The 115343-nt window shown below is 58.6% G+C and carries 106 protein-coding genes, 1 tRNA gene, 2 pseudogenes, 1 CRISPR repeat array and 1 riboswitch (1 of these 111 running past the window's edge); of the genes and pseudogenes, 44 read left to right on the forward strand and 65 right to left on the reverse strand.

Annotation, left to right across the window (positions count from 1 at the left end; translation table 11 throughout):
- Positions 1–438: 438 nt before the first annotated feature.
- Positions 439–1449, forward strand: a complete 1011-nt coding sequence (locus JK232_RS08990; RefSeq protein ID WP_050310927.1) for an IS110 family RNA-guided transposase — start codon at positions 439–441, stop codon at positions 1447–1449.
- A gap of 262 nt (positions 1450–1711) precedes the next feature.
- On the opposite strand, the gene JK232_RS08995 is transcribed toward JK232_RS08990, so the two are convergent.
- The 16 genes and pseudogenes from JK232_RS08995 to JK232_RS09070 all read right to left on the reverse strand — a co-directional run bounded on the left by JK232_RS08995 (position 1712) and on the right by JK232_RS09070 (position 14616).
- Complete coding sequence (locus tag JK232_RS08995) at positions 1712–2470, reverse strand: TIGR03747 family integrating conjugative element membrane protein (RefSeq protein WP_045282293.1); 759 nt, start codon at positions 2468–2470, stop codon at positions 1712–1714.
- Entirely contained in the window at positions 2463–4562 is a 2100-nt protein-coding gene (gene traD / locus JK232_RS09000; RefSeq protein ID WP_039187760.1) for a type IV conjugative transfer system coupling protein TraD, read from the reverse strand. The genes JK232_RS08995 and traD overlap by 8 nt, the downstream gene beginning before the upstream one ends.
- The gene (locus JK232_RS09005) at positions 4555–5043 is read right to left on the reverse strand and encodes a hypothetical protein (protein WP_039187761.1); all 489 of its coding nucleotides are present in this window, start codon (positions 5041–5043) and stop codon (positions 4555–4557) included. The genes traD and JK232_RS09005 overlap by 8 nt, the downstream gene beginning before the upstream one ends.
- A 10-nt stretch (positions 5044–5053) precedes the next feature.
- The gene (locus JK232_RS09010) at positions 5054–5626 is read right to left on the reverse strand and encodes a restriction endonuclease (RefSeq protein WP_039187762.1); all 573 of its coding nucleotides are present in this window, start codon (positions 5624–5626) and stop codon (positions 5054–5056) included.
- Positions 5626–6159, reverse strand: coding sequence for an integrating conjugative element protein (locus tag JK232_RS09015; protein ID WP_045282291.1), 534 nt, complete (start codon positions 6157–6159; stop codon positions 5626–5628). Before JK232_RS09015 ends, JK232_RS09010 begins: the two co-directional genes overlap by 1 nt.
- Positions 6160–6164: 5 nt before the next feature.
- Positions 6165–6800, reverse strand: coding sequence for a lysozyme family protein (locus JK232_RS09020; protein WP_045282290.1), 636 nt, complete (start codon positions 6798–6800; stop codon positions 6165–6167).
- Positions 6779–7501, reverse strand: coding sequence for a TIGR03759 family integrating conjugative element protein (locus JK232_RS09025; protein ID WP_045282289.1), 723 nt, complete (start codon positions 7499–7501; stop codon positions 6779–6781). The genes JK232_RS09020 and JK232_RS09025 overlap by 22 nt, the downstream gene beginning before the upstream one ends.
- A gap of 11 nt (positions 7502–7512) precedes the next feature.
- A complete protein-coding gene (locus JK232_RS09030; RefSeq protein ID WP_045282288.1) occupies positions 7513–8271 on the reverse strand; it encodes a hypothetical protein in 759 nt (252 codons plus the stop codon).
- The gene (gene pilL2, locus JK232_RS09035; protein WP_045282287.1) at positions 8268–8933 is read right to left on the reverse strand and encodes a PFGI-1 class ICE element type IV pilus protein PilL2; all 666 of its coding nucleotides are present in this window, start codon (positions 8931–8933) and stop codon (positions 8268–8270) included. The genes JK232_RS09030 and pilL2 overlap by 4 nt, the downstream gene beginning before the upstream one ends.
- Before the next feature lie 136 nt (positions 8934–9069).
- Positions 9070–9318 carry a DUF2442 domain-containing protein gene (locus JK232_RS09040; RefSeq protein WP_004115558.1) on the reverse strand — a complete coding sequence of 83 codons (249 nt, stop codon included), beginning with the start codon at positions 9316–9318 and terminating at the stop codon, positions 9070–9072.
- Positions 9302–9544: a DUF4160 domain-containing protein gene (locus tag JK232_RS09045; RefSeq protein WP_045282286.1), complete on the reverse strand. Its 243-nt coding sequence runs from the start codon at positions 9542–9544 to the stop codon at positions 9302–9304. The genes JK232_RS09040 and JK232_RS09045 overlap by 17 nt, the downstream gene beginning before the upstream one ends.
- 64 nt (positions 9545–9608) lie before the next feature.
- Positions 9609–10145 carry a single-stranded DNA-binding protein gene (locus tag JK232_RS09050; RefSeq protein WP_045282285.1) on the reverse strand — a complete coding sequence of 179 codons (537 nt, stop codon included), beginning with the start codon at positions 10143–10145 and terminating at the stop codon, positions 9609–9611.
- Between the two features lie 61 nt (positions 10146–10206).
- Positions 10207–10674 (reverse strand): annotated as a pseudogene (locus JK232_RS09055) (STY4534 family ICE replication protein); the annotation flags it as partial.
- A gap of 635 nt (positions 10675–11309) precedes the next feature.
- A complete protein-coding gene (locus tag JK232_RS09060) occupies positions 11310–13319 on the reverse strand; it encodes a DNA topoisomerase III (protein ID WP_045282284.1) in 2010 nt (669 codons plus the stop codon).
- Between the two features lie 15 nt (positions 13320–13334).
- Entirely contained in the window at positions 13335–13889 is a 555-nt protein-coding gene (locus JK232_RS09065) for a hypothetical protein (RefSeq protein ID WP_045282283.1), read from the reverse strand.
- A 1-nt stretch (position 13890) separates the two neighbouring features.
- Complete coding sequence (locus tag JK232_RS09070; RefSeq protein WP_045282282.1) at positions 13891–14616, reverse strand: PFL_4669 family integrating conjugative element protein; 726 nt, start codon at positions 14614–14616, stop codon at positions 13891–13893.
- A gap of 68 nt (positions 14617–14684) precedes the next feature.
- On the opposite strand from JK232_RS09070, the gene JK232_RS09075 reads away from it, so the two are divergent.
- Positions 14685–14894 (forward strand): hypothetical protein, encoded by a 210-nt coding sequence (locus JK232_RS09075; RefSeq protein ID WP_127791593.1) that lies wholly within the window; start codon positions 14685–14687, stop codon positions 14892–14894.
- A 12-nt stretch (positions 14895–14906) separates the two neighbouring features.
- On the opposite strand, the gene JK232_RS09080 is transcribed toward JK232_RS09075, so the two are convergent.
- The 7 genes from JK232_RS09080 to JK232_RS09110 all read right to left on the reverse strand — a co-directional run bounded on the left by JK232_RS09080 (position 14907) and on the right by JK232_RS09110 (position 21725).
- A complete protein-coding gene (locus JK232_RS09080) occupies positions 14907–16145 on the reverse strand; it encodes an STY4528 family pathogenicity island replication protein (RefSeq protein ID WP_212589085.1) in 1239 nt (412 codons plus the stop codon).
- 99 nt (positions 16146–16244) lie between these two features.
- Positions 16245–16493: a ParE family toxin-like protein gene (locus JK232_RS09085; protein ID WP_004115572.1), complete on the reverse strand. Its 249-nt coding sequence runs from the start codon at positions 16491–16493 to the stop codon at positions 16245–16247.
- The gene (locus JK232_RS09090; protein ID WP_020899225.1) at positions 16490–17077 is read right to left on the reverse strand and encodes a DUF2857 domain-containing protein; all 588 of its coding nucleotides are present in this window, start codon (positions 17075–17077) and stop codon (positions 16490–16492) included. The genes JK232_RS09085 and JK232_RS09090 overlap by 4 nt, the downstream gene beginning before the upstream one ends.
- Positions 17078–17086: 9 nt before the next feature.
- Positions 17087–17797, reverse strand: a complete 711-nt coding sequence (locus JK232_RS09095; RefSeq protein ID WP_045282280.1) for a DUF2786 domain-containing protein — start codon at positions 17795–17797, stop codon at positions 17087–17089.
- Positions 17790–19490, reverse strand: a complete 1701-nt coding sequence (locus tag JK232_RS09100) for a ParB family protein (protein WP_039187764.1) — start codon at positions 19488–19490, stop codon at positions 17790–17792. Before JK232_RS09100 ends, JK232_RS09095 begins: the two co-directional genes overlap by 8 nt.
- Positions 19487–20857, reverse strand: coding sequence for an SPI-7-type island replicative DNA helicase (gene dnaB-PI, locus JK232_RS09105; protein WP_039187765.1), 1371 nt, complete (start codon positions 20855–20857; stop codon positions 19487–19489). The genes JK232_RS09100 and dnaB-PI overlap by 4 nt, the downstream gene beginning before the upstream one ends.
- Positions 20850–21725, reverse strand: coding sequence for a ParA family protein (locus tag JK232_RS09110; RefSeq protein ID WP_045282279.1), 876 nt, complete (start codon positions 21723–21725; stop codon positions 20850–20852). Before JK232_RS09110 ends, dnaB-PI begins: the two co-directional genes overlap by 8 nt.
- Before the next feature lie 496 nt (positions 21726–22221).
- Between JK232_RS09110 and yghU the strand changes: the two genes are divergently transcribed.
- Positions 22222–23088: a glutathione-dependent disulfide-bond oxidoreductase gene (gene yghU / locus JK232_RS09115; RefSeq protein WP_072927324.1), complete on the forward strand. Its 867-nt coding sequence runs from the start codon at positions 22222–22224 to the stop codon at positions 23086–23088.
- Between the two features lie 45 nt (positions 23089–23133).
- On the opposite strand, the gene yghX is transcribed toward yghU, so the two are convergent.
- Positions 23134–24021, reverse strand: a complete 888-nt coding sequence (gene yghX, locus JK232_RS09120; RefSeq protein WP_072927409.1) for a YghX family hydrolase — start codon at positions 24019–24021, stop codon at positions 23134–23136.
- A 284-nt stretch (positions 24022–24305) separates the two neighbouring features.
- On the opposite strand from yghX, the gene aldA reads away from it, so the two are divergent.
- Positions 24306–25745, forward strand: a complete 1440-nt coding sequence (gene aldA / locus JK232_RS09125) for an aldehyde dehydrogenase (RefSeq protein WP_101828373.1) — start codon at positions 24306–24308, stop codon at positions 25743–25745.
- Between the two features lie 64 nt (positions 25746–25809).
- Here the strand turns inward: aldA and JK232_RS09130 are convergent, their stop codons facing one another.
- On the reverse strand, positions 25810–27084 hold the full coding sequence (locus JK232_RS09130) for a Glu/Leu/Phe/Val family dehydrogenase (protein WP_072927320.1): 1275 nt from the start codon (positions 27082–27084) through the stop codon (positions 25810–25812).
- Between the two features lie 568 nt (positions 27085–27652).
- Between JK232_RS09130 and JK232_RS09135 the strand changes: the two genes are divergently transcribed.
- Genes JK232_RS09135 through JK232_RS09160 form a run of 6 tightly spaced genes read left to right on the forward strand, consistent with a single transcriptional unit; the run spans position 27653 to position 35188 of the window.
- Positions 27653–28855, forward strand: a complete 1203-nt coding sequence (locus JK232_RS09135; RefSeq protein WP_212589086.1) for a bifunctional succinylornithine transaminase/acetylornithine transaminase — start codon at positions 27653–27655, stop codon at positions 28853–28855.
- A 21-nt stretch (positions 28856–28876) separates the two neighbouring features.
- Positions 28877–29908, forward strand: a complete 1032-nt coding sequence (gene astA, locus JK232_RS09140) for an arginine N-succinyltransferase (RefSeq protein ID WP_241506157.1) — start codon at positions 28877–28879, stop codon at positions 29906–29908.
- On the forward strand, positions 29905–31371 hold the full coding sequence (astD, locus tag JK232_RS09145; RefSeq protein WP_072927316.1) for a succinylglutamate-semialdehyde dehydrogenase: 1467 nt from the start codon (positions 29905–29907) through the stop codon (positions 31369–31371). Before astA ends, astD begins: the two co-directional genes overlap by 4 nt.
- A gap of 24 nt (positions 31372–31395) precedes the next feature.
- Entirely contained in the window at positions 31396–32739 is a 1344-nt protein-coding gene (gene astB, locus JK232_RS09150; protein ID WP_101835642.1) for an N-succinylarginine dihydrolase, read from the forward strand.
- Positions 32740–32748: 9 nt separating this feature from the next.
- Positions 32749–33738 (forward strand): succinylglutamate desuccinylase, encoded by a 990-nt coding sequence (gene astE / locus JK232_RS09155; RefSeq protein ID WP_212589087.1) that lies wholly within the window; start codon positions 32749–32751, stop codon positions 33736–33738.
- A gap of 10 nt (positions 33739–33748) precedes the next feature.
- Complete coding sequence (locus JK232_RS09160) at positions 33749–35188, forward strand: amino acid permease (protein ID WP_212589088.1); 1440 nt, start codon at positions 33749–33751, stop codon at positions 35186–35188.
- 128 nt (positions 35189–35316) lie between these two features.
- Here JK232_RS09160 and JK232_RS09165 read toward each other — a convergent pair whose 3' ends face one another.
- Entirely contained in the window at positions 35317–35724 is a 408-nt protein-coding gene (locus tag JK232_RS09165; protein ID WP_072927307.1) for a type II toxin-antitoxin system HicB family antitoxin, read from the reverse strand.
- A 48-nt stretch (positions 35725–35772) separates the two neighbouring features.
- A pseudogene (locus JK232_RS09170) lies at positions 35773–35945 on the reverse strand (type II toxin-antitoxin system HicA family toxin).
- Positions 35946–36096: 151 nt separating this feature from the next.
- Between JK232_RS09170 and JK232_RS09175 the strand changes: the two are divergent.
- A complete protein-coding gene (locus JK232_RS09175; protein ID WP_072927306.1) occupies positions 36097–36381 on the forward strand; it encodes a HigA family addiction module antitoxin in 285 nt (94 codons plus the stop codon).
- A 129-nt stretch (positions 36382–36510) separates the two neighbouring features.
- On the opposite strand, the gene JK232_RS09180 is transcribed toward JK232_RS09175, so the two are convergent.
- From JK232_RS09180 to exbB, 7 genes are all read right to left on the reverse strand, one after another.
- Positions 36511–36954 (reverse strand): hypothetical protein, encoded by a 444-nt coding sequence (locus tag JK232_RS09180; RefSeq protein WP_101855101.1) that lies wholly within the window; start codon positions 36952–36954, stop codon positions 36511–36513.
- Positions 36951–37313, reverse strand: coding sequence for a tlde1 domain-containing protein (locus JK232_RS09185; RefSeq protein ID WP_072927300.1), 363 nt, complete (start codon positions 37311–37313; stop codon positions 36951–36953). Before JK232_RS09185 ends, JK232_RS09180 begins: the two co-directional genes overlap by 4 nt.
- A gap of 49 nt (positions 37314–37362) precedes the next feature.
- On the reverse strand, positions 37363–37839 hold the full coding sequence (locus JK232_RS09190) for an Hcp family type VI secretion system effector (RefSeq protein WP_101828380.1): 477 nt from the start codon (positions 37837–37839) through the stop codon (positions 37363–37365).
- A 299-nt stretch (positions 37840–38138) separates the two neighbouring features.
- A CRISPR array of direct repeats spans positions 38139–39022; the repeat unit is 29 nt; unit sequence CGGTTTAGCCCCGCTCTCGCGGGGAACAC.
- A gap of 194 nt (positions 39023–39216) precedes the next feature.
- The gene (locus JK232_RS09195; protein WP_072927292.1) at positions 39217–40236 is read right to left on the reverse strand and encodes a TerC/Alx family metal homeostasis membrane protein; all 1020 of its coding nucleotides are present in this window, start codon (positions 40234–40236) and stop codon (positions 39217–39219) included.
- 206 nt (positions 40237–40442) lie between these two features.
- Positions 40443–40922 carry a cold shock domain-containing protein gene (locus JK232_RS09200; RefSeq protein WP_101828419.1) on the reverse strand — a complete coding sequence of 160 codons (480 nt, stop codon included), beginning with the start codon at positions 40920–40922 and terminating at the stop codon, positions 40443–40445.
- A gap of 143 nt (positions 40923–41065) precedes the next feature.
- Positions 41066–41491, reverse strand: coding sequence for a TonB system transport protein ExbD (gene exbD / locus JK232_RS09205; protein ID WP_072927290.1), 426 nt, complete (start codon positions 41489–41491; stop codon positions 41066–41068).
- A 6-nt stretch (positions 41492–41497) separates the two neighbouring features.
- The gene (gene exbB / locus JK232_RS09210; protein WP_241521544.1) at positions 41498–42430 is read right to left on the reverse strand and encodes a tol-pal system-associated acyl-CoA thioesterase; all 933 of its coding nucleotides are present in this window, start codon (positions 42428–42430) and stop codon (positions 41498–41500) included.
- A gap of 429 nt (positions 42431–42859) precedes the next feature.
- Here exbB and JK232_RS09215 point away from each other — a divergent pair, with 429 nt between their 5' ends.
- The 7 genes from JK232_RS09215 to dkgA all read left to right on the forward strand — a co-directional run bounded on the left by JK232_RS09215 (position 42860) and on the right by dkgA (position 50511).
- Entirely contained in the window at positions 42860–43837 is a 978-nt protein-coding gene (locus tag JK232_RS09215; protein ID WP_072927286.1) for a TRAP transporter substrate-binding protein, read from the forward strand.
- 36 nt (positions 43838–43873) lie between these two features.
- On the forward strand, positions 43874–44386 hold the full coding sequence (locus JK232_RS09220; RefSeq protein ID WP_072927284.1) for a TRAP transporter small permease: 513 nt from the start codon (positions 43874–43876) through the stop codon (positions 44384–44386).
- A gap of 15 nt (positions 44387–44401) precedes the next feature.
- The gene (locus JK232_RS09225; RefSeq protein ID WP_101828382.1) at positions 44402–45694 is read left to right on the forward strand and encodes a TRAP transporter large permease; all 1293 of its coding nucleotides are present in this window, start codon (positions 44402–44404) and stop codon (positions 45692–45694) included.
- Between the two features lie 204 nt (positions 45695–45898).
- Complete coding sequence (metC, locus tag JK232_RS09230) at positions 45899–47092, forward strand: cystathionine beta-lyase (RefSeq protein WP_072927282.1); 1194 nt, start codon at positions 45899–45901, stop codon at positions 47090–47092.
- Positions 47093–47183: 91 nt separating this feature from the next.
- Positions 47184–47846: a DedA family protein gene (locus tag JK232_RS09235; RefSeq protein WP_072927281.1), complete on the forward strand. Its 663-nt coding sequence runs from the start codon at positions 47184–47186 to the stop codon at positions 47844–47846.
- 266 nt (positions 47847–48112) lie between these two features.
- Positions 48113–49372 carry a porin gene (locus JK232_RS09240; RefSeq protein WP_212589089.1) on the forward strand — a complete coding sequence of 420 codons (1260 nt, stop codon included), beginning with the start codon at positions 48113–48115 and terminating at the stop codon, positions 49370–49372.
- A gap of 320 nt (positions 49373–49692) precedes the next feature.
- The gene (dkgA, locus tag JK232_RS09245) at positions 49693–50511 is read left to right on the forward strand and encodes a 2,5-didehydrogluconate reductase DkgA (RefSeq protein WP_072927279.1); all 819 of its coding nucleotides are present in this window, start codon (positions 49693–49695) and stop codon (positions 50509–50511) included.
- 54 nt (positions 50512–50565) lie between these two features.
- On the opposite strand, the gene JK232_RS09250 is transcribed toward dkgA, so the two are convergent.
- From JK232_RS09250 to parC, 6 genes are all read right to left on the reverse strand, one after another.
- Entirely contained in the window at positions 50566–51900 is a 1335-nt protein-coding gene (locus tag JK232_RS09250; protein WP_072927275.1) for a PTS sugar transporter subunit IIC, read from the reverse strand.
- A 381-nt stretch (positions 51901–52281) separates the two neighbouring features.
- On the reverse strand, positions 52282–54456 hold the full coding sequence (locus tag JK232_RS09255; RefSeq protein WP_212589090.1) for a YgiQ family radical SAM protein: 2175 nt from the start codon (positions 54454–54456) through the stop codon (positions 52282–52284).
- A gap of 109 nt (positions 54457–54565) precedes the next feature.
- Positions 54566–56998, reverse strand: a complete 2433-nt coding sequence (locus tag JK232_RS09260) for a DmsA/YnfE/YnfF family dimethyl sulfoxide reductase (RefSeq protein ID WP_101828385.1) — start codon at positions 56996–56998, stop codon at positions 54566–54568.
- Between the two features lie 144 nt (positions 56999–57142).
- Positions 57143–58558: a cell division protein FtsP gene (gene ftsP / locus JK232_RS09265; protein ID WP_072927271.1), complete on the reverse strand. Its 1416-nt coding sequence runs from the start codon at positions 58556–58558 to the stop codon at positions 57143–57145.
- Positions 58559–58698: 140 nt separating this feature from the next.
- Positions 58699–59442 carry a 1-acylglycerol-3-phosphate O-acyltransferase gene (locus JK232_RS09270; protein ID WP_072927269.1) on the reverse strand — a complete coding sequence of 248 codons (744 nt, stop codon included), beginning with the start codon at positions 59440–59442 and terminating at the stop codon, positions 58699–58701.
- 350 nt (positions 59443–59792) lie between these two features.
- A complete protein-coding gene (gene parC / locus JK232_RS09275; protein ID WP_101828386.1) occupies positions 59793–62069 on the reverse strand; it encodes a DNA topoisomerase IV subunit A in 2277 nt (758 codons plus the stop codon).
- Positions 62070–62468: 399 nt separating this feature from the next.
- On the opposite strand from parC, the gene JK232_RS09280 reads away from it, so the two are divergent.
- Entirely contained in the window at positions 62469–63053 is a 585-nt protein-coding gene (locus tag JK232_RS09280) for an NAD(P)H-dependent oxidoreductase (RefSeq protein ID WP_072927266.1), read from the forward strand.
- Between the two features lie 167 nt (positions 63054–63220).
- Positions 63221–63526, forward strand: a complete 306-nt coding sequence (locus tag JK232_RS09285; protein ID WP_072927265.1) for a putative quinol monooxygenase — start codon at positions 63221–63223, stop codon at positions 63524–63526.
- Positions 63527–63599: 73 nt separating this feature from the next.
- Here JK232_RS09285 and JK232_RS09290 read toward each other — a convergent pair whose 3' ends face one another.
- The 6 genes from JK232_RS09290 to nudF form a co-directional block, all read right to left on the reverse strand.
- Entirely contained in the window at positions 63600–64496 is an 897-nt protein-coding gene (locus JK232_RS09290) for a LysR substrate-binding domain-containing protein (RefSeq protein ID WP_072927398.1), read from the reverse strand.
- A 56-nt stretch (positions 64497–64552) separates the two neighbouring features.
- Entirely contained in the window at positions 64553–66448 is a 1896-nt protein-coding gene (parE, locus tag JK232_RS09295; protein ID WP_072927264.1) for a DNA topoisomerase IV subunit B, read from the reverse strand.
- 98 nt (positions 66449–66546) lie between these two features.
- The gene (gene yqiA / locus JK232_RS09300; RefSeq protein WP_072927263.1) at positions 66547–67128 is read right to left on the reverse strand and encodes an esterase YqiA; all 582 of its coding nucleotides are present in this window, start codon (positions 67126–67128) and stop codon (positions 66547–66549) included.
- Entirely contained in the window at positions 67128–67955 is an 828-nt protein-coding gene (cpdA, locus tag JK232_RS09305) for a 3',5'-cyclic-AMP phosphodiesterase (RefSeq protein WP_212589091.1), read from the reverse strand. Before cpdA ends, yqiA begins: the two co-directional genes overlap by 1 nt.
- A gap of 27 nt (positions 67956–67982) precedes the next feature.
- A complete protein-coding gene (locus JK232_RS09310; protein WP_072927397.1) occupies positions 67983–68405 on the reverse strand; it encodes a DUF1249 family protein in 423 nt (140 codons plus the stop codon).
- Positions 68401–69042, reverse strand: a complete 642-nt coding sequence (gene nudF, locus JK232_RS09315) for an ADP-ribose diphosphatase (RefSeq protein ID WP_072927261.1) — start codon at positions 69040–69042, stop codon at positions 68401–68403. Before nudF ends, JK232_RS09310 begins: the two co-directional genes overlap by 5 nt.
- 229 nt (positions 69043–69271) lie before the next feature.
- Between nudF and tolC the strand changes: the two genes are divergently transcribed.
- From tolC to JK232_RS09340, 5 genes are all read left to right on the forward strand, one after another.
- Positions 69272–70756 (forward strand): outer membrane channel protein TolC, encoded by a 1485-nt coding sequence (gene tolC, locus JK232_RS09320; RefSeq protein ID WP_072927259.1) that lies wholly within the window; start codon positions 69272–69274, stop codon positions 70754–70756.
- Positions 70757–70934: 178 nt separating this feature from the next.
- Positions 70935–71579, forward strand: coding sequence for a DUF1190 family protein (locus tag JK232_RS09325; RefSeq protein WP_072927257.1), 645 nt, complete (start codon positions 70935–70937; stop codon positions 71577–71579).
- Positions 71580–71585: 6 nt separating this feature from the next.
- Positions 71586–72746: a glutathionylspermidine synthase family protein gene (locus tag JK232_RS09330; protein ID WP_101835624.1), complete on the forward strand. Its 1161-nt coding sequence runs from the start codon at positions 71586–71588 to the stop codon at positions 72744–72746.
- A 120-nt stretch (positions 72747–72866) separates the two neighbouring features.
- Positions 72867–73427, forward strand: coding sequence for a glucose-6-phosphate isomerase family protein (locus tag JK232_RS09335; protein ID WP_101835622.1), 561 nt, complete (start codon positions 72867–72869; stop codon positions 73425–73427).
- A 10-nt stretch (positions 73428–73437) separates the two neighbouring features.
- On the forward strand, positions 73438–74208 hold the full coding sequence (locus JK232_RS09340; protein ID WP_175558130.1) for a glucose-6-phosphate isomerase family protein: 771 nt from the start codon (positions 73438–73440) through the stop codon (positions 74206–74208).
- Positions 74209–74259: 51 nt separating this feature from the next.
- Here the strand turns inward: JK232_RS09340 and JK232_RS09345 are convergent, their stop codons facing one another.
- From JK232_RS09345 to JK232_RS09365, 5 genes are read right to left on the reverse strand one after another with little or no spacing between them, the layout of a single operon-like run.
- Entirely contained in the window at positions 74260–75081 is an 822-nt protein-coding gene (locus JK232_RS09345; protein WP_072927251.1) for a PTS system mannose/fructose/sorbose family transporter subunit IID, read from the reverse strand.
- A complete protein-coding gene (locus tag JK232_RS09350; RefSeq protein ID WP_079205178.1) occupies positions 75081–75863 on the reverse strand; it encodes a PTS mannose/fructose/sorbose/N-acetylgalactosamine transporter subunit IIC in 783 nt (260 codons plus the stop codon). Before JK232_RS09350 ends, JK232_RS09345 begins: the two co-directional genes overlap by 1 nt.
- Before the next feature lie 15 nt (positions 75864–75878).
- Entirely contained in the window at positions 75879–76382 is a 504-nt protein-coding gene (locus JK232_RS09355) for a PTS sugar transporter subunit IIB (protein ID WP_072927248.1), read from the reverse strand.
- Between the two features lie 10 nt (positions 76383–76392).
- Positions 76393–76821 carry a PTS sugar transporter subunit IIA gene (locus tag JK232_RS09360; RefSeq protein WP_072927247.1) on the reverse strand — a complete coding sequence of 143 codons (429 nt, stop codon included), beginning with the start codon at positions 76819–76821 and terminating at the stop codon, positions 76393–76395.
- Positions 76815–78596, reverse strand: coding sequence for a class I mannose-6-phosphate isomerase (locus JK232_RS09365; RefSeq protein ID WP_212589092.1), 1782 nt, complete (start codon positions 78594–78596; stop codon positions 76815–76817). The genes JK232_RS09360 and JK232_RS09365 overlap by 7 nt, the downstream gene beginning before the upstream one ends.
- 227 nt (positions 78597–78823) lie before the next feature.
- Here JK232_RS09365 and JK232_RS09370 point away from each other — a divergent pair, with 227 nt between their 5' ends.
- The gene (locus tag JK232_RS09370) at positions 78824–79834 is read left to right on the forward strand and encodes a LacI family DNA-binding transcriptional regulator (RefSeq protein ID WP_212589093.1); all 1011 of its coding nucleotides are present in this window, start codon (positions 78824–78826) and stop codon (positions 79832–79834) included.
- Between the two features lie 3 nt (positions 79835–79837).
- Here the strand turns inward: JK232_RS09370 and ygiD are convergent, their stop codons facing one another.
- On the reverse strand, positions 79838–80620 hold the full coding sequence (ygiD, locus tag JK232_RS09375) for a 4,5-DOPA-extradiol-dioxygenase (RefSeq protein WP_072927244.1): 783 nt from the start codon (positions 80618–80620) through the stop codon (positions 79838–79840).
- 220 nt (positions 80621–80840) lie between these two features.
- On the opposite strand from ygiD, the gene zupT reads away from it, so the two are divergent.
- A complete protein-coding gene (gene zupT, locus JK232_RS09380; protein ID WP_072927242.1) occupies positions 80841–81608 on the forward strand; it encodes a zinc transporter ZupT in 768 nt (255 codons plus the stop codon).
- Positions 81609–81765: 157 nt separating this feature from the next.
- Here the strand turns inward: zupT and ribB are convergent, their stop codons facing one another.
- Positions 81766–82419 (reverse strand): 3,4-dihydroxy-2-butanone-4-phosphate synthase, encoded by a 654-nt coding sequence (gene ribB, locus JK232_RS09385; protein WP_072927240.1) that lies wholly within the window; start codon positions 82417–82419, stop codon positions 81766–81768.
- Between the two features lie 118 nt (positions 82420–82537).
- Positions 82538–82707, reverse strand: a riboswitch (FMN riboswitch).
- Between the two features lie 196 nt (positions 82708–82903).
- On the opposite strand from ribB, the gene ubiK reads away from it, so the two are divergent.
- Positions 82904–83269: a ubiquinone biosynthesis accessory factor UbiK gene (gene ubiK / locus JK232_RS09390; RefSeq protein ID WP_101828392.1), complete on the forward strand. Its 366-nt coding sequence runs from the start codon at positions 82904–82906 to the stop codon at positions 83267–83269.
- 50 nt (positions 83270–83319) lie between these two features.
- Here the strand turns inward: ubiK and hldE are convergent, their stop codons facing one another.
- The 4 genes from hldE to JK232_RS09410 form a co-directional block, all read right to left on the reverse strand.
- Entirely contained in the window at positions 83320–84750 is a 1431-nt protein-coding gene (gene hldE, locus JK232_RS09395) for a bifunctional D-glycero-beta-D-manno-heptose-7-phosphate kinase/D-glycero-beta-D-manno-heptose 1-phosphate adenylyltransferase HldE (protein WP_072927238.1), read from the reverse strand.
- 146 nt (positions 84751–84896) lie between these two features.
- Positions 84897–87722, reverse strand: a complete 2826-nt coding sequence (glnE, locus tag JK232_RS09400) for a bifunctional [glutamate--ammonia ligase]-adenylyl-L-tyrosine phosphorylase/[glutamate--ammonia-ligase] adenylyltransferase (RefSeq protein ID WP_101828393.1) — start codon at positions 87720–87722, stop codon at positions 84897–84899.
- Between the two features lie 54 nt (positions 87723–87776).
- Complete coding sequence (locus JK232_RS09405) at positions 87777–89093, reverse strand: CYTH domain-containing protein (protein ID WP_212589094.1); 1317 nt, start codon at positions 89091–89093, stop codon at positions 87777–87779.
- Between the two features lie 232 nt (positions 89094–89325).
- The gene (locus JK232_RS09410) at positions 89326–89499 is read right to left on the reverse strand and encodes a hypothetical protein (protein WP_165699078.1); all 174 of its coding nucleotides are present in this window, start codon (positions 89497–89499) and stop codon (positions 89326–89328) included.
- Positions 89500–89550: 51 nt separating this feature from the next.
- Here JK232_RS09410 and JK232_RS09415 point away from each other — a divergent pair, with 51 nt between their 5' ends.
- Together JK232_RS09415 and JK232_RS09420 are read left to right on the forward strand one after the other, a co-directional pair.
- Positions 89551–90171, forward strand: coding sequence for a TIGR04211 family SH3 domain-containing protein (locus JK232_RS09415; RefSeq protein WP_101828395.1), 621 nt, complete (start codon positions 89551–89553; stop codon positions 90169–90171).
- Positions 90172–90313: 142 nt separating this feature from the next.
- Positions 90314–91558 (forward strand): multifunctional CCA addition/repair protein, encoded by a 1245-nt coding sequence (locus tag JK232_RS09420; RefSeq protein ID WP_072927229.1) that lies wholly within the window; start codon positions 90314–90316, stop codon positions 91556–91558.
- Between the two features lie 78 nt (positions 91559–91636).
- Here the strand turns inward: JK232_RS09420 and bacA are convergent, their stop codons facing one another.
- Both bacA and folB read right to left on the reverse strand, forming a co-directional pair.
- Positions 91637–92455, reverse strand: coding sequence for an undecaprenyl-diphosphate phosphatase (gene bacA, locus JK232_RS09425; protein ID WP_072927228.1), 819 nt, complete (start codon positions 92453–92455; stop codon positions 91637–91639).
- A 130-nt stretch (positions 92456–92585) separates the two neighbouring features.
- A complete protein-coding gene (folB, locus tag JK232_RS09430; protein ID WP_072927395.1) occupies positions 92586–92942 on the reverse strand; it encodes a bifunctional dihydroneopterin aldolase/7,8-dihydroneopterin epimerase in 357 nt (118 codons plus the stop codon).
- A gap of 107 nt (positions 92943–93049) precedes the next feature.
- Between folB and plsY the strand changes: the two genes are divergently transcribed.
- Complete coding sequence (gene plsY / locus JK232_RS09435) at positions 93050–93691, forward strand: glycerol-3-phosphate 1-O-acyltransferase PlsY (RefSeq protein ID WP_072927226.1); 642 nt, start codon at positions 93050–93052, stop codon at positions 93689–93691.
- 347 nt (positions 93692–94038) lie between these two features.
- The gene (locus JK232_RS09440) at positions 94039–95418 is read left to right on the forward strand and encodes an MFS transporter (RefSeq protein ID WP_212589095.1); all 1380 of its coding nucleotides are present in this window, start codon (positions 94039–94041) and stop codon (positions 95416–95418) included.
- 8 nt (positions 95419–95426) lie between these two features.
- Here the strand turns inward: JK232_RS09440 and JK232_RS09445 are convergent, their stop codons facing one another.
- A complete protein-coding gene (locus JK232_RS09445; RefSeq protein WP_212589096.1) occupies positions 95427–96683 on the reverse strand; it encodes a LysR family transcriptional regulator in 1257 nt (418 codons plus the stop codon).
- A 102-nt stretch (positions 96684–96785) separates the two neighbouring features.
- Here JK232_RS09445 and galB point away from each other — a divergent pair, with 102 nt between their 5' ends.
- The 5 genes from galB (at position 96786) to mqo (ending at position 102355) form a co-directional block, all read left to right on the forward strand.
- Positions 96786–97550 (forward strand): 4-oxalmesaconate hydratase, encoded by a 765-nt coding sequence (gene galB / locus JK232_RS09450; RefSeq protein ID WP_212589097.1) that lies wholly within the window; start codon positions 96786–96788, stop codon positions 97548–97550.
- Positions 97547–98260: a 4-carboxy-4-hydroxy-2-oxoadipate aldolase/oxaloacetate decarboxylase gene (locus JK232_RS09455; protein WP_072927222.1), complete on the forward strand. Its 714-nt coding sequence runs from the start codon at positions 97547–97549 to the stop codon at positions 98258–98260. Before galB ends, JK232_RS09455 begins: the two co-directional genes overlap by 4 nt.
- Positions 98261–98265: 5 nt before the next feature.
- Positions 98266–99360 carry a 4-oxalomesaconate tautomerase gene (locus JK232_RS09460; protein WP_072927220.1) on the forward strand — a complete coding sequence of 365 codons (1095 nt, stop codon included), beginning with the start codon at positions 98266–98268 and terminating at the stop codon, positions 99358–99360.
- Positions 99357–100250, forward strand: a complete 894-nt coding sequence (locus tag JK232_RS09465; protein WP_212589098.1) for an NAD(P)-dependent oxidoreductase — start codon at positions 99357–99359, stop codon at positions 100248–100250. Before JK232_RS09460 ends, JK232_RS09465 begins: the two co-directional genes overlap by 4 nt.
- Before the next feature lie 461 nt (positions 100251–100711).
- Entirely contained in the window at positions 100712–102355 is a 1644-nt protein-coding gene (gene mqo / locus JK232_RS09470; protein ID WP_101858173.1) for a malate dehydrogenase (quinone), read from the forward strand.
- Between the two features lie 144 nt (positions 102356–102499).
- Here the strand turns inward: mqo and tsaD are convergent, their stop codons facing one another.
- Positions 102500–103513: a tRNA (adenosine(37)-N6)-threonylcarbamoyltransferase complex transferase subunit TsaD gene (tsaD, locus tag JK232_RS09475; protein ID WP_072927215.1), complete on the reverse strand. Its 1014-nt coding sequence runs from the start codon at positions 103511–103513 to the stop codon at positions 102500–102502.
- Between the two features lie 372 nt (positions 103514–103885).
- Here tsaD and rpsU point away from each other — a divergent pair, with 372 nt between their 5' ends.
- From rpsU to rpoD, 3 genes are all read left to right on the forward strand, one after another.
- The gene (rpsU, locus tag JK232_RS09480) at positions 103886–104101 is read left to right on the forward strand and encodes a 30S ribosomal protein S21 (RefSeq protein ID WP_001144069.1); all 216 of its coding nucleotides are present in this window, start codon (positions 103886–103888) and stop codon (positions 104099–104101) included.
- A 136-nt stretch (positions 104102–104237) separates the two neighbouring features.
- Positions 104238–105986 carry a DNA primase gene (gene dnaG, locus JK232_RS09485; protein WP_072927214.1) on the forward strand — a complete coding sequence of 583 codons (1749 nt, stop codon included), beginning with the start codon at positions 104238–104240 and terminating at the stop codon, positions 105984–105986.
- A 157-nt stretch (positions 105987–106143) separates the two neighbouring features.
- Complete coding sequence (gene rpoD / locus JK232_RS09490) at positions 106144–107985, forward strand: RNA polymerase sigma factor RpoD (protein WP_072927213.1); 1842 nt, start codon at positions 106144–106146, stop codon at positions 107983–107985.
- Between the two features lie 135 nt (positions 107986–108120).
- Here rpoD and mug read toward each other — a convergent pair whose 3' ends face one another.
- Entirely contained in the window at positions 108121–108627 is a 507-nt protein-coding gene (gene mug, locus JK232_RS09495) for a G/U mismatch-specific DNA glycosylase (protein ID WP_101858174.1), read from the reverse strand.
- Between the two features lie 140 nt (positions 108628–108767).
- Between mug and JK232_RS09500 the strand changes: the two genes are divergently transcribed.
- The 4 genes from JK232_RS09500 (at position 108768) to JK232_RS09515 (ending at position 113775) form a co-directional block, all read left to right on the forward strand.
- Positions 108768–108843: transfer RNA gene (locus JK232_RS09500), tRNA-Ile, on the forward strand.
- A 293-nt stretch (positions 108844–109136) separates the two neighbouring features.
- Complete coding sequence (locus JK232_RS09505; protein ID WP_246538449.1) at positions 109137–110072, forward strand: phage portal protein; 936 nt, start codon at positions 109137–109139, stop codon at positions 110070–110072.
- A gap of 361 nt (positions 110073–110433) precedes the next feature.
- A complete protein-coding gene (locus tag JK232_RS09510) occupies positions 110434–111540 on the forward strand; it encodes an AAA family ATPase (protein WP_212589099.1) in 1107 nt (368 codons plus the stop codon).
- 3 nt (positions 111541–111543) lie between these two features.
- Positions 111544–113775, forward strand: a complete 2232-nt coding sequence (locus JK232_RS09515; RefSeq protein ID WP_212589100.1) for a S8 family serine peptidase — start codon at positions 111544–111546, stop codon at positions 113773–113775.
- Between the two features lie 263 nt (positions 113776–114038).
- Here JK232_RS09515 and JK232_RS09520 read toward each other — a convergent pair whose 3' ends face one another.
- The 3 genes from JK232_RS09520 to JK232_RS09530 all read right to left on the reverse strand — a co-directional run.
- Positions 114039–114233 (reverse strand): hypothetical protein, encoded by a 195-nt coding sequence (locus tag JK232_RS09520; RefSeq protein ID WP_212589101.1) that lies wholly within the window; start codon positions 114231–114233, stop codon positions 114039–114041.
- A gap of 115 nt (positions 114234–114348) precedes the next feature.
- A complete protein-coding gene (locus tag JK232_RS09525; protein WP_212589102.1) occupies positions 114349–115038 on the reverse strand; it encodes a hypothetical protein in 690 nt (229 codons plus the stop codon).
- 140 nt (positions 115039–115178) lie between these two features.
- A protein-coding gene (locus JK232_RS09530) for a phage tail protein (RefSeq protein ID WP_338086307.1) crosses the window boundary here: on the reverse strand, positions 115179–115343 show its final stretch. It continues 351 nt past the right edge of the window; only the last 165 of its 516 coding nucleotides appear in the window; its start codon lies beyond the right edge, outside the window — the gene reads right to left on this strand; the stop codon is at positions 115179–115181.

Consider the following 115343-nt stretch of genomic DNA (forward strand, 5'->3'; position numbering starts at 1 on the left):
GCACCACGCCTTCAGTAGCGGAGCAGGAAGGACATCTGATGGAAATGGAAGCCACGCAAGCACCTTAAAATCACCATAATACACTAAATCAGTAAGTTGGCAGCATTACCGCTTCCATAAACATAAAGGCTATGTATTAATGTAGGAAAACAGAAGGTTAACGATTTTACAACATGTTCCAGTACCCGCGAGTAGGTCGGCTGAAAGCTATTGTGATTTGGCAGAGCGATATATCCGTTACAATCAATAGCCATTATCTTTCACCTCTTTAGCGGGGGTTATTATTTTGAATTTGTCGGTCTTCGTAATGCTCAGTTATATAATTAAATGTCCTTTTTGCAAACGAACCTTTACCTGATAGTCCAATATGGCGAGCTTCGGAAGTTATACCGTTCAGAAACTTCCTGCTGCTCGCTGAAGCATATGGAGAAATCCAAAATGAAGCCTATGCCAGTTGGTATCGACATTGCCAAAAACGTAATGCAGGTTCACTTCGTAAATACAGATACAGGCGAAATTTTTAACAAGGCAATCAAGCGCGCGAAGTTTATTGAGTTTTTCACCAATCGTTCACCCTGCCTCATTGGTATGGAAGCCTGTGGCGGCGCACATCACTGGGCCCGGCAGTTAAGCAGGCTCGGCCATCAGGTGAAACTGATGCCGGGCGAATTCGTCAAAGCCTTCAATATCCGTAACAAGAATGATACGGCAGATGCTCAGGCAATCTGGCGAGCCGTTCAGCAACCGGGCAAAGCCGTAGCGGTGAAGACGGAGGATCAACAGGCCATGCTTGCCCTGCACCGGATACGTTCACAGCTGATGAAGTTCCGGCTGATGCAGACCAATGCCCTGCACGGTTTACTCTCGGAATACGGTGAAGTGATGCGTAAAGGACATGTCAGCCTCGTCAGAAACGTCCCCGAGATACTTGCCCGCCTGTCCGGACGGTTACCGGCTGTGCTCATAGACAGTCTGCGCGAACAGCTGGGTGAAGTGAAACGAACTGACACTCGTATTACGGACATCGAAAGACGGATACGCGAACTGAACAAAAACGATCCCGGCGTAAAAGCTATAAGCGAAATCCCCGGCGTAGGACTACTGACCGCCACCGCTGCGGTTGCCTCAATGGGGGATGCGGACACCTTCCGTTCAGGCCGGGAGTTTGCTTCCTGGGTGGGGCTCGTTCCGAGACAGACCGGAACGGGCGGGAAGATCCAGTTGCTGGGGATTCGTAAGCGAGGCGACAAGTACCTGCGAAAACTGCTGGTCAACGGCGCTCACAGCGTCATACAGAATGCCCGTGAGCCGGGTCCCTGGGTCACAGACTTGCTGAAGCGGCGTCCGATAAACGTCGTCTCCGTAGCGCTGGCCAACAAAATGGCACGAATCATATGGGCTGTGCTGGCGCACGGCAGGCCCTATCGGAAGGAAGCTGCTCATAACTGAGTACTTTCATTACGAAATCACAATGTATAAGCAGAACGTCAACAGGTTGCACAGGCAGTGTATGTAATGACAGAACAGGTCAGACCGGGACTCACTAAACCTGAAAGAAGTACCGAACTCCGGGTTCGCAGAGATAATTGAGGCGTGGGTCAGCGGATTTCATTAGGGTCAGCAGCCGCTTTCGCAGCTGCTTAAAGACCGGATATATAGCCGCAATCGTCCTGTCCGTCATGAAGTACAAAGCCTGGCAAACGGGAGGCGCTCATATATACTTCTTGAACGACGCAGTGGTCACCGTTACGGCGATCCCCAGCAGAACAGCCGCCGGCAACAACAGCAGATTGGGGTAGACTGCCGTGGGCCAGGAAAGGTACAGCATGGCGGGCACCACAGCGGCCGGTTTGACCAGCTTCTTGGCATGATGATAGACAAACGAACTTTCATACCCCGCGCCGTACCGCCGCAGATCACGCCGCCCCAGCCCCTCAACCAGCGCCACCACCACGACCAGCACAAACAACGGCACGGACAGCACCAGGATGGTGACGCGTACCAGGGTGATAATGCTTATCCATACCGTGGCCAGCAGGTATTCACGCAGGTAGCCGGCAAGCCAGCCGCTCCAGCTGTTGATTTCCCGGGTGACGGCATTGTCACTGTGCATCTGGTGTGCATACTGCCGCCGGACCCAGTCCAGGAAGCCACTGTCCACAAAGGCCCACTGATAGGCAGTGGTCACCCATCGAACGACGGTCACGGAAGGCTCAGACAACAGCAGGCTGCGGGTGAACTCTGTGGACAGCCACCCCAGCTCGGTGTTCATGACCGCTTCACTGTGCGCCGCCCCGGCTTCCGGCCAGAAGAAGGCGATGCCGATATATTCAATCAGCAGGCTCAGCAGCAGCGAGGACAGCACCACGCCCACCAGGGCCCATGGCCAGCCCCAGAGCAGATTATACAGAATGCCGTGCTTGCGTTCCGGCAGCGTCTGCTGCTGTGGGGGACGTTTTACCTCAGCCATTCGCCCCTCCTGTGACCGGCACCTTCAGGGCCGGACCATCCCGCCACCAGGATTCGCCGCTGTGATAGCTGCGCCGCATCTCCTCCGCTATTTTCTCAATACTTTCCGGCATCAGCACATCATCAGCATCCCCGGCAGGCAGCGGCATGCGGATTTTCCACAGTTGCCCGCCTTCCAGCAGGGCAAACGCCTGCCCTTTTGGCAGCGTCACGATATCGGCCGGCTCCAGTAGTGGGACTTTTACCGTCCCGACGCGGTCCTGGGTGCTTGAGGTGAAGTCCTGGTCTGCATTGACATCCGCCGTGTCCTGGTGCCCGGAGACCAGCGTTTTGGTGTAAATCTCCACCTGCGGCAGCTGCGTGGTCAGCAGCTCGGCGGTGCGGTTCTCCCTGACGCGCAGCATAATCAGGTTGTTAAAGTTACCCTGTACCTGGGCCGTCTTGGCCGCATTCCCGATGCGTGCCTCAATATCAGAAGACGTCTGGGTATAGGCCGTCACCTGCATGCCGGCACCGCCCCCTTTGTTGATGAGAGGAATAAACTCATCCCCCATCAGCTCGTTAAACTCATCGCAGTGCAGGTTAATCAGGGACTTCCCTTCTTTCCCGCCCGGCAGGCCCGCATTGATACCGTGTTTATAAATGTGCCCGGCCACACTCACCAGATCGGCGAACATGGAGTTACCGACCGCGCTCGCCACTTCACTGTCACTGAGCGCATCGAGCCCCACATACACCACGGCTTTTTTACGGATGATCTGTTCCCAGTCAAAAATCGGCCGCGTGTCGTCAATGTCCTGATAATCCGGCGACAGCAGCTCGGCGGTCTTGCCGGTGGTCAGTTTTTCCAGCAGCGGCAGCAGCGACGCCACGATTTTGTCAAAGTAAGTACGGTCATAACGTACCGCTGACCGCAGCCCGTCAAGGATGGGATCATAGAGCTTTTTACCCTCTTCTGAACTCAGGGCAACCTCAATGGCCCAGATACGTAAGGCATCCGGCTGACCCTGCATGTTACGGGGCACGTCGTCCTCTCCCAGCACCTGCTGATTATTCTCAATCTGCGTCTGCAGAGCCGGCAGCTGCGCCTGGATGATTTTTTCCGCATAGCGGATATAGAGATCGGCGATATTGTTCACGTAGCGCATGATCAGCGTGTAGTCAGGGCGCTCACCCAGGGCGACCAGCGCACGGGCGATGATGTTGACGAACCGCCAGGCAAATTCGCGGAATGCCGCGCTGTTCCCCTCACCCGACAGCTGACCGGCCACGCGGGACGCCACCTCTGACACGCGACCAAAACGCCCGACGGCATTATAACGGGCTGATATTTCAGGCCAGCCAAGATGAAAGATATACAGCTCATCCCCGCGCCCGGCCCGGTGGGCCTCTGCCCAGACGCGTTTCATCAGGTCTGCGTCGCCTTTCGGATCAAATACGATGGTGACTTCACCCCGCCGGATATCCTGGGTGACGAGCAGCTCGGCCAGCCGGGTCTTACCGACGCGCGTGGTGCCGTACACCACCGTATGGCCAACGCGCTCCCCCAGAGCCAGGGTGACGTCTTTTTCGTCGGGCTCGATGCCGTGCAGCGCTGGGTTTCCGCCCACCGGCGGTAACGGCCGCACCGGGTTCAGCGGCGTATCAGCACTCAGCAGCTTACCCAGCCAGGGCAGACGGTGCTCTGTCAGCATTTCGAGCTGACGCGCCCCCAGGTAAAAGCGGTTTGGCTGCAGGTAACGGGCCACTTCAGGGCGCAGCGTATCCTGCAGGCGCTGGGTGTGTTTCTGCGTCCAGCGGAACCCCTGGCCGAGAAACAGGCGACGATGACTGACGGGGATCTGTTTAGTGCTCATGACATAGCGCGGCAGACGGCGGAGATTCCGGCGGTAGCGAATAATCTTCATCCCCTGATGGGTGCGGGTTACTGCCAGCGCCGCAAACCCGGCAGCGGTGACATAGCTGACAGACGGAGCCAGGGCAACAGCCCAGGGTGCCTGCACACAGACATACGCCGCCATGCCCGACACCACGGCGGTATTCAGCTCAACAGCCGGACGCAGCAGGGCCTCAATGACGTAACGGTTACTCATCGTCTGCCTCCTTTATGATTTTAGCGTCGGCCCTGCGGGTATACGTCCCCTTTGCGGAGCCGGCTTCCCTGCAGGGCTGAGAGTGATAACGCAGGGCATCCGCCAGTAAGCGCCAGAGCACATACAGGACATTCGACAGAATGAAAAAAATGATCCATACGGCCCGCAATGACAGCAGGTAATTGTTCGCCGCGGTTTCTGTGGAGACGGCAGTGACGGTGCAGGCTACCGGCTTTGCCTCAGGCGGAGTCGCATTATCAGGCACCGGGCATTCCTCCCACATGTAATGTCCGGGCGGCGCGGTGCGCCATGCCGTTGCCTCCTTCTGCAGTACGTCGTTAAGGTCACTGACCGGATGGCCGAAAACAAGCCAGGCGAGCAGGAGGACACCGACGAAAGCGCAAGGCAGGAAAACGGCATGACGGAATAAACAGAACACAAGCCACAACGCGTAGCGCAGGCTGTTCAGGATGGTGTGCATAAGAGATTCCTCAGAGATACTGCCGGACGTCCTGACCGGCGAGAATGGCCAGCAGGCGTTGCCCGCTGATGATGCGCAGGCGCGGTGACGCCGTGCGAATAGTGCGGCTCATTTTTCCGGTACGGCCCGTGTGGATAAACAGCCCCCGGCGGCCGGACTGCAGGAGAAGCCGGTCGAAGTCCTCAACATGTGCGGGGGAAACAGCACGACTGTACCGTTTGGCCTGGATAAGCCAGTGCTCGCCGTCGATGATGACCTGGCCATCAAGGCCGCCGTCACCGCTGTAGGAGGCATTGCGCACCACGCTCAGCCCCTGACGTTCAAAGGCAGACAGCAACAGCTCTTCAAAGACATAGGGGCTGATTTTGCGCAGATAGGTCAGACGCTGCCCGTCTCCCGGCAGGCTGTTAAGCTTATTCAGTACCCGCCCCGCCGTTGCCCGGTATCGCCGGTGACGGCGGGTGCTGGCTTTCTCACGCCAGCGCAGGTTCAGAAAGGCCATCACCACCAGGAACAGGACGATCAGTATGACCGCCCCATAAGGGTGTGCCATCAGCAGACCGTTGATATCTGGCGCGCTCATTACGGCTTAACCTGCTGCGTCAGGCCGGTATCGGTGATGAGTACCGGATAATGCTCAATCTGCAGGCGACGGGCCAGCTCGCTCCCGGAAGCCGGGGCCAGGCTGACACCCGGTGCCAGTTCGCGCAGCTCGCGCACGGTATCCATGTCTGTGACGTTGACTATCATCCCGGCCGCATGCTGTTCAGCCAGCGCGCCGGCATTGGCCTTCAGCCATTCACGGGACAGAGCATCATCCCCAATCAGAAACAACGCCCCAATACCGGGCAACTGCAGCGGCCGGTCTGCTGTATTCCCCGGGCTCAGTTCAGGTGTGTTAACGGGTAACATTCCCGCCATCCCGTCAGCCAGCGGAACACCGTGGCCCGGCTGGCGTGAAGGCTGTACGTCACTGACGCCGGGCATACCGGGCTGTTTATTAACGGCCTCAAAATACGGCGCAGCATCCTGACCGCCCAGATCAGCAATCACGTTCAGTTCAGCATGGCCGGTCAGGGGAAGGAGGGTAAAAAGCAGTAAGGACAGCGTTTTCATCAGGGTTATCTCCCGGGTTCAGTCCAGACGAAGCCTGGATCGGGGGTGAGCGCAGCAACCGAACGGGGCGCTTCAGCTGCCGGCGCAGAAATGCGGGGTGCAGGGCTGATTTTTGCCAGATGCCCTCTCACAATGGCGCGGTAACGTGCAGCAGGCTGACCACCTGAGGGATGGTGGTAGCAGCCGGCCGCATCCAGCCAGCTGCCTGACTTACGCGCCCAGCACTCACGCAGAATGGTGGCGGCGGCGTTCAGGTTGGTGTAAGGGTCAAACGCATCCCACGTCGAGGCAAAATGATGACCGTTCCAGCCCAGATTGACCTGGGCAATACCGACATCGATGCGCTTAAGCGGGTGACGCTTCATAAAGACCTGCAGCGCCTGCCAGGCCTGCAGGCGCGTCTCATAGCGATACCCTTTGCCTGCCACATTGATGGTCCAGGGCCATGGCCGCACGCCACGGGGAAGTTTGCGCGAAGACTCGCTCAGTGAGACTGAGTAAAGCGCTTCCGGGGGCACGCCATGCGCCATGGCCACGCGGACGTAACCCTCCGGCACCGTCTGGTCAGCATGGCCTTCAGGGACGGCCGCCATCAGTAAGCCCAGCGCCAGCGCGCCGGTCAGAATGCTGCGATTGCCCATTTACCGTCTCCCGCCTGCTGCAGTAAAACCGGCATCAGGCCGTTACCAAAGCGCATCCACCGGCCGCCGTCGTGGTTAAGCGTGATCTGGCGCTTGCGGACCTTTTCCACGGGAATGTGATGGTCCCGCGCCCAGCTGCGAAGCGCATCATCACTGCCCTGGCTGTCGACCAGATAGATGTCCACCGGCCGGTTGTCAGCCAGCACGGCAGACAGTTTCGCGTCGCAGGTTGCGCAGTCTTTTGACCTGACGAACAGCGCCAGCCGGCCGCCACTGTCGTGCGCCACGCCGGAGGCGTTCCCCATATTGACCGGCAGTGTGCCCGGATACAGGCGCTGCCAGGCCGCGTTCACCTCACGCTGGAAATCAAGCTCCTTCCGGGTGCGGGCAAACTCTTCCTTCACCCACTTTTCAGCAAACTTACGGCGCTCTGCCGGCGTCTGCGCCTCGATACCGAGGGTGGAAAGCGGATCGAGACCCGGCGACTGGGTACCCCGGGGTCCCTTCATCAGCTGCTGATAACGCTGATAATCGTCGGCACTGAGTCCCCACTGACCGGCCTGCTGCTGCAGGTTTTGCTGTGCGGAGTCCGCCCGTTGTGTTGATTCCTGTCGGCTGACATCCGTCTGTCCTGATGTGGTCGCGGCCAGGGTCAGGGGACTCAGCAGCATGGCGGCTAAAAAGGTGTGTTTCAGTTTCATCATTCGCTCCGTTATTCTGCTCTGAGCACGGACAGGCGGCCGTTAACCCGAAACGTCGCCTCACCATAACCGGCACTGACCAGCGTCCAGCCGGCAACGGTTTCGCCCTCTCCGACCAGGGCCACCTGCGACAGGCTGCTGTAGCCCCGGGGCGCGATGGCAGCCCAGGACTCTGCCCCCCGCTTCTCCACGCCAGTCAGCACAAAAGGCGCAGTGCGGGCCACGCGAAGGGACGGAGCAGCACGACGCGTGTCAGCGGGACGGGGCTTTTTTGCAGCAGGCGCGTTTTTTTTGACCGGTGCGGCGACAGGTGCGGCGGGTGCGGGTGCCGGCTGTGATTTCAGCGCTGTCAGCTGCTCAGTCAGCGCACTCAGGCGGGTTTCCAGCCCCTGCTGGGCGTCCTGAAGGGGTCGCAATGACTGACGCACGGCGTCGTCGCTGCCGGCCTGTTTCGCAGCAGCGCTCAGCTCCTGCTGCATCTCGCCAAGTTTTTTCCGGGTATCCTGCAGGCCGGTTTTGAGCGTGGTCACATCTGACTGCAGGGCCGCGACTGTCTCAACAGTGGCCGCTGTACTGCCCTGAGATTCAAGGCGTGCAAGGCGTTCATCAAGGTTCGATATGCCCAGACTGAAGGCGGTGTAGCCCAGCGCCAGAATGCCGGCCAGCGCCACACCGCTGGCAGCGCCCCAGATGAGGCGGCGGCGGGGACGCCAGCTGAATCTTTTACGGGCCGGCGCAGGGTCAGTATGGAATGGTTGCTGTTCGCTCATTTTCTCAGAAACCCTCCGCTGACAGGTTTAACGGGGACGGACTGCGGGGCGCTGATGGCCGGTTGTGACACGGCTGACGGCGCAGGCGTGGACCAGGTACTGACCGGCGGCGGAAGCTGGGAGACCGGCAGCTGGTAGCCGTCGCGCAGGCTGTGGCAGACCACCCGCTGAACATCATCCACCTCAAGCTGCCAGGCCGGACCGGCCAGGACCTGCAGGGCAGTACGCAGGCGCATCGGGCCCAGCTGGTACTGGACCGCCGGCAATGCCTGGCGGTAAAGCACGCCGTTGGCGGAGCCTGTCGCGCACAGGGAATAACCGGACTGGCGCAGGGCGTAACGCAGCGCATCCGCCACGGTAGGATGCAGGGATGACGGGATACGGATATCAATAATCTGCGAGAGAGGGTCACGCTGGGCCGCCTGCGGATCGGTGCTGACCAGCAGATAACGATCGTAGCGCACCACATCCGGCGTCCGCGCATACTCGTCCGGAGAGACCGGCTGAACGTTGCGGGTGACGGTGGTGCCGGGTGTCGGGTCGGCAGGCGCACGCTGTTGCAACTTTTGCGGCTGGGAAACACAGCCCGCAAGGAGCAGCAGGGGAAGAACAGTGGCAAGCCTGCCTAGTGAAAATACGTTGTGAGAGGTGTTACGTTTCATCCGGAATTTTCCTGTACAGTGATAAAACAGCCCTCACTGTGCGGAATCGGTCCGGTTTCACTCAATTAACAATTGATTTTCCGTTGATGAAAAAAAACGCCGGCAAAAGCCAGCGTTTTTCACTAATAGCGCGCTGTCAGGCTACTTTATGGGGACGATGGGTCACATCGCCGCGGCCTTCAAGCAAACCCGCAATAGAAATGTCTTCGTCCAGCGCGTCCCAGTGGATACCACGGGGACTCAGTTCATAGCTGTTAAGCTGTTCAGTTGAAGCATGCAATAGGCGTGGAAACCATGCCAGCGGCACACCGATGGTACGGGCGTCGTTGAGTTCAACCCACATCGTGGCCTCATCGAAGCTGACCCGTTTAGCTGAAATAGTCATTCCAGGCCTCCAGAAACAATGCTTGGTTATCATCAACGATCCCCGTCAGTTCTTTTAATACCCGTGAATTAAACCCATCGTTACTGGCCAGTGCCACTGATGGCGTTAACCAGAATTTGGCTTCACTACCTGCTTGCATTACGTGAATGTGTGCAGGTTCGAGCGGGTTACCTTCATTAGAATAAAAAAAGAACCGGAAACCGTTGATCCTCAGTATAACAGGCATGTCAGTTATCCTTAAATGCTGACCGGATTATGTGTAAGTTCAGAGCAACTGCCATAAAGGCTGTTCAGAGTGCATGGATTGCCGATTTTGGTACTCCATACCCGAATCCAATGAACGGTATATCGTCATCGAAGTCCATCGGTGGCGCACCGGCACTGCTGCCGGAAGCCTGGCCACTGTGAGTCGGTCCGGAAGGTTGCTGAGGCTGGCCCCAGTCATTCCGGGAAGACGTATTCTGACCGCTGCCGGACTGGCGACCGCCAAGCATCTGCATAGTGCCACCAATGTTTACCACCACCTCTGTGATGTATTTCTCCTGGCCGGACTGATCGGTCCATTTGCGTGTGCGCAGCTGGCCCTCGATGTAAACCTGGGAGCCTTTGCGCATATATTCACCCGCAATTTCTGCCAGCTTGCCGAAAATAACCACTCGGTGCCATTCGGTCACTTCTTTCTGTTCACCGGACTGCTTATCACGCCAGCTCTCAGACGTGGCCAGAGAAAGGGTGGCAACTGCACTGCCATTGGGAATATAACGCACTTCAGGATCCTGGCCGAGATTACCGACAAGAATCACCTTGTTAACGCCGCGTGAGGACATAATCATTTCTCCTGTAAAATAAAGAAACACCCCGCGGACGGGGTGTGTCAGGTGCGCATCGGAATGAGTTTTCTGCGTAGTTTTGTTGTGCGGCAGAGCCATTCTGCGGCGGCACGGAGTCAGATTTTTCAGTCTTGTAGACCATGTCCTGGCCTATTTTGATCCAGTCCACCTTTATCAGGCGGGCTTTCAGACTGACACGCTGTTCACCGGCATGCTCGCCCTTGTTCAGCGTAAATATGTCCGTGGACGGATTACTCAGGTTAAAGCCCAGCAGGACTTTTTTGTCTTCATCGACGGCTTTCTGGCAGCGGGCGATAAGGCTGGTAGCCTCTTTACCTGCGACAGAAATGTCAAAACGGACGTAGGCCGGATTGTCAGTCGGACCGCTCAGTGCATTGATTACGCAGCTGAGGAACGAGCCATTCTGATGGTTAACCTGGCGGATGTTGCTGAGATACCCGATGCCTTTAATAGTCAGGTTGAAGTACTCAGATTTTGCAGATGCAGAAGTATTGTTTGCAGACATGATGTTTTCTCCATGGAGGTAAAAATAGGTACGACGGAGAAACCATCTGCCCTGACGGGAGTGGTTTCCCGTCGGGGGTCAGGATCGGTTGAATCCTGAGAGTCTGGTATGTTGAAGGAACCTTCATCGCCGCGTCGTAATGCGCTTGTACAGGCGATATCTGCTTTCAAAGGTGCGCAGATGTACCAAAGTTTGCTCCCTTTCAGGTTACAGGAGCTTTAGCTGTAGCCACCCGAAGGCGATTCTCACAGGCTACTGAATCATTGGTGGTCGTATGAACGACGGTTTAGCACTTTTATAATTAAACCGTCCTCCCGGAATGTCAACGGTCAAAATGGAAAACGTGATCCGTAAAAATAAAAGGGCACCGTTTCCGGTGCCCTGGGGTCGGTGCCTTAACCTGCGGTCGTCTCATCTGTCTCCGGGGAATAATCCCGACGCGGTTTTCACGGAGTGCATGCGTCTTACAGGTCAGTTAGTGTGCAATAACTTCCTGCCAGGCCTGCTGGGGGTAAATCCCGTTAAAGTTTACCTTACAGCACCGTGGCCAGCGGGGCACCTATGCATCAAAGCCTGGCAACAATAGCAGAACCCGGCCCGGGGTTGTACAGTGAAATAGTTCAATACTGCGCGGATTATTCTGTTTTAGCCTTAACCGATGTTTTTTTACGCTTCGCTGCTTTCTTCTTACCTGTACTGATAATTCCCTCACATTCCGGATAGCGTATGCACCCCCAAAAATCACCATTTTTACCTTTACGTTTACGCGTGGGTCCTTTGCATAACGGGCAGGGAGGCGTGACGGGAGCAGTAATTTTCACACTGTCCTGGCGGCCTTTTTCGACAAGGTGACGGGTCCACTGCAGCTGCTTTTGCATAAAGACCGCAAGCGACATTTTCCCCTGCGAAATATCATCCAGTGCCTGCTCCCATAATGCGGTCATGCCCGGGCTCGTCAGCGTTTCCGGCAGGGCCGCAATCAGCTCCCGGGCCATCTGCGTTGAGTGGATGTGCTTCCCTTTTTTCTCCAGATAGTGTCGTTTGAAGAGGGTTTCAAGCACAGCCGCACGCGTCGCCTCTGTGCCCAGACCGGCGTTATCACGCAGCACTTTCTTGAGCTTGGGGTCACTGACGAAACTGGCCGCGTTCTTCATGGCAGCAATCAGCGTCCCCTCCGTGAACGGTTTGGGCGGACTGGTTTTCATATCCTTAACCTCAGAACCGGTGACAGCGCAAATATCCCCTTTTGCCAGCGCCGGCAGCGCCATACTGTCACCGTCGACGTCCTCTTCATCGTCATCTTTTTCAGCCTGGAACAATGACTTCCAGCCCATCACCACACCGACTTTCCCGCGTGTACGGAACAGCTGGCCACCGATATTGAAAGAGGCCTCCGTCACGTCAGATTCCTGCAGCGGAAGGAACTGGGCGAAATAATGCTGGCGAATCAGCTGGTAGGCCTTCAGCTCATCGGCACTGAGGCGTGACAAATCAAATGCCTGTCGGGTGGGAATGATGGCATGGTGCGCGGTGATTTTTTTGTTATTCCAGACACGCGAGACAAACTGCCTGTCCAGCTGATTCAGTACTGGGGCCACAGCGGGATCGGATTTTGCCACTGCCGCCAGAACGTCGGGTATTTCCTGCTGCATCGAAGTTGGAAGGAAACCGCAGTCTGTCCGGGGGTAGGTGGTCGCTTTATGGGTTTCGTAAAGTGACTGAGCAATGGCGAGCACTTCATTTGCGCCCATGCCGAATTTTCGGGAACAGACCTGCTGAAGGGTGCCCAGGTCAAAACAGAGCGGCGCAGCCGTTTTCTCCCGCTTCTGTGTCACCTCCAGTACCACAGCCCTGCCCTGCTGCTGACAAAGCTGTCCCACCGCCCGGGCTGCCTGGGGATTGATGCAACGCTTTTCCTCGTCACAGTACTGCTCAACGGGCACCCAGCCAGCCCGGAACCGGACGCCCTCTTTTTCAATAAGCGCTTGTACCTGCCACCAGGGCTTTGGCACGAAGGACGTGATTTCATTATCCCTGTTAACCACCATAGCAAGCGTCGGCGTCTGTACCCGCCCGACGGACAGCACTTCTGACACCTCTGAGTCACGGGCCTTAAGGGTATAAAGACGCGTCAGGTTCATGCCGATGAGCCAGTCCGCCTGGCTCCTTCCCTTGCCGGCATCATACAGCAGGGCTGTTTTTTCCCCCGGAAGAATACTGCTCAGTGCTTCCTTCACACTGGCCTCATCCAGGGCTGATAACCAGAGCCGGCGCACCGCGCCACTGTAGCGGCAGTATTCCAGCAGCTCACGCGCGATAACTTCTCCCTCGCGGTCGGCATCGGTGGCGATGACCACCTCAGAGGCCTTTTTGAGCAGCTTACTGATAACGGTGAACTGCGATTTTGTCTGCTCTTTGACGACCATTTTCCAGGCCTCAGGCAGCACAGGCAGAACATCGGCACGCCATGGCCTGCCATACTGCTCGCCATAGGCTTCAGGGCTGGCAGTTTCGAGTAAATGGCCGACCGCCCAGGTCACAACGATGTTACCGCCGCTGATAAATCCCTGCTCACGCTTGCTGATACCCAGCACGCGGGCAATATCCTTTGCCTGGGAGGGTTTTTCACACAGAAAGAGTTGCATGTGTTGCCTCCCGCATCAGCGTTTTTCACCCGCCGCAACAGCGCGGACATCATTCATCAGCTTCGTGACGCCGGACCCGGCCAGACGCTGTGATGATGATGAGCGATAGACAACATAGAGCCTGCTGCCGGACCCGTTTTTCTCGATTTCGATATCCAGGTGATCACGTCCGTTCCAGTCGGAGCCCATTTTGTAGTAGCTGCCCGGCATGGCATCCCAGACGGGATGCGCATCATCTTCAGCCGCCGCCTTCCAGTCCCCGTCATTTGCGGCCTGCCGCAGTGCTTCAAGCTCCTGCGTGGAGATAAATTTGTAATGGCGCTTCAGGCGGGCCGCCGCGGTATCCACATCGACCGGCACGGAGAACGTTTTATCGACGGACTGCAGGGCCTGTTGCCCCGCCGGGCTCATCAGAGGCATCCCGCCACTTTCTCCGCTGCTGTTGCCGCCCAACGTTTTTGTCAGGTTTGCGGCTATGTCACTGACCTGTTTATTAATCGCAGCCCAGTCCGTTGTTGCGCATCCGCTCAGTAAAAAGAAGGAGGTGAGGAGGAACACAGGGCGAATCATATCATTCCTCCTCTGCTATGGTGTTTTTAAGCGGAGGTGAGAACGAAGAACGTTTTTTACCGCTTAACACATCCGGATCAGGTTCGCCATTTCGCTCAATGGCAACAAGCCCTTGCGTGGTTTTTTCTGCAATATCACGGCGAGTCACTGCAAGTGTTCGGTAAGGCTGAATCACGCCATAGACCTGACGAACAGCATGGCCACCATTGTCCAGGATAGCGTCACGTTGCGAACGCGAAATCAGTCCGTAATGAAAAGCCTGGAAAGCTTTCATTGCTAACTGATCATATCCAACCAGAAGCCATACGCACCGGTATCCTAACGGTGAACGGCTGAAAACGCTGACATTTAACGGATCGGCTGATTCAACTTCCGAGAGCGTTACCCCTTTGGGTACGGCTGACAATATGGCATCCAGTGAACTGACGTTTTCATTAATTTTAAGTGTTGCTCGTTGTAGGGCTTCTTCGAGCCGTACCAGAGCCATATCGGCATAGGGATTATCTGCCGCTGAGTCTCGGGAAGCATTACCAGCTCGCGCAATGGCTTGCGGCATGCTGATTATTTCAGGCCTCTTTTTTTTCACCCCTGTCTCGTCCGGAGAATCACGTTTCCTGCCCTCCCAAAGCCGGATTGCATAATGTGTATGGAGCAGGATATTAACAGAGGACTGTAGGGCCCCCGCTCGTGAAGCGGTTGTTCCGCCCTTTGTTTTACCATCAGACATGTCTAACGCCTCTCTTTAGTGGGTAATGAGTTTTGACACGCTTGAGATAGTCCGGGCGAGAGGGGTATATGAACAACTTAAAACCAGATCGTCACCGTTACAAATTTGCAGAACCTTCATCTCTTTTATGGCGAAGAAGTATTGCCTGGCTTTCAACCAGTGTTGCCACTGGCAACAGTGCTTACTTTTTAGCCAGTGTTGCCACTGGCAACAGCGCTCACTTTTTAGCCAGCATTTTGCTGACAAAAGTGCAAGACTTCATGCTCCGCTGCCTGTAAAAATCTGCAATCTCATGAATTTATGATTTTTTCCCGAATTTTCTTCACCAGATCCCTGATATTTTCCTCCGATACCGGGCGGGCAGAGGCGCGTGGTTCGGGTTTCCATTGTTGCTGTTCGGGACGCTGAACTGTTTTTTGCCCGACACTGTCAGATATATCGCCACCCTGACGGGGCGCGTATAACCTGCCCTCACGCGCCTTCTTCATCACGGCCAGCAACCAGCCAACCGGGTTGCTGAGCTGCTGGCGTGCCATCACCTTTTGCAGGCTGAGCAGCACAAGTTGTGCCTGCTCCTCAGGCAACGCCTGCAGCTGTGCGGTCAGCATGGCAATATCTTCTGCCGGAACAAGTTCATGCAGACTGTCGGGAAGCACAGGTTTACCCGGTACGTACGTATTTTTATTCACACTGTGTGTGATACTACGTACGTAATGGTTCGGTTTCCGAACCCGGTCATAACCGCCTGTTTTTACTGGCAGTACGGATTCCGAACTCAGTGAGTTGTTGTGCCTTTCTGGACTGAGTTCGGTATCCGAACCCTGTTTTTTAGCGACGATTCCTGGCCGTTTATGACTGAGTTCGGTTTCCGAACCCGGTGCGGGACAGGGTATTCGGTGATGATGTTTCGACATCTGGCTGGGCGTCTGTGGGCTGTCCAGACGCGATTCGATCAGCGCAAGATGGCTGCGATAATGGCGCATGGTGGGGTCGTTTTTTATATCGTCGAGCACTTCGCGGGCGGTCTGGCTGATAGTCCGGTTTTTACTCAGGCAGGCATCCGCCACCGTATCAAGGAAGCGGGGGTCGAGCATTTCCGCATCGCTGAACGTCAGGGGCTCATCGTGCTGAGCATAGATATTCCCCCGCACCCGCCCTTTATCATCCCGCACACGTTTACAGAGGCTGAGCCAGCCGGTTATTCGCAGCATAAGCAGGACGCGGCTTACCGTTTCCCTTGAGGCTTTCCCCTTTCCGGGTGAGGCAAGCTGCAGCTGCAGTTCGTCATAGCTGGGGAAAACCGCCCCCTCATTATTTTGTGCATACAGCCGGATCATCATCCAGCCCATCTTGTCCAGTGGTGACAACCGCGTGTCGAGCAACAGCCGGCGGGAAATGGAATCTTGCACATTTCCGGTAAACAGCAGGCCGTTACGTATCCTGCCATCATCCTGCCGGGGACTCGCCTCAAGGCGGGCATTCATTTTATCCAGCGTATAAGCAATCAGGCTTTCTGCAGGCAGACTCATTATTTTTCCTTTTCGGCCGCCATCGCGGCCGTTCTGAACTGTCAGTATGCTTAGTACTGCACCCGCGTACGGGTGCAGGGTAAACAGGCTGTCATGCTGCTATTTACGTATGGCGCTGTTATAGCGTTCGTGGCTGAGAAGAAGCCATGTCCGGCCTTCGTTGCGACTCAGCAGACGCCAGAACGGGCCGAGATCGATTTTGTAGTAACCGCAGCCTTTCTCATCGAGCCGGGTGTAATTACGCGCCCCCTGCCGGAAACGGCGAACCTGACGTAACGCCTTCTGACAGCATTGCGGCGGCGTACCATGGGGAGCCCGCAGGCCCGGCGCAACCATCCTGTATTTCATGCCGTCTTCCTTACCGGCGTTCGTGCCGGAGAAGGCTGCCGGGTCTTGTGCCAGCCACGGACCGCATGCCAGACGGACGTCAGCGAGACGTTCATCTGTTCTGCAGCCAGCATCATTACGTCCAGCCCGTCAGCACTTTCCGCATCTTCAACGCCGGACTTTTGCCACTGACGCCACAGGGCGGCGTTTTCCTCATCACCCAGTGCGTTACCGCGCCCCGGCCGGACATCGATACCGGCAATACGACGGCGGGCCGCCACGTCCGTACTGGAGAGCCCGAAGTAATTGGCCATCAGTTCAATGGAGCCGCCCAGCGCCAGCGCCCGATCGATACGCTGGAGTCGTTTCTGTTCAGTCCGGGCCTGTTGTAGCATGCGCACCAGATTGCCGTGATTGATGCCCACACTGATGATCGACACTTCGCTGCCGGAAAGGTAGTGAAGCTCTTCGAGCGAGAGCCCCTGCAGCATCTGCATTTCCTCGCGGTTCAGTCCCAGCGATTCGCAGCGGCGCAGATAGCCACTTCTCAGATCCATAACCAGCTGCATCAGCAATCCGTTGGCAGCCTGAGATAAACTGTTCATCCTTCCCCCTTAATCCTGACGGTAACCAATGGCTGCCGGACCCCGGCCGCTCACACCCTGATGAAGACGGGCATTTTGTCCGGCTTCATACCCCTGATAACGTGCTGTATCCGCCCCGCGACAGGCTTTCAGTTCACGGGTTGTGACTGTTTTCATACTGCGGCTTTCCAGCCAGTGGCTCATCACCTGCTGCTCTTCGCTGCTGATGTCAGTCGCCGATATCACCTCACGCACCCCGCATACCCAGCCGTCACGGAACTGCTCCGCTCTCGCCCGGCGTGTGGCCAGTTTCAGCCGCTTACTCTGGGCTTTGAGATAAGAATTTGTGGCATCTTTCAGCTGGCGCGTCAGCACATCAAAGGCATAGGCTGCTATCTCAGGTTTTTCACTGAATCCGTAAAAGGTTACCGAACGGCGATACCCGGCAGAGGTCTGACGCCATGAGTAATAAGCGCGGCAGCCAAAGGCATGACAGACGCCCCGGACAAGGGTCACCATCCATTCCGGAACTTTTTCAGCATCCCAAGGGGCCGTGCGGGAAGACGCTTCGCGCACAGATGTAAGACCGGCGTCAAGCTCGCTGATACCGTATCTGGCCATCAGCTTCTGGGCACGCTGCAGGGCCAGTCCTGCCTCATGGGCATTACTGTTGCTGCGGCCCAGCTTCAGCAGTTTCCTGACTAGATTCAGCAGTCGCAACTGTCGCTGTGAGTTATTCATCACTGTTATCCTCCCCGTACGTCAGACCGCGTTGCAGCTCCCGAAGACGGCGCATAACGCGCATCAGGCGCAGCAGTTTCAGGGCATCTTCATCTGTCAGGACAGGTGCTTCCCCTTCACCCGGGCCGCCGGTGAAAAGCTCCGGCAGACCACACACTCCTGCCGCAGGATGCAGCGCAGGCGCTTCGCCGGTCAGGCCCAGCAGAAATGCGGCGGCTTCAGAACACACCTCACCTGCCCCGACGTAACCGGCAGACATGTCATTGTCGCGTTGAGGAAGAATTTCATCTTCGCAGCCAAGGACCTCACCCAGCTCCCAGGCCAGACGAAAAGCGGTATTCTGCAGGTGTTCGATATCGTCCTGATGGGCCGGCACATGCCAGATGCTGTCATGAGTCACCAGCGCGTCATCCTGCAGGACAACTTCAGGTTCTGGTGTTAAAAGAGAAAGCAGGCCATCCTCCCCATTGTCCTCTTCTCCACCATTCTCTTCTCCGTACCCATCGGAGAGGGTAACCAGCCCGCTAACATCCCCGCTCTCACCTGAAATAACCGGTGCCGCACCGTACATATCTGGCTGAACCTCATGCCGGGGGGGCTCATTAATCGGTGTTTCAGTAGGAGAAGACGCATTACCCGGAACGGGCGTTACAGCCCCTCCTGAGACCTCAGGACGTGAACTGGAGACAGGTAGCGGGACGCCTTCACTCTCATCTGAGCCTGTGGTATGCAGGGCGTGATCAGCATTAACAGGCTTGTTTGCGGCGGGAAAGGCAACCGTCTCCGGCTCGCCAAAGTGATGTCTGCGGTTGCGTTCTTTAGGATCGAGTTCCATCATCCAACGGTCATAGTCCAGTTCCGGATGGGGTAATGCCTGCAGTAAATCACCAATAAATTCATCGCGAAACATCTCCAGAGACCACAGTTCCGGGGAGTTGAAACGGCCACAACACTGGCCAAAAACGTCGCTGAAGGATTTGTCGCCTGTGTCTGAAATCAGGCAAAACTCACCCCACACGCGTTCCGCATCATGCCGGAGCGCCAGCAGCGCCGTTATCTGCGGCCTGCCGAGCCCGGACTCAAGCAGGTCTGGGATCCACGGATAAAGATATTTCAGCGCATCTTCCATACGGCTGACTGTTGAGTAATGGACTGGCAAACCTTCATGGGTCAGTAGCTCTGACAACTGACGCAACGAAACCGTCTTTCCCATCTGCTCTTCATATATAGAGCGGGCTTTATGGATCCCCTGCGCTTTTTCAATAAAGCTCAGCTCCCCGCGCACTTCATTCTCTGCCAGATGGCCGATAACACACTGCAGCCGTCCCGGCCACGGCTTGAACAACACATGGACGCGGAAAAACCGGTCTTCTCCGGTCTCCAGCCACAGTTCTGACAGGATCTGATAACGTGTATTCCCCCCGTCGCTGAAGATGTACATATCGGGCTCACCATCCGGGTCACGGGTGACTTTGGGTACGGTGTCCAGCCCGCGCGAACGGATGGAAGCCTTGATATCGTCATAACGCGGGTTGCGTGATGTTCGCGGATTATCAGGATTCGGGCTTAACTGGTCGAGCGTCAGGACCATGGGCATTTCAGCCGCCGGCATGACGCTGATATTGCCGGCCGCCTGCGACTGGCGTCCGGGCTGCAGCATGGCAGCCCCCACATTAGAACTTTTACGGCTCATGCCTGTTTCCTCCCGCTGCGGTAACCGAAGTCATAGCTGCCTTCCTGAAACTCCGAAAAGAGGGTGTAACGCCCGTCAAATTTGACTTTTACCGTGCCGGTTGGCCCCTGACGCTGCTTGCCGACAATGATCTCAGCCACCCCGGCATCAGGGGTGCCGGGGTTATAAACCTCATCCCGGTAAATAAACATGATGAGGTCTGCATCCTGCTCCAGCGCACCGGAGTCACGCAGGTCACCATTATTGGGGCGTTTATCGGCCCGCTGCTCCACAAGGCGGTTGAGCTGGGAAAGCGCCAGTACCGGACAGCCCAGCTCTTTACCGAGCGCCTTAAGCGAGCGGGAAATTTCCGCTATTTCCTGCGTGCGGTTTTCCTGCTCGGGGGAGCGGACAAGCTGCAGATAGTCCAGCATGATGAGAGAGGGTCTGCCGTATTTGCGGACATAGCGACGGGCGCGGGCGCGCAGTGTGGCCGGGGTCTGGTAACTGGTATCATCAATGATCAGACGGTTTTTCCATTCAATAATGCGACCGGTAGCCGCTGACACGCGAGCCCAGTCTTCATCATCCATGTTGCCGCTGCGAAGCCGGGACAGCTCTACCCGGCCTTCCATCGCCAGCAGGCGCATCATCAGCTGCTCTGAGGGCATTTCAAGACTGAACACAAAGACGTGATCGTCAGGTTTTGCGCCCACGGCCGCGGTGCAGGCGGCCATGGCCAGCGACGTTTTCCCCATGGAAGGACGGGCGGCCAGCAGAGCCAGATCGCCGGGCTGGAGACCACAGGTCATCGCGTCCAGTTCACTGAAACCGGTCGGTGTCCCGGTGAGGCCGTCACTGGCGGGCATGCTTTCCAGATGCGTCAGCAGTTTATCCAGCGCCTCGTTAACGCCGGTCTCACTGTTAAGCTGCATGGCTCCCTGTTCGGCAATGTTAAACAGCTTGCCTTCGGCCGACTCAAGGATGCCGGCCGAGCTGGCTTTCGGGGCCTGCACATCGGAAAGAAGACTGTTACCCACTGTCATCAGCTGCCGCAGGCGGCTTTTCTCCGCCACCACCCCGGCGTAAGCCAGGATATTGGCTGCAGACGGCGTGTTTTTACTCATTTCAGCCAGATAAGCAAAGCCGCCACACTGTTCAAGGTCGCCTCTGTTCTCCAGCCGTTCCGTAATAGTGATGAGATCGAGCGGTAGCCCTTCTCCGGCCAGCTCGGCCATGACGCGGAAGACCATACGGTGCGGCCGGGAAAACAAATCTTCCGGGGAGATTTGCAGTATCACCTCATCCCACCGGTCGTTATCAAGCATCAGGCCGCCTAATACAGCCTGCTCAGCCTCATAAGAGCAGGGCATCATTATCTCAGACATGGCGCACCTCCCGGGTCAGAACGTCACTGAAATGGCTCTGCCACTCAGGGAACAGTTCACACGCGAGGTCGTGCATGGTGACCGCTGCGGCCGGACCTTTGCGACGCGTTTTGTATTCCAGACGATGCACGGGCTGCTGCTTGACGTGTCCCAGTTTGAAAATATCCAGCGCCTCGATACGGGTATTGAGTAAACGATAAACGTCACGGTTGCCCAGCGCAGAGGCGTCGTAATGTTTTTCGTTAATGATGGCGGCAAGACCGTCCATTGCTTCACGGTCAAGCAGAGTGTTTTCGATACAGTTGACGAGAATGGAAATATCAGGAAGGCGGATACCGTAATTTTCATAGGTTTTCAGGCGGGTAAGCATATGAAGGGAGCCGCGGATAAATTCACGGACATCCGGAAGGGTGGGTTTAACAACGCCCATCACATTACCGGTAGAGGAAAGGAGGGAAAGTTCGGTCATGACGCCTGTTGCGCCTTTCGAATCCACAATAATGACGTCATAACGGTTAAAGAAAGGATGCTGAAGTATGTTACGCAGGCGCAGACGGCCGTCTGCAGCGTGGAGCATCGCGGTCGGCAACAGTTCATCCGGGTCGTTAGAGTAGATGACATCGAGATTTTTTATGGCGGTCTGCGAAATGCATTGCGTATGGTCACTGACCATCTGCATCAGCAATTCATAAAGACCGAAAGGGGATTCATGCTCCAGCGCGAAGATACTGCTGGCTGTGGGCTGGGAATAGTCTGCATCCACAAGGAGGGTGTTCAGACCGGCATCGGCAAGAAAACCGGCAAGGTAAGCAGCAAACGTGGATTTGCCTTCTCCACCTTTGGGAGAAATAACGGGAAGTATTTTCATTTTGCACACTCTTTACAGTATGCAAATACGCCTGTTTACAAACTATTAACTTTGACTCAGGGATTGAAAATCCCCGTGTCCTTGGTTCGATTCCGAGTCCGGGCACCATCATTCAGAAAACCCGCCTTATGGCGGGTTTTTGCTTTTGGAGAAACCGGACTCTCCATCGAACAACGTTCGATGATTCGGGCTTCGCCCTCCCCCCTCCGGGGCCAGCGCGGCAAGCGCGCTGTGCAACATGCCTGCGGCATGTTGTCCGAGTCCGGGCACCCTCATTCAGAAAACCCAGCCAATGGCTGGGTTTTTGCTTTTCTGCATCCGGACTCTCCATCGAACAACGTTCGATGATTCGGGCTTCGCCCTCACCCGCAAACAAAGCCACACCAGCCGCATGGCCTTTGGCTTTTTCTGCCTTATCCCTGCCTGCCCCTTTCCCTTTGTCACACTTCCGCGCCATTATCGTTATTCCTATTGCTCAGCAGAAGGCAGACCCATTATGTCGGAAAACAGTTATCAGCCCCCGAAAGTCTGGACCTGGAACCAAAGTGACGCCGGGACGTTCTCGAACATTAACCGGCCGATCGCCGGGCCAACCCATGAGAAAACGCTGCCGGTGGGCAACCACCCGTTGCAGCTCTACTCACTGGGCACGCCGAACGGCCAGAAGGTGACGATCCTGCTGGAAGAGTTGCTGGCGCTGGGGGCCACCGGTGCAGAGTATGACGCACACCTGATCCGCATTAACGAAGGTGACCAGTTCTCCAGCGGCTTTGTGGCGGTGAACCCTAACTCCAAAATCCCGGCGCTGTTTGACCACTCGGCTACCCCGCCGGTGCGTGTGTTTGAGTCGGGCGCGATCCTGCTCTACCTGGCGGAGAAATTCGGGCAGTTCATCCCTGACGATCACGCAGGCCGTACCGAAACCCTGAACTGGCTGTTCTGGCTGCAAGGCTCTGCGCCCTATCTGGGCGGCGGCTTCGGGCACTTCTACAACTATGCGCCGGTGAAAATTGAATACGCCATTAACCGCTTCACGATGGAAGCCAAGCGCCAGCTGGATGTGCTCAACCGGCAACTGGCTGACCACCGCTTTATTGCCGGGGAAGAGTATTCGATTGCGGATATCGCCATCTGGCCGTGGTACGGCTGCCTGGTGAAGGGCGCGTTGTATAACGCTGCCGAGTTCCTGGATGTGAGCGCTTACCCGCATGTCCTGCGCTGGGCTGAGGAAATCGCTGAGCGCCCGGCGGTGAAGCGCGGCCGCATGGTCAACCGCACCTGGGGCGAGCCGTCTGAACAGTTGCATGAACGCCACGACGCGTCCGATTTTGAGCTGCGCACCGAAGATAAGCGCAACCCGTAATCCGCCCCGCGTTAATGGGGCCGGTGCGGCACCGGCCCCCGTGGATCACGCCAGGTATTTTCTGAACCAGTCAATCGTCCTTGTCCAGGCCAGCTCTGCGGCCGCTTTGTCATAACGCGGCGTGGAGTCATTGTGGAAGCCGTGGTTCACACCAGGGTAGACATAGCCCTCATAGGTTTTATGGTTAGCCTTCAGCGCCGCCTCATAGGCGGGCCAGCCCTCGTTGATGCGGGTATCCAGCTCGCCAAAATGCAGTAACAGCGGCGCCTTGATGCGCGGCACATCCTCGGTTTTCGGCTGCCGCCCATAGAACGGCACCGCCGCGCCCAGTTCCGGGTAAGCCACCGCCGCCGCATTCGCCACCCCGCCGCCGTAACAGAAGCCGGTGATGCCCACTTTTCCGGTGGTCGCTTCGTGGTGCATCAGGAACTCGATCGCCGCAAAGAAATCGTTCATCAGCTTAGTCGGGTCAACCTGCTGTTGCAGCTCCCGCCCCTTCTCATCATTGCCGGGGTAACCGCCCACCGAACTTAGCCCGTCCGGTGCCAGGGCGATAAAACCGGCTTTTGCCACGCGCCGCGCCACGTCTTCAATGTAGGGGTTCAGCCCGCGGTTTTCATGCACCACCACCACTGCCGGTACCTTCGCAGCCGCTTTGGCCGGTTTGACAAAATAGCCCTTTACGCTGCCGTGCCCGTTGGGTGACGGGTAATGGAGATATTCCGGCAGGATGTCAGGGTCGGTGAACTCCACCTGCTGCGCAAAGGCGTAGTTGGGCGTCAGCAACGTGCCGAGCGCCACGGCGGACAGCCCGCCCACCACAAATTTTGACGCCAGGTCGAGAAATTCACGTTTGCTGATTTTGCCGTGCACGTAGAAATCGAAGTATTCGAGAAGCTCAGGCGGGAAATCTTTTGCGGTCAGTCTGTTCATGGCGTGGCCCTTTTCATCAGTGATGGGTGAAATAATGACCTGTGATAGCACATTTTTCCTGCTTGCTGGGGTTTATCACTCTGCTGCACCGCGCCTTGGCGGCCCCTGTGTTTCAAATCTGCTACGCCGGTCATGCCGATCTGCGGATTTTTGCCACCTGTAAGGGGCAAATGGCAGCCAGATGAAGGTGATTTCTTTCCGGGTGCGTCATGTTGGCATCCAAATAACAGAAACCTCTCTGTTTATTAACATGACGATAAAATATTGTTTACGGAGATCCTGCCATGTCCCCAGTTCAGCAACAGATGTACATCAACGGCCAGTTTGTTGAGAACCGCAGCGATAAGTGGATTGAGGTGATAAACCCCGCTACCGAAGAGGTGCTCTCCCTGGTGCCGGAAGGCAGTGCCGAGGATGCACGCCGCGCCATTGACGCCGCCGATGCCGCCCAACCGGCCTGGGAAGCCCTGCCTGCCGTGGAGCGCGGCAACTGGCTGATTAAAATCGCCGCCGGGATCCGTCGCCGCGAGCCGGAACTCACCGCCACCATCGTGGCTGAGGGCGGCAAAACCCAGGCGCTGGCGCAGACTGAAGTGCTGTTCACCGCCGACTATCTGGAGTACATGGCCGGCTGGGCGCGCCGTTATGAAGGGGAGATCGTGCAGAGCGATCGCCCGAATGAAAATATCCTGGTGTTCAAGAAAGCGATTGGCGTCACCACCGGCATTCTGCCGTGGAACTTCCCGTTCTTCCTGATTGCCCGTAAAGCCGCCCCGGCGCTGGTGACCGGCAACACCATTGTGATCAAACCCAGCGAACTGACGCCGAATAATGCGGTGATCTTCGCTGAAATTGTGGATGAAGTCGGTTTACCGGCCGGGGTGTTCAACGTAGTCACGGGTTACGGCCCGGTGGTCGGGCAGGAACTGGCCGCCAACCCGAAAGTCGGTATGGTCAGCCTGACCGGCAGCGTCAATGCCGGGATCGCCACCATGCAGGCGGCGGCGAATAATGTCACCAAAGTGTCGCTGGAGCTGGGCGGCAAAGCCCCGGCGATTGTGATGAACGACGCCGATCTCGATCTGGCGGTGAAAGCGATCGTCAGTTCCCGCGTGATCAACACCGGGCAGGTGTGTAACTGCGCCGAGCGCCTCTATGTGCAGGAAGGGGTGTATGACGAATTCGTGGCACGCCTGACGGAGGCGTTCCGCCAGGTGAAAGTGGGCGACCCGGCAGAGCAGGCGACGCTGGACATGGGGCCGCTGATCACCCAGGCCGCGCTGGAGCGCGTTGAGCAAAAAGTGGCGAAAGCCGTGGAACAGGGTGCAAAAGTCGAGATTGGCGGTAAACGCATCGGCGATCGCGGCTTCTTCTATGAGCCGACGCTGCTGACCGGCGTACGTGCCGATATGGCGGTGATGAAAGAGGAAACCTTCGGCCCGGTGCTGCCGGTCATGGCGTTTTCCACGCTGGATGAAGCCATCGCCCTGGCGAATGACAGCGAATATGGCCTGACCTCGTCGATCTTTACCCGTGACCTGAACGTCACTATGAAGGCGTTAAAAGGGCTGAAGTTCGGCGAAACCTACGTAAACCGTGAGAACTTTGAAGCGATGCAGGGGTTCCATGCGGGCTGGCGTAAATCCGGCGTGGGTGGGGCGGATGGCCGCCACGGGCTGGAAGAGTACCTGCAAACCCATGTGGCCTATTTACAGTATGAATAAGCGCAGTACGGATAACAAAAAATAAGGCACGGCACGGGCGGGAACGCGCCCGTGCCGTTGCGGCTTAACCGGGGTAAATACCGCGATCTTTACGCGCCATCAGGATACGTTCACAGGCCACAATGTAGGCCGCGGTGCGCAAGCTGCACCCCTTCTCTACCGCCTTCTCCCAGACGTGCACCATCGCATCGGTCATGATCTTGTCCATGCGCACGTTGATCTCCTCTTCACTCCAGAAGAAGCTGGCCATGTCCTGCACCCACTCAAAGTAACTCACGGTCACGCCGCCGGCGTTACAGACCACGTCCGGCACCACGGTAACGCCGCGCGCTTTCAGGATGTCATCCGCTTCCGGGTAAGTCGGGCCGTTTGCCCCTTCCAGCACCAGTTTGCAGCGCAGTTTTTCTGCCCGCTCACGGGTGATCTGCCCTTCCAGCGCGGCTGGGATGAAGATGTCCATCTCCACTGACCAGAAGGCTTCGCTGTCGATCTCCTTCGCACCGGGGAACCCGGCGATCTGCTTGTGTTTGTGCTGCCAGTCGCTCAGCGCATGCAGGTCAAGGCCGTTGGCGTTGAACAGCGTCGCGGTATGGTCCTGCACCGCCACCACGCGCGCGCCTGCTTCCACAAACAGACGGGCCGCTTCACTGCCGACGTTACCAAAGCCCTGCACCGCCACATTCGCCCCTTCGATGCCGATGCCCGCGCGGCGCGCCACTTCTTTGCCGGTCACGAACACACCGCGGCCGGTGGCTTTCTCACGCCCCAGCGACCCGCCCAGGTGGATCGGTTTGCCGGTCACCACGCCGGTGATGGTGGTGCCGTGGTTCATGGAATAGGTGTCCATCATCCACGCCATGACTTTCGGGTTGGTGCCGACGTCCGGCGCGGGGATGTCTTTCTGCGGCCCGATAATCAGCCCAATCTCACTGGTGTAACGGCGCGTCAGGCGCTCCAGCTCACCGTCTGACAATGAGAACGGATCGACGCGTATGCCGCCCTTCGCGCCGCCATACGGCAGGTTGACCGCCGCACACTTGATGGTCATCCAGGCGGAGAGCGCCATCACTTCATTCAGATCCACATCCGGGTGGTAGCGGATGCCGCCTTTGCCCGGCCCGCGTGACAGGTTGTGTTGAACGCGGAACCCTTCGAAGTGGCGGATGGTGCCGTCATCCATCTGGAGCGGGATGTCGACAATCAGGGCGCGCTTGGGGTGGCGCAAGGTATCAATCCAGCGTGACAGGTCGCCGAGGTAGGGTGCGACGCGATCAATTTGTTGCAGGTAAGTGGACCAGGCTGATGTGCTGCTTTCAGACACGTAAGATAGCTTTTCCATGACAAACCTTTTTAAACAAAGTTATTTGTATTGTTAAACCGTGGAAGTGACCTGCATATCACTATGCGCTTTTACTCTAGCACCAAAAAATAACCGGGAAATGGTTAATTCAGCGGCCTTCTTTTTTTTCGGGCGGTTTATTTCCTTTCGGGATGAATAATTAATTAGCTTTTTGCACTCCCATAGGGAAAGCATTTTTATGCACTTTTTATGCAATCAAAGTGCATAAAGCGTGAATTTTTCCGATTTATCAGAAGCTTGAATGTGATCAAAAAGTGAATTTTTTGTCGGAAAGTGTGTTGACAATGTTATGGCGCACCGCCAGCATTGAGGTCAATCACTGACCGGCCCCCTGCCGTTCCAGCACGATAATCCGGGATAAAATCCCTTTATTTCTATCATGTTAATCATGTAAGGCCGCCCCACACCTGCCGTTTATCGGCCGGGAGAGATGTTAAAAAACGCATCCGGGCGTAAACAACAGGTTTCCGCATTCAACAGGAATTTTCCCTTAGCAATTAAGGGGCGGGATGGCTTTGTCTAAAAAAAGATAACGGGAGAAAATGTTATGGCTGAGATAATTGCACGCGACTGGTTTGATCATTATATGGTGCCCTGTTTTGCCCCCGCGCCGTTTATTCCGGTCAGGGCGGCCGGTTCCCGCGTCTGGGATCAGGCGGGCAAAGAGTATATTGATCTGGCCGGCGGTATTGCCGTGAACTCCCTCGGCCACGCCAACGCCGACCTCACCGCCGCGCTGGTGGAGCAGGCCGGGAAACTCTGGCACATCGGTAACGGCTACACCAACGAACCGGTGCTGCGGCTGGCGAAACGGCTGGTTGACGCCACCTTCGCCGACAAAGTCTTCTTCTGTAACTCCGGCGCGGAAGCCAACGAGGCGGCGCTGAAGCTGGCACGCAAATATGCCCATGACCATCACGGCGCGCATAAGCATGAAATCATTGCGTTTACCAATTCGTTCCACGGCCGCACGCTGTTTACTGTCACGGTAGGCGGACAGCCGAAGTACTCCGCAGATTACGCCCCGCTGCCGCCGGGCATCACTCACCTGCCCTACAATGATCTTAAGGCCGTCGAACAGCAGATCTCTGACAACACCTGCGCGGTGATCGTCGAGCCGGTGGTGGGCGAAGGCGGCGTGATCCCGGCCGATCCGTCTTTCCTCAAAGGGCTGCGCGCGCTGTGTGATAAACACCAGGCGACGCTGATTTTTGATGAGGTGCAGACCGGCGCCGGGCGCACCGGCGCACTCTACGCCTACCAGGCTTACGGCGTCGAGCCGGACATCCTGACCAGCGCCAAAGGGCTGGGCGGCGGTTTCCCGATTGGTGCCATGCTGGCCAAAGAGGCGTGGGCGCAGGTGTTCCAGCCCGGCACGCACGGCACCACGTTCGGCGGCAACCCGCTGGCGGCCACCGTGGCGGACAAAGTGCTCTCGCTGCTGGATGCAACGCTGTTGCAGGGGGTGCGTGAGCGCCACGACATGATTGTCAGCCGCCTGGAGCAGCTGAATGCGCGTTACGGGCTGTTCAGCGCGATACGCGGTAAAGGGCTGCTGATTGGCGCAGCGCTGGCGGAACCCTGGCACGGCAAGGCCAAAACCCTGACCAACCTGGCCGCCGAAGAGGGCTTGATTGCGCTTATCGCCGGGCCGGATGTGCTGCGGTTCGCCCCGGCGCTGGACATCAGCCCGGCAGAGCTGGACGACGGCTTCGCCCGGCTGGAACGCGCCATTGCCCGGTTTGTCTGAGACGTTGAGGAGCCTGCCATGATGCTGTTTCGCCCGGTCAGAGAGACTGACCTGAACGATATCCTCGACCTTTCCGCCCGTGCGGGCGTGGGATTGACCTCGCTGCCCAATAATCCTGACCGCCTGCGCGCCCGCATTACGCGCAGCCTCGAGACGTTTGCCGGGCTGCGCCCTAAATCACAACAGGGGTTCCTGTTTGTGCTGGAGGATACCGAGCTTGCAAAAGTGGTCGGCGTCAGCGCCATTGAGGTGGCTGTGGGGCTGGATGAGCCGTTCTACAATTTCCGCATCCAGCGTACGGTGCGCGCCTCGCGTGAGCTGGGGGTCTATAAAAACCTCGACACCCTCTACCTGAGTTATGACCACACCGGCCACAGTGAACTCTGCACCCTGTTCCTTGACCCGGCCTACCAGCGCAACCGCAACGGGCTGTTTCTCTCCAAGGCGCGTTTCCTGTTTATTGCCGCGTTCCGCGAGTTCTTCTCCTCGCACCTGTTCGCCGAACTGCGCGGCGTAGTGGACAACGGCGGCCGCTCGGCGTTCTGGGACGCGCTCGGCCACCACTTTTTCGAGATCCCCTTTGCCGAGGCGGATTACCTCACCGGCATCGGCTCCAAAACCTTTATCGCTGAGCTGATGCCCTCCTACCCGATCTACATCTCGCTGCTGCCGGAACCGGCGCAACAGGTGATCGGCCAGGTGCACCCGCAAACCGCCCCGGCACGCGCCATCCTGGAAAAAGAGGGGCTGATGTGGCGCGGTTCGGTGGACATTTTTGACGCCGGGCCGGTGCTGGAGGGCGAGACGGACGCCATCCGCGCGGTGCGTGCCAGCCGGGTGCTGCCGGTGCGCCACCGCGATCCGGCAACCGGGGGCGGTGCGCTCTGCATCGTCGCCAACCAGCATTTTGAGGATTTCCGCGCCCTGCTGATTGAGGCCGATGCCGACGCCGCGGCGCTGGATCTCACCGGCCCGATGATTGACGCGCTGCACCTGGCCGACGGCGATGCCGCCCGGCTGGTCAGCCTACTGCCTGAGGAACTGCCCGCATGACGCACGCTGCACACTTTATCCAGGGAACCTGGCAACCGGGCAGCGGCCCGCGTTTCAGCAAGTTCTCCCCCAATGACCAACAGGTGCTCTGGCAGGCGCACAGCGCCGGGGCGAAAGAGGTACAGGCCGCCTGCCGCGCCGCCCGCGAGGCATTTTACGGCTGGTCGCACCGCCCTGCTGACCAGCGCATCGCGATGGTTGAGCGCTTCGCCGCGTTGCTGGCTGACCACAAAGAGGCGCTGGCGCGGCTGATTAGCCAGGAAACCAGCAAACCGCTGTGGGAAACGCGCACCGAGGTGCAGGCGATGATCGGCAAGGCCGCGATCTCCATTGAGGCCTGGCAGACCCGCACCGGCGAGCGCGAAACCCCAATGCCGGACGGCAAAGCGCTGCTGCGCCACAAACCGCACGGCGTGATGGCGGTGTTCGGCCCCTACAACTTCCCCGGCCACCTGCCCAACGGCCACATCATCCCGGCGCTGATCGCCGGCAATACGCTGGTGTTCAAGCCGAGTGAACTGACCCCGGCCACCGCCGAACTGACGGTGCGGCTGTGGCAACAGGCCGGGCTGCCGGACGGCGTGCTGAACCTGGTTCAGGGCGGGAAAGAGACCGGCAAAGCCCTGCTGGAAGACGCTGAGATCGACGGCGTGCTGTTCACCGGCAGCGCCGCGGCCGGGTTCCATTTCCACCGTTACCTGGCCGGCCAGCCGGAAAAAATGCTGGCGCTGGAGATGGGCGGCAACAACGCGTTGATCGTGGACGGTGTGGACGATCTGGACGCGGCGGTGCATGTGATTATCCAGTCCGCCTTTATCTCCGCCGGGCAGCGCTGCACCTGCGCCCGCCGCCTGCTGGTGAAAGCGGGGCCGGAAGGCGATGCGCTGATCGCCCGGCTGGTGGAGGTGAGCCGCCGGATCGAGGTCGGCCACTGGAACGCAGAGCCGCAACCGTTTATCGGCGGGGTGATCTCGTTGCAGGCGGCGGAGTCGATGTTGCAGGCGCAACAGCAGTTGCAGGCACTCGGCGGCCGGTCGCTGCTGGAGCTGACCCAGCCGGACGCCAACGCCACGCTGCTGACGCCGGGAATTATCGATGTCACCGGGCTTGAGGTGCCGGATGAGGAGTATTTCGGCCCGCTGCTGTCGGTGTCGCGTTACACCACGTTTGACGAGGCGATCCGCCTGGCCAACGCCACGCGCTACGGGCTGGCGATCGGGTTGATCTCGCCCGATCCGGCCCGCTTCGCCCAACTGGCGGATGACGCCCGCGCCGGGATCGTCAACTGGAACAAGCCGCTGACCGGTGCCTCCAGTAACGCGCCATTCGGCGGCGTCGGGGCCTCCGGCAACCACCGGCCAAGCGCCTACTACGCGGCTGACTACTGCGCCTGGCCGATGGCCTCGCTGGTCAGTGACGCGCCGGTACTGCCGGCGGCACTCAATCCCGGTTTGAAATTCTGATCCGCCACCACGCAGAGGGTTGTTATGTCTGGTTATGAAGCAAATTTCGATGGCCTGGTCGGCCCGACACACCACTATGCCGGTCTGTCGGTGGGCAACGAGGCATCACTGAACAACAAAGATGGCGTCTCCAACCCGCGTAAGGCGGCGTTGCAGGGGCTGGAAAAAATGAAAGCGCTGGCGGATGCCGGGTTTGTGCAGGGCGTGTTGCCGCCGCACCCGCGCCCGAATGTCACGGCGCTGCGGGCGCTCGGCTTTTGCGGCAGCGATGAGCAGATGCTGCAACAGGCGGCGGCCTACTCGCCGCAACTGCTCTCGACGCTCGGCTCCGCGTCAGCGATGTGGACGGCCAACGCCGCCACTGTCTCCCCGTCGGCAGACAGCGCTGATGGCCGCGTGCATTTCACCGTCGCCAACCTGAACAATAAACTGCACCGGTCGCTGGAAGCGCCCACTACTTCAGCGATCCTGCGCGCCACCTTTGCCGACGACGCGCACTTCTGCCACCATCACGCGCTGCCGCAGCATGGCGATTTCGGTGATGAAGGGGCCGCCAACCATAACCGTTTTGGTGGGGACTACGCGACGCCGGGCGTACAGATGTTTGTCTACGGCCGCCGTGCCTTCGGCTCCGGCCTGCAACCGCAGCGTTACCCGGCGCGCCAGACGCGTGAGGCGAGCGAGGCGGTGGCGCGGCTGCACCAGCTCAACCCGGAACGGACGCTGTTTGTTCAACAACATCCGGCAGCCATCGACAGCGGCGTGTTCCACAACGACGTGATTGCCGTCAGCAACAAAAACGTGCTGTTCCACCACCAGCGGGCGTTTGTCGATCAGCCTGCGGTGCTGCGCACGTTAAATGAAAAAATGGCGGCGCTGGGGCAGGATTTCATCAGCCTGGAAGTGCCGGAAGCGCGCGTCAGCCTGGCGGATGCCGTGGCCTCCTACCTGTTCAACAGCCAGCTGCTGAGCAAGCCGGACGGCAAAATGCTGCTGGTGGTGCCGGAGGAGTGCCGCCAGCGGGAGAACGTCTGGGCCTATCTGAACGAACTCACCACGGCGGCCGGTTCGCCGGTCAATGAGGTGCGGGTGTTTGACCTGCGGGAGAGTATGCGCAACGGCGGCGGCCCGGCCTGCCTGCGGCTGCGGGTGGTACTGAACGACGCAGAGCGCGCCGCCGTGAACCCCGGCAGCCTGCTGGATGAGGCACTCTACCAGCGGCTGACGGCGTGGGTGAACACCCACTACCGCGACCGGCTGCTGCCCGGCGACATGGCTGACCCGCAGTTGCTGCGTGAGGTGTATGTGGCGCTGGATGAGCTGTCGCAGATTCTGCGCCTCGGCACCGTCTATGATTTTCAGCGCTGAGGGGGCGACATGCAGCCATTGACCGATCAACTGTTGCACTGCGCCCTGCCCGATCTGCCCCTGCCCGCCGCCCTTCACCCGCGCTGGCTGGCGGAAGGCGTGCTGCAACTTATGCCGGAGAACGCCCGGCGGGCGGTGGTGGTATCGGCGGGCATCCACGGCAACGAGACCGCGCCGATCGAACTGCTGCTGGAATTGCTGGCGGCGATCAGCGCCGGGTCGCTGCGCCCGGATGCCGCCCTGCTGCTGGTGTTCGGCAACCTGCCGGCGATGCGCGCCAACCGCCGTTACCTGCACCATGACATGAACCGGCTGTTCGGCGGCCGCCACCGCACTGCCCCACGCAGCCATGAGGCAACGCGCGCGGCGGAGCTGGAGGCGGTCACCACCGCGTTCTTTGACCACCCTGGCACCCCGGCGGGTGATCGCTGGCACCTGGATATGCACACCGCGATCCGTGGCTCGCTTTACCCGCAGTTCGCGCTGGTGCCTTACCACGCGCACCCCTACTCGCCCGCCTTTTTTGATCTGCTGGCGGCGGCTGAGCTGGATGCGGTGGTGCAGCACACCCAGGCGGGCGGCACTTTCAGCCACTTCGTCAGTGAGCAGTTCCAGGCGCAGAGCGTGACGCTGGAGCTGGGCAAGGCGCGGCCGTTCGGCCAGAACGACCTGCCGCAGTTCGCGCCCACCGGCCGGGCGATCCGCGCCCTGATCACCGGTGCCGCGCTGCCGGCACGGCAAAAGCCGCCTGTCCGCCACTTTACCGTGGCAGAGAGCCTGATCAAAACCAGTGAGCACTTCACCCTGAACCTGCCGGACGCGGCGGAGAACTTCACCTGCCTGCCGCCCGGTTATGAGATTGCCGCCCAGCCGGATCGCCGCTGGATCGTCAGTGACACCGCCCGGCATATCCTGTTCCCCAATGCCGGGGTGGCGACGGGCCTGCGGGCCGGGCTGCTGCTGGCACCGGGCGCGCCGCACCTTTCCCTACCAGAGTGACAGGAACCCTATGACAGAAAAAAAATCACCACGGCCGGGCACCCCGGCCGGGGATCAGCACGGCCCGGAGACCCTGCACCGCGGCCTGAGCGCCCGCCATATCCAGCTGATTTCCCTGGGGGGCGCCATCGGCACCGGCCTGTTTATGGGGGCCGGGAAAACCATCGCCGTGTCCGGCACGTCGATCCTGATCACCTATGTGGTGGTCGGCTTCTTTATGTTTATGGTGATGCGGGCGATGGGTGAGCTGCTGCTCACTAAGCTTGAGTACCGCTCGTTTGCGGATTTTGTGTCGGATTATCTCGGCCCCAAAGCCAGCTTTTTCCTCGGCTGGTCTTACTGGCTGAGCTGGGTGGTGACCTGCATCGCGGATGTGGTGGTGTGCGGCGGGTATGTGCAGTACTGGCTGCCGCACCTTTCGCCGTGGATCCCGGCGCTGTTCACCCTGGCGTTGCTGTTCCTGTTTAACCTGCTGTCGGTGAAGATGTTTGGTGAGGCGGAGTTCTGGTTTGCCCTAATCAAAATCATTGCGATTGTCGCGCTGATTGTCACCGGCATCTGGATGGTTGCCACCGGCTGGACGTCGCCGGACGGCGTGCGCGCCTCGCTCGGCAACCTCACTGACACCGCCGTCTTTATGCCGCACGGTGTAGTGGGCTTTTTTGCCGGATTCCAGATCGCCATTTTCTCCTATACCGGCATTGAGCTGCTGGGCACCATGACCGCCGAGACGCGCGAGCCGGAGAAGATTCTGCCGAAAGCGATCAACGCGATCCCGCTGCGCATCATCCTGTTTTACGTGCTGTCGATGGTGGTGATTATCGCCGTGACGTCCTGGCAGCACATCTCGCCCGACACCAGCCCGTTCGTCACGCTGTTTGCCAAGGCGGGGCTGCCGGCCGCGGCGGCGGTGATTAACTTTGTCGCGCTGACGTCGGCGATGTCGTCTGCCAACAGCGGCGTCTACTCCAGCACCCGGATGCTGTATGGCCTGTCGATGGAGAAACACGCGCACTGGCAGTTCCGCATTTTGTCACGCACCACGGCCATCCCGGTGCGCAGCCTGATCTTTTCCATCTTCTGTATGTTGAGCGGCACCCTGCTGCTGTTCCTGGTGCCGAACGTGATGACACTGTTCACCATCGTCTCGACGCTGGCCGCCATTCTGGTGATCTACAGCTGGGGGATGATCCTGCTGGCCTATCTGGTCTACCGGAAACGCCGCCCGGATCTGCACCAGCAGGCGATATTCAAAATGCCCGCCGGTATTTTCCTGTGCCGCCTGAGCCTGCTGTTTTTCCTGTTCTCACTGGTGATCATGGTGTTCGACCCGGACACGCGCATCGCGCTGTTCTCGATGCCGCTCTGGTTTATCCTGCTGGCGGTTATCTGGCGGATAAAGGTGAAACGGGAAAACACGAAGCTGTATAAGCTGGAAGGGAATATGTAGGGGGCGGAACACTCACCAAGGAAATATAATCATGATTATATTTCCTTGGTTTCCCCCCGCTCTCGTGAGGAACACCTCCATAAAAAAGCCGCCCACATGGGGCGGCGAGTTAATCAGGCTAGGGTATATTAAAGAGCGACTAATTCCAGCCGCTTACCTAACGCAAGCAGCGCTTTTTGGATCGTGTCGATCTTGGTCGTGTGATGCAGATCGAAGATGCGCGTCACCTCTTGCTTTTTCGTTTTCATGCGGCTTGCCAGTTCAACCTGAGTCAAGCCATCATCGAGGAAAGCGTTAAGCAGTATCACCTTAGCGGCAACACTTAATGGCACCTCTACAAAATCGCCGGTTATTGCACTTGGGGCCGGTATTTTTTGACTCTCTTCAAAATAAAATTCAAAGGCAGTGACCAGCGCATCCAGCCCCATTGCCAACGCGTCCTCGCGCGTATCGCCTTGGGTCAGCGCCTCCGGTATATCCGGGAATGACACTACATACCCACCGTCACACGGCTCTAAATTAATGGGATATCGCATAGTGCTTAAGTGAATCTCCGCGAGTACCTGCCCCGAAGGGCTGGATTTTTATAGGCCCAGTTGCCTGATGATGGCCTGTCGCAATGGTTCTTTTAACTCAGCGTCGGGATGCCGGGGGCATGACGCTCCGCTGACCCTGGTATCTCAGTTTCAAATGGTTTGTGTCGTTTGAAATCTCCTCCCTGAGCTTCAAGCCATCGCCTGAACTCGCTTTGCTTCACCTCTCCTCCTTCTGTTGAACACACAAAAAGAGTAATCAAAAATGCTTACCCAATCAACATTTTTGCTTACTTTAAAGGGGAGCTATGATGTATTACCCTGGAGGTTTACCGATGGTGATGCTGAAATTCTTAACCTGGAGGATTACCACTAATGCGAATGGCTAACCCCGCCCATCCTGGCGAAATCATTGCTGAAGCGCTGGAAGATATGAATGTCAGCCTCCGTCAATTTGCGAAAGCGATGGAGATCGCGCCCTCAACGGCCAGCCGGTTAATTTCCGGACATACTGCCGTCACGCCAGAAATGGCCCTTAAGCTTTCCGCCGTAATTGGCAGTACGCCGGAAACCTGGCTAAAAATTCAGGCCACGTACAGCCTGTTTATCGCCAGACAGCTAACAGATGTCAGCCATTTACACAGACTCGCCTTCGCCTGAAGGCGAGAAGTTATCCCCGCGAAAGCGGGGAACACAGACTGACGAACAATGAATGTCTCGATCAGCTCGGTTTAGCCCCCGCTCTCGCGGGGAACACCGTAAAAAACATTTATTGCTTTAATGATTTTTTTAAAAATCACGTTTAACGATGATATAGCCATTAAACCTTACTGAGCAGTCATTATCATTGGCAAATGCTGAAGCCAGAAAAACGTTTTCCTTTCCTTCTTTATTTTTAAAAGTGTATTCAGCAATTATATTTCTTGCATGGTCAGCCATAAATCCCTGAGCATATTCCTCTGCCGTTGTACGATCTTCGCTATGTTCACCACTCAGGCGTTTTTCCTCCTTGCCGTATACGATTGCCAGTGGATACGTAACAGGAGTAATCGAAACTATTTTTGTTTGGGTTTTTCCTTCATTGATATTTTCCCGCACCAGCTTCAGGTCATCCAGCATTGTAATATACATGGCAGAGCCAATGCCATTATTTAGTTTTATACATTCATCCGGCGTGACGGCAGAGAAAGCATAGAAACTAAAAAACCCCAACGTCAATATTGGGAGCTTCATAATACGATTAATTCCTTATCACCAGATTCATAGAGCACTCGTCTGAATGTCGGATGGAGAATAATGCATCCATTCGATGCTGTTCCCTTGCTATTTCCACCATGTATTAAGAACCCATTTCTCCCACACATATTATTAGTAGAATAAGGTTGCAGACGCAGTGTATAGGGGCCAGCGTGATGGTGTCTGAAAGGCTTGCCGACTATCTTATACTTTCCTCGCGGCAAAGGCCCTTTGTTGACTACACATTCGAAATCAGGCTCATTTTTATAACCAGGAGCCCCAGCATAATCAGCGCTGAATTTATAAACACCATTTTGTTCAAACGACCTTTTTCTTACATTATAAACCCATGTCATTCAAACCTCCTTATATGGCGCCTTTCAGCGCCATTAAACACCCTTCTTTTTATCGGTTCTTCCACGAGTCAGAGTGAGCCAAATTACCATCACAGTATTTCCAGGTAATCTTCTCATAGCGAAGGGTAACTAATTCAAGATGATTTGTACTTTCGAAGGCTTTAATATTGTGCATTATCGTTTTTACTGAAACAACCGTAACACCTTCAAGTAGTATATTGTAATATTCCTCCTCTCTCCCTGCATCATTGATTCTGTACCATTTAAACTCAGCACTTTTTAGTGTTTGACCGGTGGTTGATGCTTTATAAAGCAATGGGCTTGAACTATCAATTTCTTTTTCAAATTCTAATGCATCATGAATTCGCGGCCCGGTTATTTGACCTGTGTGCCCATCGGTAGGAATGTCCACTCCATGCATAAAGCTTAGCACTTCAATACTGTTTTCCCGGCCACGCACGTCAACCAACCCTTTAATTAGTGCACCACCATCATCTTTTAACCATAAATAGGGAGGGATAGCCATTATTAAACTCCTAATTGATTAGAAAAGCTTGCATAGTTTGCGCCTGATAAAAGCCAATAACAAATACTAAAAATCAATAAACATGGGGATAAACATAGTCATGAAAAATAAATAAAACAGGGAATGATTAAATCAATAACATTGAATTAAAATAATAGTCACATTATATAATGTGTATATCAGGCGTTTAGACAGCGTTCTCATATTGGATTACTACAATATTACAGGATCAGTCATAGTCTATATCCCCACTCTCGCGGGGAACACGATGTTATGAGCGTCTCCTGACCTGGCAATAGCGGTTTAGCCCCGCTCTCGCGGGGAACACGTACTCCGTGAAAAAGACAAATACGCCATAGACCGGTTTAGCCCCGCTCTCGCGGGGAACACTCATCCGATGCGCATCCGCCTGGCCGACAACACGGTTTAGCCCCGCTCTCGCGGGGAACACACCCCCTGGCGCTGGCGCAGCTGATAACATGGCGGTTTAGCCCCGCTCTCGCGGGGAACACGTTATTATCCTGTTCTCTGCGTGTAAGTGACACGGTTTAGCCCCGCTCTCGCGGGGAACACCCCTCCACGGCAAACTCATCAACCTGGAGGCGCGGTTTAGCCCCGCTCTCGCGGGGAACACGATATCTAGATTGATAGTTGCTGTGCTAAGAGCGGTTTAGCCCCGCTCTCGCGGGGAACACACCGTCAAGGGGCGGCTTTTTAGGGTCAAAGGCGGTTTAGCCCCGCTCTCGCGGGGAACACGCCAGCGAATTAACAATAAACGTCCCCGTATTCGGTTTAGCCCCGCTCTCGCGGGGAACACTATGCGGGGCTTTCATTATAGCGCCGGGCGATCGGTTTAGCCCCGCTCTCGCGGGGAACACCTTTCCGCGACAGCGCACGCAAGGCTAGCAACCGGTTTAGCCCCGCTCTCGCGGGGAACACTGATTGATGAAGCGGGGGAGATCATTGCCGGTCGGTTTAGCCCCGCTCTCGCGGGGAACACGTAATGGCCGTGAAGGCTCGAACTTTTCCCCACGGTTTAGCCCCGCTCTCGCGGGGAACACAAAGCACTCAAGGCTTAGCCGCTCAGCCGTCCCGGTTTAGCCCCGCTCTCGCGGGGAACACGCGTGACGCCCAGGCGCAGACGCGCGCGGCGGCGGTTTAGCCCCGCTCTCGCGGGGAACACTCTTATCGTATTTCGTTGATTATAAAAACTTTTTTAAACAGCTAAAATTCTACCGATTTTTTTACGATGATTATGCGATATAAATCATTGATTCATCAGAACGTTATAAAATTCAGAATGCGTTTTATGGTATTCACCAGCCGGAAAAAGAAAAACCCCGGCAAGCCGGGGTTTTTTCAGGATTGCTGAGAGAATTACTTCTCTTTAGCAGGGAACAGCACGCTGGCGAGGATGCCGAGGCCCAGCACAATCAGTACGATATAGAGGCTGGTGTTGATGCCGATCTCGTAACCGTGGTGCCAGAGGTGGTCGCTGGCGTTCAGGCCGAGTTTGAAGGCGATAAAGAACAGCAACACCACTACCGCTTTCTCCAGGTGCGACAGATAGCGGCGCAGCGCTTCCAGCACAAAGTAGAGCGCGCGCAGGCCGAGGATGGCGAACATCATCGCGGAGTAGACAATCAGCGGCTCACGGCTCACGGCGATCACCGCCGGAACGCTGTCAAAGGCGAACATCACGTCTGACAGCTCCACCACAGCCACACACAGCAGCAGCGGCGTGGCGTAGCGTGCGCCCTTCTTCACCGTGAAGGCAAAGCCCTTGTTCTGCGGCTTCTCCAGCTCAGCAGAGACTTCGCTGGCTTTCAGCAGGAAGCGGTCACCGGCCAGTTTCGGCCAGACCGGGAAGAAACGGCGCACCAGACGGTTGGCAAAGTGATCAGAGTAATCGTCGATCTCTTCATCATCTTCACCGGAGCGCAGCATCATCACTGCCGTCCAGGCGACAATCACCGCAAACACCATCTCTACCCACGGCCCCAGTGACAGCAGCGCCGTACCAAAGGCGACAAAAATACCGCGGAACACAATTGCCCCGATCACGCCCCAGTAAAGCACGCGGTGGCGCAGGCCATCCGGCACTTTGAACCAGGCGAAAATCGCCATCATCACGAACAGGTTGTCAACCGACAGCACTTTCTCCAGCGCGTAACCGGTAATGAACAGGTTAGCGACAGCCGCACCGTGGTGGATATAGAGGAAACCGGCGAAACCCAGGGCGGTCGCCACCCAGAAAATCGACCAGCCTACCGCGCTTTTCAGGCTGATGGCGTGGTTGCCGCGGTGGGCAAGCAGGTCAATCAGCAGCGCGGCAACCGACAGGCCAACGAATACGCTGACCGTCTCCAGAGGAAAACCAATATGAACAGACTCCATTATCTCTTCTCAATTCAAAATGTTACCGGAAACGGTAACCAGGTTAGTTTTTTATAGGGGTGCCGCAGCAGGGTGCGCGGCGTCACCATTTTAGCAGCAGAGCCGCCGATCATCAGACATAAACAACATGAAACTATCAATGACACGGGGGAAAAGCAGAAGGGAAAGGCCTGCCGCGCGTCAGCTGACGGCCGCAGGCCGGGCAATCAGAGGTTTTTCAGCGCCTTCATGGTCTCTTCAATATCAATCTCCAGCTCGGAGAAAGTGAAGGTTTTATTCTGGAAGGTGGTGACGTTCAGCATCTCCAGCGGGCGGGTCGCGCCCTTCTCCACCTCTTGTTTCGGGCGGATGCGCTCCATCAGCAACCCGGCGGAGAGCACGGCGTTCTCTTTGTCGATCTGCGCCTCAACCGGCACCTGTTTGGTGAAACGGTTGAACGACTTGATGCTGGTGATTTTGATGCGCTCACCGGCAATGTGGATGTATTTGCTCTCTACCGCCACTTTCACCGCGTAGGCCGACAGCCCTTTGTTATTGGTGGTCGGCTCAAACGTCACGGCGGCATTCTTTTTCAGCAGCTCTGGATTCGCCACTTTGACAACGTGAAAATACCGGTTGTCGCCGTTTTCATCTTTAATAAATCCGAATCCTTTGTCTTCGAAATATGTCGTAATTGTACCGTGCATCATAGTTACCGCCTGACCTGTCAACAAAACGCCTATTTTAGTCGAGCCACACGCAGAAGTCGCCTGCTTTACCGCACTTCCTGCCCGGTGCGCGGCCATAAAAAAACGGCCTCCGGGGAGGCCGTTTTCAATACGGGGCGGGCTTACTGCGCGCCGGTGTGCTCCATGCCCACCAGCCCGACTTTGAGGTAACCCGCCTGACGCAGCGCGTCCATCACGCCCATCATCGTTTCGTAGTCCACGGATTTGTCCGCGCGGAAGAAAATGGTGGTCTCTTTGTCGCCGTGGGTCTGCTGCGCCAGTTGTGCGGTGAGTTGCTCACGCGGCACCGGCACATCGCCAACAAACAGCTGTTTCTCCGCATTGACCGTCAGGAACAGCGGTTTTTCCGGGCGCGGCGACGGCTTGCTGGTCGAGGCCGGCAGGTTAACCCGCACGTCCACAGTGGCCAGCGGTGCGGCCACCATAAAGATGATCAGCAGAACCAACATCACGTCGATAAACGGCGTCACGTTGATCTCATGCATTTCCCCGCTTTCATCCAGGTCGTCATTCAAACGCATCGCCATCGTCAGTTACCCCACGCGCAGTTGCGGATTCGCGCGTTTGGTACCGGCGTTGGCCGCCAGGTCCAGGTCACGCCCCTGCAACAGCAGCAACTGTGCCGCGACATCCCCCAGCAGGTGGCGGTAGCCGGCAATCAGGCGGGCGAAGATGTTGTAGATCACCACCGCCGGAATCGCGGCCACCAGCCCGATGGCGGTCGCCAGCAGCGCTTCCGCAATGCCCGGTGCCACCACGGCGAGGTTGGTGGTCTGGGTTTCGGCGATGCCGATAAAGCTGTTCATGATGCCCCAGACGGTGCCGAACAGGCCGACAAACGGCGAAATCGCGCCGATGGTCGCCAGGAAACCGTTGCCGCGCCCCATGTGGCGGCCGGCAGCCGCCACGCGGCGCTCCAGGCGGAAGCTGGTACGGTCTTTAATCCCGGCGATGTCAGCAGACTGCGCCGACAGCTCCAGCTCGTTTTGTGCATCGGCCAGCAACCGGGCGCTGAGGCTCTTGTCATCAAAGCCCTCCATCACGGCAGCGGCTTCGTCCAGCGTGGTCACCGGGGCCAGCGCGCGCAGCTCACGGCGCAGGCGGCGTTTGGCGGCCAGCAACTCGCTGCCCTTGGCAAACAGGATCGCCCAGGTGACCACCGAGGCCAGCAGCAGGCCAATCATCACGGTTTTCACCACCGCGTCGGCGTGGTGATACATCCCAAGCACGGACAAGTCCTGCGGAATGACCGGCTGGGCGGCAGGCGCGGACGGCTGCGGATCCGCGGCCATCACCGGGGCCGCCGGGGCGGCGTCTGCCTGCGCGCTCTGCGCAGCCGGCGCGGTAGTGGTTGCCGGGGCCGCCAGTGCCGGGCCGCTCAGCCCGGCCATCAGGCACAGGGAGGCCAGCGCCAGCCGGCCGCGGCGCGGTGTTGTTTTCTGTACTGCCACGGCAGATGTGGGCATCCCCAACTTCATCATCATGCGAGCCAATTTCACGCTACGCCTCCACCCTAAATCATCAACGTTGGAAGAAATAAATCAGTGCGGGATCATATCAAACACAGCGCGGATTGATAGTGGTTCTCATTATTATTTACGTACGCAAGAGATCAAGGTCAATGCAAGTGGAATATCCATAAGAAAAGCCGGCAGCACGCAGAGAGGAGGCCGGAAAGCCGGGGCGGGAAGCGCTGTTTTTTTAGCCACATCACAAATCCGGAGGCCGCGCCAGCGCTGGCCGTGACGCAGATCGGATTTGCTTTAAAAAGCCATTTCAAGAAATTTTCAATAGCATTTCAAAGTGTATAATCGCGTTAATAAAATGTTTCAAATTTAACAAACCCGCATTTTCCACTTACTTTTCCCGGCTTTTTCCTGCCCCTGGAGAGCATCATGATACTGCGAAAATCCCTGCTGGCCCTGAGCCTGTTTTCCACCACGCTGTTTATCAGCCATCAGACCCTCGCCCAGACCATTAAAGCCGCGGATGTGCATCCGCAGGGTTACCCGAATGTGGTGGCGGTGCAGCATATGGGCGAAAAACTGGAGAAAGCCACCGACGGGCGGCTGGAGATCAAAACCTTTCCCGGCGGCGTGCTGGGCGATGAGAAACAGATGATCGAGCAGGCGCAGATTGGCGCCATTGATCTGATCCGCGTGTCAATGGCCCCGGTCGCCGCTATTCTGCCGGAGATTGAGGTCTTCACCCTGCCCTATATTTTCCGCGATGAAGAGCATATGCATAAGGTGCTCGACAGCCAGGTCGGGCAGGAGATCGGCAATAACATCACCAATGACCCGAAATCCCGGCTGGTATTCCTCGGCTGGATGGATTCCGGCACCCGCAACATGATCACCAAAACCCCGCTGACCAAACCGGAAGACCTGAAAGGCATGAAGATCCGTGTGCAGGGCAGCCCGGTGGCGCTGGCGACGCTGAAAGCGATGGGGGCGAACGCGGTGGTGATGGGCGTGAGCGAAGTCTTCAGCGGGATGCAGACCGGCGTCATTGACGGCACGGAAAACAACCCGCCGACCTTTGTCGCGCATAACTATTTGCCGGTGGCGAAATATTACACCCTGACCCGCCACTTCATTATTCCCGAGCTGTTCCTCTACTCCAAAACCAAATGGGACAAATTAAGCAGCGAGGATCAGCAACTGCTCCTGAAGCTGGCCAAAGAGGCGCAGGCCGAACAGCGCCAGCTCTGGGCCGCGTATAACGAAAAAGCGTTGCAGACCATGAAAGCCGGCGGCGTGACCTTCCAGGAGATGGACACCAAATATTTCTATGACGCCACCCAGCCGGTACGCGATCAGTTCGGCAAAGCCCATCAGGATCTGGTGAATAAAATCAACGACGTGAAATAAGCCCGTTCACGTCCAGCCTGTTAACCGGGGGAAAGTATGGCCCGTTATTATCTTTCGTCGATGGATGTGCTCTACCGGATAGCGATGTGGATCTCCGGCCTGGCACTGCTGCTGATGGTGGTGGTGATCCCCATCGGCATCTTCTACCGCTATACGCTGAACCAGGCGCTCTCCTGGCCGGAGCCGGTGTCGATCATCTGCATGGTGACCTTTACCTTTGTCGGCGCGGCGGTGAGTTACCGCGCCGGCTCGCACATCGCGGTCGGCATGGTCACTGACCGGCTGCCGCCGGTGTGGCAGAAGGTTTTCGCCACCGTGGCTGACCTGCTGATGCTGGCGCTGAGCCTGTTTATCCTGGTCTACAGCACCACATTGTGCCGCGAGCTCTGGGAGCAGCCGGTGGCGGATTTCCCGGTGCTGACGGCCGGGCAAACTTACCTGCCGCTGCCGATTGGCTCGGCGATTACCCTGCTGTTCGTGCTTGAACGGCTGATGCTGGGGCCGCAACACCATCGCCAGGCGGTGGTCTTCGGCACCTCGGAAACCTGATACGGGGCGACTCTGATGGATGCATTTATTCTGCTGTTCTCGCTGGGCGTGCTGCTGGCGATTGGCGTACCGGTGGCGTACGCCGTCGGGCTGAGTGCGGTGGTCGGCGCGCTGTGGATCGACCTGCCGCTGGAAGCGTTGATGATCCAGCTCACCAACGGGGTGAATAAGTTTTCCCTGCTGGCGATCCCGTTCTTTATCCTGGCTGGGGCCATCATGGCGGAGGGCGGCATCGCCCGGCGGCTGGTGAGTTTCGCCTATATCTTTGTCGGGTTTATCCGCGGCGGGCTGTCGCTGGTGAATATTATGGCCTCCACCTTCTTCGGCGCGATTTCCGGCTCGTCGGTGGCGGACACCGCCTCGATTGGCTCGGTGATGATCCCGGAGATGGACAAAAAGGGCTACCCGCGTGATTTCGCGGCGGCGGTCACCGCCAGCGGCTCGGTGCAGGCGATCCTGATCCCGCCCAGCCACAATGCGGTAATCTACTCGCTGGCCACCGGCGGCAGCGTCTCGGTGGCGGCACTGTTTATCGCCGGGATTTTACCCGGCATCCTGCTCTGTTTGTCGCTGATGGTAATGTGCGTCGGCTTTGCCCATGCGCGCGGCTACCCGAAAGGCGAGCGGGTGGCATTCCGTGATGCGCTGAAAATCTTCATCGACACCCTGTGGGGCCTGATGACGGTGGTGATCATCATGGGCGGCATCCTGAGCGGGATTTTTACCGCCACTGAGTCGGCGGCCATCGCCTGCCTCTGGGCGTTTTTCGTCACCATGTTTATCTACCGTGACTACAAATGGTCAGAGCTGCCGAAACTGATGTACCGCACGGTGAAAACCGTCACCATCGTCATGATCCTGATCGGCTTCGCTGCCTGCTTCGGCGCAGTGATGACGTTTATGCAACTGCCGACGCGCATCACCGACTTTTTCACCGCCTTCTCAGATAACAAATATGTCATCTTAATGTGCATTAATATCATGCTGTTGCTGGTCGGCACCCTGATGGACATGGCCCCGATTATCCTGATCCTGACGCCGGTGCTGCTGCCGGTCGCTACCTCGCTCGGTATCGACCCGGTGCACTTCGGCATGATCATGATGGTGAACCTCGGCATTGGCCTGATCACCCCGCCGGTCGGCTCGGTGCTGTTTGTCGCCAGTGCGGTGAGCAAGGAAAAAATTGAGGCCGTGGTGAAGGCGATGCTGCCGTTTTACGCCGTGCTGTTCTTTGTGCTGATGCTGGTGACTTACATCCCTGCGATTTCGCTCTACCTGCCCACCCTGTTCGGTGTGCACGCCGGTTAAGTTTTCCTCCCCTTTGCCCGTGTCGCGTCGTGACGGGCTTTTTTCATTTCCCCTGCGTCTGCCGGAGGTTTTTTCTCTTCTCCGGCAGAATGCCGTCTGAATCTGCTGTTTTTCCGCCCGGCGGGCAAAAGCATCCCCCGCCTGCCCGGCTGCGTGGTAAGTTAGGTGGAAGTTCGCAACATTAACAACAGGTAACCGGGCAACATGGCAGGAAAACATCGTGATACCGCGCTGGTCAGCGCCGGACGGCAGAAAAAATATACCCACGGCTCCGTGAATGCCGTGATCCAGCGGGCCTCCTCGCTGGTGTTTGATTCCGTGGCAGCGAAAAAACATGCCACCGCCCACCGTGCCCAGGGCGAGCTGTTCTACGGCCGCCGCGGCACCCTGACCCACTTCGCGTTCCAGGAGGCGATGACCGAGCTGGAAGGCGGGGCCGGATGCGTGCTCTACCCGTGCGGTGCGGCGGCGGTCAGCAATGCCATCCTCTCCTTTGTCAGCGCGGGCGACCATGTGCTGGTAACAGGCTCTGCCTACGAGCCAACGCAGGATTTTTGCAGCAAAGTGCTGGCGAAAATGCAGGTCAGCACCACCTATTTCCCGCCGATGATTGGCGCAGGCATCGCGGAACTGGTGCAGCCCAACACCAAAGTGCTGTTTCTGGAATCCCCCGGTTCAATCACCCTGGAAGTGCCGGATATCCCGGCGATGGTCAGCGCCGTGCGCGCCGTGGCCCCGGACATCGTTATCATGATCGACAACACCTGGGCGGCGGGCATCCTGTTCCCGGCGCTGGCGCATGATATCGACATCTCCATCCAGGCCGGCACCAAATACATCATCGGCCACTCCGATGCCATGATCGGCACCGCTGTCGCCAATGCGCGCTGCTGGGAACAGTTGCGTGAACACTCCTACCTGATGGGCCAGATGGTCGATGCCGACACCGCCTACATGGCGGCGCGCGGCCTGCGCACGCTGGGCGTCCGGCTCAGGCAGCATGAGGCCAGCAGCCTGCGGGTGGCGCGCTGGCTGCAAACCTGCCCGGAAGTGGCCGAAGTGCGCCACCCGGCGTTGCCCGGCTGCCCCGGCCATGAATTTTTCCAGCGTGATTTCAACGGCAGCGCGGGCCTCTTCGCCTTTATTCTGAAAGCGCGTCTGACTGACGCCCAACTGGCGCACTACCTCGACCACTTCAGCCACTTCAGCATGGCCTATTCGTGGGGCGGGTTTGAGTCGTTGATTCTGGCGAACCAGCCGGAAGAGTTGCAGGCGATCCGCCCGGCGGAGAGACTCCCCTTCAGCGGCACCCTGGTGCGGCTGCACATCGGCCTGGAAGATTGCGACGATTTGATTGAGGATCTGGCCGCCGGGTTCGCCCGCCTGCGTACCGCCTGATCGCCTGCCGCCCCCGGCGCACTATAATGAGAGTATATTGACGGTGCGCCGGGCCCGATTGGCGCACGTTTTATTCGCAACGGGAAGAACAATGGAAGTACTGAGACATATTCTCCACGCGCTCTGGCAGCAGGACTTCAGCGCGCTGGCCGATCCGGGCGTGATCTGGATTATCTATGGCGTGCTGTTTGCCACCCTGTTTCTGGAAAACGGCTTATTACCTGCCTCCTTTTTACCGGGCGACAGCCTGTTGCTGCTGGCGGGGGCGCTGGTGGCCAAAGGGGTGATGAGCTTTATCCCTACGCTGCTGATCCTCACCGCGGCGGCCAGCCTCGGCTGCTGGCTGAGCTACCTGCAGGGGCGCTGGCTCGGTGACACGCGCCTGGTGCGCCGCTGGCTGCTGCAACTGCCCGCCCATTACCACCAGCGGGCCTTTACCCTGTTCAACCGGCACGGGCTGATGGCGCTGCTGGCTGGGCGTTTCCTGGCTTTTGTGCGCACCCTGTTGCCGACGATGGCCGGTATCTCCGGGCTGAGCAATACCCGCTTCCAGTTCTTTAACTGGCTGAGCGGCGCGCTGTGGGTCAGTGTGGTGGTGACGCTTGGTTTCGCCTTCAGCCAGATCCCGCTGGTGAAGCGCCATGAAGATGCCGTGATGGCCGGGCTGATGGTCTTACCGATGCTGTTATTGGTGCTCGGGCTGGTGGGTGTGGTGGTCATGTATATCCGTAAAAAGCGCGCCCCTGCGCAATAACGTCAACCCGTAACGCGATCCATTAAAAAACCCTGCCGGGCATCTTGTCCGGCAGGGTTTTATTTATTCACGAAACCCAGAAAATAATAAAATTCCTACGCATCAAATCCATTAATTAAATTCTAATTAAAAACTCATTAATAAACCATAAATTGAAAATTCCACCGAAGAACGATTATATAAAGCGCGAAAAGTTCAATTCTAAATAAATTTATTCGTTTCTTCCCCAATTAATAAGAGCCAACTCGATTAAGAAAGGATCTCCTATGTTTAAGAAAAATTTGATAGCAATGGCGCTTCCCCTGATGCTGGCAACGGCCGGTGCTCAGGCGACCAACCTGTATGACAACGAAGGCACTAAAATCGATTTCACCGGCTCCATCCGGTTAATGATGGAAAACTCCGACTCCCGGGACCAATATAACCCCGGTAAAGACTCCACCCAGCTGAAAGACCAGGATTCCCGCTTCGGCTTCAACTTTGACCACGCCTTTAACCAGGGCCAGGCACACGGCATCGGCTATCTGGAATTCGGTAACGATACCCAGAAAGGCGAAGGCGATTTTGAAATGGCCAACCGTCAGGGCTGGGCCGGTTTCCGCATGGACGGCATCGGTGATTTGACCTTCGGCCGCGTCACCTCCCCGTTCGATGACATGGCGCGTTCTGACTTCACCTATGAATACGGCGGCGCACTGGGCTTTGGTGCTTATAACGGCGGCTTTATCGGCCGTACCAGCGGCACCGGCACCGGGGAAGATGAGTTCATCGCCCGTGTGTCTAATACCATCCGGGTGATGAGTGCGGACTTCAACGGCTTCAGCTTCGGCGGCACCTACACGATGCAGACCGAGCAGGATGACGGTGACACCGGCCTGCAAAACGCCTATACCCTGGCGGCGTTCTATAACTTCGGCACTGACGACCTGGATATGTATGTGGGTGCCGGTTATGGCTATGCCCATCTGGATGAAGATGGTACAACCCTGGCTGGGAATGACGTTACCGATGATAATAAGCCGAATTATACAAGAGTTACTAATGGTAGCGACTATGACGGCGAAGACGGTACCGAACAAATCTGGGGCCTGTCCGGTAAACTGACCCACAAACCCACCAACCTCTCCTTCGCCATCGACGTCGGCCAGATGTACCTAGATAACGTGATGTCGGGTGACGTAGGCTACGACGGCAGCCAGAACGCGGATAAAGCGCTGTTCTATGTGGGCGACACCGCGACTGTTAACCTGCTGGGCCTGGGCGTGAAATGGGCCTATGACGGCGACAGCAGCATCTACGGCGGTTACTACCTGAAAGATGCTGACGACGAGCTGTATGACTGGAAAGAACAGAAATACGTGGTCGGTACCGATTATTACTTCACTAAAAACGTCGTGATCTGGGGTGAATACGCTTATATCACCGCCGAGTCTGAAAAATGGACGGACGATAATAACGTGCAACACGATTTCGCAACCGTGGGTGATGACAACCGTATCGCTGCCGGTATGCGTATTTATTTCTGATGAAATACGTTTTTCTGAAGAAGTAAAAAGACTGGGTTAGTGCCCGTTACCCTCATAACGGTATTAACAATAACCACTGTTATTTTTCCTTGATTTATTTTACGGCGCTCTCTGTGGCGCCGTTTTTTTATCTGCCGATGCGATGACTTTCCGCTTCCGGTTAATTATTCCCTTTACTCCCTTTCCCCGCCGCCCTGCGGAAAACAATGCGGGAAGTGAGCATATGACGCCCCTGCAAGTCATGGCATCTTGACTACACTAAGAGGTCATCAGCACTCTGTTCCGTGCTCTGCACGGGAAACCCGCATAAGGAGATACCCATGACGCAACCCATCATCAAACTGCACGATGGCAACCTGATGCCGCAACTGGGCCTTGGCGTCTGGCAGGCCAGCAATGAAGAAGTGCTCGTCGCCATTGAAAAAGCCCTGGAGACCGGTTATCGCCATATTGATACCGCGATGATCTACAAAAATGAGGAAGGGGTCGGCAATGCGCTTCAGTCAGCCTCGGTGCCGCGTGAGGAGCTGTTCATCACCACCAAACTGTGGAATGACGACCAGCAAAACGCGCAGGAGGCATTGGAAAAGAGCCTGGCGCGTTTAAAACTCGATTATGTGGATCTCTACCTGATCCACTGGCCGGAGCCGAAACAGGATAACTACATTGACGCCTGGAAAGCGCTGCTGAAGCTGAAAGAACAGGGCCTGACCAAAAGCGTCGGGGTGTGTAACTTCCACATCCCGCACCTGCAACGCCTGCTGGATGAAACCGGCAGTGCGCCGGTCATCAACCAGATTGAGCTGCACCCGCTGATGCAGCAACGCCCGCTGCACGCCTGGAACGCCACGCACAATATCGCCACGGAATCCTGGAGCCCGTTGGCCCAGGGCGGCGAAGGGGTATTTGACCAGCCGATCATCATGAAGCTGGCCGAGAAATATGAAAAGACCCCGGCGCAGATCGTCATCCGCTGGCACCTCGACAGCGGCCTGATTGTCATCCCGAAATCGGTCACGCCGAAGCGTATCGTAGAAAACTTCGATGTGTTTGATTTCCGCCTGGAGAAAGAGGAGATGAGCGAAATCGCCAAACTCGACAGCGGCAAGCGCCTCGGCCCGGATCCGGACACCAAATAATACCGGTCAGACAAAAAGAGCCTCTTTAGAGGCTCTTTTTATTTCTGCCTGCCCTCAGTGGGCGGCGCTGGCGGTGCTGCCGGCCTCCTCTTGAGCCACTGCGGCGGCTTCTTCCGCCTCCTGTTGCAGCAGTTGCCTTTCATACACTTTAAAGAATGGGTAATAGACCACCGCGGACACCAACGCCAGCACCACCACCAGCAGCGCGGCGCGTAAGTCCCAGCCGGTGCCCCAGGCCGCGCCGATCGGTGCCGGGGCCGTCCACGGCACCACCGAAATAACCCGGCCAATCAGATCCATTTTGACGGCCGCATAGGCGATCACGGAATTTACCAACGGCGCGACGATAAACGGCAGGAAGAACGTCGGGTTCATCACAATCGGCGTGCCGAAAATAACCGGCTCGTTAATGTTGAATGCGCTCGGCACCAGGCTGAGTTTACCAATCGCCCGCAGGTGCGCGCTGCGGCTGCGCAGGTAGAGCAGCACCAGCCCAAAGGTGGCACCGGAACCGCCAATCACAATAAAGAACGACCAGAACGCCTCCATAAACACATGCGGCAGCGGCAGCCCGGCGGCCAGGGAACTCTGGTTCACCCCGAGGTTGGTCAGCCAGAACGCCTGTAACATGCCGGAGACAATCACCGCGCCGTGAATGCCGGCAAACCAGAGCAGGTGCGCCAGCAGCACCGACAGCAAAATGGCCGGCAGCGAATCCGCCGCGGAGATCAGCGGCTGGAAGATCGCCATAATCGCCTGCGGCAGCAGCATCTGGAATTGGTTCTGGATCAGCAGGCTCAGCGGGTAGAGGGTCAGCACCACCACCAGAATCGGGATCAGCAAATCGAACGATTGTTTAATCTTGGCCGGTACCTGATCGGGCAGGCTGAAGCCGATGTTGTAGTGCTTCAGCAGCCGCACCAGCTCCGTGGTGTAGAGCGCCACCAGAATGGCGGTGAAGATGCCGATGCCGCCCAGCGCGCCGGTCGGCAGCGCCTTGTCCACCTGCGGGGCCGCCACCAGCAGGAAAGCCATCAGCGCCAGCATCGCCGCCATAAACGGGTCGAGCTTATAACTCTGCGCCAGGTTATAGGCGATGGCGGCGGTGATATAGATCGACATCACCCCCATCGTCATATTAAACGGCGTCAGGATCTCGGTTTCATAGTTCCCGGCAATCGCCAGCCACCAGCGCGCCAGGCTCCAGCCGCTTTCCGCTGAAAAAGGCGGGTAAGCAAACACCAGCAAAAAAGAGCCGACGATCATAAACGGCATCGCCGAGATAAACCCATCCCGGATCGCCATCACATGGCGCTGGGTGGAGAGCCGGCCCGCAATCGGGCTGATGTGTGTTTCAATAAAGCTGAAAATAGACTGGCTGACGCTCATGAATTCAACCCTCTGAACCGGACAGAGATACGATCCCGCCGCGCGGAATCACCCATGTTTCGTAAGACCTGTCCCACCCGACGGTGGAACAGCATGGTGTTGACTGGCAAGAAAGAAGTGGTGCGTACCCATGCCGTTTCTTTTCTGAATTCCGATTTACAATGAAGGGCTTGGGGGGATTTTCTCGCTGCCAACCATGAACAGGGGCAGCAGCGGGTGCAGTGAAGTATGGTCAGTAACGCAACAGCGCCGCAACCGGTTTCAGTAACCGGTTGCCGTTTTTAATGGGTTCTGTGAGTCAGATCCAGAATTGTTATGGCGGTGTAACAGCCGCTATTTCAGGCGGTGCGCGGCGGCTCGCAAAATGCCCGCCGCAGGAGCTTATTTTCGTTTGCGGCCGGGGGCTTTGCCGGTTGGGCGCGCTGGTATCACATTGCCGCCCAGCCCGCCCGGATGCGATGGATGGGCGCTATGGCGGGTCAGCGCCGGCTGGCTGCGGCGCAAGGCCGTTTTGGCCGCCCGCTGTTCAGCCAGGGTGGCGGCCGGTACCAGGCAATCACGCCGGGGGCCGATCAGCTGTTTCAGCCCCATCGCCTCCAGCGCCTGGCGGATCAGCGGCCAGTTGGCCGGGTCGTGGTAGCGCAACAGTGCTTTATGCAGGCGGCGCTGGCGGTCGCCGCGCGGCACTGTGACATCGGCGCTGTGATACGCCACCTTCGTCAGGGGGTTTTTGCCGCTGTGGTACATGGTGGTGGAGGTCGCCAGCGGCGACGGGTAGAAATTCTGCACCTGATCAAGCCGGAAGCGCTGCTGCTTGAGCCAGCAGGCCAGGTTCACCATGTCCAGATCGGTGGTGCCGGGGTGCGCGGCGATGAAATAGGGGATCAGGTACTGCTCTTTCCCGGCCTCGCGCGAATAGGTATCGAACAGGGCTTTAAAGCGGTGATAGCTGCCCATGCCGGGCTTCAGCATCATCGCCAGCGGCCCCGCCTCAGTGTGTTCCGGGGCAATTTTCAGGTAGCCGCCGACATGGTGGGTCGCCAGCTCACGGATGTAACGCGGGTCAGCCACCGCCAGATCGTAACGCACCCCGGAGGCAATCAGCACTTTCTTGATGCCCGGCAAGGCGCGGGCGCGCCGGTAGAGATCGATGGTCGGCTGGTGATCGGTGTCCATGTGCGCGCAGATGTCCGGGTAGAGGCAGGAGGCGCGGCGGCAGCTCTGCTCCGCTTTCGGTGAGCGGCAGCGTAGCTGGTACATGTTGGCAGTCGGCCCGCCGAGGTCAGAGATCACGCCGGTGAAGCCCGGCACGCTGTCGCGGATGGTTTCGATCTCCTGCACGATGGACTCTTCGGTTCGGCTCTGGATGATCCGCCCCTCATGTTCAGTGATCGAGCAGAAAGAGCAGCCGCCATAGCAGCCGCGCATGATGTTGACTGAAAAACGGATCATCTCATACGCCGGGATACGCGCGTCGCCATAGGACGGGTGCGGCACCCGGCGGAACGGCAGCGCGAAGACGCTGTCCATCTCCTCGCTGCTCAACGGCATCGCCGGGGGGTTGATCCAGACATAGCGGTCGCCATGTTTCTGCATCAGCGCCCGCGCGCAGCCGGGGTTGGTTTCATGGTGCAGGATGCGCGAGGCGTGGGCGTAGAGCACCTTGTCCGCTTTCACTTTTTCATACGACGGCAGCAGCACATAGGTGTTTTCCCACGGCTTCGCCGGGGCGGCACGCACCGCGACCGGCTGGGCGGCGTCGTGCTGCTCACTGCATCCGGCCGTTTCACCATACGGGTGCGGCAGCGGATCGATGCGGCCGGGGGTGTCCAGCCGGGTGGAGTCCACGCCGCGCCAGCCCGGCGGTGGCTGGCGGCACATCACGGCGGTGTTGCGCACATCCGTCAGCGCGCTGACCGGCTCCCCGGCGGCCAGCCGGTGCGCCACCTCCAGCAAAGGCCGTTCGCCGTTGCCGTAGATAAGCAAATCGGCTTTGGCATCCACCAGCACCGAGCGGCGCACGCTGTCTGACCAGTAATCGTAATGTGCCACCCGGCGCAGGCTGGCCTCGATCCCGCCCAGCACCACCGGCACCTCCCGGTACGCCTCTTTGCAGCGCTGGCTGTAGACCAGCGTCGCGCGGTCGGGCCGTTTGCCGCCGAGATTGCCGGGGGTGTAGGCGTCATCGTGGCGCAGTTTGCGGTCCGCGGTGTAGCGGTTGATCATTGAGTCCATGTTGCCGGCGGTGACACCGAAAAACAGGGTTGGCCTGCCGAGCCGCATAAAGTCGGTTTTGCTGTGCCAGTCCGGCTGCGCGATGATGCCGACGCGGAACCCCTGCGACTCCAGCAGCCGCCCGACAACCGCCATGCCGAAACTCGGGTGGTCAACGTAGGCGTCGCCGGTGATCAGGATAACGTCACAGCTGTCCCAGCCGAGCGCATCCATCTCGTCGCGGCTCATCGGTAAAAAGGGCGCAGTGCCGAAACATTCGGCCCAATAACGGGGATAGGAGAACAGGTCGCGTTCAGGGCGCAGCAGACAGGTAGCAGGCATGGGCAGCTCGTTGCATCGGAAAAGGGGCGAAATTATAGGGAACGCGCCGCCCCGGCTGCGGCCTATTCGCCCTTTTCCTGGCCTGGATCAATAATTTTCTGCCGCCCGCCTACACCTTCTCAATCTGCACCCGGTTACTGTGCTGTGGGTTGCCCTTCGCCAGCGGTGATGGGCGCAGGCTGGTGAGGGTATTGATGCAGCCGCCGTGGTCAATTTTGTCCCCCGCCATGTCGGCCTGATGCCACGCGCCCTGCCCCATCGCGGTGACGCCCGGCATAATACGCGGCGTGACGTTTGCCGGCAGCCGCACTTCCCCGCGTGCGTTAAACACCCGCACCAGATCGCCCTGCGCAATCTGCCGGGCGGCGGCATCAAGCGGGTTGATCCAGACTTCCTGCCGCGCCGCGGCCTGCAACAGTGCAATATTGCCGTAGGTCGAGTGGGTGCGCGCCTTGTAGTGGAAGCCGAACAGCTGCAACGGCCAGTCAGCGAACTGCGGGTCGTCCCAGCCTTCAAACGCCGGGTGGTAGATCGGCAACGGGCTTATTGCCTCATCCGGTTGCAGCGACCAGGCGGCCGCGATCTCCGCCAGTGCCGACGAATAGATCTCAATTTTGCCGGACGGCGTGTCCAGTGGGTTGGCGACCGGGTCTTCGCGGAACGCCTGATACGCCACATAGTGCCCGGCCGGATCGCGCCGTTTATAAATGCCCATCGCTTTCAGCGCCTCGTAACCGGGCAGCAGCGGATCTTTTTCCTGCATCCTGCCATAGAGATAACGCAGCCAGTCGGCCTGGCTGCGCCCTTCGGTGAAGCGCTGTGCGACGTCAGCGCCCAGCCGTTCGGCCACGCCGGTCAGGATGGAATAGATGCCGCGCCGCTCAAACTTCGGCGCAGTCGCCGGTTGGCCGAAAATCAGGTAGCCCATGTTTCCGGCATAATCGTTCGGCACAATGTCCTCCTGCTCGGTGGTCATCAGGTCAGGCAGCAGCAGGTCGGCATAGCGGGCAGAGGCCGTCATAAAGTTATCAATCACCACGATGGTTTCGCAGCGCCGGTCATCCTGCAAAATCTCATGGGTGCGGTTGATGTCCGAATGCTGGTTAACCAGCGTGTTACCGGCATAGTTCCAGATGAATTTAATCGGCACCGTGAGCGCGGGTTTGCCGCGCACGCCGTCGCGCAGGCTGGTCATCTCAGTGGCGCGCCAGATGGCGTCCGTCCAGCCAAACACCGGGATGCTGGTTTTCACCGGGTTCTCCCCAACCGGCATCCGCTCAATGGTCAGGGTGTAGGTGGATTCCCGCGCGCCGCTGTTGCCGCCGGGGATGCCGACATTGCCGGTCAGGATCGGCAACATGGCGATCGCGCGCGCCGTCAGTTCGCCGTTGGCCTGCCGCTGCGGCCCCCAGCCCTGCACAATACAGGCGGGTTTGCTCTGGGCGATGTCACGCGCCAGCTGAATAATGCGCGCCTGCGGAATGCCGGTAATCCGCTCTGCCCAGGCCGGGGTTTTGGCGGTGCCGTCCTCACCCTGCCCGAGAATGTAGGCTTTATAGTGGCTGTTGGCCGGCGCGCCGGGCGGCAGGGTCTTGTCGTCATAACCGACGCAGTAACGATCGAGAAAGGCCTGATCAACCCGATCTTCCGTGATCAGCACATAGGCCAGCCCGGCCACCAGCGCGGCATCGGTGCCGGGGCGGATCGGGATCCACGTATCCTCACGCCCGGCGGCGGTGTCGGTATAGCGCGGGTCGATAACAATCATCCGCGCATTGCTGCGTTCACGCGCCTGTTGCAGATGGTAGGTGATGCCGCCGCCGCTCATGCGTGTTTCCGCCGGGTTGTTGCCGAACATCACCACCAGTTCGCTGTTGACGATGTCAGAGGTGCTGTTGCCCTCGTTGCTGCCGTAGGTGTAAGGCATGGCAGCGGCAATTTGTGCCGTGCTGTAGGTGCCGTAATGGCTGAGGAAACCGCCATAGCAGTTCATCAGGCGCGCCACCAGCGAGGCGTAAGGCGAGGAGCGGGTGATGTTGCCGCCGACAATGCCGGACGAGTAATTGATGTAGACCGCCTCGTTGCCGTACGTCTCCACCGTGTGCTTCAGCCGCTGCGCCAGGGTGTCCAGCGCCTCGTCCCAGCTGATGCGTTTGAATTTGCCCTCGCCGCGCTTGCCGACCCGTTTCATCGGGTAGTTGAGGCGCGCGGGGTGGTTCATGCGCTGCCGGATACTGCGCCCACGCAGACAGGCGCGCACCTGATGGTCGCCATACCTGTCCTGGCCGGTGTTGTCGGTTTCGGCCCAGATGACCTCGTCATCCCGCACATGCAGCCGCAACGCGCAACGGCTGCCGCAATTCACGGAGCACATGCTCCAGACGGTCCGTTCATCGGGAATGCGGGTTGGCGGCGCGGGTTGCGCCTGGGCAAAGGGCAACGGCACGCCCCCGGCCGCGAGGGTCAGGGCGCTCAGGGCGCTGCCCTTAAGCAGGGTACGGCGGGTGACGCCACCGCGTGCGGATCGTTCGTCGTGGTTCATCATGTTTCGCCTTCTGGTTATCAGCCTGTGGGCTGGAGTAACAAAAACGGCGCAACGCGATCTTGCTTTTTATCAAGCGGAACGGGATCAGGCACAGGGAAAAGGTAAAACGGCAGGCGGGATCGCACTGCCGTGGGGGAAAACTCAGACGGAGGGCTGCACCACCAGCTGACCGGCGGAGCCGCGGTCGGCCATCTCCAAGGTCTGGCTGTGGTAGAGGAATGGGAAATGCTCAAATGACGGCTGGTTGAAGTAGACCAGCAGCTCGACTTCGCCATCCACCCACACCGTGTCTTTGAACCCGGCATCTTCCACCAGCGGCGGGCCGCCGTTGACGTTTTTCACCAGGAACGACACGCCCTGAATATGGAAAGATTGCGGCAGGTCGGCGTGCACCGTCCAGCGCTCCCAGGTGCCTTGCAGTGCCTGCACGTCGATGCGGTTCATGTCCCAGATGGCGCCGTTGATCCCGGCCAGGTTGTCCCCCAGGCGGAACTCACGCGACCGCACCACGCTGCCTTCCAGCAGCTGATCGGCCAGCAGGCGCATCGGCAGGTTGTCGGTGACCAGCGGCAGCAGGCCGGTGGGTTTCAGCGTCAGCACCAGGGTGGAGATCAAAATGCTGGACGGCTCAAACAGCCCGCGCAGCCGGTCCATGATCCCGGCGGATTCCCCGGCGGTGATCGACACCTCATCGCCCTGCGACATGTCGATCAGAATCTCCCGGCGTTCGCCCGGTGCCAGCGACAGGCGCGACACCGCCACCGGCGCAGGCAGGAAGCCCTGATCGGCGGCGACGACGTGGAATTGCCGGTTGTCGCTCATTTGCAGCATAAAGCGGCGTGAGTTGGCGGCATTGAGCAGGCGCAGGCGCACCCAGCCGCGCGACACCTCGACATACGGGCTTTCGACGCCGTTCACCAGCAGGTTATCGCCCAGGAAACCGCCCTGCGCCGGGGCGTCATACTCCGGGGTGCCGAAGTTATCCAGCCGTTTGTCCTGCAGGATCACCGGGAAATCATCCACCCCGTAGTGGCTGGGCAGCGGCAGGGATTTGCTGACGCTGTCTTCCACCAGCCACATCCCGGCCAGCCCGTTATAGACGTGCGGGGCCATACGGTTCGGCGTATTGGCGTGATACCAGCAGGTGGCGGCGGGCTGGCGGATCGGCAACACCGGCGACCAGTCCACGCCCGGCGACATCATGCGCCCGGCACCGCCGGTGAGCGTGCCCGGCACCTGCAAGCCGGCGATGGTCATCGCCACCGGCTCCGCCAGGCGGTTGCTGTAGATCAGTTTGACGTCATCCCCGCTGAAGACGCGCACCGTCGGCCCGAGATAAAGCCCGTTGATGCCCCAGACGTTGGCTTTGGCACCACCGGTGAATGACCAGTGGGCGCGTTGCAGGGTCAGGAACAGCGGCTGGCCGCGGCGGGACTCCAGCAACGGCGGCACAGGCAGCGCCACTTGCGTTCCGCTCGCCTCTGCCCTCAGCGGTAGCGCACCGGCAGCCAATGCCATACCCGATGCCTGTAAAAACTGACGCCGACTGAGTGACATATCTTCTCCATGAAAAGCAATATCAAGACTGTGTGCAAAACCCGGCCAAAGGCCGGGTGAAAATGGCGCGGCAGCGGGCCGCGCGCGGGCCTGATCCCCAGGCCGGAAGGGCGTAATGCGGGCGGCGCATACGCGCCCGGCTACTTGCCTTTTTTGGCCGCGGCTTCGCGTTGGGCGACTTCCGCATCCAGTTCGGCAATTTTAGCCTGCATCTGAGTGCGGCAAAGCTCGGCCAGTTCACGAACCCGCTCTTTGCCGTAACCGGTGGTGTCGATGGGCGGCAGCATTTCAACAATCACCAGCCCGTTTGACCAGCGGTTCAGGTTGATCTTACCGTGTGTATTCGACACGCACACCGGCACAATCGGCACCCCGGCGGCAATGGCCGCATGGAAGGCCCCGGTTTTGAACGGCATCAGGCCGCGGCCGCGGCTGCGGGTGCCTTCCGGGAACATCCAGATGGAGATATCGCGCTTTTTAAACTGTTCCACCACCTGTGAGATGGTGCTGTGCGCTTTGGCGCGGTTATCACGGTCAATCAGCAGGTTACCGGTCAGCCAGTAGAGCGGGCCAAAGAACGGGATCCATAACAGGCTTTTTTTGCCCACTGTGACAGTACGCGGCTGCACCATGTTAGACACGGTGACCATATCGTAATTGTTTTGGTGGTTGGCAATATAGATGCAATTGCCATACTCCGCTGCACCCGGTGGCAGGCGCTTCTCCACGGTCACCCCGAAGAGGGTGGACATCCGCCCGAACATATGGCCGAAACGGGCCACGTGGCGCGGATCGCGCGGGCTGAAGAGACAGAAAACCGATCCGAAAATACAGACCAAAAGTGAAAACACGATGGCCAAAATGGTACGCACAATCAACAACATAACAACCTCTTTAGCGTATATCCGGCCTCTGGCGCGCGATGGCGGCCTGTATTGAGTGCCGGTTTCCTTGCTTCCTGATGAAACAGCGGGGTTTCTTTTTTAGCGAAGAAGGTGCCCTGCTCACCCGGTGTTCAATGATACATGGTGTACGGCTTAACCTGTTGACCGGTAAGCGTTGAAACGTTCACCGGGGTGATACAACGGCTATATTAATGCAAACGATGAATATTCACCGAAAAAAACATCTGGAAAACGCGGCCCGGCACGTTTTATGCCGTGCGGCTGTGCCGCAGAACGAATAACGCCCCAGGGCAGGCAGCCCCAGGGCGCAGATTACGGCAGGCGGGCGGTTAGGCTTCGCTGCTGCCGGCGCTCTCCGGCCGGGCCGGGGCATCCACCTCTACCCGGTCGATCCGTTGCAGGCCACGCGGCAACAGAGTGCCTTTGCGGCCGCGCTCTGCCCGGTATTTCTGCAAATCTTCCGGGCGCAGCGTCAGTTTGCGTTTGCCGATATAGAGCGTCAGTGACGTCTGCGGCGGCAGCACAAACAGCCAGGCCAGGCGGTCTTCCCCGGCGGCAGCCTGCGCCGACGGAATAGAGACGATTTTGTTGCCCTTGCCTTTGGAGAGCTGCGGCAGATCCGCCACCGGGAACATCAGCATCCGGCCCGCGGCGGTAATGGAGAGCAGCATGTCATCCTCACCGTGGATCTCCAGCGGCGTCAGCGCCTTGGCGTTCTCCGGCAGGGTGATCATCGCCTTACCGGCGCGGTTACGGGCCACCAAATCGCTGAAGGTACAGACGAAGCCGTACCCGGCATCGGAGGCCATCAGCAATTTCTGCTCATCCGGTGCCATCAGCACCTGCTCAATCACCGCGCCCGGCGGCGGCGTCAGCTTGCCGGTCAGCGGCTCGCCCTGCCCGCGCGCCGACGGCAGCGTGGTGGGTTCCAGCGCATAACTGCGGCCGGTGGAGTCGATGAACACCACCGGCTGGTTGCTCTTGCCGCGTGCGGCAGCCAGGAAGCTGTCACCCGCCTTGTAGCTCAGGCCGGTCGGGTCGATGTCATGGCCTTTGGCACTGCGCACCCAGCCCATTTGCGACAGCACGATGGTCACCGGCTCAGACGGCAGCATCTCGGTTTCGCTCATCGCTTTGGCTTCGCCACGCTCATGCAGCGGCGAACGGCGGTCATCGCCGTAGGCGTCAGCATCCGCCTGGATCTCTTTGCGGATCAGCGTGTTCAGCTTGCGTTCAGAGGCCAGCAGCGCCTGCAGCTGATCGCGCTCTTTGGCCAGCTCCTCCTGCTCACCGCGGATCTTCATCTCTTCCAGTTTGGCGAGGTGGCGCAGTTTCAGCTCCAGAATCGCTTCCGCCTGGGTTTCGCTCAGGCCGAAACGCTGCACCAGCACCGCTTTCGGCTCATCTTCGCTGCGGATGATGTGGATCACGTCGTCGATATTCAGGAAGGCCGTCAACAACCCTTCGAGGATATGCAGGCGCTTGAGCACCTTTTCCAGCCGGTGGTTCAGGCGCAGGCGCACGGTGTTGCGGCGGAACGCCAGCCACTCGGTGAGGATCTCCACCAGACCTTTCACCGTCGGGCGGCCATCCAGCCCGATCATATTCATGTTAACGCGGTAGCTTTTCTCCAGATCGGTGGTGGCGAACAGGTGGTTCATCACCTGATCCATGTCCACCCGGTTGGAGCGCGGCACCACGACCAGCCGCGTCGGGTTTTCGTGATCCGACTCGTCGCGCAGGTCTTCTACCATCGGCAGTTTTTTCGCCCGCATCTGGCTGGCGATCTGCTCGAGCACTTTGGCCCCGGAAACCTGGTGCGGCAGCGCGGTGATCACCACGTCGCCCTCTTCTTTTTTCCATACCGCGCGCATCCGCACCGAGCCGCGCCCGGTCTGGTAGAGTTTGCGCAGCTCGTCACGCGGGGTGATGATTTCCGCCTCGGTGGGGAAATCCGGCCCCTGTACGTGCGCCAGCAGGTCGTCGAGTTCGGTGTTGGGTTTGTCCAGCAGCATCACCGCCGCTTTGGCCACTTCACGCAGGTTGTGCGGCGGTATGTCGGTGGCCATCCCCACGGCGATCCCGGTGGTACCGTTGAGCAGGATGTTCGGCAGGCGCGCCGGCAGCATTTTCGGCTCGTCGAGCGTGCCGTCAAAGTTCGGCACCCAGTCCACGGTGCCCTGGCCCAGCTCGCGCAGCAGCACTTCGGCATATTTCGACAGGCGCGATTCGGTGTAACGCATCGCCGCGAAAGATTTCGGGTCATCCGGCGCGCCCCAGTTGCCCTGGCCGTCCACCAGCGGGTAACGGTAGGAGAAGGGTTGCGCCATCAGCACCATCGCCTCGTAGCAGGCGCTGTCGCCGTGCGGATGGTATTTACCCAGCACGTCACCCACGGTGCGGGCGGATTTTTTGAATTTCGCGCTGGCGTTCAGCCCGAGTTCTGACATGGCATAGATGATCCGGCGTTGTACCGGTTTCAAACCGTCACCGATAAACGGCAGTGCCCGATCCATGATCACGTACATGGAGTAGTTCAGGTAGGCGTTCTCAGTAAACGTGTGCAGCGCAAGGCGCTCAGCACCGTCATGAGTCATATCACTCATTAATCATTATTCCTCAGACCGTGTTGTCTCTTTATGCCGCAACCGGCAGACGTTGCCCGCGCCGGTACATTATGCGGCGATAGTACCTTATCAGGCATCTCGCTGTCACAGCGATGTCTGCGCGCTGAGCGATGTCAAAAGGGTATGGAAACGCAGCAGGGCGTGGCGGCCGGGCCGCGGCTGCCGGGGGTTTGTGTGGCAGCAAGTATACCACAGAATCCCCCCGCCCGCGGTCGTTGCACGGGCCGTTATTCCCGCAAAAAAACGGGGGTCACGGCGCGGATTATTGCTGTTTAAGCAAAAGTTTTGTGACATATGACGCATTTTTCCCTGGCGCTTTCCCGCGTACACTTCCGCAATCAGTCATTACGCTTACTACACATTAACCGGAGAGACGCCATGAGCACGATCCTGATTTTGAATGCGGCAAAAGAGTTTGCCCACTCCAAAGGTGCACTGAACAACACCATGACCGACGTGGCCGCCAGCTTCCTGCGTGACAGCGGGCATGAGGTGCGTGTCGTCAATATCGACCAGGGGTATGACGTCCAGGCTGAAGTGGAAAACTACCTGTGGGCCGACACCGTGATTTACCAGATGCCGGGCTGGTGGATGGGCGAGCCGTGGATCATGAAAAAATACATCGATGAAGTCTTCACCGAAGGCCACGGCAAGCTTTACGCCAGCGACGGCCGCACCCGCGCTGACGCCTCGAAAAAATATGGCTCCGGCGGCCTGTTGCAGGGCAAAACCTACATGCTGTCGCTGACCTGGAACGCCCCGCTGGAAGCGTTCACCGACAAAGAGCAGTTCTTCCACGGCGTCGGGGTGGACGGCCTCTACATGCACTTCCATAAAGCCAATGAATTCCTTGGCATGGCCGGGCTGCCGACCTTTATCTGCAACGATGTGATCAAGCAGCCGGACGTCGACACCGACATCGCCCGCTACCGTGCGCACCTGGACCACGTGTTCAACATCTGACGGTTAACGTACGGTAAAGCACGGTAAAGTACGGTGAAATCAGACGATGCCGGATGGCATCTTCTGACAGCAATGCCCACACTGTAAGCGTCAGTGTATGATGAAAGGGCCGCGACGGAGTGCCGCCCTTTCCCTCCCCATCCGCAGGGATGCCGACGAGGTCACTTATGATTACTGTGATTGCTGAAATCAAGGTCAGGCCGGGGCGCCGGGATGCGGTGCTGCAACAGATTAATGCGTTACTGCCTGTGGTGCGCGCAGAGCAGGGTTGCGGCAGTTATGTGCCGATGATCGATTTCAACGGGCAGGTACCGTGGCGTAAAACGGTGCCGGATTCCATCTTTATGCTGGAAGAGTGGGAGAGCCTGAACCACCTGGAGCAGCACCAGCAGCAGCCGCACATGCACCACCACCGGGAAGCGATTAAGCAGGATGTGGAAGAGGTCGTGATCCACATTCTCGACAAACCCTGATGTCTCCGGATTGCCGGAACAGCGTTAAGGCCGCATCACGCGGCTTTTTTTATGCCCGCTTTACAGCGCCCCCTCAAAGCAGCCCCTCGCCCATCTGTTCGCTGAGGTAATCCAGAAAACAGGTGATGCGCGCCACCAGCGGGGTATTACGGTAATAGACGGCGTTGACCGGCTGGCTCTCCAGCTCGGTCAGTGCCGGCAATACCGGCACCAGCCGCCCCTGCCGGCAATCCTCACGCGTCATGAAATCCGCCAGTTGCACAATCCCCTCCCCCTGTAACGCCAGGTGGCGCAGGGTTTCGCCGCTGGAGGCGGAGAGCGCGGGGTCTATCACCAGCCGTGCGCCGTCAGCGGTGCGGACAGGCCACTGGTTCAGGGATTCCGGCTGGGTAAAACCGAGCAGGCTGTGATGCGCCAGGTCCTCCACCTGCGCCGGGGTGCCGTGGCGCACCAGATAACCGGGGCTGGCCAGCAAGCGCAGCCGGCTGCACCCCAGCAGCCGCGCATGGATGGTGGAATCACGCAGGGTGCCGATGCGGATCGCCACGTCGGTGCGCTTCTCCAGCAGGTCGATTATCAGGTTATCAGTGTTCAGCTCCAGCGTAATCTGTGGGTAGCGACGGCGAAAGCCGCCGACCAGCGGCACGATCACATGCTCCATAAAAGGTGCAGCGGCGTTGACGCGCAGCCGCCCGGCCGGGGTTTCGCGGCGCAGGGCGATCTGCTCCTCCGCCTGCTCCACCGACTCCACAATCTGGCGTGCATGGGTCAGGAACAGCTCGCCCTCTTCCGTCAGCTCCAGGCGGCGGGTGGTGCGGCGCAACAGGGTAATACCGAGTTTGGTTTCAAGGCGGCTCAGCGCACGGCTGATGCCTGACGAGGTCTGGCCCAACTGTTCGGCGGCGGCCGTGATCGAGCCGCTGTCAGTCACGGCCACAAAGGCAGCGAGTTCATCAAGGGTGAGTTTCATCGGCAGGCCCTGCGGGAAAAAGAGACCGGCCGCCACAGGGGCGGCCGGGAGAGGCATCAGACGGCCAGTTCGGCCTTGTCACCTTTGTCCTGCAACCAGTTACGCCGGTCTTCGGAACGCTTCTTGGCCAGCAACATATCCATGATGGCCATCGTCTGGTCTACGTCATCATCGCTGATGGTGAGCTGCACCAGGCGGCGGGTGTTCGGGTCGAGCGTGGTTTCACGCAGCTGCAACGGGTTCATCTCGCCCAGCCCTTTGAAACGCTGGACGTTCGGCTTGCCCTTTTTGCGCTTGAGCTGCTCCAGCACCCCGGCTTTCTCCTCTTCATCCAGCGCATAGTAGACCTCTTTGCCGAGGTCGATGCGATAGAGCGGCGGCATCGCCACATAGACGTGGCCATCTTTCACCAGCGAGCGGAAGTGGCGCACGAACAGCGCACACAGCAGCGTGGCGATGTGCAGGCCGTCGGAGTCCGCATCCGCCAGGATACAGATTTTGCCGTAACGCAACTGGGTCAGGTCTTCGCTGTCCGGGTCCATGCCGATGGCGACGGAGATGTCGTGCACCTCCTGCGACGCCAGCACTTCGTCAGAGGAGACTTCCCAGGTGTTCAGGATCTTGCCTTTCAGCGGCATGATCGCCTGGTATTCACGATCGCGCGCCTGCTTGGCGGAGCCGCCTGCCGAATCCCCTTCCACCAGGAAGAGTTCGGTCATGCTGAGATCCTGCGAGGTGCAGTCGGCCAGTTTGCCGGGCAGCGCCGGGCCGCTGGTGAGCTTTTTACGCACCACTTTCTTGGCGGCGCGCATCCGGCGCTGGGCGCTGGAGATCGCCAGTTCCGCCAGCTGTTCCGCGGCCTGCACGTTCTGGTTCAGCCACAGGCTGAAGGCGTCTTTCACCACACCGGAGACAAAGGCGGCGCACTGGCGCGATGACAGGCGCTCTTTGGTCTGGCCGGCGAACTGCGGGTCCTGCATTTTCACTGACAGCACATGTGCGCAGCGGTCCCAGATATCCTCCGCCGACAGCTTCACGCCGCGCGGCAGGATATTGCGGAACTCACAGAACTCACGCATCGCATCCAGCAGGCCCTGTCGCAGCCCGTTGACGTGGGTGCCGCCCTGCATGGTCGGGATCAGGTTAACGTAGCTTTCCGTCAGCAGCTCACCGCCTTCCGGCAGCCAGAGCAGCGCCCAGTCCACCGCTTCGGTGTCCCCGGCGAACGCGCCGACAAACGGTTTTTCCGGCAGTGTCACCAGCCCGTTCACGGACTCCATCAGGTAGTCGGTCAGGCCGTCTTCATAGCACCAGCGCTGTTCGGTGTTGTTGAGCTTGTCTTTGAAAACAATCTCCACCCCAGGGCACAGCACTGCTTTGGCTTTCAGCAGGTGTGACAACCGGCTGACGGAGAAACGCGGGCTGTCAAAGAAGCTGCCGTCCGGCCAGAACTGGACGCGGGTGCCGGTGACGCGTTTCGGGCAGGTGCCGGTGACGCTCAGATCCTGCACCTTGTCGCCATTCTCAAACGCCATCTCGTAGACCTGGCCGCCACGCTTGACGGTGACTTCCACGCGGGTTGAGAGGGCGTTGACCACGGAGATCCCCACGCCGTGCAGGCCGCCGGAGAACTGGTAGTTTTTGTTGGAGAACTTGCCGCCCGCATGGAGGCGGCAGAAGATCAGCTCCACCGCCGGGATGCCCTCTTCCGGGTGGATGTCCACCGGCATACCGCGGCCGTCGTCGATCACTTCCAGCGACTGGTCGGCATGGAGGATCACCTCGACTTTGCGGGCGTGGCCGGCCAGCGCCTCATCGACGCTGTTATCAATAACTTCCTGACCGAGATGGTTAGGGCGCGAGGTATCAGTGTACATGCCCGGACGACGACGCACCGGCTCAAGGCCGCTGAGTACCTCAATGGAATCTGCGTTATAACTTGATTGACTCATCTTTGATTACTATTCGTGGCCAGTTGTTGGTGGGCTGACGGGAACCGGCGCGGCGGCCGGTCAACCGCCCGGTTCGCGGCGGGCTGTGACACAGGGCGTCAGTCAGACGCCAGCCCTAAAAAATCCACAATCGGAGAGAAGAAGCGTTCGAATCCGGTAAAGGTGTGGTTCCCGCCCGACTCTACCGTCTGGCGGCAGGGGGTATAGTAGGCCACGGCCTGGCGGTAATCGAGAATCTCATCTCCGGTCTGTTGCAGCAGCCAGAGCAAATCCGGCGACTCCAGGGGATCGACCTGCATAATTTTCAGGTCGTAGACGTGGCGAGACTCTAACACATATTGTTGGCCGGTGTAGGGGTTCTGGTTCTGCCCCAAATAGTCGAGCAACAGCTCATACGGCCGCACCGCCGGGTTGACCACCACTGCCGGCAGCGCAAAACATTGTGACAGCCAGGTGGCGTAGTAGCCGCCGAGCGACGAGCCGACAATGCCGAGGTTTTCCCCGGCGCGCGCCATCACCAGTGACTCCAGTTGCTCTGCCACCGCATCCGGGAACGGCGCCAGTTGCGGCACCACCATGTCGATATGCGGGTGGTGCACCGCCAGCCACGCCTTCAGGGCAGAAGCTTTGGCCGAGAGCGGCGAACTGTTGAATCCGTGCAGGTAGAGTAAGGTGCTCATCAATAACCGTCCGAATCCATGTCAGGGCTGAACTCATGGGTGTCGAGGCGGTGAACCTCCGTCTCCAGCCGGCCGTCCGGGAAGAGATCGAGGTAGCGCCAGCCGGGTGCCGCACTGTCGATGGTGAAATTGGTGCAGTGCGGTTTGAACTGCACACAGGTCGACGGCGTCGCCAGCAGGCGGCGGCCGTGCCACGGCTCGTCCATCTCCTGATGGATATGCCCGCACAGCAGCGTGGTGACCTTCGGGTAATTCGCCAGCAGCGCCGCCAGCTCATGGGCATTGCGCAGGCTGTGCTGGTCCAGCCAGGTGCAGCCGGAGGGCAGCGGGTGGTGGTGCAGCATCAGCAGCGTGTAGCGATCCGGGTAGGCCGTTAGGCAGCGCGCCAGCCAGGCGAGCTGGTACTCGCTCAGCTCACCGTGCGGCACCCCGGACACCTGGGTATCCAGCAAAATCATCTGCCAGTGGTCGCCCAGCAATGCCTGTTTGGAGGGCGCAATCCCTGCCGCGGCCAGCGCATCCACCATCGCCGGCTGGAAATCGTGGTTGCCCGGCAGCCATAAACAGGGCACCGGAAAGCGCGTGATCCCGGCGGCAAAGTGGCGGTACGCCGCCAGCGAATGATCCTGGGCCAGATCGCCGGTCGCTGCGATGATATCCACCGGCCGCTGCTGCGCAGCAATGGCATCGAGCACCGCGTGATAACTCCGCAGGGTGTTCACGCCCAGCAAGGTTTCATGTTCACCGGCAAACAGATGCGTATCGGTGATTTGTAATATCCTGACCCTGGCGTCACCGGCCACAGGCAGCGTAAACAGGCTTTCCAAATGGTGTCCTTTGTTATCTCAGTCTGTCTAACAAACCGGAACCGCCATCGCTCCATGCGCTAAACAGTAGCGCAACCAATCAGCAAGAAACTGGTTAATTTGATGCTTTTCATCGCGTTGATGCAACTTTTTATTAGGATAATCATAACGTGCTTTGAAGCGGTAGATCTGCTGGCTTGAACACACTTCAGCCACCATCGCGTCATGGTAGAGCCGCACGGTCATGGCCGGCAGGCTCCAGTAGCTGACTGCCGGGGCAGTCTGCTGGATCGCCACCAGAGAGGTATAGCGTGTCGATTCCGCAATCGTCAAACGGTAGGTGGCGCCACTCACCTGATAACTCACCGTCTCGCCGACGGCATCGTTGCGCGGCAGCAACCGACGTAATTGTGCGAAATTGGTTTCGCACAGCCGCATCATTTCGGGAAAATCAGGGGTATAGCGCTTAATCATCAGTTGACCACTCTTTTCGTAACGATTCATGGTGCAGCGCCAGCCATTGCAAAGCAATGATTGAGGCCGCGTTATCAATAGCTCCTTCTTCTACCCAGCGACAGGCCTGCTCACGGCTGACCACATGTACCCGGATATCCTCGTGTTCATCCGCCAGCCCGTGCAAGCCTTCTGCTGTCGTGGCGTCCACTTCACCGACCATCACCGACAACCGCTCGCTGGTGCCGCCGGGGCTGGCCAGGTAACTCAGCACCGGTTTACAGCGGGCCACGGTCAGGCCGGCCTCTTCCACCGCCTCGCGGCGGGCCACCTGTTCCGGGCTTTCACCCGGCTCAATAATCCCGGCTACCATCTCCAGCAGCCACGGGGTCTCGCTGGTTTCCAGCGCCGGGAAACGCAGCTGTTCAACCAGTACCACTTCATCCCGCACCGGATCATAGGGCAACAGCACCGCCGCATGGCCGCGCTCAAACACTTCACGGCGCACTTCGCCGCTCATTTCACCATTGAACAGACGGTGACGGAAACGATAGGCGGTGAGCGAAAAAAAACCACTATAAAGTGACTCACGTGCAATAATTTCTACATCATTTTTGGTGAAAGTGACCGGCGAAGCCTGAGTAGATGAAGCCATGATGTTCCCTCTCTGGTGAGTATAACGGCACCCTTGACCTGTTTTAGGTCAATACCGTGAATGTTCATTAATTATACGCGGACATGATTGTGGTAGATTGACACTATTCAAGGGTGATGGCACGTTAAGCCACCTCGCCAGTGTCTAATACTCTGATAGAATCGGCAAAATTTTTGCTCCCGACAGCACCTACATAATAAGCACCAATGCTGCACAACAAGGAATGCCAATGAAGAAACTGCTCCCCTTTCTTATCGGACTGAGCCTGTCTGGCCTGAGTTCCGTGAGCCAGGCTGAAAACCTGCTCCAGGTCTACCAGCAGGCACGCGAAAGCAACCCGGATTTGCGCCAGTCTGCCGCTGTGCGCGATGCAGCCTTTGAGAAGATCAATGAAACGCGCAGCCCGTTGCTGCCGCAACTGGGCCTGGGTGTGGATTACACCTATACCAGTGGTTTCAAAGATGCACGGGACACGGAAAGTAATGTCACCAGCGGTGCATTGCAGCTGACCCAGACAATTTTTGATATGTCCAAATGGCGGGCGCTGACGCTTCAGGAGAAGCAGGCCGGCATCCAGGATGTCACCTACCAGACCGCCCAGCAGAACCTGATCCTGAATACGGCCACCGCCTATTTCAACGTGCTGAGCGCCATTGACTCGCTTTCCTATACCGAAGCGCAGAAACAGGCGATTTACCGCCAGCTCGACCAGACCACCCAACGCTTTAACGTGGGCTTGGTGGCGATAACCGACGTGCAGAACGCCCGCGCCCAATATGATAGCGTACTGGCCAACGAAGTCACGGCGCGTAACGATCTCGACAACGCGCTGGAAGCCCTGCGCCAGGTCACCGGCCAGTACTACCCGGAGCTGGCGTCGCTGAACATCGACACCTTCACCACCCAGCGCCCGCAGGCCGTCAACAGCCTGCTGAAAGAGGCGGAAAGCCGCAACCTGAACCTGCTCTCCGCCCGCCTGTCACAGGATCTGGCGCGTGAGCAGATCCGCTACTACCAGAGCGGCCACCTGCCGACGCTGGACCTGACCGCCTCCAGCGGCATCAGCAACAGCAAATACAGCGGCTCGCGCAATGTCGCCGATGACAGCGACGCCGGGCAGAACCAGGTCGGCCTGAACTTCAGCCTGCCGCTCTATAGCGGCGGCGCGGTCACCTCGCAGGTGAAACAGGCGCAGTTCAACTTCGTCAGTGCCAGTGAGCAGCTCGAAAGCGCCCACCGCTCTGTGGTGCAGACGGTGCGTTCTTCCTTCAACAACATCTCCGCCTCCATCAGCAGCATCAACGCCTACAAACAGGCCGTGGTGTCGGCGCAAAGCTCCCTGGATGCGTCAGAAGCGGGTTACCAGGTCGGGACGCGTACCATTGTTGACGTGCTGGACGCCACTACCACGCTCTACAACGCCAAGCAGCAGCTCTCCAGCGCGCGTTACAACTACCTGATCAACCAGCTGAATGTGAAGTCTGCCCTCGGCACGCTGAACATCAGTGACCTGCAGATGCTGAACAACGCGCTCGGCAAGCCGGTACCGACCACCCCGGAAGCAGTGGCACCGGAAAACGCCCAGCAGGATGCCGCGGCTGACGGCGGTGTGAAAGCGGTCAGCGGTGAGGCGAATGCCCAGGGCCAGTCCTCTGCCCGCCCGGCTGCGGCTGCCACCCAACGCAGCAGCGGCAGCAACCCGTTCCAGCGTTAATTTTCCGCCCTGCTCTCACGGCACCGCGCCTTCGCCGGTGCCGTTTTTCTTTCCTCTCCCTATGTTTGGGCGTTGCACCGCATTGCAACCTCCGCCTGCTTTAAAAACAGCCAGCTTTCACCTATCCTTACGCCCACTGGGAAGGGCTTTTCGCTCTTACATTAAGGGGAGAAAGACAATGAAACGGACTCAACAAATTAACTTATCGGCGTTCCGTAAGTGCTGCCGGATGGCCCCGCTGGCGCTGGCCGTCGGCGCGGCATTTACGCTGGCCGGCTGTGAAAAGGCGGACGAAACGGTATCGATGTACCAGAACGCCGACGACTGCACCCGCGCCAACCCGTCCAACGCCGCGCAGTGCAACGCCGCCTACACCGAGGCGCAGAAAGAGGCCGCACGTACCGCGCCGAAATATGCCAGCCGCGAAGATTGCGTGGCGGAGTTCGGCGAGGGGCAATGCACCCAGGCACCCGCCCAGGCCGGTGCCGTGGCTCAGCCGCACGAGAGCGGCAGCTTCTGGATGCCGCTGATGGCCGGTTACATGATGGGCCGGATGATGAGCGGCGGCAGTTATGCCCAACAGCCGCTGTTCACCTCCCGCGCGCCCAACAACCCGGCCAACGGCAAATTTGTGGATGCCAGCGGCAGAAACTACGGCGCAGCCACACCGGGCCGCACGGTGACGGTGCCGAAAACCGCCCTGGCCCCGAAACCCGCCACCACCCGCACCATCACCCGCGGCGGGTTCGGTGAAACCGTGGCCAAACAGGCGACCGCACAACGCAGCAGCATGAGCTCCGGCTCACGCTCATTCGGGGGATAAGCCTGCATGAAACGACGTTCCCTGCCGGAGCGCCCCAACTGGCGTGAAAAAGCGGCCGAGTTTGGTTTCCAGTTCCACACCATGTATGGCGAGCCGTACTGGTGTGAGGATGCCTGCTATGAATTCACGCTGGCCCAGGTGGAAGAGGTTGAGGCGGCCACCGCCGAACTGCACCAGATGTGCCTGAAAGTGGTGGAAAAGGTCGTCAGCAGCGATGCGCTGATGGATCGCTGCCGCATTCCCCGCCACTGCCGGGAACTGGTGCGCACTTCCTGGCGCAGCGGCCAGCCGTCACTCTACTCCCGGCTCGACCTCGCCTATGACGGCGTCAGCCCGCCGAAACTGCTGGAGAACAACGCCGATACCCCGACCTCGCTGTATGAGGCGGCGTTCTTCCAATGGCTGTGGCTGGAAGACCAGATTGCCGCCGGTAAACTGCCGCCGGAAGCGGATCAGTTCAACAGCTTGCAGGAGAAGCTGATCGCCCGCTTTGCTGACCTGAAAGCACGCCACGGGTTTGGCCTGTTGCACCTCACCTGCTACCGCGACAGCGACGAGGATCGCGGTACAGTGCAGTATTTACAGGATTGCGCGCAGGAAGCCGGGCTGCCCACGGAATTCCTCTATATCGATGAGATTGGCCTGGGTGAAAAAGGGCAATTCACCGACCTGCAGGATCAGGTGATCGCCAACCTGTTCAAGCTCTACCCGTGGGAGTTTATGTTCCGCGAGATGTTTTCGACCAAGCTGGAAGATGCAGGCGTGCGCTGGCTGGAACCGGCCTGGAAAAGCATCCTCTCGAACAAAGCGCTGCTGCCGATGTTGTGGGAGATGTTCCCCAACCACCCGAACCTGCTGCCCGCCTACTTTGCGGATGAGGATCACCCGCCGCTGGAACACTATGTGGTCAAGCCGCTGTTCTCCCGCGAGGGGGCCAACATCAGCATCTTCAAACAGGGGCAGCAACTCGCCCATGTGGACGGCCCCTACGGCGAAGAGGGCATGGTGGTGCAGCAATTCCACCCGCTGCCGAAATTCGGCGACAGCTATGTGGTGGTCGGCAGCTGGCTGGTGGACGATCAACCCTGCGGTATGGGGCTGCGTGAGGATCGTGAGCTGATCACCCAGGATCTCTCCCGCTTCTACCCGCACACCATTATTGGCTGACCGCCCCCGCCTGTGACAGCGCGCCCTTTGGCGCGCTTTTTTATGCCCGCTGTCACGGCGGTTAACCGGTTCATCCCGTATGCTGGCCGCGTCTGTTCTCCTCGGGCGGAGCAACCAGATATGAAGCTGAAAACACGGCTGCCGCGCCAGCTTGACCTGGCGTCCGGGCAGTTTATTGCCGCCGATCTCCACGAGCACACCACCACCGCCGGGATGCTGGCCGGGCTGTTTGAAGACCAAACCGCCTGGGCCGCCCTGCCGGCAGACACGCCGATCTATACGGTGGCGATCCTGCCTGCGCCGCAACAGGAGGGCGAACTGCTGGCCGGGGTCACCCACCTGCACCCCGGCCGGATTGGCCGGGAGTTCTACATGACCCGCGGCCATCTCCACCAGCGCCGCGAACAGGCGGAATATTATGTTGGCCTGCGCGGCCACGGCCTGCTGCTGCTCCGGCAGGCCGGCGAGGGCGTGCTGGAGCACGTGTTCCCCGGCAGCGTGCACCACATCCCGCCGTTTACCGCCCACCGGCTGATCAACACCGGCAGCGGCACGCTCTCTGCGCTGGCGGTGTGGTCAGCCATCGCCGGGCACGATTATCAGGCGTTGCAGCCGCAGGGGTTTGGGGTGCGGGTCATGGCGGACGGCGACGGCTGGCGGGCGGAGGTGCAAGATGCCTGACGCCTTTTCGATGGCCCATTATGGGCTGGATGTGCGCGTCTCCCATGCACCGCTGGGTTTTGGCTATGGCGGTGATGTGATTGGCCCGCTGCCGGAGATCCGCACTTTAGACCAGATCCGCCCCTCCCTGCGTGACCCGCACTGTGACGGGCCGGAACAGGTCTACGCGATTGCGATGGATGTCGCCCGGCAGCCGCATCTGGCCGAGTTGCAGAAACGGATGTTGCTGTTCGGTATTGTCACTTATGCCGGGGGCCGCCTGGGGGATGAGCCGGTGCGCAGCCAGGGGCATATCCACCGCATCAGCGCGCACAGCGGCTGGTCACCGCCGGAGCTGTATGAAGTGTGGCAGGGCCGGGCGATTATCTATATGCAGGAGCGGGTGATGCACGATCCCGGCCGCTGTTTTGCGGTCTGCGCCGGGCCGGGCGAACAGGTGCTGGTGCCGCCGGGCTGGGCGCACGCCACCCTGTCAGCTGACCCGGAGACGCCGCTGACCTTTGCCGCCTGGTGTGACCGGGAGTATGGGTTTGAGTATCAGGCAGTGCGGGCGCATCAGGGGCTGGCGTGGTACCCGCTGTTGCAGGGCAACCATATTGTCTGGCAGCAGAACCCGCGCTACCGGCCCGGCCGTTTGCAGGTAGTGACGCCGCGCCGCTATAGCGAGTTTGGCCTGACAGGGCAGCCGATTTACCGGCAGTTTGCGCAGTCGCCTTCACGCCTGCAATTTATCTCACAACCGGCGCGCATGGCGGAAAAGTGGGTGCATTTCGAGCCGTAAACTGAACAGCCCGGCATTGCCGGGCTGTTATTCTCTCTCTTTCACAAATGCCTAGCCAAACAGCCCAGCCGTGACGCCCGCCGCCGCCAGCGCCAGCAGCCCCAGCATCGCCTTCACCGGTGACAGGCCGCGTTTGCTCATCAGATACCAGGTGACCAGCACCACCAGCAACGGCAGCAGTTGCGGGAAAATGCCGTCCAGCATCTGTTGCAGGTGAATGCTCACGCCCTCTTTGGTTGACAGCGCAAGCCCGGTGGAGAGTTTCACGTAGCTGGCGGCCACCCCGCCCATCACAAACACCCCGAGCAGTGACAGCGCTTCCCGCAGGCGCGCCGACCGGCTGCTGACCAGCATCTCCACTGACCCGGTGCCGAGCCGGTAGCCTTTCATAAACAGCCACCAGGAACCGGGGATGACGATCCCGGCGTAAGCGATGATATAGAACAGCGGCCCGAGCACGCTGCCGCCCGCGGCCAGCGCCATGCCGATGCTGAGCAGGATCGGGATCAGCATACCCGGCAGCATGGAATCCCCGATGCCCGCCAGCGGCCCCATCAGCCCGACTTTCAGGGTGTTGATGGTGTCGCCGTCCACCGGCTCGCCGTTGGCGCGCTTCTCCTCCAGCCCGACCGCCATGCCGTTGACGATCGCCCCGAGTTGCGGCTCGGTGTTGTAGAACGAGGCATGGCGGCGGATCGCCTCAATGCGTTGCGGCCCGGCCGGGTAGAGCTTACGCAGGGCAGGCAGCATCCCGAGGCAGAAGCCGTAAGACTGGAGCCGCTCAAAGCTCATCGACGAGAGGTTGTACATCATCCAGGCGCGCCAGCAGCGGCGCAGATCCTGTTTTGTCAGGGTAACGGGGGTCGTCTCCATCAGAACTCCTCCTCATCCGCGGCCGCGACAGCAGCCGGTTCCGGTTTGTAGCTGTAGTGGATCAGGGCCAGCAGCGCGCCGACGATCACCAGCGCCACCATGTTCAGCTTCAGGAACACGATGCAGATGAACCCGACCAGAAAGTAGGTAACCATGCTGGCGTGCCGGATGATCTGCTTTAGCAGAATGGCAATCCCCACCGCCGGCAGAATGCCGCCCAGCACATTCATGGTGGTCAGCACCACCTCCGGCAGGGCGTCCATCACCCCGTTGATGTAGCGCGCGCCAAAAAACACCGCGATAAACGAGGGCACAAAACGCAGCAGGAAGTTAGTGGCCTGCGGCCCGATGGCGCTGTTGAGGTAGATGCCGCGCTCATCACCCTGCTCTGCCGCCACGTCCGCCCGGTGGTTCCAGTAAGAGTTGAGCACCATCATCGCGTTAAACAGAATGGTGCCGAGAATGCCGATGGTGGCCGCCAGCGCCACTGCCACTGCCGTGCCCTGGCCGGAGAGGATACCGAGCGCAATCGCGGGCCAGGCGACGAAATTCAGGTCAGCAGGCATTGAGCCGCCCGGCGTCACCATCGCGATATAGACCGCCTGCACCGCCACGCCGATCACGATCCCAGTCTGGATATCCCCCAGGATCGCCCCGACCACCATGCCGGACACCAGCGGGCGGCTGAGGATATACCAGCCGCCGGTCAGCCCCAGCAGCCACGGGCTGCTCAGCGCCCCCAGATAGCAGAACACGCCGATAAGCGTTGCTTCAAACCACATCATGCCTCCCCGCCGTCAGGCTGACGGCTTCATTTTTTTTTGCGCATCCTGCCAGCTGAAACAGCCGGCATCCGGCACCAGCCGGAACTCAATGCTGTAGCCGCGCGCCGCCAGAAAATCGAAGGCCTCACGCTCCCCGGCCGTCACCGACTGGTTGGGGCCGATGGTGACGGTATCCGCCCGCGCCGACATCGGCCCGACGTTGATCCGCTGGTAACGGTTGTGCAGGTCAATGCCCGCCTTCGCCAGGTGTTGCAGCGTCACCGGGGATTTGCCGATCACGAAATAGTGTTTGCTGCTGGCAATCACTTTCGGCAGCTTCTCAATCGCCTGCGCCACGGTGAACAGCCAGACCGGGATGTCCTGAATCGCCCCTTTCATCACCGACGCCAGCAGGGCATCCGCGGCCACCTCATCATCGATCGCCACGATGCCGTCGCACGGCAACTCCTTTGCCCAGCGGGTCACCAGCTGGCCGTGGATCACGCGGTCATCAATACGTACAAACGAAAGCGCCATTCTTTTCTCCTCAGAACAGGTCGGGTTGCGGGGCAGCGGCCGGGCGGAAGCCGCTGACGGCCTCGCGTGCCTGCGCGATCAACCGGCGCGCCACCTGGTGCACATCCGGCTCCTCCAGCAGTTCGGCGCTCATCAGTACCATCGGCAGGTTGACCCCGGCCACCACCGCCACCGGCACCGGGTGGCCCGGCGTCATCGCAAAGCGGCAGGCCAGGTTGAAGGGTGTACCGCTTTGCAGATCGCACAGCACCAGCACCCCGCTGCTGTGGTACACCGCCTCCGTCAGCGCGTCGGTGAATACCTGTTGAAAAGCCGTGATGCCGCCATGCTCCTCCAGCGTGACTGCGTGGGTGCGCGGCAACGCGCCCCAGATCATGCGGGCGCTGGTCAGCAGGGCATCGGCCAGCGGCCCGTGGCCGGCAATAATGACCGTCAGCATGGGGTTGCCTCCTCACGCACCCAGGCTTTCAGGGTGCCCAGGCGCTTGCCCAGGCTGTGGCCGCAGGGCCGGATGCGGTAGGCCCCCACGGCGGCGGGGATGATAAAAGTCTCGGCGAAATGCACCACGAACGGGGCGAAGTGGCCGGACGGGCTTTCCACCACCGCCTCGTCCCCCTCAATCAGGTTCAGGACGTTGACGCGCCCTTCGGTGTGGTGCAGCACCGGCACGCTGAACCAGTGGCGGCGGGTTTCGATAAACTGGCTCGGGTGCAGGCCGGTGCGCTCCTCCTGCCAGCCCGGCCCGGCGGCCACCGGCTCGACGCGGTTCACCAGCTCCCGCGTCACCCAGCCGGTGTCGCGCTGCCAGTCAATCACCTCGCGGCCGTGGTGCAGATGCAGCGGACGCGGGCGGCCATCCAGCCCCAGCCGCCCCCAGTCCCATAATTTGAAGGTAAAAAGGTAAGGCGTGGCGCTGATCTCCAGCACCACGCTGCCCGCCCCGGCGCAATGCACCGTCCCGGCCGGGATCAGGAAATGGTCGTGACGGCGCGCCGGCAGGTGGTTGATGAAGCGGCAATCGTCAAAGTCATTCAGCCCCTGCCCGGCCTGGGCCAGCGCAGCGGCCATTTCGTCGGGTTGGGTGCCGGTTTTCACCCCCAGGCAGACGCCGGCGTCCGGCTCTGCTGCCAGGATGTAGTAGCTCTCATCCTGCGTGTAAGCCATGCCGAACTGCTGCCGGATATAGGGTGCCGTAGGGTGAACCTGAAGGCTGAGGTTCTGGCCGCCGACGGTGTCCAGCAGGTCAAAACGGATCGGGAATTCCGCGCCGAAGCGCGCATACACCGCCTCACCCAGCAATGCCTGCGGGTAGAGCAGCACCAGATCCAGCGCGGGGATCTCGACCCGGACGTCGCCAAAACGCATCAGCAGGCTGTTTTCCTCGGGCACGCAGTCAAAACACCATGCGTAGTTGGCCGCCGCCGGATCGAGATCAAACTGTTGTTTCATCCATTGCCCGCCCCAGACGCCGGGGTCGAAGAACGGCACCACGCGGAACGGCTGGCGGGCCACTTGCCGTAACCCGGCGTGGAAGGCCGCCCCGCTCACCAGACGCGGCGAACCGGCCTGATGGGTGTCGAGCAGAAAATCCGCCCGTTGCAATAACGGCACTTTATGGCGGTCCAGCACCCGCCAGTCGACGAAAAAGGCGCGCTTATAGCGGGCGGCCAGATCGGCCGTGGCGTTGTCAGCCCCCCAGTTGCCCAGCCCGCCGTGGCGAAAGCGCTGCTGGATCTCCCAGCGGGCGAGATCGGCGTAGATCAGCAGATCGCCCTCAGCCATCAGCGCCGCGCCGGTGCCGACCACCACCACCAGCCCCCGGCTGACGGCGGCGATCGCCTGTTGCAGGCGTGCGCACTTACCGGGATCGAAGAAGTCGGCCAGTTCCCGCGTGCAGATCCGCCCGAACACCGGGTCGTCTGTGAGATCGGCGTCGATCAGCGCGTCAATCTCCTCCGGGCTGCGCCGGGCTTCGGCGGCATCAAACAGCACGGCCGGGTGCAGCGGCATCAGTAACTTCGTCAGCAGTTCGCGCTGCGCCACCCCGTGGTAACACTCCACCACCAGCACTGTTTTCTGCTGCGCCCGCGCGGCCAGCGCCGCCTGAAGTGTTGCCACCACCTGCGGCCAGCCCTGCCGGGCGGCCTGCTCCCGGCCCGCAATCACCACTTCCGGGAATTTGTCGTACTGCGGGTGCTCATTCCTTTTGTTCATCTCTGCGCCTCCTGCCGTGAAAGCGTAAAGATTAATCGATTAACCTTAAGTTAAGTAGGGCGATTAACGGGATTAACCTCTAGAAAGCCGCATTTAGCGGCAAAAGAGGCCGGGATTTATGACAGGCCTCACAGGATAATTACGCTGCCCCGCGGAAACAGGTTAATCGTTATACCTTGAGGATTCACAGGGATAACGGTGCGCACAGCGCGTGACAGGAGCAAGATATGACCAGCATTACCCTGGCCGACGTGGCGGCCCATGCCGGCGTCTCAACAGCAACCGTCTCTATGGTGCTGCGTAATCGTGGCCGGATTTCTGCCGCCACCCGCCGGCGGGTACTGGAGGCGATCGACGCATTGGGCTATGTCTATAACCAGACCGCCGCCAACCTGCGCAACCGCCGCAGTAACCAGATTGGGCTGCTGCTGCATGACATCACCAACCCGTTTTATGCGGAGATGACCGCCGGGCTGAGCCAGGAGATGGCGCGCCACGACCTGATGCTGTTTCTGGCCAACAGCGAGGAGTCGGTGGAGCGCCAGCAGAAGTTTGTGGATTCCCTGTTACAGAACAGCGCCGGCGGCATGGTGCTGTGCGCCGCCCGCCAGACACCGACGCTGTTTTTTGAGGCACTGAAACGGCGCAAGATCCCGGCGATTATGGTGGTACGCCCGGTCAATGACGCGCATTTCGATTTTGTCGGTACTGACAACTTCCTCGGTACCCAGCTTGCTACCCGCCACCTGATCGCGATGGGCCACCGGAATATTGCCTTTATTGGCGGCTCGGCCACCTCGTCAACCCGCGCACAGCGGCTGGGCGGCTATACCAGCACCCTGGTGGAGAATGGCCTGCCTATCCGTCAGGAATGGATCCTGTGCAGTGACGCCAGCCAGAGCGCAGGCTGCCAGGCAGCGGAACCGCTTTTCCGGGCATATCCGGCGATCACGGCGGCACTCTGTTATCAGGATGTGGTGGCATTGGGGGTGATGCAGGCGTTGCGGGCGCTGAACCGGCAGATTGGCCGTGATGTCGCGCTGATTGGCTTTGATGACATCACGGAGGCGGCGTTGGTGCAGCCGGGGCTGACCACCATTTCGGTGGCAGCGCGGGAGATTGGCCGCACCGCCGGTGAACTGCTGTTTCGCCGGATGCAGGGCAATGATGAGCCACCGAAGCGCATCATCCTGCCGCCGACGCTGGTGATCCGCGGCTCCTGTGGGTTCAGCGGCTGAGCCTTACCCGACCCGCACCGAGAGCATACTCAGTGACGCCATCTCGATGCCGTCCGTGGGCGTGGTGATTGGCTCGCGGCCGTCCCAGGTGCCGAGCACATAGAGCAGCGGCAGGTAGTGTTCCACCGACGGGTTGGAGAGCGCCGCGCCCTCATGTTCCATAAAGTGCACCAGCGGGTGCCGCTCGCCGCGGTAGGTCAGGTTCTGCTTCACATAATCGTTGAAGGCGGTGGCCCACGGGTAAGCCGGGGCGTCGCCCTGCCATTTCGCCATGCGCAGGTTGTGCACCACGTTGCCGCTGGCGACAATCAGCACCCCCTGGTCGCGCAGCGCAGCCAGCTTTTGCCCTAATGCATAGTGGTATTCCGGCGGTTGCGTTCCGTCGATGCTGAGCTGTACCACCGGCACATCGGCCTCCGGATACATCTTGATCAACACGCCCCATGAGCCGTGATCCAGCCCCCACTCGCCCTGATCGGCCGCCACCGGCACCGGCGCCAGTAACTGCTGAAGCTGCGCGGCCAGCGCCGGGGAACCGGGTGCCGGGTAGCGCACGTCAAACAGCGCCTGCGGGAAGCCGCCGAAATCATGGATAGTGCGCGGCTCGGCCATCGCCGTGACCGCCGTGCCGCGGGTGTACCAGTGGGCCGAGATCGCCAGAATCGCGTTTGGCCGCGGCAACCCGGCGGCCAGTGTTTGCCAGGCGCGGGTGTGGCTGTTGTCCTGCAGGGCGTTCATCGGGCTGCCGTGGCCGAGGAACAGCGCAGGCATACGTGTAGTGGTCATAAATTATCCTTGCTGCGTATACTCTGAATGCAGCAAAAGGCAAAAGCCCCTGCCGCCGGTAACAAAATACGTTACTCTCTTTCACAAAGGCTTACAGCCGCATAAGCATGAAGAAGATGTTCAGAATTTTTGAATCCTTATGTCAGCGGCAGTGCACATCAGGCACGTGGTGCCGGGTGGCACGGCCCACAGTTAATGGAATTTACTGAAAGGAGCTGTCATGTCAGTACCGCTAATCCTTACCCTGCTGGCCGGTGGCGCGACCTTTGCCGGGGCGCTGTTGGGCATTATCGGGCAGAAGCCCTCAAACCGGGTGCTGGCGTTTGCCCTCGGGTTCGCCGCCGGTATTATGCTGTTGATTTCGTTGATGGAGATGTTACCGGCGGCGCTGCATACCCAGGGCATGTCGCCGATGCTGGGTTACGGCATGTTTATGCTGGGCCTGCTGGGCTATTTCGCGCTGGACCGGCTGCTGCCCCACGCCCACCCGCAGGATCTGACCGACGGCCAGCTGTTGCCGGGCAACCTGAAACGCACCGCGCTGCTGCTGACGCTCGGCATCAGCCTGCATAACTTCCCGGAAGGCATTGCCACTTTTGTCACCGCCAGTACCGATCTGGAGCTGGGGCTGGGCATTGCGCTGGCGGTCGCCATCCACAATATCCCGGAAGGGCTGGCAGTCGCCGGGCCGGTGTATGCCGCCACCGGCTCGAAAACCAAAGCGCTGCTCTGGTCAGGCGTTTCCGGCATGGCGGAGATCCTCGGCGGCCTGCTGGCATTCAGCCTGCTCGGCCCGCTGGTGTCGCCGGTGCTGATGGCCTCGATCATGGCGGCGGTGGCAGGGATTATGGTGGCGCTGTCGGTGGATGAACTGATGCCGCTGGCCAAAGAGATCGACCCCAACAACAACCCGAGCTACGGCGTGCTGTGCGGCATGGCGGTGATGGGCTTCAGCCTGACACTGCTCCAGAGCGGCGGCGCGGGCTGATCCCCGCCCCCCTTCCCGCCATAAAAAAGGGCTGCCCATCGGCAGCCCTTTTTTCAGCGCTGGTCTTTTTTTCAGCGCTGGTCTTTTTTTCAGCGCTGGTCTTTTTTCAGCGCTATGTTTTCACGCTGTTTTTCCGCGCCATCGCAGGCGTTGCGGATCAGCTCGCCTGGCGCGTCTGGGCCTGGCGGTACGCCACCAGATCTTCAATGGTCACGACCGGCATATCATGCTGTTTGGCGAAGGTGACGGCTTCCGGCGCATGGGCCATGGTGCCGTCATCGTTGGTCAGCTCACACAGCACGCCCATCGGTTTGAACCCAGCCAGTGACACCAGATCGATGGTCGCTTCGGTGTGGCCGCGGCGGCTCAGGACGCCGCCGTTTTGCGCGCGCAGCGGGAAGACATGGCCGGGGCGGTTCAGGTCGCTGGGTTTGGCATTGTCTGCCGCTGCCGCACGGATGGTGGTAATGCGGTCTGCGGCGGAGACGCCGGTCGTCACGCCTTCGGCGGCTTCAATGGTCACGGTGAAGGCCGTCTGGAACTGGCTGGAGTTGTTCTCCACCATCATCGGCAGCGCGAGCTGCTGACGGCGTTCCTCGGTCAGGCAGAGGCAGACAATGCCGCTGCCGTGGCGGATGGTCAGCGCCATCTGCTCGACCGTCATGGTTTCGGCGGCAAAAATCATGTCACCTTCGTTTTCGCGGTTTTCATCATCCAGCACCATCACGCCGCGGCCATTGCGCAGCGCATCAATTGCACGTTCAACACGTTCAACCGGCGTACCGAATTCGGAAAGTAGCGTCTGATTCATGGTAAAAAACCTCATTAAAATTATGGATTACCAGAATCAGGGCGAGCTTAGGAGGGTAATCACCCGCAGGCAGGTGATTTGAAAAATAACGCAAGCGGGCATCATGCCCGGCAACAGCCGTTACTCTCTCCCATCCGGACTATAACCGTCGGCCCCGGAATTACACCGGATCTGCTGACCTTACACCGATAACCGTGTAAGCGCTCGCGGGCTTCCATACCGGCCATTGATAGCCGTGGTGTATGGTTTACCGCCGGTGGGGACTTTCACCCCGCCCTGAGAATAAGCGTGATTACTATAGCGCCAATGTTTTCATAGGGCAATTCACGTTTTTGGCTAAGCTTTGCCGCTTTTCACTGCACATTTTCTTAGGTAGCCGCTGGTTTATCTGATTCATCCGCTGAATGTTTCCCAAGGGTTTATCCTGTGCCGAACTCAGATTACACTAGAGTTAAGAGACTTTTATCCAAACAAGGGAACGATCATGATTGACCCGAAAAAAATAGAACAGATTGCACGCCAGGTGCATGAGTCCATGCCGAAAGGCATCCGCGACTTCGGGGGCGATGTCGAGAAGAAGATCCGGCAAGTGCTGCAATCCCAGCTGACCCGCCTTGATTTGGTCAACCGCGAAGAGTTTGACGTGCAGACCCAGGTGCTGCTGCGTACCCGCGAAAAGCTGGCGCTGCTGGAGCAACGCCTGGAAGCCCTGGAAAGCCGCCAGGTCACCCCGCCGACCGCCGTGATCCCGGACGCCCCGGTACTGCCGGAAACTGCCGTGGCACCGGAGCCGCTGGTGGCCCCGGACGCCCCGGTGAGCCCGCCGACGCCGCCGTCGGACAAGCTGTAACCCATAAAAAAAGGACACCCTGGGGTGTCCTTTTTCGTCAGGGCGGCCTGTCAGCCACGCCCCTCTTTGATCGATTTGATGATGTTGGTGGTGGAGCAGCCATCTTCAAAGTTCAGCACCCGCACGTCACCGCCCGCTGCCCATACCTCTTTGCTGCCGGCAATTTCATGCGGCTGGTAATCCCCGCCTTTTACCAGCAAATCAGGCAGGATCTCCGCGATCAAACGCTGCGGCGTGTCCTCTTCAAACAGCACCACCCAGTCCACCGCTTCCAGGGCGCTGAGCACGATCATACGCTGCGTTTCCGGGTTCACCGGGCGGGATTCGCCCTTGAGCCGTTTGGTGGAGGCGTCGCTGTTCATCGCCACAATCAGGCGGTCGCCCAGCTTGCGCGCGTTGGCGAGGTAGGAGACGTGGCCGGCGTGCAGGATGTCGAACACCCCGTTGGTCATCACCACTTTTTCGCCGCGCTTGCGCGCATCCGCCACTGCCCGCTTGAGTTCCGCCTCGGTCATGATGCCGAAGCCGGTTTCCGCACGGCCGTGGATGGCGTTCTCCAGCTCTACCGGCGACACCGTCGAGGTGCCGAGTTTGCCGACCACCACGCCTGCGGCCGCATTCGACAGGAAGCAGGACTCTTCCAGCGAATTGCCTGCCGCCAGCGCCGCCGCCAGCACGCCGATCACCGTATCACCGGCACCGGTCACGTCGTAGACTTCCTGCGCTTCGGTCGGCAGGTGCAGCGGCGGTTTGCCCGGCTGCAACAGGGTCATGCCCTGTTCGGAGCGGGTGACCAGCAGCGCGGAGAGGTCGAAATCAGCAATCAGTTTCATGCCGCGCTCAACCAGTTGCGCTTCCTCTTTGCAACGGCCTACCACCGCCTCGAATTCAGAGAGGTTCGGCGTCAGCAGCGTGGCACCGCGGTAACGTTCGAAATCGTTACCTTTCGGGTCAACCAGCACCGGCACCCCGGCGGCTTTCGCCAGCGCGATCATCGGCTGCACGTCGGCCAGCGCCCCTTTCGCATAGTCAGACAGCACCAGTGCGCCGCAGGTGGGCAGCGCCTGTTGGATGCGGTCCAGCACCGGCTGCGGGTCAATGCCCTCAAACCCTTCCTCAAAATCGAGGCGGATCAGCTGCTGGTTGCGTGACAGCACGCGCAGCTTGGTGATGGTCGGGTGCGTCGGCACCGGGACGAAATCACACTGCACATTGACTTCGTCCAGTTTGGCATTCAGTGCGCGCGCGGCATCATCGACACCGGTCAGCCCCACCAGGCGGGAGGCCGCCCCCAGCGAGGCGATGTTCATCGCCACGTTGGCCGCACCACCAGGACGCTCCTCAATGGTATCGACTTTTACTACCGGCACCGGGGCTTCCGGCGAAATACGGCTGGTCGGCCCATACCAGTAGCGGTCCAACATGACATCACCAACTACCAGCACACCGGCACGGCGAAAATCAGGCAGTGTTACTTTCATCCCATACTCCAGACTGATCAAAACGGTAAAATTTCGCGAGATATTATCATAAGCGCGGATTAACCCTGCGCGGTTTATCCCCGTTCCCACCGGGAACCTCTACCCGGCGCATCTTCCGGCCTGTTGCGTGGACAGCCCGCCCGGCATCATCCCAGCCACGCCTGCCAGCTCTGCCTGACCTGCCGGCGCTCCGCCTCAAACTGGCCGGTGGCCACTTTACCGGAAAGCGCCTGTAACGCCAGATGGTGGATCTCATCACGCAGCGTCACATAAGCGTGGGTCAGGGCGGCGGCCTCCTGCTCCTCCATGATGCGGTACTGCGCCATCAGGGCAAAAATACGCACATTGTCTGACCAGCGGGTCAGCGCCGGTTCCTCCGCGGCGTAGCGTAGGACAAGATATTGCGCGATGAATTCAATGTCCGTGATGCCGCCGGGGTCAGATTTCAGGTCAAAACGATCCGGTTGCTTGCCGGCGAGGTGCGTCACCATCTTCTGGCGCATCTCCCTCACCTCCTGCCGCAGCGTATCCGCGTCGCGGCGGCGGCATAAAATAGCATGGCGGATGGCGTCAAACTGCTGGTGGATGTGCGGGTCGCCGTGCACGATGCGCGCGCGCACCAGTGCCTGATGCTCCCACGTCCAGGCATCATGTTGCTGATAAAGCGAGAACGCCTCCACGGTGCTGACCAGCATCCCGGCCGCCCCGGAGGGGCGCAGGCGCGCATCCACTTCATACAGGATGCCGGACGAGGTGCGGGTGCTGAACAGGTGCATAATGCGCTGCGCCAGCCGCAGGTAGAACTGGCGGCCGTCGATGCTGCGCTCGCCGAGGGTCATGACATCTTCCGGGCAGTCGAGCAGGAACACCAGATCGAGATCGGAACTGTAGCCCAGCTCCCAGCCGCCCAGCTTGCCATACCCGATCACCGCAAAACCGCGCCCGTCGCGCCCCGCCAGGTGCGACGGCTCGCCGTAGCGCGCCACCATCTGGTGCCACGCCTGCTGTACCACGCTCTCAATCATCGCCTCCGCCAGATAAGTGAGGTGGTCGCTCACTTTCATCACCGGCAGCACCCCGGCGATGTCCGCCGCCGCGATGCGTAATAACTGCGCCTGTTTGAACTGGCGCATCGCCTCGAGGTGTTGCTCCTCCTCCTCTTCCGGCACGCGCATCAGGTACTGGCGCAGCTCATCGCGGTAGGCATCCGGCGCAATCGGCTGATAAAGGGTTTGCGGGTCGAGCAATTCATCCAGCAGCAGCGGGTAGCGTGCCAGCTGGTCAGCCACCATGGGTGAGGCGTCACACAGCCGGATCAGCTGCTTCAGCGCGCCGGGGTACTCCACCAGCAGCTCAATATAGGTGGTGCGCGTCACGATGTTCAGCAGCAGCGGCGTCAGGCGTGCCAGCGTGACGTCAGCATGAGGGTGAGCGCACACTTCCATCAACAGCCGCGGCATCAGCAGGTCGAGCATGTCGCGCCCGCGCGGGCCGATGGTGCGTTTGTCCATGTCCTGCCGGAAATCACGCAGGCAGCGCAACAATTGCGCCTGGCGCGGCGCGGCCAGTTGCGGCACCAGCGGTGCCAGCTCGCTCTCTTCCAGCGCGTCATTCCACAGGCTGGTGTAGTGCTCCTGCACGCCGTTTTCGCCCTGCTCCGGCGCGTCATCACCGATCAATTGGTCAAACACCGCCCGTACCGCCTGCATATGGGCGTCGGTGGCGGCGTTAAGCGCCGCCCAGTCCGCCTGCTGCATCCCCCACGCCAGCCGTGCCTGATTCAGGGCATCAGCAGGCAGCGTCTGGGTCTGTTCATCGGCAATCGCCTGCAACAGGTTCTCCAGCCGCCGCAAAAACAGGTACGCCTCGCGCAGGTCAGTGACCTGCTCCTGCGGCAGCAGCCCCAGTGCGCCCAGCGCTTCCAGGGTCGGCAGCAGCGCGCGCTGTTGCAGCAGCGGCTCGCGCCCGCCGCGGATCAGCTGGAACACCTGCACGATAAACTCAATTTCCCGGATGCCGCCCGCGCCCAGTTTGATGTTGTCTTTCAGGCCGCGCCGCCGCACCTCACGCGCAATCATCCCTTTCATATTGCGCAGGGACTGGATCACGCTGAAATCGATGTAACGCCGGAACACAAACGGCTTGAGCATGTTGTGCAGCTCCCGGCTGTGGGCATCGTCCGCCCCGCCCATCAGCCGCGCTTTCACCATCGCGTAGCGCTCCCAGTCGCGCCCCTGCTCCTGGTAGTAATCCTCCAGCGCCGGGAAGCTCATCACCAGCGGGCCGCTGTCACCAAACGGCCGCAGCCGCATATCCACGCGGTAGACAAAGCCGTCCACCGTGGCCTGATCGAGCGCTTTAATCAGCCGCTGCCCCAGCCGCGTGAAGAACTGGGCGTTATCCAGCACCCGCCGCCCGCCGCGGGTTTCACCGTTTTCCGGGTAGGCGAAGATCAGGTCAATATCTGACGAGAAATTGAGTTCGCCGCCGCCCAGTTTACCCATCCCGAGGATCAGCAGCGTTTGCGGCTCGCCCTGGGCGTTGGAGGGGGTGCCCCAGTCGCGGCAGCAGGCGGCGTAGAGCCAGTCACGTGCCGCGACGATCAGGGTTTCCGCAAGGTGGCTGAGCTGTTGCAGCGTCTGTTCGGTGCTGCTCTGCTGCAACGCCTGCGACCAGGCGATACGCGTCATGATGCGGCGGCGGAACTGCCGCAGCACGCGCATCAGCGCCGCTTCCTCTGTGGCCTCTGCCAGCGCCTGCGCCAGCCAGCCTGCATAGTGTTGCCACTCCTCCGGCTGCGGCGGGGCGGCCTGCAAGGCCGGCAGCCAGTCAGGGTGGGCAATCAGGCTGTCACTGACAAACTCGCTGAGTGCCAGCACGCACCCGGCCTGCGCCGTCAGGGCATGGGTGTCAGGCAGGCGGGCGGCCTGCGCGTCAGCCTGGGCGCGCAGCAGGGGAGGCAGAGGTAACATGTCAAATTCCTTATTGAGAAAAGCCCGCACAAGGCGGGCCGGAAATCAGGGGAATCAGTCCGCTTTGGCGGGTGCGCCGTTCAGCCAGAAGGCGGGTTGCTGCACCGCATGTTTACGGGCGGCTTCCAGCCAGGCCTGCTGCTGTTGCACGATCGATTGTTGCAACGCCTGCCAGTTTTCGATGTAGCTCTGCCAGGCACTTTGCGGGTAAGCCCCGGCCAGCAGATGCAAGGCAATGATCTGGCGGCTCAGGCGCGGCAACTGGTCGCGGTAGCCTTCGTCCGTCAGCGGCTGGCTGAAGGCCTCTTTAATGTCAGCGGCCACGCGGCCCAGCATAATGTCGGCGAAGCGTTTGAACGAGCCGCCGAGTTTCTTGCGGCTTTTCTCGTCCACAAAGTCACGCCATTCTGCGTTGGCCAGATAGGTAGTAAGCGCTAACTTGCATTTCAGGTAGCCGGCGCTGAAACAGAGTTCAGCGGCATTGGCTTCCGGGTCAGCCAGTTGCGGCTCCAGGTCATTGAACTGGTTACGCAATTCGCTGGTGGCTTTGCGCGGCACCAGCCCGCCAAACAGCGCCAGCGCCTGGCGCACCATGCCCAGCGCTTCAATCATCGCGTGGCGTGCCTGCTTGTCACCGCGCAGCCACAGCTCCTCATGGTATTGCCAGTGGCTGAGCGCCTGCTCCAGCACGCCCGCCATGCCCTGCTCCACCGTGGCCTTGGCCGGCGGCGTCCAGACCGGGATCGGCCGGATTTTGCGCTGCCCGGTGCCCCGTGCCAGCCAGAAGCCGCGCGCGGCCTTACTGAAACCACCCTGGCGCAGGCCGCCCTCGTCACCCAGCCAGGCGGCCAGTTGCAGCAGGTCTGCCACGTTGCCCTCTTTCAGCTCCAGCTCGATTTCCGCCAGCGGCTCGCTCAGCTCCCCGGCTTGTACGGCACCCTGGTCGAGAGCAATCTCAATCTCGCTTTGCTGGTAAGTGACCACCCACTTCTCACGCATGAAATCCGTTTTGAACAGCGGTTGCAGTTCGCCCTGCAACGCGGCCACATCACAGCCTTCCGGCCAGATGTCGGCCGGGAAGCGCGCCAGGTCAAGCTCCGGCTCCTCCAGCGGGACGTTGTATTCCGGCCGCTGGTGCAGCCCGCCCACCGCTTTGCCGCTGGTTTTCACCGTCATTTCATACTGGCCGTCAAAGCCGCGGATGCGCAGGCCGATGCCCTGCTCACGCAGGGTATTCTCAGCGGTTTCGTAATAGATGTTGGTCAGCTGCTGCGGGGCGCTGTGCTGGCTTTTCAGGGAAGAAACTTTGGCCGGTAATGCCGCGATGGCCTCCGGCGTCGCAATAAATTTCAGTTCAATTTCTACAGTCATCGTTTTTCCGCACCGAAGTTTTCCGGCACCGCCACGGCTGCCGGGCGGGCCTGAGAGAGGCAACCCCACCGGGGCTGGCGTCATATGGCGTACTAAGCCACTTATTTTCTTAAATAGTATCGTAAGAGCCGCAGCGCGTCTTGCGCCATGCAGACAGCAACCGCGCCGCCTGCGAACTTTTTCGCCCTGCCCGCTGTCAGACTACCGATGACGCCGCCGTCACGGCCTGCGCTCACCGACGCACAACATGGCGGTCATGTTGCTGGTAATTTTGCTTAAGTGCGCGGTTCCTGCCGGTTTGGGCGGGAAAAGCCTGATGGCCTGCGGTGTTGGCGACGGTTGGCAGCAGGATAGCCAGCGGGATAGTAAGATAGTTCTCATTCCGGTTTTCGCGTTGCGTCGTCACACTTAACTTATTAGTATCGTTCCCCTAAATTTAGCCAAATACGATGGAATAATGCAGAAATTACGCCTGATTTGCCTTACTTTGCTCACTTTGAGCGTCACCTGGGGCGCCCATGCCGACGAAACGCGCTATATCTCCGACGAACTGAATACCTACGTTCACAGCGGCCCCGGCAACCAATACCGGATTGTCGGCACCCTGAATGCCGGTGATCAAGTGACGCTGCTGAGCACCAATGACAGCACCCACTACGGCCAGATTCAGGACAGCAAAGGGCGCACCACCTGGATCCCGCTCGACCAGCTCAGCGACCAGCCCAGCCTGCGCACCCGGGTGCCGGCACTGGAGCAGCAGGTCAAAACCCTGACCGACAAGCTGACCAACATTGACGGCAGCTGGAACCAGCGCACCGCAGAGATGCAGCATAAAGTCGCGGCCAGCGACGGCATCATCAACGGCCTGAAGAGTGAAAACCAGAAGCTGAAAGACCAGCTGATTGTGGCGAATAAGAAGGTCGACGCGGTCAATGTCCAGCTGGATGACAAACAGCGCACCATTATTCTGCAATGGTTTATGTATGGCGGCGGCGTGCTGGGTGCCGGCCTGATCCTCGGCCTGTTGTTGCCGCACCTGATCCCAAGCCGCAAGAAAAAAGATCGCTGGATGAGCTGAGGCCGCCGCACCGCCTTCCTTCCACACCTCAGGGCACGTTTGTGCCCTTTTGTCTTTCCCGCACGCTACACTGAAAGCAGTTACCTTACCGGCAGGCCGGGCGATGCCCGCTCTCCGGTTGTCATCATGTCAGGAGTCAAACGTGAAGATTTACCTGGTGGGCGGTGCCGTCCGCGATGCGCTGTTGCATCTTCCGGTCACCGAGCAGGACTGGGTGGTGGTCGGTGCCACGCCCGAACAGTTGCTGGAACAGGGCTACCAGCAGGTCGGCCGTGATTTCCCGGTTTTCCTGCACCCGGTCAGCCGTGAAGAGTATGCGCTGGCCCGCACTGAGCGGAAATCCGGCAATGGGTATACCGGCTTCGAATGCCATGCCGCGCCGGATGTCAGCCTGGAGCAGGATTTGTTGCGCCGCGACCTCACCATTAACGCCATTGCCCGTGATGCGCACGGCGCACTGATCGACCCGTACCACGGCGTGCGTGACCTGAACGACCGGGTGCTGCGCCACGTCTCTGCGGCCTTCAGCGAAGACCCGTTGCGGGTGCTGCGGGTGGCGCGCTTTGCTGCCCGCTTCGCCCACCTCGGCTTTACCGTCGCGCCGGAAACCCAGGCGCTGATGCAGCAGATGGCTGACGGCGGCGAACTGGCGCACCTCACGCCGGAGCGGGTGTGGAAAGAGACGGAAAAAGCGCTGCTGACGCGCGATCCGCAGGTCTATTTTCAGGTGCTGCGTGACTGCGGCGCGCTGAAGGTGCTGTTCCCGGAAGTGGACCGGCTGTTTGGCGTCCCGGCCCCGGCGAAATGGCACCCGGAGATCGATACCGGCATCCACACCCTGATGACGCTGAAAATCGCGGCTGAACTCAGCCCGGCGGTGGATGTGCGCTTCTCGGCGCTGTGCCACGACCTCGGCAAAGGGCTGACGCCGCCGGAGCACTGGCCGCACCACCCCGGCCACGGCCCGGCCGGGGTAAAACTGGTGGACGAACTCTGCCGCCGCCTGCGGGTGCCGAACCCGGTGCGCGACCTGGCGCTGCTGGTGGCAGAGCACCATGACCTGATCCACACCATCAACCGGCTGCGGCCGGAGACGCTGCTCAAGCTGTTTGACAGTATCGATGTGTGGCGCAAACCCCAGCGGCTGGAGCAGATGATCATGACCAGCGAGGCCGACGCCCGCGGCCGCACCGGGCTTGAGAATAACCCGTACCCGCAGGGCGACTACCTGCGTGCCGCGTATCATGCCGCCAACAGTGTCTCGATCAAAGAGGTGCTGGACGCCGGTTTACAGGGTACCGCGATCCGCGATGAACTGCGCCGCCGCCGCATCACTGTGCTCACCGACTGGAAACAGCAGCAACAACTGTTGCCGGTTGAGGGGTAAGCAGCGCAGCCCGGCCACAGGTGCCTCCCATAAAAAAAGCCCCGCAATGCGGGGCTTTTTGTCAGCGGGACGGGGTTATCAGAAGAACACCGCGTAGAGCACACCGGCCACGATAAAGCGGTAGATGGCAAACGGCACAAACGAGAAGCGCTTGATAACCGCCAGGAAGGTTTTGATCGCCACCAGGGCCACCAGGAAGGCGGTGATAAAGCCCACCGCGAACATCGGCAGGTCAGCCATGCTGAGGAAGCCTATGCTCTTGTAGAGATCCAGGGCGCTCGCCCCCATCATCATCGGCACTGCCAGGAGGAATGAGAATTCCGACGCCGCATAACGGCTGACGCCCATCAGCATCCCGCCGGAGATGGTCGCGCCGGAGCGGGAGAAACCCGGCCACAGTGCGAGGCACTGGAAGCAGCCAATCATGAACGCCTGCAGGTAGGTGATATCATCCAGCCCCGGTGAACGCGGCTGTTTTGGCTTCAGCCACTCGGCGGCCAGCAGCAGGAAACCGCCCACCACCAGCGCATACATCACGTTTTTTACTTCGAACAGCGCTTTGATCTGCTCATGCAGCGCCAGGCCAATCACCACCGCCGGAATCATCCCCAGCAGAATATGCCCCAGCGTCAGCCGCCCTTTGGAGACGCCCTCATGCGGCACCTGACCGAAATGGATGCCGATCAGGCCAAACAACCGGCGCCAGAACATCACCACGACCGCCAGAATCGACCCGAGCTGGATAATCACTTCAAAGAATTTTGCTTTGTCATCGGTAAAGCCGAGCCAACTGGCGACGATGATCATATGCCCGGTAGAGGATACCGGCAGGAATTCAGTCAGGCCTTCAACCACGCCAAGAATAAACGCAACCACTAACGAATGGACATCCGTCATGAAATCTTCCTTACCCCTAAAATTAACGTCATAAAAAAGCGGCATAAATAGATGCCGCTAAATTTCTTCACGTTATGACCAGCTTACCGGCCGATGGTTTCATTTCAGTGACATTTTACTGACCGTAACGTCAGGGCCGCCGGCCACGCTCAATGATCACTCCAACCCGTGCAGCCTGTGCCACTGCGCCGGGCTTACTGACCTTAATACGTACCCACGGCGATTTGAAGCGTGTGAGCAACAATTCAGATACTTCCTCTGCCACCCGCTCCACCAGCGCAAAACGCCCGCCCTCCACATGCTGAAGGATCGCCTGGCTGACATCGGCATAACTCAGGCAGTCATTGACGTCATCACTGGCGGCCGCCGCGCGGTTGTCCCAGGCCATTTCCACATCAAACACCAGCTTTTGTTGGATGGTCTGTTCCCAGTCGTAAACGCCGATGGTGGTGATTACGGTGAGCTGTTCTATAAATACGATGTCCATCATGTCATTCTCTGTTTTTGGCCCGGCCGGATACCACTTCCAGCGGAATATGCGTATTATCCATAGATGCTGCGATTAAAACGACCCCTAATGAACGGAACCACGTTATGAGTGCTACCGCGCTTGGGATGATTATCCTCGCGTACCTATGTGGCTCAATTTCCAGTGCTATTCTGGTGTGCCGCCTTGCCCGCCTGCCCGACCCGCGCCTGAGCGGCTCCGGCAATCCGGGTGCCACCAACGTCCTGCGCATCGGCGGGCGCGCAGCCGCGGCTGCGGTGCTGATTTTCGATGTGCTGAAGGGAATGCTGCCGGTCTGGCTGGCCTACAAATCCAACGTGCCGCCCTTCTACCTTGGCCTGACGGCGATTGCCGCCTGCCTCGGCCACATCTGGCCGGTGTTCTTCCACTTCCGCGGCGGCAAAGGCGTGGCGACTGCCTTTGGGGCGATTGCGCCGATCGGCTGGGACCTCACCGGTTTGATGACCGGCACCTGGCTGCTGACGGTGCTGCTGAGCGGCTACTCCTCACTGGGCGCGATTGTCAGCGCACTGATTGCCCCGTTTTACGTCTGGTGGTTCAAGCCGCAATTCACCTTCCCGGTGGCGATGCTCTCCTGCCTGATCCTGATGCGCCACCATGACAATATCCAGCGTTTGTGGCGCGGCCAGGAAACCAAAATCTGGCACAAGCTGCGCAAACGGCGCGAAGAAGCGCGCAAAGCGGCGGCCGGCCGCAAACCCTCCTGACCCCGGTGCGCCCACGCGGCGCACGGCAGCCTGCTTTCCCTGACACCCCCTTTCCGGGCTGCGGCCTGCCCGCTGCGGCGCTTTACGTTCCCCATTTTCCGACACCGCTCAACAAATAAATAAAACTCATACCTCAATAACTATTTTACGGCAGACAAACCTGCCGTACCTGCCTAAGTTGATCGCTGTACCTTTTGATGTTTCAAAAATAATACGTTGATTAATCAATAAAAATTATAAGCACGGCCCCGCACTCTGATGCGGCGGCCAGTTTGTTTCGCCGGTGGCAGCCGGTAAAAACTTTAACCCGATCACGTTATTGATAAAAAAAACAGAGAGCGTACCCGATGAGCGATCACCCGATTGTTGACGTAAAAGGCTGGATAGATGCCCGCCCCATTTCCGGCTACCAGTGGCTGGTGCTGGGGCTCTGTTTCATCATCATCATGTTCGACGGCTATGATGCGGCGGTGATGGGCTTTGTGGCCCCGGCGCTGATTGAGCAGTGGGGCATTTCACGGGCAGAAATGGGGCCAATCCTCGGTGCGGCGATGTTTGGCGTGGCGATTGGCGCGCTGATTGCCGGGCCGTGGTCAGACCGTGTGGGGCGTAAACGGGTGCTGCTGTTCTCTGTATTCGGTTTTGCCCTGTTCAGCCTGTTGTGCGCTTTTGCCCGCACGCCGCTGGAGATGGCCGTGCTGCGTTTTCTGGCCGGGCTGGGGCTGGGCGCGGTGATGCCCAACTGCGTCACGTTGGTGTCGGAGTATATGCCGGCGCGCCGCCGTGGCCTGACCATCGCCCTGATGTACAGCGGTTTTAACATCGGTTCCGGCGCGGGCGGGTTTATTGCCGCCGGGCTGCTGCCTGATTTTGGCTGGAAAGCGGTGCTGGCCCTCGGCGGGCTGGTGCCGCTGCTGATGCTGCCGGTGTTGATGATCGTGCTGCCGGAGTCCGCCATGTACATGGTGGTGCGCCGCGTCAGCCGCGAGAAAATCGCGGCGGTGTTGCGGCGTGCCGGCGGCCATTTTGCGCCCAATACCACTTTTGTGCTGAATACGCCGGTGATCCGCAAGCGCGCCGCGGTGCTGCAACTCTTCAGCAAAGGCTACGCAGGCGGCACCCTGGTGCTGTGGATCACCTACTTTATGGGGCTGTTCGTGATTTACCTGCTGAACGGCTGGTTGCCGACCATTATGCGTACCAGCGGCTTCTCGCTGGAGCGCGCCGCGATGATTGCCGGGCTGTTCCAGCTCGGCGGCCCGCTCGGTGGCCTGCTGGTGGGGTATCTGATGGACCGCTTCGCCGCGAAATATGTGATTGGCCTGTTCTATTTGCTGGGGATGGCCTGCCTGCTGGCGCAAGGGCTCGGGGCCTTCGGCCCGGCGGTGCTGGCCGTGCTGGTGTTCTTCAGCGGCTTTTGCATTAACGGCGCCCAGAATGGGTTACAGGGCTTCTCCCCGGCGTTTTACCCGACCGAAATGCGTGCCACCGGCGTGAGCTGGATGCACGGCATCGGCCGCACCGGGGCGATCCTCAGTTCCTCTATCGGCGGGGTGCTGCTGGTGACCTTCCCCGGTACCACCAGCATCTTTATTATCCTGGCGATCCCTGCCCTGCTGGCGGCGATCACCATCACCCGGCACCAGAAAGCGAATCCGCCGGAACAGGTCAAAGGCATCGATATCAACGACTTGCCCGCCCTGTCACGCACCATGAACAACCGGTAGCCGGGGCGTTATGGGGTCGCGGGTAAACCGGCCTGATCCTGCCCTTCGGCACACACCTCGCGCAGGCAGTCGATCATCGCCTGCGCGGCAGGTGAATGCAGGCAGCCCGCGCGGCAGGTCAACCCGATATCGCGGCCGGTGTCCGGCAGGGTCAGCGGCAGCACCACCAGCTCGCCGCTGGCCAGCTCATGCTCCAGCTGATGCGCTGACACCGCCGCCACCATCTCTGAATGCAGCAACAGCCCGCGCACCAACGCCAGATCACCGCTCTCCACCACCGGCTCCGGCGCCGGGATGCCCATCGCCCGGAAGCAGCCGTCCAGCAGGCGGCGTGCCGGTGTCGCCGCCCGCGGCAACACCCAGCGCGCCCGGCGCAGATCCTCCGCGCTCAGTGATGGCGTCACCAGTGGGTGATCCCGCCGCGCCAGCAGCACCATCTCCTCACGAAACAGCGTCTCGCGCGTGATGTCAGCGGCATCGCTGCTGTTGCGCAGCGCCCCGAAAATAAAATCGATGTCCCCGGCGCGCATCTCAGCCGCCAGGGTGCCGAATGCGCTCTCATTGGTAATGACCCTGACCGCCGGGTAGCGCGCCGTCAGCCGGATAATCGCCTGCGGCAGCAGCCGCGTGCGCCCCAGCGGCAGCGCGCCGATGCGCACCGTGCCCGCCAGCACCCCGCGCCGGGCGGCGATATCGGCCGGAATGTGGTTCAGCTCGTTCAGGGCGCGGCGGATGTTCGGCTCCATCTCACGCCCGGCCAGTGACGGCATCATGCCGTGCGGGGTGCGCTCCAGCAGTGCGATGCCCGCGCCATTCTCCAGCACTTTCAGCGCGGCACTGACCGCCGGCTGGCTGAGGCCGAGTTGCGCGGCCACCGTCTGCATATGGCGGGTCTGGCACAGGGTGATGAAAATATGCAGCCGCCGCACGTTGAACAGCCAGAGCGGCTCTGCCTCGCTGCGCGCCGGGGCCGGCCGGCCGCGCAGCCGCGCCAGCAGCAGCGGCACCTGGTGCAGTTCTGCCAACGCCCGCCGCGCCCGCGGCAGCACGCATTTGCCGAAGTCTGTCAGCATCATGCCGCCTGCATGGCGCTCAAACAGCGGCACCGCCAGCCGTTGCTCCAAATCGCGGATGGCACGCGTCACCGCCGACTGGGTACGGAATAACTCATCTGCCGCACGCGAGACGCTGCCCTGCTCCACCACCTGAATAAACGCCCTGATTTGCATCAGGTTTACCCCTTCATCATGGGCTGTCAGCTGCATGATTTTCCCCACCCTGCAAACACGATCCTGATGGGCAATATAAATAAAACGCATACCTGCTGCAATCGAATGAATTATCGCCATACCGGACGGCGTGCCAGCATGGAAAAAAACCCGGAGGACATCATGAACAATGCCACCCTGAAAAAAAGTGCGCTGGTTGTCAGCGCCCACTCTGCCGATTTCGTCTGGCGCGCCGGCGGCGCCATTGCCCTGCACCACGCGCAGGGTTACGACGTCCATGTGGTTTGTCTCTCATTTGGCGAACGCGGTGAGTCCGCCAAACTGTGGCGCAAAGGCAACATGACTGAAGAGAGCGTCAAAGCAGCCCGCCGGGAAGAGGCCAACGCGGCGGCGGAGATCCTCGGCGCGAGCATCGAGTTTTTTGATATGGGCGACTACCCCTTGCGGGCAGACAAAGACGCGCTGTTCCGCCTGGCGGATGTTTACCGCCGCGTACAGCCGCACTTCGTGCTGACCCATTCGCTGAAAGACCCGTACAACTACGATCACCCGCTGGCGACCCACCTGGCACAGGAGGCACGCATCATCGCCCAGGCTGAGGGGTACCGCCCCGGCGAGCCGGTTGTCGGTGCGCCGCCGGTCTACTGCTTTGAGCCGCACCAGCCGGAACAGTGTGAGTGGAAACCGGATGTGCTGCTCGACATCACCTCCGTCTGGGATAAGAAATACCAGGCGATCCAATGCATGGCCGGGCAGGAGCACCTGTGGGAATACTACACCCGCGTGGCGCAACAGCGCGGCGTGCAGGCCAAACGTAACGTCGGCATCACCAGCAGCCGCGACATCATTTACGGGGAAGGCTATCAGAGCATTTTCCCACGCGTCACGGAGGATCTGACATGAGTCATCTCGGCAAACGCGGCGTCGTGGTGCGCAACATTCCCCGCGCAGACCACGCGGTGATCGACACCCTGGCCGCTTACGGTGTGGCAACGGTGCATGAAGCGCAGGGGCGCAAAGGGCTGCTGGACCCGGCGATCCGCCCGATCCAGCAGGATCACGGCATTGCCGGCAGCGCCGTGACGGTGCTGGTCGCCCCCGGTGACAACTGGATGTTCCACGTCGCGGTTGAGCAGTGCCGGCCGGGTGATGTGCTGGTGGTCGCCCCCACCTCCCCTTGCAGCGATGGCTATTTCGGCGATTTGCTGGCGACCTCATTGCAGGCACGCGGCGTGCGCGGGCTGATTGCGGATGTCGGTGTGCGTGACACCCGCACCCTGCGTGAGATGGGGTTCGCCGTCTGGTCACGGGCGGTGTATGCGCAGGGCACGGTCAAAGAGACGCTGGGTTCCGTCAACGTGCCGGTGGTGTGCGCCGGGCAGTTGATCGTCCCCGGTGATGTGATGGTGGCGGATGATGACGGTGTGGTGGTGGTACGCCATGCCGAGGCGGCCGGGGTAGCCGCCGCCAGCCGCAAACGTGCGGAGCTTGAGGAGAGCAAACGCGCGCGTATGGCGCAGGGCGAACTGGGGCTGGACATCTACCAGATGCGCCCGCGCCTGGCGGAAAAAGGGCTGCGCTATGTCGACAGCCTGCATGAGCTGGGGGAGTAAGTAAAATGCGCCAGCGCCGGATCCCTTGTTTGCTGATGCGTGGCGGCACCTCGAAAGCGGCCTGTTTTCTGGCCGCCGATCTGCCTGCCGATCCTGTATTGCGTGACCGCGTGCTGCTGGCGGTGATGGGATCGCCCGATCCGCGCCAGATCGACGGCCTCGGCGGGGCCGATCCGCTGACCAGCAAAGTCGCGATAGTGGCGCGTTCCAAACGCCCGGATGCCGATGTGGATTACCTGTTCGCGCAGGTGAATGTGGATAAGGCGGTGGTGGATTACGGCCAGAACTGCGGCAACATCCTCGCCGCCGTCGGCCCGTTTGCCATTGAGCGCGGGCTGGTGCCCGCCCGGCCCGGTGTCACGGAAGTCCGTATTTTCATGGAGAACACCGGGCAGGTTGCCGTCGCCCAGGTGGCAACGCCGGACAGCGCCGTGAACTATGACGGCGGGCTGCACATTGACGGCGTGCCCGGCACGGCCGCCGAGGTGGTGCTGACCTTCGCCGACATCGCCGGTTCCAGTTGCGGCGCGCTGCTGCCCACCGGCGCGGCGCGCGATCGCGTTGACGGCATTGACGTCACCTGCATTGATAACGGTATGCCGGTGGTGCTGGTGCGTGCGGCGGATCTGGATCGCAGCGGTTACGAGAGCCGCGAACAACTGGATGCCGACAGCGAACTGAAACAGCGGCTGGAGTCGATTCGCCTGCAAATGGGGCCGAAGATGAACCTCGGTGACGTCAGTGATCGCAGCGTGCCGAAAATGACGCTATTGGCTGCGCCGCGCCATGGCGGGACAATTTCCAGCCGCACGTTTATCCCGCACCGTTGCCACGCCTCAATCGGGGTGCTGGGCGCGGTGAGCGTCGCCAGCGCCTGCCTGATCCCCGGCAGCGTGGCGGAAGGGCTGGCAGCGCTTACCCCAGGGCAAAACCCGCAGCGCCTGAGCGTGGAGCATCCGGGCGGCGAATTCAGCGTGCTGTTGCGGCTGGATGCGCAGCAACAGCTGGCCGGGTGCGGCCTGTTGCGCACGGCCCGGCTGATTTTTGACGGCAATGTGTTGATCCCGGCCGCCGTATGGCCGTTTGAAGGAGCACGATGATGGAAATAGCCCGTGTTACGTTGATTGGCTTTGGTGAAGCCGGTGCCATCCTGGCAGAAGAGATGCAGGCGCGCGGCGTGCAGGTCACCGTCTGGGACAGCCAGTTGCTGGGCGGGACGCGCGGCGCGATGCTGGCGAAAGCCGCCCGCTGCGGCGTGCGCCCCGCCCTGTCGCCGGCGGATGCGGTGCAGGGGGCGACGTGGGTCTTCTCTGTCGTGACCGCCGCCAATGCGCTGGACGTGGCGGCCCAGTGCGCCCCGCTGCTGACCGGCGGGCAGGTGTTTCTCGACCTGAACTCCGTGGCACCCAACACCAAGCGAGCCGCCGCGGCATTGATTGAGCAGCACGGCGCAGATTACCTCGATGTGGCGGTGATGGCCCCGGTGCCGCCGCAGCGCCTTGCCACGCCGCTGCTGATCGGTGGGCCGCGCGCAGAGGAGATAGGCCCGAAGCTGAATAGCCTCGGCTTCCATTGCCGGGTCTGGAGCCGTGAAGTGGGCGAGGCGTCCGCCATTAAGATGTGCCGCAGTGTGATGATCAAAGGGCTGGAGGCGCTGACCACGGAATGTTTGAGCGCCGCGCGCCAGTACGGCGTGGAGCAGGCGGTGATTGACTCCCTGCACGCCAGCTTCCCGTCGCTCGGCTGGCAGGGGGAGTTTCCGCACTACCTGATCAGCCGGGTGGCGGAGCATGGCCGCCGCCGCGCTGAAGAGATGCAGGAAGTGGTGAAAACGTTGCAGGATGTGCAGGTGCCCGCCGCCATGAGCCAGGCCACCGCGCAGACCCAACAAGGCATGGTGGACGCGCTGGCCGCACGCGATCTGACCTATGCGCAATTGACGCCGTTTGTCTGGCAGCAGACGATCGATACGCTGTACGCCAAAAAGTAGAGGGTTGGGGGCCGGATCGGCCCCTTATTTTACGCCTCATTTTCATTCACATTAAATCAACATTAAATTAACCTGACGTATAATTATCCGCCCGCCGGTTCTTTTTTTAGAATAATCAGACTTTTTATTTCCCTTTCACTTTAGCGGTTATTTCTGCGTCGTTTTCCGGGCTTATCCCGCGCATTTATTCTGCCCTCAATCATGATTTGATTTAAGTCCGCTTCCTTCTTAAGGCTAATAACAATGCGTTACTGAATGGTTATTGACTCCGTCGGTTATTAACTGACAAAGGGACTTTAATTAAACGGCTGTTAAATGATATATTCCGCCGCGTTGCGCAAAGGTTGCATATTTGCTTCGTAATTATCATACCTTCAAAAGGTTCCTCCAGCGGCGAGGGACGTTTTTATGTTATTGATAAATAATATTTTTTCTGAACAAGTCCTGGCAAGGTAGTCGTAATGAAGATGAAAGTAGTGGCTTTGTTGTGCTCATCCGCGTTGCTCAGCAGCACGCTCGCGCACGCAGCGGAAGACCAGAAAGTGGATGTCCTGTTGATCGGCGGCGGTATTATGAGCGCCACCCTGGGCACCTATCTGAGTGAGCTGGAACCGGATTGGTCAATGGCCATGGTTGAGCGCCTGGACGGTGTGGCAAAAGAGAGTTCCAACGGTTGGAATAATGCCGGTACCGGCCACTCTGCACTGGCGGAAATGAACTACACGCCGGAAAAAGAGAATGGCGAGATTGAGATCGCGAAAGCGGTTGAGATCAACGAAGGTTTCCAGATCTCCCGTCAATTCTGGTCTCACCAGGTGAAACAGGGCGTTCTGAAGAACCCGCACTCCTTTATTAACTCCACGCCGCACATGAGTTTCGTCTGGGGCGATGAGAACGTCGATTACCTGCACAAGCGTTACCTGGCGTTGCAGAAGAGCACCCTGTTCCAGGGCATGCAGTATTCTGACGACCCGAAAGAGATCCAGAAATGGATCCCGCTGGTGATGGATGGCCGTGATCCGAAGCAGAAAGTGGCCGCCACCTGGATGCCGATCGGCACCGACGTGAACTTTGGTGAGATCACCCGCCAGTTCGTCGGCAACCTGCAACAGAAGAAAAACTTCACGCTGGATCTCTCCACGGAAGTGCGTGACCTGAAACGCAACCCGGACAACAGCTGGCACGTTACCGTGGCTGACCTGAAAAATAACGGCGAAGAGCACAGCATTGATGCGAAATTCGTCTTTATCGGGGCGGGCGGTGCGTCTCTGCCGCTGTTGCAGAAATCCGGTATTCCGGAAGGCAAAAACTACGCCGGTTTCCCGGTGGGCGGTTCCTTCCTGGTGACCGAGAACCCGGAAGTGGCCAGCAAACACCTGGCGAAAGTGTACGGCAAAGCGTCCGTCGGCTCCCCGCCGATGTCCGTACCGCACCTGGATACCCGTGTGCTGGACGGCAAGCGCGTGATCCTGTTCGGGCCATTCGCTACCTTCTCCACCAAGTTCCTGAAAGAGGGTTCTCTGTGGGATCTGGCGAAGAGCACCACCGTGCATAACATCGTGCCGATGATGCATGTTGGGATCGATGAATACCCGCTGGTTGAGTACCTGGCCGGTCAGCTGATGATGTCTGACGACGACCGCTTCAAAGCGCTGCAGGAATACTTCCCAGAAGCGCGTAAAGAAGACTGGCGTCTGTGGCAGGCAGGCCAGCGCGTGCAGATCATCAAGAAAGATGAAGAGAAAGGCGGCGTACTGCGTCTCGGCACTGAGATCGTAAGCGACAAAGAAGGCACCCTGGCAGCCCTGCTGGGCGCATCTCCGGGCGCGTCCACTGCAGCACCGATCATGGTGAACCTGCTGGAAAAAGCGTTCAAAGACAAGATGGCGACCCCGGCCTGGCAGGCGAAGATGCGTGAAATTATCCCAACCTACGGCAAGAAGCTGAACGGCAACCCGCAGCTGACCGAGCAGGAATGGCAGATGACCAGCCAGACGCTGCAACTGACCCCGCCGCCGATGATCCCGCAGGATACCCCGGCTGTCGTGGCTCCGGCCAGTGAAAGCAAAGTAGAAGCCAAAGCCGCGACCGACATGCAGCTCTAAGCCTCTCCTTTTCCCCGGTGCCATGCCGGGGAAACATAAAAAAAGCGCCGGTGCAGATTGCCCGGCGCTTTTTTTTGTGTGCCCACCGCGGATGTACAGCGGCAGATGCTTTGTGTGCCCACCGCGGATGTACGCGGCGGCAGGTTACACGGCCGGCAGCTCTGCCAGCGGCCAGCGCGGACGCACGGTGATGCCCAGCCCACCGGTGTTGCCTGCTTTAAGGCGCACCATGCCCGCGTAAGCGATCATTGCGCCGTTGTCGGTGCAGAACTCCGGGCGGGCGTAGAACACCTCGCCACGGCGCTTCTGCATCATCTCCGCCAGCTTGCTGCGCAGGGTGCGGTTGGCGCTCACGCCGCCCGCCATCACCAGCCGGGAGAAGCCGGTCTCCTCCAGCGCCCGCTTGCACTTGATCGCCAGGGTATCCACCACCGCATCTTCAAAGGCGCGGGCAATGTCTGCTTTGGTCTGATCGTCAGACTCATTGCCGCGGATGGTATTGGCAGCAAACGTCTTCAGGCCGGAGAAGCTGAAATCCAGCCCTGGGCGATCGGTCATCGGCCGGGGGAACGTAAAGCGCCCCGCCTGCCCCTGCTGCGCCATTTTCGACAGCATCGGGCCGCCGGGGTAGTCCAGCCCCAGCAACTTGGCGGTTTTGTCGAAGGCTTCCCCGGCGGCATCGTCAATCGACTCGCCCAGCAGCCGGTATTCACCAATGCCGGTCACGCTGATGAGCTGGGTGTGCCCGCCGGAAACCAGCAGCGCCACAAACGGGAACGACGGCGGGTTGTCTTCCAGCATCGGGGCCAGCAGGTGGCCTTCCATATGGTGTACCGGCACCGCAGGCACGCCCCAGGCGAACGCCAGCGAACGGCCGATGGTCGCCCCCACCAGCAGCGCGCCGACCAGCCCCGGCCCGGCGGTATACGCCACCGCATCGATGTCACTGCCCTGCAGGCCCGCATCCTTCAGCGCGGCCTGAATCAGCGGCACCGTCTTGCGGACGTGGTCACGCGAGGCCAGTTCCGGCACCACGCCGCCGTAGTCCGCATGCAATTTCACCTGGCTGTACAATTCATTGGCCAGCAGACCTTGTTGATCGTCATAAATTGCGATGCCGGTCTCATCGCAGGACGTTTCGATACCTAATACGCGCATTGCCTTTTCCACCTGTTTCGAACGGCGCCCCGACGCGGGCGGCGCGGCGCGCAGTTTACCACTATCTGGGGGCGGCTCAACACCGTCTTCGCGGCCCCCGCCCGCCCGGCCTGCGTTAAATCCTGACCTTTTCTCTGCCTGAACACCGGGGAAATTTACGCGCCGCACTGATTAATCACGGGTATTCCCGATTGATTGGTATATAATCACCCGCTTGCGCATAAGCGAGCACATTTGCTGGCCGTCCTGCCCATGCCAATTTGCTGTGGTGCTTTACAAAGCAGCACCCATTGAAGTAAAATTCCGCACCATTTTGAAAATGGCTGGCGCCACAGGCCAGCGACAAACCGATTTTATTGAGGTGAGAGGCACATGCCGGTAATTAAAGTACGTGAAAACGAGCCGTTCGACGTAGCTCTGCGTCGTTTCAAACGTTCCTGCGAAAAAGCGGGTGTTTTAGCTGAAGTTCGTCGTCGTGAGTTCTATGAAAAACCGACTACCGAACGTAAACGCGCTAAAGCTTCTGCTGTGAAACGTCACGCGAAGAAACTGGCTCGCGAAAACGCACGCCGTACTCGTCTGTACTAATTTTTCGGGGGTAACCCCACCGCGTGGTTTGGTCATTTCGAAAAACGCGCAGACTGAGTAGTAGTATACGAAGGCCGTGCTTTCCGAAAGGAATGCGCGGCTTGTTGTCGTTTATAGGCTGGTGAGCAAGGGGCTTATGGCTGGACGAATCCCGCGTGTATTTATCAATGACCTGCTGGCGCGCACTGACATCATCGATTTGATCGATGCCAGGGTGAAGCTGAAAAAGCAGGGCAGGAATTATCATGCGTGCTGCCCGTTCCACAATGAGAAAACCCCCTCTTTCACCGTCAATGGCGAGAAGCAGTTTTACCACTGTTTCGGCTGCGGCGCGCATGGCAATGCCATCGATTTCCTGATGAATTACGACAGGCTGGAGTTTGTCGAAAGCATTGAGGAACTGGCAACCATGCATGGCCTGGACGTGCCTTACGAGGCAGGGTCCGGCCCCTCCCAGATTGAACGCCATCAGCGCCAGAGCCTGTACCAGCTGATGGAACAGCTGAGCACCCATTATCAGCACGCCCTGGCTCAGCCCACTGCGCAGGTCGCCCGCGACTACCTGCAACAGCGCGGCCTGAGCCAGGAGATTATCCAGCACTTTGCGATTGGCTTTGCCCCGGCCGGATGGGATAACACCCTGAAGCGCTTTGGTAAAAACAGTGACGGCCGTACCGCGTTGAATGACGCCGGGATGCTGGTCACCAACGACCAGGGGCGGGTTTATGACCGCTTCCGCGAACGGGTGATGTTCCCTATCCGCGACAAACGCGGGCGGGTGATCGCCTTTGGCGGGCGGGTGCTGGGTGATGGGGTACCCAAGTATCTCAACTCCCCGGAAACCGAGATTTTCCATAAAGGCCGCCAGTTGTACGGCCTGTATGAAGCGCAGCAAAGCCACCCGGAGCTGGCCCGTTTGCTGGTGGTGGAAGGTTATATGGACGTGGTGGCACTGGCGCAGTTCGGCATCGATTATGCCGTGGCCTCGCTCGGCACCTCGACCACCGCTGACCACATCCAGCTGATGTTCCGCGCCACTGACAACGTGGTGTGCTGCTATGACGGCGACCGTGCCGGCCGTGAGGCGGCCTGGCGCGCGCTGGAAACCGCCCTGCCCTACCTGACTGACGGCCGCCAGCTGCGCTTTATGTTTTTGCCTGACGGCGAAGACCCCGACACCCTGATCCGTAAAGAGGGCAAAGCGGCCTTTGAGCAGCGCATGGAGCAGGCTCAACCGCTCTCGACCTTCTTGTTCGAAACGCTGCTGCCGCAGGTGGATTTGAGCAGCCCTGACGGGCGCGCCAAATTAAGCACCCTGGCATTGCCGCTGATCGGGCAGGTACCGGGTGAAACGTTACGTCTTTACCTGCGCCAGCAACTCGGCAACAAGCTGGGCATCCTGGATGACAGCCAGCTGGAGAAGCTGCTGCCCAAACAGGGTGAAAGCGCAAATAGCTACCAGCCGCCCCAGCTAAAACGCACGACAATGCGTATACTGATAGGATTGTTGGTACAAAATCCCCGGCTGGCTACACTTATTCCTTCGCTGCAAGGCGTGGAACAAGCCGGACTGCCGGGCTTTGACCTGTTTGTCGAACTGGTCGAGACCTGCCTGGCCCAGCCGGGGCTGACCACCGGCCAGTTGCTGGAACAATATCGCGATAATAAGTACAGCCAGCAGCTTGAAATCCTGGCGACATGGAACCACATGATCGTAGAGGATATGGTTGAGGAAACATTTGTGGACACGCTGGCCAGCCTGTATGACTCCGTTCTGGAGCAACGGCTGGAGACGCTAATCGCGCGCGCCCGGACGCATGGTTTGAGCACGGAAGAACGGGAAGAGGTTCGCTCTCTCAACCAGGTACTGGCGAAAAAAAAATGACCATCTGACGGCTTAAGTGCCGATATATAGCGGGGCGATGCCCTGCACGATGCCGCCATAGCGGGCCGCGGCAACAACAAAAACGCCCCAAATGTTATCGTTGGCGGTTTCGCCGACCGACACCAACCCAAATACTCTGAAGTGTGGATACCGTCTTATGGAGCAAAACCCGCAGTCACAGCTCAAACTTCTTGTCACCCGTGGTAAGGAGCAAGGCTATCTGACCTATGCTGAGGTCAATGACCATCTGCCGGAAGATATCGTCGACTCCGACCAGATCGAAGACATCATCCAGATGATTAACGACATGGGCATTCAGGTGCTGGAAGAAGCACCGGACGCCGATGATTTGATGCTGGCCGAAAACACCAATGACACCGACGAAGACGCGGCCGAAGCGGCCGCCCAGGTGTTGTCCAGCGTTGAGTCTGAGATTGGCCGTACGACCGATCCGGTGCGCATGTATATGCGCGAAATGGGTACCGTTGAACTGCTGACGCGTGAAGGTGAAATTGACATCGCCAAACGCATCGAAGACGGTATCAACCAGGTGCAGTGCTCCGTTGCCGAATACCCGGAAGCGATTACCTACCTGCTGGAACAGTATGATCGTGTGGAAGCCGGCGAGTCCCGCCTGTCTGACCTGATCACCGGCTTTGTTGACCCGAACGCGGAAGAGGATATCGCCCCGACCGCCACCCACGTTGGCTCTGAACTGCCGAACGAGGAACTGGACGACGAAGACGAAGATGAAGATGAAGACGACGACAGCAGCGACGATGACAACAGCATCGACCCTGAACTGGCGCGCCAGAAATTCACCGACCTGCGTGAGCAGTATGAAGCGACCCGTAACGTCATCAAGACCAAAGGCCGCAGCCACGCCAGCGCCGCAGAAGAGATCCTGAAGCTTTCTGAGATCTTCAAACAGTTCCGCCTGGTGCCGAAACAGTTCGATTTCCTGGTCAACAGCATGCGTTCCATGATGGATCGCGTCCGTACCCAGGAACGCATCATCATGAAGCTGTGCGTTGAACAGTGCAAAATGCCGAAGAAAAACTTCGTCAACCTGTTCGCCGGCAATGAGACCAGCGACGTCTGGTTCGAAGCGGCCGTCGCGATGGCCAAGCCGTGGTCTGAGAAGCTGAAAGACGTCAGTGAAGATGTCCAGCGCAGCCTGCAAAAGCTGCGTCAGATCGAGGAAGAGACCGGCCTGACCATCGAGCAGGTCAAAGACATCAACCGCCGTATGTCGATTGGTGAAGCGAAAGCGCGCCGCGCCAAGAAAGAGATGGTGGAAGCGAACTTGCGTCTGGTGATTTCTATCGCCAAAAAATACACCAACCGTGGCCTGCAGTTCCTGGACCTGATTCAGGAAGGCAACATCGGCCTGATGAAAGCGGTAGACAAGTTCGAATACCGCCGTGGTTACAAGTTCTCGACCTACGCCACCTGGTGGATCCGTCAGGCGATTACCCGTTCCATCGCTGACCAGGCGCGTACCATCCGTATTCCGGTGCATATGATTGAGACCATCAACAAGCTCAACCGTATCTCGCGCCAGATGCTGCAGGAGATGGGCCGCGAACCGACGCCGGAAGAGCTGGCTGAACGTATGCTAATGCCGGAAGACAAGATCCGCAAAGTGCTGAAGATTGCCAAAGAGCCGATCTCCATGGAGACGCCGATTGGTGATGATGAAGATTCGCATCTGGGCGACTTCATTGAAGACACGACGCTGGAGCTGCCGCTGGACTCCGCGACCTCCGAGAGCCTGCGCTCTGCCACGCACGACGTGCTGGCCGGCCTGACGGCGCGTGAGGCGAAAGTGCTGCGTATGCGTTTCGGTATCGACATGAACACCGACCACACGCTGGAAGAAGTGGGCAAACAGTTTGACGTCACGCGTGAGCGTATCCGCCAGATTGAAGCGAAGGCGCTGCGTAAACTGCGCCATCCGAGCCGCTCTGAAGTACTGCGCAGTTTCCTGGACGATTAATCGCCCGGTTGCCGCCACAAAAAAGCCCCGTAAGGGGCTTTTTTTATGCCTGCGGTCTGAGGCCTGCGCAGAGGGGAATAGCATTCACGATAGCCGCTATCCGCCTGCCGGAGCGTGCCCGGTTCAGCTTATGGGTTACGGCGCGCGTTGGGTCAGGTCAAGATAGAGTTCGCGGTATGCCGCCACCAGCTCGTCAAGCGATGCGCGGTTCAACCCGCTGGGGTTGGGCAGCACCCACACCGCCGTCTCACCGATGCTTTCCGGCTGACGCCCCCAGGCCACTTTCCTGACGCCAAAGGCGCTGCTGTAAGCCTGTTTGCCCAGCACCGCCAGCGCCCGTGGCTGATAACGCAGGATCTTCTCCCGCAGCGCCTCCCCGCCCTGCCGCAACTCCGCCCGCGCCAGCTCAGAGGCTTCCACCGTTGGCCGGTCCACCAGGCGGGTGATGCCGCAGCCGGTATCCAGCAGATGCTGCTCCTCTTCCGGTCGCAGTTGCCGCGCAGTAAAGCCGGCCAGATGGATCACTTTCCAGAACCGGTTATTGCTGTTGGCGAAGTGATACCCGTGGTGCGCGGTGGATAACCCCGGATTAATCCCGCAAAACACCACCTGCAACCCCTCTGTCAGGATGTCCTTAATCATATCAATCCCCAGCGATACATTTCTTTTGGTTATCGCAAAAACCTCCAGAAATTACAACAGACTAATCTGAGCAGAAAACCGCCATCCAGCCGGGCAAAGGTAGACCTGCTGATGAGAACTGCCGTATAATCACGCCGCCCGGCCCCTTAGCTCAGTGGTTAGAGCAGGCGACTCATAATCGCTTGGTCGTTGGTTCAAACCCAACAGGGGCCACCAAATTTTAGCCTTATAATCATATATTTAAGCCACCTCTAACGGTGGCTTTTTTATTTGGTCAAATCAAAGTGGCGATGAAATGGCGATGCATTTTTAAAGCCCTCATGCTCTAGACATAAAAAAGCCCCGCTTTTGCGGGGCCTGTTTACATCCATAAGGTGCCTTGTTGCGATCTGCCTGGATGTGGTGGCGCAGGTTTTACGTCTTCAAGCCTGACAATCATTTCCACGATCAGGCATTCACGCAACTTGCCGCAGCCACAGGCATTCAGCTTTGGTGACCCGACGCCGGTGATGGATAAGCGCGATATTTTGGATTATGCCGAGTGCATCGGTAACGGCCGCTGGTATGAGCCGCCGGTAAGCTTTCACGGGCTGGCGAAAAGCCTGCGCGCCGCCGTGCATCACAGTTCACCGATTTACGTAAAGCGCAATATCCTGGCCTCGACCTTTATCCCGCACCCGCTGCTGACACAGCAGGAATTCAGCCGCATCGCGCTCGACTATCTGGTATTCGGGAATGCCTTTGTAGAGCTGCGCAAAAATGCGCTCGGCGCGCCGCTGCGCCTGGAGTGCTCACCGGCTAAATTTACCCGCCGGGGCATTGAGGAGGGGGTGTATTGGTTTGTGAATGACTGGAAGGAGCCGCATGAATTTGCGGCCGGCAGCGTGTTCCATCTGGTCGAGCCGGACATTAATCAGGAGCTGTACGGGCTGCCGGAATACCTCAGCGCGCTTAATTCCGCATGGCTCAATGAGTCGGCCACGCTGTTTCGGCGCAAGTATTACCAGAACGGGGCGCACGCGGGCTACATTCTGTATATGACCGACGCCGCACAGAGCAGCAGTGACATTGAGAAGATGCGCCAGGCAATGCGTGACACCAAAGGACTGGGGAATTTCCGCAACCTGTTTATGTACGCGCCCAACGGCAAACCGGACGGCATCAAAATCTTACCGCTCAGTGAGGTCGCCACCAAAGACGACTTTTTCAACATCAAGAAAGCCAGCCGCGACGACCTGTTAAGCGCGCACCGCGTGCCGCCGCAGATGATGGGGATTATCCCGGACAACTCCGGCGGCTTTGGGGATGCGGTAAAGGCGTCGCAGGTGTTTGTCAGAAACGAGCTGTCACCGTTACAGGAGCGGATGAAAGAGATCAACGAATGGATAAGGGAAGAGGTGATCACTTTCCGGGCTTATTCATTGGAAATAGAAAAACCGTCTTGATGAACGCGATTTATACTCCACACGATGCAAACCACACTTAAATTATTGATTTTTATTATTTAACATGGCTTTGCAAAGTCTGATTTTTAATGGGTCATAAGGTCAGTTTAGTGTGGTTTATTGGGCTGATCGCGACAACTACTCAATTGCATAAAAAAGATATTTTACTCTCTTTACTTTTTTTACCAGCAATATCTTGTTGATTAACTTAAATATCATCCTTTTCTTCCAAAATTTTAACTCTCAAGAACAATACGTCTCCCACACCCGTATTGACAAAAAAGCAATTAACGTTAACAATATTCAATTTTATTAGTACAAAATACGAATTTATCTTGTCACATGTTAACCAGGAACAAGCATGAAGGTTTTAGTAGAAGATATTGTAGCTCTGATTGAAGCATCTTTAGATGCGAATTATTCTGAAGTACGTAGCGTGAGTAATCGCATTGCCCGAGCTATTAGTATTGATGATCTGGATACCGCAAAAAAAATTAAATCTGTATTAAGGCGTAAAGGTGTCCCCTTGCGTAGTTCAGGTTACAGCGACAGCTTACCAGTTGACCCTAAATCTCGAATGCCTTTGATTGAAGAACATCAATGGCCTGTAACCCCATTGTTTTTAGGTGAAAGAGAGCGACACACCTTTACAAGTTTTGTAGAAAGTGTTAAACATCAAGAAAAGCTTATTGAAAATGGACTTTCAAGTAGGCTGGGTCTGTTACTTTCAGGGCCGCCGGGGACTGGAAAGACCTTGATCGCTGGACATATAGCGTCTCAGCTTAATAGACCGTTATATGTGGTCAGATTAGACTCAGTAATTTCATCTTTACTCGGAGATACGGCTAAAAATTTGCGTCAACTTTTTGATTTTGTTCCTTCCAATAATGGCATACTACTATTGGATGAAGTTGATGCGGTCGCTAAGGTAAGAGATGACAGGCATGAAATCGGTGAACTTAAGCGTGTCGTAAACACATTAATACAAGGACTTGATTCCCTGGATGATAGTTCGATAGTTATAGCCGCAACTAATCATGCCGAACTACTAGATCCTGCAATATGGAGAAGATTCCCATTCAAGATTTCTTTTGATTTACCTACGCAAGACTTAAGGGAAGAACTATGGAATCACTTCCTATTTAAAGACAAAGGCAATAGCAAAGAATTAAAAGCATTAGGAGCAATATCGTCCGGATTAAGCGGGGCTGACATTGAAACTATTTCCATATCTGCTAGAAGAGAAGCGTTATTAAAAAACACACAATTAAATGTACCTTCTATTATTTTTTCCATAGTAAATAGCGACTTAAGAAGTTCTGTCATGCCAGGTACAAATGAAGTCGACCCAGCAATAAAGAAAATGCTTATTAATGTACTTTATAATACAAAACTTTTTACACAGTCTGAGATTGCTAATTTACTTAGTATAAGTAGACAAACAGTTTCTAATTATTTAAAGGAGTAAACTATGGCGACTGGCAATAGAAAACCAACAATAAACCCGATACTGTCTTTTTTGGAAAAACCAACACCAAAAGGCATTACCGGTGGGGGGAAAAATGCTACTGGTATAAACTGGTCAAGATTAGATGCGCAAAAAAAGGTTCTCTCTGAAAACCTAAATTCTATCCAGAATGATAAAGAAATAATTTCTCACTCTGGTAAAATACATCTTTTAGTAAAAATGTTTGATGATTCTTTAGCTCCTTCATGGACGCCAAACGATCTTTTTGAAACTAACACACTTACAAGAATTGTCTCACCAGCTTATAAAGGTTTCCTCGTCGAAACCTCTAAAGAAAAGTTGAAAGATATCGTTAAAAGAATCACTTCAGCACAGACAGATAAGATTAAAGTAGACATATCAAGACTTAAAAGCATCAAAGGATTCGGTAAAGAAGAAGTTTTAAGAAATAAAAATCAATCTGATAGTTTTAATGAATCATCTACTCTCGAAAACCAATTTAACGTTTGGCTTCTGCCCTTTCACGACTCTAATGCACGTATTTCAGTTGTTAATGATCTAAAATCATTAGTTAAAGATGGAACTTTAAGTTTTGGCGATCATAAATTTATGGACGTTTTTGATGAAAAGAAAAATTTTTCTTCAGACAGCTCATTTATAAAAAAACTCGACAGATATTTGGCGGAAGGATATCTCTCATTTACTACTGTTTTAAAAACAAGAAATGATTTTCAGAAACTAATTAGTTCCGGTGCTATTTACAGAATTGAGCCTGTAAAATCTATCACTACAAAATCTTCTCCCCCTGGAAGTGGGAAAGAACCCTCCCCACAATTGATTGATAAGGAAAATGCTCCGGTTGTCGTCATTATTGATGGAGGTTGCTCAGCAGCATCATACACACCATTTAATGTGATGAAAATAAAGCCTCTTATTAGCGAATATGATGCAGATTTAAAGCATGGAAATCGAGTAACATCGATTATTTGCCAAGCTTCAGGCTGGAACAATAACTTATCCCTTCCGAACATAGATTGTAAATTTATTAGTGTTCAAGCAATTAATAAAATTGGCGTTAAAATCCAGCCAACAACTGAACAATTCGTAAGCTATCTGAGAACTGTTGCTGAAAAAACAAAAGGTATAGCCTCGGTTTGGAACCTTTCCTTTAATGAATCTAGCCCTTCAGTTAACTTTGAAGAAATAAGTTATTTAGGCCATGAAATCAATGGAATAGCACGTGAATTTAATATACTACCTGTGATTTCTATTGGAAATATTGATGATTCTAATAAATCGAGATTATGTCCTCCAGCGGATTGTGAGTCTGCTCTAACCATAGCCGGTAGAATAGCAAATGATAATGGTGATGTACATCTAGCCTGCCCACAGAGCTTGCGTGGCCCTGCTCCAGCAGGAATGAAAAAGCCAGAATTATCATGGTTTTCCAGGTTAAGAATGATAGGTGGTGATATACATGTAGGTACTAGTTTTAGTGCGCCGCTAATATCATCTATAGCAGCCCATACTTTCAAAAACATCAAGAATCCAACACCTGATTTAGTAAAGGCTCTATTAATAAATAAAGCTGAAGAAATTGAGCATGATCTACGTATTGGCTGGGGAACGCCTTGGCATAAAGGAAATGCTATGCCTTGGTTATGTGATGATGGCACTGTCACTCTAGCATGGAATTCAAAATTAAAGGCAGGAAACTCTTACTATTGGAATGACATTCCTTTGCCATCTGAAATGATTATTAATGGGAAAATAAAGGGTGATATCATTTTAACAGCAATACTTAAACCTATAGTATCAGAATTGGGCGGAGATAATTATTTTGCCACAAGATTACAGTGTTCTTTACAACATATTTCTGAACAAGGAAAAATAAAAAGTTTACTTGGTTCCATGAGAGAGTCTACTGAAAAAGAAATTGATTCTCGGCAAGAACTAGCGAAATGGAGTCCTGTGAGGCATCATGGTAAATCTTTCAAAGGCGTTGCTGTTGATAATGAAAAAGTTAGATTATATGCGAGAATTTTCACAAGAGATTTATACCAATTTGGATATTCAAGCCACCATGAGCTTGATGAACAGGATGTTTCTTTTGTTTTAACTTTTAAAAGTCATGGTAAGGATCCAGCGATTTATAACTCTATGACACAAAGACTAGGTAATAAAGTAGAAGTGGCAAGCATTGAACAAGATATTCATCTTGACAATCTTACTTAATGCAAGTTTATATTAATACAGCGACACTGAGATAATTTAGTGCCGCGAGTTTTTAATGCAAAAGCATTTAAGTGTACTTAGAAGAAGTTATATTTACATATTCCGAACGTGCGCGCAATGCTATCCCCGCCACGCCTGCCCGCTTTATGCATCGCTTTTCATGCAGATGCATGATCCAACGAGATCCGCGCCAGGGCTGGCGCGGATAGAGATTTCAGGTACTAAGATCCAAATGCAAAACCATGCACTCTATACATGCATGGTTAATGTAAGGAGCCGCCTGGGGGTTTGGGCAGGCTCCTTGGTTGCACAAGCTGCTCTAAAGCTCTCTCTGCAAGCTCGGCTATCCAGAGCATAGCCACTGCCCGATCACGATTTTCGCAATTCTCATGTGTCGTTATTTTTGCAACCAGCGCGATCCTTTCGAGCACCTCAGCTTGCTGTAATACATCAATCATCAACATCCCCCTTTCAACTAACCACTGTTTTTATATACAGTATACTAGATTCTATGGCTTACAATTTCCATACAAATCGTTGCCTTAACGTAAAAAACGCTTAATAGTTCACTAATTACTCATCCTGATAGAAGCTCTCCCACTCAACAACACGGGGGAATGAAATCCGCTCCTGATCAACAATCAGTACGGCTCCTTTGGTAAGCGCTTCCAGCTCCCAGCGTGCGGCTTCATGGCCTTTACTAAGCAGATGGCTCTGTATTTGAGCGATGCGCGCCCTCTCCTCTTTCGTCAGTCTGGCTGAAGGGGCTACTTCCCGGACTTGGTAGGGATCATAATTGCGTTGCCCTTTACGGATACGCGGAGCGTTCTCCTTAACCCGTGACACCATCGCCTTTACGGCGGCAGTGTCATCCCAGTCAATATCAGCCATTGGTTGGCCCACAGCGGCCTCTATAGCCGTTTCAGCCACCTTGCTAAGGTTATTTGCTGCCTGGTCGTTATTGCCCAACCCACAGTTATTGACAGGACTCCGAGGCGCGCCAGAGGCGCTTTTTAAGGTCAACTTCTCAACGGCAACGGCTGCAACAATGCGCCATTGCGTTGAACGGGTTTCATGAATGCGTGTATCACCCAGATGTGGGGCAAAGATACCAACAACCTTTTTCACCTCCTCGTCATAGGCGTTTAACTCATCGGCTACACGGCGGGCTACGCGCACGGTCTGTACGTCACGCGGTACATTAGCCCCACCCTGTGTAGAGATGTACTGCGCAAAGTCTCCGGCATCTGCCGCAGCGCGCACAGCTTCCACCGTCTCGTCAAAGGTATCTGTCAGGCTAATTGACCGGATACGACGGCATTCGCAATGCTATCTCTTTGCGTGCAGTCGATATAGGTTAGCAATCAGCGCCGATAGCCAGTCTTCAAACGCCTGTAACTCACTCATACCTGCCACTCGCTGACCAGCTCACGGTTGATATAAAGCTGCACGGGCTGCGCCGCGTTCTCCGGCTCCGGCACATGGTCAACGTGCAACGCCTCACCGAGCTGTTTCACGATCACGCGCTCAGTCAGTTGCAGGTCAATGCTGATGTCGCAAACAGTGTC

It is taken from the genome of Nissabacter archeti (genome assembly GCF_018257325.1).
In the GTDB taxonomy this organism is placed as follows: domain Bacteria; phylum Pseudomonadota; class Gammaproteobacteria; order Enterobacterales; family Enterobacteriaceae; genus Chimaeribacter; species Chimaeribacter arupi.

Coding starts and splice junctions, on each gene's coding strand:
- JK232_RS08990 (WP_050310927.1), top strand. CDS start 439: ATGAAGCCTATGCCAGTTGGTATCGACATTGCCAAAAACGTAATGCAG.
- JK232_RS08995 (WP_045282293.1), bottom strand. CDS start 2,470: ATGGCTGAGGTAAAACGTCCCCCACAGCAGCAGACGCTGCCGGAACGC.
- traD (WP_039187760.1), bottom strand. CDS start 4,562: ATGAGTAACCGTTACGTCATTGAGGCCCTGCTGCGTCCGGCTGTTGAG.
- JK232_RS09005 (WP_039187761.1), bottom strand. CDS start 5,043: ATGCACACCATCCTGAACAGCCTGCGCTACGCGTTGTGGCTTGTGTTC.
- JK232_RS09010 (WP_039187762.1), bottom strand. CDS start 5,626: ATGAGCGCGCCAGATATCAACGGTCTGCTGATGGCACACCCTTATGGG.
- JK232_RS09015 (WP_045282291.1), bottom strand. CDS start 6,159: ATGAAAACGCTGTCCTTACTGCTTTTTACCCTCCTTCCCCTGACCGGC.
- JK232_RS09020 (WP_045282290.1), bottom strand. CDS start 6,800: ATGGGCAATCGCAGCATTCTGACCGGCGCGCTGGCGCTGGGCTTACTG.
- JK232_RS09025 (WP_045282289.1), bottom strand. CDS start 7,501: ATGAAACTGAAACACACCTTTTTAGCCGCCATGCTGCTGAGTCCCCTG.
- JK232_RS09030 (WP_045282288.1), bottom strand. CDS start 8,271: ATGAGCGAACAGCAACCATTCCATACTGACCCTGCGCCGGCCCGTAAA.
- pilL2 (WP_045282287.1), bottom strand. CDS start 8,933: ATGAAACGTAACACCTCTCACAACGTATTTTCACTAGGCAGGCTTGCC.
- JK232_RS09040 (WP_004115558.1), bottom strand. CDS start 9,318: ATGACTATTTCAGCTAAACGGGTCAGCTTCGATGAGGCCACGATGTGG.
- JK232_RS09045 (WP_045282286.1), bottom strand. CDS start 9,544: ATGCCTGTTATACTGAGGATCAACGGTTTCCGGTTCTTTTTTTATTCT.
- JK232_RS09050 (WP_045282285.1), bottom strand. CDS start 10,145: ATGTCCTCACGCGGCGTTAACAAGGTGATTCTTGTCGGTAATCTCGGC.
- JK232_RS09060 (WP_045282284.1), bottom strand. CDS start 13,319: ATGCAACTCTTTCTGTGTGAAAAACCCTCCCAGGCAAAGGATATTGCC.
- JK232_RS09065 (WP_045282283.1), bottom strand. CDS start 13,889: ATGATTCGCCCTGTGTTCCTCCTCACCTCCTTCTTTTTACTGAGCGGA.
- JK232_RS09070 (WP_045282282.1), bottom strand. CDS start 14,616: ATGTCTGATGGTAAAACAAAGGGCGGAACAACCGCTTCACGAGCGGGG.
- JK232_RS09075 (WP_127791593.1), top strand. CDS start 14,685: ATGAACAACTTAAAACCAGATCGTCACCGTTACAAATTTGCAGAACCT.
- JK232_RS09080 (WP_212589085.1), bottom strand. CDS start 16,145: ATGAGTCTGCCTGCAGAAAGCCTGATTGCTTATACGCTGGATAAAATG.
- JK232_RS09085 (WP_004115572.1), bottom strand. CDS start 16,493: ATGAAATACAGGATGGTTGCGCCGGGCCTGCGGGCTCCCCATGGTACG.
- JK232_RS09090 (WP_020899225.1), bottom strand. CDS start 17,077: ATGAACAGTTTATCTCAGGCTGCCAACGGATTGCTGATGCAGCTGGTT.
- JK232_RS09095 (WP_045282280.1), bottom strand. CDS start 17,797: ATGAATAACTCACAGCGACAGTTGCGACTGCTGAATCTAGTCAGGAAA.
- JK232_RS09100 (WP_039187764.1), bottom strand. CDS start 19,490: ATGAGCCGTAAAAGTTCTAATGTGGGGGCTGCCATGCTGCAGCCCGGA.
- dnaB-PI (WP_039187765.1), bottom strand. CDS start 20,857: ATGTCTGAGATAATGATGCCCTGCTCTTATGAGGCTGAGCAGGCTGTA.
- JK232_RS09110 (WP_045282279.1), bottom strand. CDS start 21,725: ATGAAAATACTTCCCGTTATTTCTCCCAAAGGTGGAGAAGGCAAATCC.
- yghU (WP_072927324.1), top strand. CDS start 22,222: ATGTCGGAAAACAGTTATCAGCCCCCGAAAGTCTGGACCTGGAACCAA.
- yghX (WP_072927409.1), bottom strand. CDS start 24,021: ATGAACAGACTGACCGCAAAAGATTTCCCGCCTGAGCTTCTCGAATAC.
- aldA (WP_101828373.1), top strand. CDS start 24,306: ATGTCCCCAGTTCAGCAACAGATGTACATCAACGGCCAGTTTGTTGAG.
- JK232_RS09130 (WP_072927320.1), bottom strand. CDS start 27,084: ATGGAAAAGCTATCTTACGTGTCTGAAAGCAGCACATCAGCCTGGTCC.
- JK232_RS09135 (WP_212589086.1), top strand. CDS start 27,653: ATGGCTGAGATAATTGCACGCGACTGGTTTGATCATTATATGGTGCCC.
- astA (WP_241506157.1), top strand. CDS start 28,877: ATGCTGTTTCGCCCGGTCAGAGAGACTGACCTGAACGATATCCTCGAC.
- astD (WP_072927316.1), top strand. CDS start 29,905: ATGACGCACGCTGCACACTTTATCCAGGGAACCTGGCAACCGGGCAGC.
- astB (WP_101835642.1), top strand. CDS start 31,396: ATGTCTGGTTATGAAGCAAATTTCGATGGCCTGGTCGGCCCGACACAC.
- astE (WP_212589087.1), top strand. CDS start 32,749: ATGCAGCCATTGACCGATCAACTGTTGCACTGCGCCCTGCCCGATCTG.
- JK232_RS09160 (WP_212589088.1), top strand. CDS start 33,749: ATGACAGAAAAAAAATCACCACGGCCGGGCACCCCGGCCGGGGATCAG.
- JK232_RS09165 (WP_072927307.1), bottom strand. CDS start 35,724: ATGCGATATCCCATTAATTTAGAGCCGTGTGACGGTGGGTATGTAGTG.
- JK232_RS09175 (WP_072927306.1), top strand. CDS start 36,097: ATGCGAATGGCTAACCCCGCCCATCCTGGCGAAATCATTGCTGAAGCG.
- JK232_RS09180 (WP_101855101.1), bottom strand. CDS start 36,954: ATGAAGCTCCCAATATTGACGTTGGGGTTTTTTAGTTTCTATGCTTTC.
- JK232_RS09185 (WP_072927300.1), bottom strand. CDS start 37,313: ATGACATGGGTTTATAATGTAAGAAAAAGGTCGTTTGAACAAAATGGT.
- JK232_RS09190 (WP_101828380.1), bottom strand. CDS start 37,839: ATGGCTATCCCTCCCTATTTATGGTTAAAAGATGATGGTGGTGCACTA.
- JK232_RS09195 (WP_072927292.1), bottom strand. CDS start 40,236: ATGGAGTCTGTTCATATTGGTTTTCCTCTGGAGACGGTCAGCGTATTC.
- JK232_RS09200 (WP_101828419.1), bottom strand. CDS start 40,922: ATGCACGGTACAATTACGACATATTTCGAAGACAAAGGATTCGGATTT.
- exbD (WP_072927290.1), bottom strand. CDS start 41,491: ATGGCGATGCGTTTGAATGACGACCTGGATGAAAGCGGGGAAATGCAT.
- exbB (WP_241521544.1), bottom strand. CDS start 42,430: ATGCCCACATCTGCCGTGGCAGTACAGAAAACAACACCGCGCCGCGGC.
- JK232_RS09215 (WP_072927286.1), top strand. CDS start 42,860: ATGATACTGCGAAAATCCCTGCTGGCCCTGAGCCTGTTTTCCACCACG.
- JK232_RS09220 (WP_072927284.1), top strand. CDS start 43,874: ATGGCCCGTTATTATCTTTCGTCGATGGATGTGCTCTACCGGATAGCG.
- JK232_RS09225 (WP_101828382.1), top strand. CDS start 44,402: ATGGATGCATTTATTCTGCTGTTCTCGCTGGGCGTGCTGCTGGCGATT.
- metC (WP_072927282.1), top strand. CDS start 45,899: ATGGCAGGAAAACATCGTGATACCGCGCTGGTCAGCGCCGGACGGCAG.
- JK232_RS09235 (WP_072927281.1), top strand. CDS start 47,184: ATGGAAGTACTGAGACATATTCTCCACGCGCTCTGGCAGCAGGACTTC.
- JK232_RS09240 (WP_212589089.1), top strand. CDS start 48,113: ATGTTTAAGAAAAATTTGATAGCAATGGCGCTTCCCCTGATGCTGGCA.
- dkgA (WP_072927279.1), top strand. CDS start 49,693: ATGACGCAACCCATCATCAAACTGCACGATGGCAACCTGATGCCGCAA.
- JK232_RS09250 (WP_072927275.1), bottom strand. CDS start 51,900: ATGAGCGTCAGCCAGTCTATTTTCAGCTTTATTGAAACACACATCAGC.
- JK232_RS09255 (WP_212589090.1), bottom strand. CDS start 54,456: ATGCCTGCTACCTGTCTGCTGCGCCCTGAACGCGACCTGTTCTCCTAT.
- JK232_RS09260 (WP_101828385.1), bottom strand. CDS start 56,998: ATGAACCACGACGAACGATCCGCACGCGGTGGCGTCACCCGCCGTACC.
- ftsP (WP_072927271.1), bottom strand. CDS start 58,558: ATGTCACTCAGTCGGCGTCAGTTTTTACAGGCATCGGGTATGGCATTG.
- JK232_RS09270 (WP_072927269.1), bottom strand. CDS start 59,442: ATGTTGTTGATTGTGCGTACCATTTTGGCCATCGTGTTTTCACTTTTG.
- parC (WP_101828386.1), bottom strand. CDS start 62,069: ATGAGTGATATGACTCATGACGGTGCTGAGCGCCTTGCGCTGCACACG.
- JK232_RS09280 (WP_072927266.1), top strand. CDS start 62,469: ATGAGCACGATCCTGATTTTGAATGCGGCAAAAGAGTTTGCCCACTCC.
- JK232_RS09285 (WP_072927265.1), top strand. CDS start 63,221: ATGATTACTGTGATTGCTGAAATCAAGGTCAGGCCGGGGCGCCGGGAT.
- JK232_RS09290 (WP_072927398.1), bottom strand. CDS start 64,496: ATGAAACTCACCCTTGATGAACTCGCTGCCTTTGTGGCCGTGACTGAC.
- parE (WP_072927264.1), bottom strand. CDS start 66,448: ATGAGTCAATCAAGTTATAACGCAGATTCCATTGAGGTACTCAGCGGC.
- yqiA (WP_072927263.1), bottom strand. CDS start 67,128: ATGAGCACCTTACTCTACCTGCACGGATTCAACAGTTCGCCGCTCTCG.
- nudF (WP_072927261.1), bottom strand. CDS start 69,042: ATGGCTTCATCTACTCAGGCTTCGCCGGTCACTTTCACCAAAAATGAT.
- tolC (WP_072927259.1), top strand. CDS start 69,272: ATGAAGAAACTGCTCCCCTTTCTTATCGGACTGAGCCTGTCTGGCCTG.
- JK232_RS09325 (WP_072927257.1), top strand. CDS start 70,935: ATGAAACGGACTCAACAAATTAACTTATCGGCGTTCCGTAAGTGCTGC.
- JK232_RS09330 (WP_101835624.1), top strand. CDS start 71,586: ATGAAACGACGTTCCCTGCCGGAGCGCCCCAACTGGCGTGAAAAAGCG.
- JK232_RS09335 (WP_101835622.1), top strand. CDS start 72,867: ATGAAGCTGAAAACACGGCTGCCGCGCCAGCTTGACCTGGCGTCCGGG.
- JK232_RS09340 (WP_175558130.1), top strand. CDS start 73,438: ATGGCCCATTATGGGCTGGATGTGCGCGTCTCCCATGCACCGCTGGGT.
- JK232_RS09345 (WP_072927251.1), bottom strand. CDS start 75,081: ATGGAGACGACCCCCGTTACCCTGACAAAACAGGATCTGCGCCGCTGC.
- JK232_RS09350 (WP_079205178.1), bottom strand. CDS start 75,863: ATGTGGTTTGAAGCAACGCTTATCGGCGTGTTCTGCTATCTGGGGGCG.
- JK232_RS09355 (WP_072927248.1), bottom strand. CDS start 76,382: ATGGCGCTTTCGTTTGTACGTATTGATGACCGCGTGATCCACGGCCAG.
- JK232_RS09360 (WP_072927247.1), bottom strand. CDS start 76,821: ATGCTGACGGTCATTATTGCCGGCCACGGGCCGCTGGCCGATGCCCTG.
- JK232_RS09365 (WP_212589092.1), bottom strand. CDS start 78,596: ATGAACAAAAGGAATGAGCACCCGCAGTACGACAAATTCCCGGAAGTG.
- JK232_RS09370 (WP_212589093.1), top strand. CDS start 78,824: ATGACCAGCATTACCCTGGCCGACGTGGCGGCCCATGCCGGCGTCTCA.
- ygiD (WP_072927244.1), bottom strand. CDS start 80,620: ATGACCACTACACGTATGCCTGCGCTGTTCCTCGGCCACGGCAGCCCG.
- zupT (WP_072927242.1), top strand. CDS start 80,841: ATGTCAGTACCGCTAATCCTTACCCTGCTGGCCGGTGGCGCGACCTTT.
- ribB (WP_072927240.1), bottom strand. CDS start 82,419: ATGAATCAGACGCTACTTTCCGAATTCGGTACGCCGGTTGAACGTGTT.
- ubiK (WP_101828392.1), top strand. CDS start 82,904: ATGATTGACCCGAAAAAAATAGAACAGATTGCACGCCAGGTGCATGAG.
- hldE (WP_072927238.1), bottom strand. CDS start 84,750: ATGAAAGTAACACTGCCTGATTTTCGCCGTGCCGGTGTGCTGGTAGTT.
- glnE (WP_101828393.1), bottom strand. CDS start 87,722: ATGTTACCTCTGCCTCCCCTGCTGCGCGCCCAGGCTGACGCGCAGGCC.
- JK232_RS09405 (WP_212589094.1), bottom strand. CDS start 89,093: ATGACTGTAGAAATTGAACTGAAATTTATTGCGACGCCGGAGGCCATC.
- JK232_RS09415 (WP_101828395.1), top strand. CDS start 89,551: ATGCAGAAATTACGCCTGATTTGCCTTACTTTGCTCACTTTGAGCGTC.
- bacA (WP_072927228.1), bottom strand. CDS start 92,455: ATGACGGATGTCCATTCGTTAGTGGTTGCGTTTATTCTTGGCGTGGTT.
- folB (WP_072927395.1), bottom strand. CDS start 92,942: ATGGACATCGTATTTATAGAACAGCTCACCGTAATCACCACCATCGGC.
- plsY (WP_072927226.1), top strand. CDS start 93,050: ATGAGTGCTACCGCGCTTGGGATGATTATCCTCGCGTACCTATGTGGC.
- JK232_RS09440 (WP_212589095.1), top strand. CDS start 94,039: ATGAGCGATCACCCGATTGTTGACGTAAAAGGCTGGATAGATGCCCGC.
- JK232_RS09445 (WP_212589096.1), bottom strand. CDS start 96,683: ATGCAGCTGACAGCCCATGATGAAGGGGTAAACCTGATGCAAATCAGG.
- galB (WP_212589097.1), top strand. CDS start 96,786: ATGGAAAAAAACCCGGAGGACATCATGAACAATGCCACCCTGAAAAAA.
- JK232_RS09455 (WP_072927222.1), top strand. CDS start 97,547: ATGAGTCATCTCGGCAAACGCGGCGTCGTGGTGCGCAACATTCCCCGC.
- JK232_RS09460 (WP_072927220.1), top strand. CDS start 98,266: ATGCGCCAGCGCCGGATCCCTTGTTTGCTGATGCGTGGCGGCACCTCG.
- JK232_RS09465 (WP_212589098.1), top strand. CDS start 99,357: ATGATGGAAATAGCCCGTGTTACGTTGATTGGCTTTGGTGAAGCCGGT.
- mqo (WP_101858173.1), top strand. CDS start 100,712: ATGAAGATGAAAGTAGTGGCTTTGTTGTGCTCATCCGCGTTGCTCAGC.
- tsaD (WP_072927215.1), bottom strand. CDS start 103,513: ATGCGCGTATTAGGTATCGAAACGTCCTGCGATGAGACCGGCATCGCA.
- rpsU (WP_001144069.1), top strand. CDS start 103,886: ATGCCGGTAATTAAAGTACGTGAAAACGAGCCGTTCGACGTAGCTCTG.
- dnaG (WP_072927214.1), top strand. CDS start 104,238: ATGGCTGGACGAATCCCGCGTGTATTTATCAATGACCTGCTGGCGCGC.
- rpoD (WP_072927213.1), top strand. CDS start 106,144: ATGGAGCAAAACCCGCAGTCACAGCTCAAACTTCTTGTCACCCGTGGT.
- mug (WP_101858174.1), bottom strand. CDS start 108,627: ATGATTAAGGACATCCTGACAGAGGGGTTGCAGGTGGTGTTTTGCGGG.
- JK232_RS09505 (WP_246538449.1), top strand. CDS start 109,137: ATGGATAAGCGCGATATTTTGGATTATGCCGAGTGCATCGGTAACGGC.
- JK232_RS09510 (WP_212589099.1), top strand. CDS start 110,434: ATGAAGGTTTTAGTAGAAGATATTGTAGCTCTGATTGAAGCATCTTTA.
- JK232_RS09515 (WP_212589100.1), top strand. CDS start 111,544: ATGGCGACTGGCAATAGAAAACCAACAATAAACCCGATACTGTCTTTT.
- JK232_RS09520 (WP_212589101.1), bottom strand. CDS start 114,233: ATGATTGATGTATTACAGCAAGCTGAGGTGCTCGAAAGGATCGCGCTG.